General features: G+C 70.4%; 105 protein-coding genes, 2 tRNA genes, 1 other RNA gene, 2 pseudogenes and 1 riboswitch (1 of these 111 cut by a window edge). Of the genes and pseudogenes, 45 read left to right on the top strand and 65 right to left on the bottom strand.

Going from position 1 to position 115,343, the window contains the following annotated elements; all coding sequences use genetic code 11:
* From OG251_RS21055 to ffs, 5 genes are all read right to left on the bottom strand, one after another.
* On the bottom strand, window positions 1-668 hold the start of the coding sequence (locus tag OG251_RS21055; protein WP_326678642.1) for a N,N-dimethylformamidase beta subunit family domain-containing protein. 796 nt of this gene lie to the left of the window's left edge; 668 of the gene's 1,464 nt are visible here — the first part of the coding sequence; its start codon is at window positions 666-668; its stop codon lies off the left edge, out of view.
* 521 nt (window positions 669-1,189) lie between these two features.
* Window positions 1,190-2,908, bottom strand: coding sequence for a hypothetical protein (locus tag OG251_RS21050; protein WP_326678641.1), 1,719 nt, complete (start codon window positions 2,906-2,908; stop codon window positions 1,190-1,192).
* Window positions 2,909-3,205: 297 nt separating this feature from the next.
* On the bottom strand, window positions 3,206-4,456 hold the full coding sequence (gene purD, locus OG251_RS21045; protein ID WP_326678640.1) for a phosphoribosylamine--glycine ligase: 1,251 nt from the start codon (window positions 4,454-4,456) through the stop codon (window positions 3,206-3,208).
* A 246-nt stretch (window positions 4,457-4,702) separates the two neighbouring features.
* Window positions 4,703-6,937 (bottom strand): DNA polymerase III subunit gamma and tau, encoded by a 2,235-nt coding sequence (locus OG251_RS21040; RefSeq protein ID WP_326678639.1) that lies wholly within the window; start codon window positions 6,935-6,937, stop codon window positions 4,703-4,705.
* 75 nt (window positions 6,938-7,012) lie between these two features.
* Window positions 7,013-7,111, bottom strand: an RNA gene (gene ffs, locus OG251_RS21035) — signal recognition particle sRNA small type.
* Window positions 7,112-7,243: 132 nt separating this feature from the next.
* Here ffs and OG251_RS21030 point away from each other — a divergent pair.
* Window positions 7,244-7,331, top strand: a tRNA-Ser gene (locus OG251_RS21030).
* Window positions 7,332-7,395: 64 nt separating this feature from the next.
* On the opposite strand, the gene OG251_RS21025 is transcribed toward OG251_RS21030, so the two are convergent.
* The 22 genes from OG251_RS21025 to OG251_RS20920 all read right to left on the bottom strand — a co-directional run bounded on the left by OG251_RS21025 (window position 7,396) and on the right by OG251_RS20920 (window position 24,077).
* Window positions 7,396-8,673, bottom strand: a complete 1,278-nt coding sequence (locus OG251_RS21025) for a tyrosine-type recombinase/integrase (RefSeq protein ID WP_326678638.1) — start codon at window positions 8,671-8,673, stop codon at window positions 7,396-7,398.
* Between the two features lie 75 nt (window positions 8,674-8,748).
* Window positions 8,749-8,976, bottom strand: a complete 228-nt coding sequence (locus OG251_RS21020) for an excisionase family DNA-binding protein (protein ID WP_326678637.1) — start codon at window positions 8,974-8,976, stop codon at window positions 8,749-8,751.
* Between the two features lie 448 nt (window positions 8,977-9,424).
* Window positions 9,425-10,897, bottom strand: coding sequence for an ATP-binding protein (locus OG251_RS21015; RefSeq protein WP_326678636.1), 1,473 nt, complete (start codon window positions 10,895-10,897; stop codon window positions 9,425-9,427).
* A gap of 1 nt (window position 10,898) precedes the next feature.
* On the bottom strand, window positions 10,899-11,726 hold the full coding sequence (locus OG251_RS21010; RefSeq protein ID WP_326678635.1) for a bifunctional DNA primase/polymerase: 828 nt from the start codon (window positions 11,724-11,726) through the stop codon (window positions 10,899-10,901).
* Entirely contained in the window at window positions 11,723-12,451 is a 729-nt protein-coding gene (locus OG251_RS21005) for a DNA methylase (protein ID WP_326678634.1), read from the bottom strand. The genes OG251_RS21010 and OG251_RS21005 overlap by 4 nt, the downstream gene beginning before the upstream one ends.
* Window positions 12,452-12,542: 91 nt before the next feature.
* Window positions 12,543-12,830: a hypothetical protein gene (locus OG251_RS21000; protein WP_326678633.1), complete on the bottom strand. Its 288-nt coding sequence runs from the start codon at window positions 12,828-12,830 to the stop codon at window positions 12,543-12,545.
* A 53-nt stretch (window positions 12,831-12,883) separates the two neighbouring features.
* On the bottom strand, window positions 12,884-13,033 hold the full coding sequence (locus tag OG251_RS20995) for a hypothetical protein (protein ID WP_326678632.1): 150 nt from the start codon (window positions 13,031-13,033) through the stop codon (window positions 12,884-12,886).
* 287 nt (window positions 13,034-13,320) lie between these two features.
* The gene (locus tag OG251_RS20990) at window positions 13,321-15,432 is read right to left on the bottom strand and encodes an FtsK/SpoIIIE domain-containing protein (RefSeq protein WP_326678631.1); all 2,112 of its coding nucleotides are present in this window, start codon (window positions 15,430-15,432) and stop codon (window positions 13,321-13,323) included.
* Window positions 15,433-15,472: 40 nt separating this feature from the next.
* Window positions 15,473-15,946 (bottom strand): NUDIX hydrolase, encoded by a 474-nt coding sequence (locus tag OG251_RS20985; protein WP_326678630.1) that lies wholly within the window; start codon window positions 15,944-15,946, stop codon window positions 15,473-15,475.
* A gap of 83 nt (window positions 15,947-16,029) precedes the next feature.
* Window positions 16,030-16,350, bottom strand: a complete 321-nt coding sequence (locus OG251_RS20980; RefSeq protein WP_326678629.1) for a hypothetical protein — start codon at window positions 16,348-16,350, stop codon at window positions 16,030-16,032.
* Window positions 16,351-16,434: 84 nt separating this feature from the next.
* Window positions 16,435-16,650 (bottom strand): hypothetical protein, encoded by a 216-nt coding sequence (locus tag OG251_RS20975; RefSeq protein WP_326678628.1) that lies wholly within the window; start codon window positions 16,648-16,650, stop codon window positions 16,435-16,437.
* A 33-nt stretch (window positions 16,651-16,683) separates the two neighbouring features.
* Window positions 16,684-16,860, bottom strand: coding sequence for a hypothetical protein (locus OG251_RS20970; protein WP_326678627.1), 177 nt, complete (start codon window positions 16,858-16,860; stop codon window positions 16,684-16,686).
* A 79-nt stretch (window positions 16,861-16,939) separates the two neighbouring features.
* Window positions 16,940-17,305 (bottom strand): DUF6251 family protein, encoded by a 366-nt coding sequence (locus tag OG251_RS20965; protein WP_326678626.1) that lies wholly within the window; start codon window positions 17,303-17,305, stop codon window positions 16,940-16,942.
* Window positions 17,306-17,403: 98 nt separating this feature from the next.
* Window positions 17,404-17,574 (bottom strand): hypothetical protein, encoded by a 171-nt coding sequence (locus OG251_RS20960; RefSeq protein WP_326678625.1) that lies wholly within the window; start codon window positions 17,572-17,574, stop codon window positions 17,404-17,406.
* Window positions 17,575-17,583: 9 nt separating this feature from the next.
* The gene (locus tag OG251_RS20955) at window positions 17,584-17,916 is read right to left on the bottom strand and encodes an RRQRL motif-containing zinc-binding protein (protein WP_326681339.1); all 333 of its coding nucleotides are present in this window, start codon (window positions 17,914-17,916) and stop codon (window positions 17,584-17,586) included.
* Window positions 17,917-18,432: 516 nt separating this feature from the next.
* Complete coding sequence (locus OG251_RS20950; RefSeq protein WP_326678624.1) at window positions 18,433-20,385, bottom strand: hypothetical protein; 1,953 nt, start codon at window positions 20,383-20,385, stop codon at window positions 18,433-18,435.
* Between the two features lie 48 nt (window positions 20,386-20,433).
* Window positions 20,434-20,772 carry a helix-turn-helix domain-containing protein gene (locus tag OG251_RS20945; protein WP_326678623.1) on the bottom strand — a complete coding sequence of 113 codons (339 nt, stop codon included), beginning with the start codon at window positions 20,770-20,772 and terminating at the stop codon, window positions 20,434-20,436.
* Between the two features lie 2 nt (window positions 20,773-20,774).
* Complete coding sequence (locus tag OG251_RS20940; protein ID WP_326678622.1) at window positions 20,775-21,950, bottom strand: tyrosine-type recombinase/integrase; 1,176 nt, start codon at window positions 21,948-21,950, stop codon at window positions 20,775-20,777.
* Window positions 21,951-22,115: 165 nt separating this feature from the next.
* Window positions 22,116-22,967 (bottom strand): protein spdB, encoded by an 852-nt coding sequence (locus OG251_RS20935; protein WP_326678621.1) that lies wholly within the window; start codon window positions 22,965-22,967, stop codon window positions 22,116-22,118.
* Complete coding sequence (locus OG251_RS20930; RefSeq protein WP_326678620.1) at window positions 22,964-23,230, bottom strand: DUF6284 family protein; 267 nt, start codon at window positions 23,228-23,230, stop codon at window positions 22,964-22,966. Before OG251_RS20930 ends, OG251_RS20935 begins: the two co-directional genes overlap by 4 nt.
* A gap of 91 nt (window positions 23,231-23,321) precedes the next feature.
* Window positions 23,322-23,507 carry a hypothetical protein gene (locus OG251_RS20925; protein WP_326678619.1) on the bottom strand — a complete coding sequence of 62 codons (186 nt, stop codon included), beginning with the start codon at window positions 23,505-23,507 and terminating at the stop codon, window positions 23,322-23,324.
* Window positions 23,508-23,606: 99 nt separating this feature from the next.
* Window positions 23,607-24,077, bottom strand: coding sequence for a transcriptional regulator (locus OG251_RS20920; RefSeq protein WP_326678618.1), 471 nt, complete (start codon window positions 24,075-24,077; stop codon window positions 23,607-23,609).
* Between the two features lie 542 nt (window positions 24,078-24,619).
* Between OG251_RS20920 and OG251_RS20915 the strand changes: the two genes are divergently transcribed.
* Both OG251_RS20915 and OG251_RS20910 read left to right on the top strand, forming a co-directional pair.
* Window positions 24,620-25,378, top strand: coding sequence for an XRE family transcriptional regulator (locus OG251_RS20915; RefSeq protein WP_326678617.1), 759 nt, complete (start codon window positions 24,620-24,622; stop codon window positions 25,376-25,378).
* Between the two features lie 2 nt (window positions 25,379-25,380).
* Complete coding sequence (locus OG251_RS20910; protein ID WP_326678616.1) at window positions 25,381-25,854, top strand: NUDIX domain-containing protein; 474 nt, start codon at window positions 25,381-25,383, stop codon at window positions 25,852-25,854.
* On the opposite strand, the gene OG251_RS20905 is transcribed toward OG251_RS20910, so the two are convergent.
* Together OG251_RS20905 and OG251_RS20900 are read right to left on the bottom strand one after the other, a co-directional pair.
* Entirely contained in the window at window positions 25,842-26,414 is a 573-nt protein-coding gene (locus tag OG251_RS20905) for an HD domain-containing protein (RefSeq protein ID WP_326678615.1), read from the bottom strand. The two genes, OG251_RS20910 and OG251_RS20905, sit on opposite strands and share 13 nt — an antisense overlap.
* 1 nt (window position 26,415) lies before the next feature.
* Window positions 26,416-26,925: a GntR family transcriptional regulator gene (locus OG251_RS20900; RefSeq protein ID WP_326678614.1), complete on the bottom strand. Its 510-nt coding sequence runs from the start codon at window positions 26,923-26,925 to the stop codon at window positions 26,416-26,418.
* A 236-nt stretch (window positions 26,926-27,161) separates the two neighbouring features.
* Here OG251_RS20900 and OG251_RS20895 point away from each other — a divergent pair, with 236 nt between their 5' ends.
* The 7 genes from OG251_RS20895 (at window position 27,162) to OG251_RS20865 (ending at window position 36,555) form a co-directional block, all read left to right on the top strand.
* Window positions 27,162-27,605 carry a hypothetical protein gene (locus OG251_RS20895; protein WP_326678613.1) on the top strand — a complete coding sequence of 148 codons (444 nt, stop codon included), beginning with the start codon at window positions 27,162-27,164 and terminating at the stop codon, window positions 27,603-27,605.
* 614 nt (window positions 27,606-28,219) lie between these two features.
* The gene (locus tag OG251_RS20890) at window positions 28,220-30,655 is read left to right on the top strand and encodes a helicase-associated domain-containing protein (RefSeq protein ID WP_442818426.1); all 2,436 of its coding nucleotides are present in this window, start codon (window positions 28,220-28,222) and stop codon (window positions 30,653-30,655) included.
* Between the two features lie 93 nt (window positions 30,656-30,748).
* Window positions 30,749-31,642 (top strand): phosphorothioated DNA-binding restriction endonuclease, encoded by an 894-nt coding sequence (locus tag OG251_RS20885; RefSeq protein WP_326678611.1) that lies wholly within the window; start codon window positions 30,749-30,751, stop codon window positions 31,640-31,642.
* Window positions 31,643-31,837: 195 nt separating this feature from the next.
* On the top strand, window positions 31,838-32,521 hold the full coding sequence (locus OG251_RS20880) for a Crp/Fnr family transcriptional regulator (protein WP_326678610.1): 684 nt from the start codon (window positions 31,838-31,840) through the stop codon (window positions 32,519-32,521).
* 160 nt (window positions 32,522-32,681) lie between these two features.
* Window positions 32,682-33,590: a hypothetical protein gene (locus OG251_RS20875; protein WP_326678609.1), complete on the top strand. Its 909-nt coding sequence runs from the start codon at window positions 32,682-32,684 to the stop codon at window positions 33,588-33,590.
* Entirely contained in the window at window positions 33,587-35,650 is a 2,064-nt protein-coding gene (locus OG251_RS20870; RefSeq protein WP_326678608.1) for a hypothetical protein, read from the top strand. Before OG251_RS20875 ends, OG251_RS20870 begins: the two co-directional genes overlap by 4 nt.
* Window positions 35,647-36,555 (top strand): hypothetical protein, encoded by a 909-nt coding sequence (locus OG251_RS20865; RefSeq protein ID WP_326678607.1) that lies wholly within the window; start codon window positions 35,647-35,649, stop codon window positions 36,553-36,555. Before OG251_RS20870 ends, OG251_RS20865 begins: the two co-directional genes overlap by 4 nt.
* Window positions 36,556-36,678: 123 nt before the next feature.
* Here OG251_RS20865 and OG251_RS20860 read toward each other — a convergent pair whose 3' ends face one another.
* Window positions 36,679-37,266: a toll/interleukin-1 receptor domain-containing protein gene (locus OG251_RS20860; protein ID WP_326678606.1), complete on the bottom strand. Its 588-nt coding sequence runs from the start codon at window positions 37,264-37,266 to the stop codon at window positions 36,679-36,681.
* A gap of 238 nt (window positions 37,267-37,504) precedes the next feature.
* Here OG251_RS20860 and OG251_RS20855 point away from each other — a divergent pair, with 238 nt between their 5' ends.
* The gene (locus OG251_RS20855) at window positions 37,505-38,638 is read left to right on the top strand and encodes a hypothetical protein (protein WP_326678605.1); all 1,134 of its coding nucleotides are present in this window, start codon (window positions 37,505-37,507) and stop codon (window positions 38,636-38,638) included.
* A gap of 272 nt (window positions 38,639-38,910) precedes the next feature.
* Window positions 38,911-40,644: a lysyl oxidase family protein gene (locus OG251_RS20850; RefSeq protein WP_326678604.1), complete on the top strand. Its 1,734-nt coding sequence runs from the start codon at window positions 38,911-38,913 to the stop codon at window positions 40,642-40,644.
* Between the two features lie 140 nt (window positions 40,645-40,784).
* On the opposite strand, the gene OG251_RS20845 is transcribed toward OG251_RS20850, so the two are convergent.
* On the bottom strand, window positions 40,785-41,888 hold the full coding sequence (locus OG251_RS20845; RefSeq protein WP_326678603.1) for a hypothetical protein: 1,104 nt from the start codon (window positions 41,886-41,888) through the stop codon (window positions 40,785-40,787).
* 84 nt (window positions 41,889-41,972) lie between these two features.
* Window positions 41,973-45,578: a cobaltochelatase subunit CobN gene (gene cobN / locus OG251_RS20840; RefSeq protein WP_326678602.1), complete on the bottom strand. Its 3,606-nt coding sequence runs from the start codon at window positions 45,576-45,578 to the stop codon at window positions 41,973-41,975.
* Between the two features lie 93 nt (window positions 45,579-45,671).
* Window positions 45,672-45,750: riboswitch (cobalamin riboswitch) on the bottom strand.
* A gap of 354 nt (window positions 45,751-46,104) precedes the next feature.
* Between cobN and cobG the strand changes: the two genes are divergently transcribed.
* The 3 genes from cobG (at window position 46,105) to OG251_RS20825 (ending at window position 49,718) form a co-directional block, all read left to right on the top strand.
* Window positions 46,105-47,400, top strand: coding sequence for a precorrin-3B synthase (gene cobG / locus OG251_RS20835; protein ID WP_326678601.1), 1,296 nt, complete (start codon window positions 46,105-46,107; stop codon window positions 47,398-47,400).
* 99 nt (window positions 47,401-47,499) lie between these two features.
* Entirely contained in the window at window positions 47,500-48,126 is a 627-nt protein-coding gene (locus OG251_RS20830) for a precorrin-8X methylmutase (protein WP_266804349.1), read from the top strand.
* A 59-nt stretch (window positions 48,127-48,185) separates the two neighbouring features.
* Window positions 48,186-49,718, top strand: coding sequence for a precorrin-2 C(20)-methyltransferase (locus OG251_RS20825; protein ID WP_326681338.1), 1,533 nt, complete (start codon window positions 48,186-48,188; stop codon window positions 49,716-49,718).
* Window positions 49,719-49,729: 11 nt separating this feature from the next.
* Here OG251_RS20825 and OG251_RS20820 read toward each other — a convergent pair whose 3' ends face one another.
* Entirely contained in the window at window positions 49,730-50,482 is a 753-nt protein-coding gene (locus OG251_RS20820; protein ID WP_326678600.1) for a cobalt-precorrin-6A reductase, read from the bottom strand.
* A 35-nt stretch (window positions 50,483-50,517) separates the two neighbouring features.
* Here OG251_RS20820 and OG251_RS20815 point away from each other — a divergent pair, with 35 nt between their 5' ends.
* Window positions 50,518-51,648: a cobalt-precorrin-5B (C(1))-methyltransferase gene (locus OG251_RS20815; RefSeq protein ID WP_326681336.1), complete on the top strand. Its 1,131-nt coding sequence runs from the start codon at window positions 50,518-50,520 to the stop codon at window positions 51,646-51,648.
* 6 nt (window positions 51,649-51,654) lie between these two features.
* Here the strand turns inward: OG251_RS20815 and OG251_RS20810 are convergent, their stop codons facing one another.
* Both OG251_RS20810 and OG251_RS20805 read right to left on the bottom strand, forming a co-directional pair.
* Window positions 51,655-52,893, bottom strand: coding sequence for a hypothetical protein (locus OG251_RS20810; RefSeq protein WP_326678599.1), 1,239 nt, complete (start codon window positions 52,891-52,893; stop codon window positions 51,655-51,657).
* 218 nt (window positions 52,894-53,111) lie between these two features.
* Window positions 53,112-53,477, bottom strand: coding sequence for a hypothetical protein (locus OG251_RS20805; protein WP_326678598.1), 366 nt, complete (start codon window positions 53,475-53,477; stop codon window positions 53,112-53,114).
* A gap of 194 nt (window positions 53,478-53,671) precedes the next feature.
* Here OG251_RS20805 and OG251_RS20800 point away from each other — a divergent pair, with 194 nt between their 5' ends.
* Window positions 53,672-54,223 (top strand): NUDIX hydrolase, encoded by a 552-nt coding sequence (locus OG251_RS20800; RefSeq protein WP_326678597.1) that lies wholly within the window; start codon window positions 53,672-53,674, stop codon window positions 54,221-54,223.
* Between the two features lie 110 nt (window positions 54,224-54,333).
* Here OG251_RS20800 and cobM read toward each other — a convergent pair whose 3' ends face one another.
* From cobM to OG251_RS20785, 3 genes are all read right to left on the bottom strand, one after another.
* Window positions 54,334-55,083 (bottom strand): precorrin-4 C(11)-methyltransferase, encoded by a 750-nt coding sequence (gene cobM, locus OG251_RS20795; RefSeq protein WP_326678596.1) that lies wholly within the window; start codon window positions 55,081-55,083, stop codon window positions 54,334-54,336.
* Window positions 55,080-56,339: a precorrin-6y C5,15-methyltransferase (decarboxylating) subunit CbiE gene (gene cbiE, locus OG251_RS20790; protein WP_326678595.1), complete on the bottom strand. Its 1,260-nt coding sequence runs from the start codon at window positions 56,337-56,339 to the stop codon at window positions 55,080-55,082. Before cbiE ends, cobM begins: the two co-directional genes overlap by 4 nt.
* 207 nt (window positions 56,340-56,546) lie before the next feature.
* On the bottom strand, window positions 56,547-57,236 hold the full coding sequence (locus OG251_RS20785; RefSeq protein ID WP_326678594.1) for a TetR/AcrR family transcriptional regulator: 690 nt from the start codon (window positions 57,234-57,236) through the stop codon (window positions 56,547-56,549).
* 168 nt (window positions 57,237-57,404) lie between these two features.
* Between OG251_RS20785 and OG251_RS20780 the strand changes: the two genes are divergently transcribed.
* Both OG251_RS20780 and OG251_RS20775 read left to right on the top strand, forming a co-directional pair.
* Window positions 57,405-57,809 carry a YciI family protein gene (locus OG251_RS20780; protein WP_326678593.1) on the top strand — a complete coding sequence of 135 codons (405 nt, stop codon included), beginning with the start codon at window positions 57,405-57,407 and terminating at the stop codon, window positions 57,807-57,809.
* Window positions 57,810-57,834: 25 nt separating this feature from the next.
* Window positions 57,835-59,076: an RNA polymerase sigma factor gene (locus tag OG251_RS20775; protein WP_326678592.1), complete on the top strand. Its 1,242-nt coding sequence runs from the start codon at window positions 57,835-57,837 to the stop codon at window positions 59,074-59,076.
* A 36-nt stretch (window positions 59,077-59,112) separates the two neighbouring features.
* Here OG251_RS20775 and OG251_RS20770 read toward each other — a convergent pair whose 3' ends face one another.
* From OG251_RS20770 to OG251_RS20710, 13 genes are all read right to left on the bottom strand, one after another.
* Window positions 59,113-59,841, bottom strand: coding sequence for an NADase-type glycan-binding domain-containing protein (locus OG251_RS20770; protein WP_326678591.1), 729 nt, complete (start codon window positions 59,839-59,841; stop codon window positions 59,113-59,115).
* Window positions 59,842-60,326: 485 nt separating this feature from the next.
* Complete coding sequence (locus OG251_RS20765) at window positions 60,327-60,911, bottom strand: phage tail protein (RefSeq protein WP_266804383.1); 585 nt, start codon at window positions 60,909-60,911, stop codon at window positions 60,327-60,329.
* Window positions 60,912-60,915: 4 nt separating this feature from the next.
* Entirely contained in the window at window positions 60,916-62,949 is a 2,034-nt protein-coding gene (locus tag OG251_RS20760; protein ID WP_326678590.1) for a putative baseplate assembly protein, read from the bottom strand.
* Window positions 62,946-63,413 carry a GPW/gp25 family protein gene (locus OG251_RS20755; RefSeq protein ID WP_326678589.1) on the bottom strand — a complete coding sequence of 156 codons (468 nt, stop codon included), beginning with the start codon at window positions 63,411-63,413 and terminating at the stop codon, window positions 62,946-62,948. The genes OG251_RS20760 and OG251_RS20755 overlap by 4 nt, the downstream gene beginning before the upstream one ends.
* Window positions 63,414-63,419: 6 nt before the next feature.
* Window positions 63,420-63,707 carry a PAAR domain-containing protein gene (locus OG251_RS20750; protein ID WP_326678588.1) on the bottom strand — a complete coding sequence of 96 codons (288 nt, stop codon included), beginning with the start codon at window positions 63,705-63,707 and terminating at the stop codon, window positions 63,420-63,422.
* A 112-nt stretch (window positions 63,708-63,819) separates the two neighbouring features.
* The gene (locus OG251_RS20745) at window positions 63,820-65,748 is read right to left on the bottom strand and encodes a VgrG-related protein (RefSeq protein WP_326678587.1); all 1,929 of its coding nucleotides are present in this window, start codon (window positions 65,746-65,748) and stop codon (window positions 63,820-63,822) included.
* The gene (locus OG251_RS20740) at window positions 65,748-66,569 is read right to left on the bottom strand and encodes a CIS tube protein (protein WP_326678586.1); all 822 of its coding nucleotides are present in this window, start codon (window positions 66,567-66,569) and stop codon (window positions 65,748-65,750) included. The genes OG251_RS20745 and OG251_RS20740 overlap by 1 nt, the downstream gene beginning before the upstream one ends.
* Before the next feature lie 5 nt (window positions 66,570-66,574).
* Window positions 66,575-67,012, bottom strand: a complete 438-nt coding sequence (locus OG251_RS20735) for a phage tail protein (RefSeq protein ID WP_073727487.1) — start codon at window positions 67,010-67,012, stop codon at window positions 66,575-66,577.
* Window positions 67,013-67,040: 28 nt separating this feature from the next.
* A complete protein-coding gene (locus OG251_RS20730) occupies window positions 67,041-68,822 on the bottom strand; it encodes a hypothetical protein (RefSeq protein WP_326678585.1) in 1,782 nt (593 codons plus the stop codon).
* Window positions 68,823-68,851: 29 nt separating this feature from the next.
* Entirely contained in the window at window positions 68,852-68,995 is a 144-nt protein-coding gene (locus tag OG251_RS20725) for a DUF6760 family protein (RefSeq protein WP_187284983.1), read from the bottom strand.
* On the bottom strand, window positions 68,992-69,456 hold the full coding sequence (locus OG251_RS20720) for a hypothetical protein (RefSeq protein ID WP_326678584.1): 465 nt from the start codon (window positions 69,454-69,456) through the stop codon (window positions 68,992-68,994). Before OG251_RS20720 ends, OG251_RS20725 begins: the two co-directional genes overlap by 4 nt.
* Entirely contained in the window at window positions 69,456-69,899 is a 444-nt protein-coding gene (locus OG251_RS20715; protein WP_073727493.1) for a phage tail protein, read from the bottom strand. The genes OG251_RS20720 and OG251_RS20715 overlap by 1 nt, the downstream gene beginning before the upstream one ends.
* Window positions 69,900-69,959: 60 nt before the next feature.
* Window positions 69,960-71,516, bottom strand: a complete 1,557-nt coding sequence (locus OG251_RS20710) for a phage tail sheath family protein (protein WP_326678583.1) — start codon at window positions 71,514-71,516, stop codon at window positions 69,960-69,962.
* Between the two features lie 279 nt (window positions 71,517-71,795).
* Here OG251_RS20710 and OG251_RS20705 point away from each other — a divergent pair, with 279 nt between their 5' ends.
* Window positions 71,796-75,773, top strand: coding sequence for a hypothetical protein (locus OG251_RS20705; protein WP_326678582.1), 3,978 nt, complete (start codon window positions 71,796-71,798; stop codon window positions 75,771-75,773).
* 35 nt (window positions 75,774-75,808) lie between these two features.
* The gene (locus tag OG251_RS20700) at window positions 75,809-76,312 is read left to right on the top strand and encodes an SUKH-4 family immunity protein (protein ID WP_326678581.1); all 504 of its coding nucleotides are present in this window, start codon (window positions 75,809-75,811) and stop codon (window positions 76,310-76,312) included.
* Window positions 76,313-76,511: 199 nt separating this feature from the next.
* On the opposite strand, the gene OG251_RS20695 is transcribed toward OG251_RS20700, so the two are convergent.
* Window positions 76,512-77,789 (bottom strand): cytochrome P450, encoded by a 1,278-nt coding sequence (locus tag OG251_RS20695; protein WP_326678580.1) that lies wholly within the window; start codon window positions 77,787-77,789, stop codon window positions 76,512-76,514.
* The gene (locus tag OG251_RS20690) at window positions 77,786-78,610 is read right to left on the bottom strand and encodes an alpha/beta fold hydrolase (RefSeq protein ID WP_326678579.1); all 825 of its coding nucleotides are present in this window, start codon (window positions 78,608-78,610) and stop codon (window positions 77,786-77,788) included. The genes OG251_RS20695 and OG251_RS20690 overlap by 4 nt, the downstream gene beginning before the upstream one ends.
* A 156-nt stretch (window positions 78,611-78,766) precedes the next feature.
* Between OG251_RS20690 and OG251_RS20685 the strand changes: the two genes are divergently transcribed.
* Together OG251_RS20685 and OG251_RS20680 are read left to right on the top strand one after the other, a co-directional pair.
* Window positions 78,767-79,054 carry a hypothetical protein gene (locus tag OG251_RS20685; protein WP_326678578.1) on the top strand — a complete coding sequence of 96 codons (288 nt, stop codon included), beginning with the start codon at window positions 78,767-78,769 and terminating at the stop codon, window positions 79,052-79,054.
* Window positions 79,051-79,446: a type II toxin-antitoxin system VapC family toxin gene (locus OG251_RS20680; RefSeq protein WP_326678577.1), complete on the top strand. Its 396-nt coding sequence runs from the start codon at window positions 79,051-79,053 to the stop codon at window positions 79,444-79,446. The genes OG251_RS20685 and OG251_RS20680 overlap by 4 nt, the downstream gene beginning before the upstream one ends.
* 239 nt (window positions 79,447-79,685) lie before the next feature.
* Here the strand turns inward: OG251_RS20680 and OG251_RS20675 are convergent, their stop codons facing one another.
* The 4 genes and pseudogenes from OG251_RS20675 to OG251_RS20660 all read right to left on the bottom strand — a co-directional run bounded on the left by OG251_RS20675 (window position 79,686) and on the right by OG251_RS20660 (window position 85,685).
* The gene (locus tag OG251_RS20675) at window positions 79,686-81,824 is read right to left on the bottom strand and encodes an ATP-binding protein (RefSeq protein WP_326678576.1); all 2,139 of its coding nucleotides are present in this window, start codon (window positions 81,822-81,824) and stop codon (window positions 79,686-79,688) included.
* Window positions 81,825-82,096: 272 nt separating this feature from the next.
* Window positions 82,097-82,753 (bottom strand): annotated as a pseudogene (locus OG251_RS20670) (DUF4255 domain-containing protein); the annotation flags it as partial.
* 129 nt (window positions 82,754-82,882) lie between these two features.
* Window positions 82,883-84,925, bottom strand: coding sequence for an HYR domain-containing protein (locus tag OG251_RS20665; protein ID WP_326678575.1), 2,043 nt, complete (start codon window positions 84,923-84,925; stop codon window positions 82,883-82,885).
* A gap of 133 nt (window positions 84,926-85,058) precedes the next feature.
* Window positions 85,059-85,685, bottom strand: coding sequence for a helix-turn-helix transcriptional regulator (locus OG251_RS20660; protein ID WP_073727509.1), 627 nt, complete (start codon window positions 85,683-85,685; stop codon window positions 85,059-85,061).
* A 210-nt stretch (window positions 85,686-85,895) separates the two neighbouring features.
* On the opposite strand from OG251_RS20660, the gene OG251_RS20655 reads away from it, so the two are divergent.
* Window positions 85,896-87,242, top strand: coding sequence for a COG1470 family protein (locus tag OG251_RS20655; protein ID WP_326678574.1), 1,347 nt, complete (start codon window positions 85,896-85,898; stop codon window positions 87,240-87,242).
* Window positions 87,243-87,404: 162 nt separating this feature from the next.
* On the opposite strand, the gene OG251_RS20650 is transcribed toward OG251_RS20655, so the two are convergent.
* Together OG251_RS20650 and OG251_RS20645 are read right to left on the bottom strand one after the other, a co-directional pair.
* Entirely contained in the window at window positions 87,405-88,310 is a 906-nt protein-coding gene (locus tag OG251_RS20650) for an eCIS core domain-containing protein (protein WP_326678573.1), read from the bottom strand.
* A 220-nt stretch (window positions 88,311-88,530) separates the two neighbouring features.
* On the bottom strand, window positions 88,531-88,845 hold the full coding sequence (locus OG251_RS20645; protein ID WP_326678572.1) for a hypothetical protein: 315 nt from the start codon (window positions 88,843-88,845) through the stop codon (window positions 88,531-88,533).
* Window positions 88,846-89,158: 313 nt separating this feature from the next.
* On the opposite strand from OG251_RS20645, the gene OG251_RS20640 reads away from it, so the two are divergent.
* The 3 genes from OG251_RS20640 to OG251_RS20630 all read left to right on the top strand — a co-directional run bounded on the left by OG251_RS20640 (window position 89,159) and on the right by OG251_RS20630 (window position 93,418).
* Entirely contained in the window at window positions 89,159-91,015 is a 1,857-nt protein-coding gene (locus OG251_RS20640; protein WP_326678571.1) for an ABC-F family ATP-binding cassette domain-containing protein, read from the top strand.
* Window positions 91,012-91,713, top strand: coding sequence for an HhH-GPD-type base excision DNA repair protein (locus tag OG251_RS20635; RefSeq protein ID WP_326678570.1), 702 nt, complete (start codon window positions 91,012-91,014; stop codon window positions 91,711-91,713). The genes OG251_RS20640 and OG251_RS20635 overlap by 4 nt, the downstream gene beginning before the upstream one ends.
* A 187-nt stretch (window positions 91,714-91,900) precedes the next feature.
* A complete protein-coding gene (locus tag OG251_RS20630) occupies window positions 91,901-93,418 on the top strand; it encodes a M28 family metallopeptidase (RefSeq protein WP_326681335.1) in 1,518 nt (505 codons plus the stop codon).
* A gap of 241 nt (window positions 93,419-93,659) precedes the next feature.
* On the opposite strand, the gene OG251_RS20625 is transcribed toward OG251_RS20630, so the two are convergent.
* Entirely contained in the window at window positions 93,660-95,366 is a 1,707-nt protein-coding gene (locus tag OG251_RS20625; RefSeq protein WP_326678569.1) for a helicase HerA-like domain-containing protein, read from the bottom strand.
* Window positions 95,367-95,469: 103 nt separating this feature from the next.
* On the opposite strand from OG251_RS20625, the gene OG251_RS20620 reads away from it, so the two are divergent.
* Complete coding sequence (locus OG251_RS20620) at window positions 95,470-95,766, top strand: type II toxin-antitoxin system VapB family antitoxin (protein ID WP_073727519.1); 297 nt, start codon at window positions 95,470-95,472, stop codon at window positions 95,764-95,766.
* 140 nt (window positions 95,767-95,906) lie between these two features.
* Window positions 95,907-96,503 carry a LytR C-terminal domain-containing protein gene (locus OG251_RS20615; RefSeq protein WP_326681334.1) on the top strand — a complete coding sequence of 199 codons (597 nt, stop codon included), beginning with the start codon at window positions 95,907-95,909 and terminating at the stop codon, window positions 96,501-96,503.
* Window positions 96,504-96,598: 95 nt separating this feature from the next.
* On the opposite strand, the gene upp is transcribed toward OG251_RS20615, so the two are convergent.
* A complete protein-coding gene (gene upp, locus OG251_RS20610) occupies window positions 96,599-97,234 on the bottom strand; it encodes a uracil phosphoribosyltransferase (RefSeq protein ID WP_073727523.1) in 636 nt (211 codons plus the stop codon).
* A 396-nt stretch (window positions 97,235-97,630) separates the two neighbouring features.
* Here upp and OG251_RS20605 point away from each other — a divergent pair.
* The 4 genes and pseudogenes from OG251_RS20605 to OG251_RS20590 form a co-directional block, all read left to right on the top strand.
* Window positions 97,631-97,825 (top strand): annotated as a pseudogene (locus tag OG251_RS20605) (hypothetical protein); the annotation flags it as partial.
* A 220-nt stretch (window positions 97,826-98,045) separates the two neighbouring features.
* The gene (locus OG251_RS20600; protein ID WP_326681333.1) at window positions 98,046-98,624 is read left to right on the top strand and encodes a tRNA adenosine deaminase-associated protein; all 579 of its coding nucleotides are present in this window, start codon (window positions 98,046-98,048) and stop codon (window positions 98,622-98,624) included.
* Window positions 98,625-98,717: 93 nt separating this feature from the next.
* Window positions 98,718-99,146: a tRNA adenosine(34) deaminase TadA gene (gene tadA / locus OG251_RS20595; RefSeq protein WP_326681332.1), complete on the top strand. Its 429-nt coding sequence runs from the start codon at window positions 98,718-98,720 to the stop codon at window positions 99,144-99,146.
* Window positions 99,147-99,191: 45 nt separating this feature from the next.
* Window positions 99,192-99,279: transfer RNA gene (locus OG251_RS20590), tRNA-Ser, on the top strand.
* Window positions 99,280-100,273: 994 nt separating this feature from the next.
* On the opposite strand, the gene OG251_RS20585 is transcribed toward OG251_RS20590, so the two are convergent.
* Window positions 100,274-100,705 (bottom strand): ATP-binding protein, encoded by a 432-nt coding sequence (locus tag OG251_RS20585; RefSeq protein ID WP_326681331.1) that lies wholly within the window; start codon window positions 100,703-100,705, stop codon window positions 100,274-100,276.
* Between the two features lie 177 nt (window positions 100,706-100,882).
* Here OG251_RS20585 and OG251_RS20580 point away from each other — a divergent pair, with 177 nt between their 5' ends.
* The 7 genes from OG251_RS20580 (at window position 100,883) to OG251_RS20550 (ending at window position 106,328) form a co-directional block, all read left to right on the top strand.
* A complete protein-coding gene (locus OG251_RS20580; RefSeq protein ID WP_326678568.1) occupies window positions 100,883-101,803 on the top strand; it encodes a helix-turn-helix domain-containing protein in 921 nt (306 codons plus the stop codon).
* Window positions 101,800-102,006: a DUF397 domain-containing protein gene (locus OG251_RS20575; RefSeq protein WP_326678567.1), complete on the top strand. Its 207-nt coding sequence runs from the start codon at window positions 101,800-101,802 to the stop codon at window positions 102,004-102,006. Before OG251_RS20580 ends, OG251_RS20575 begins: the two co-directional genes overlap by 4 nt.
* A gap of 850 nt (window positions 102,007-102,856) precedes the next feature.
* On the top strand, window positions 102,857-103,021 hold the full coding sequence (locus tag OG251_RS20570; protein ID WP_198953543.1) for a hypothetical protein: 165 nt from the start codon (window positions 102,857-102,859) through the stop codon (window positions 103,019-103,021).
* Window positions 103,022-103,030: 9 nt separating this feature from the next.
* Window positions 103,031-103,324 carry a Dabb family protein gene (locus tag OG251_RS20565; RefSeq protein ID WP_326678566.1) on the top strand — a complete coding sequence of 98 codons (294 nt, stop codon included), beginning with the start codon at window positions 103,031-103,033 and terminating at the stop codon, window positions 103,322-103,324.
* A gap of 187 nt (window positions 103,325-103,511) precedes the next feature.
* Window positions 103,512-104,372 carry an RNA polymerase sigma factor SigF gene (locus OG251_RS20560; protein ID WP_326678565.1) on the top strand — a complete coding sequence of 287 codons (861 nt, stop codon included), beginning with the start codon at window positions 103,512-103,514 and terminating at the stop codon, window positions 104,370-104,372.
* Window positions 104,373-104,606: 234 nt separating this feature from the next.
* Window positions 104,607-105,473 (top strand): RNA polymerase sigma factor SigF, encoded by an 867-nt coding sequence (locus OG251_RS20555; RefSeq protein WP_073727552.1) that lies wholly within the window; start codon window positions 104,607-104,609, stop codon window positions 105,471-105,473.
* 57 nt (window positions 105,474-105,530) lie between these two features.
* Window positions 105,531-106,328, top strand: a complete 798-nt coding sequence (locus OG251_RS20550; protein WP_326678564.1) for a hypothetical protein — start codon at window positions 105,531-105,533, stop codon at window positions 106,326-106,328.
* Between the two features lie 28 nt (window positions 106,329-106,356).
* On the opposite strand, the gene OG251_RS20545 is transcribed toward OG251_RS20550, so the two are convergent.
* Complete coding sequence (locus OG251_RS20545) at window positions 106,357-106,572, bottom strand: hypothetical protein (protein WP_073727556.1); 216 nt, start codon at window positions 106,570-106,572, stop codon at window positions 106,357-106,359.
* A 389-nt stretch (window positions 106,573-106,961) separates the two neighbouring features.
* Here OG251_RS20545 and OG251_RS20540 point away from each other — a divergent pair, with 389 nt between their 5' ends.
* From OG251_RS20540 to OG251_RS20520, 5 genes are all read left to right on the top strand, one after another.
* A complete protein-coding gene (locus tag OG251_RS20540) occupies window positions 106,962-107,474 on the top strand; it encodes a MarR family winged helix-turn-helix transcriptional regulator (RefSeq protein ID WP_326678563.1) in 513 nt (170 codons plus the stop codon).
* A 23-nt stretch (window positions 107,475-107,497) separates the two neighbouring features.
* Complete coding sequence (locus tag OG251_RS20535) at window positions 107,498-110,014, top strand: MFS transporter (RefSeq protein WP_326678562.1); 2,517 nt, start codon at window positions 107,498-107,500, stop codon at window positions 110,012-110,014.
* Between the two features lie 256 nt (window positions 110,015-110,270).
* Window positions 110,271-111,086, top strand: coding sequence for a YceI family protein (locus OG251_RS20530; RefSeq protein ID WP_326678561.1), 816 nt, complete (start codon window positions 110,271-110,273; stop codon window positions 111,084-111,086).
* A 174-nt stretch (window positions 111,087-111,260) separates the two neighbouring features.
* A complete protein-coding gene (locus tag OG251_RS20525) occupies window positions 111,261-111,731 on the top strand; it encodes a PPOX class F420-dependent oxidoreductase (protein ID WP_326678560.1) in 471 nt (156 codons plus the stop codon).
* A 7-nt stretch (window positions 111,732-111,738) separates the two neighbouring features.
* On the top strand, window positions 111,739-112,704 hold the full coding sequence (locus OG251_RS20520) for an NAD(P)-dependent oxidoreductase (RefSeq protein ID WP_326678559.1): 966 nt from the start codon (window positions 111,739-111,741) through the stop codon (window positions 112,702-112,704).
* 65 nt (window positions 112,705-112,769) lie between these two features.
* Here OG251_RS20520 and OG251_RS20515 read toward each other — a convergent pair whose 3' ends face one another.
* Both OG251_RS20515 and OG251_RS20510 read right to left on the bottom strand, forming a co-directional pair.
* On the bottom strand, window positions 112,770-113,546 hold the full coding sequence (locus OG251_RS20515) for a TetR/AcrR family transcriptional regulator (protein ID WP_326678558.1): 777 nt from the start codon (window positions 113,544-113,546) through the stop codon (window positions 112,770-112,772).
* 93 nt (window positions 113,547-113,639) lie between these two features.
* On the bottom strand, window positions 113,640-115,223 hold the full coding sequence (locus OG251_RS20510) for a DHA2 family efflux MFS transporter permease subunit (RefSeq protein ID WP_326678557.1): 1,584 nt from the start codon (window positions 115,221-115,223) through the stop codon (window positions 113,640-113,642).
* Between the last annotated feature and the right edge of the window lie 120 nt (window positions 115,224-115,343).

Genomic DNA, 115,343 nt, shown 5'->3' with positions numbered 1-115,343 from the left:
TCGCCGAGCAGCCGCCCCTGTTCGTCCCAGGCGTGGTAGAGGCTGGCGCCGGTGCGGCCGTCCTCGGGGTAGAGGTTGTACGCCTGCCACGTGATGTCCGGGAGCAGGAGCAGCAGGTCGGCGGGGCGGTCGTCGCGGATCGTGAACGGGATGTGGGAGCGGTACCCGTCGACGGTGGTCAGAACGGCGACGTACGCGCCGACCGACCAGTAGCTGGGGATCTGCAGCCGCCAGGACATCCACCAGTGGTGGCAGGAGACCGTGCGGTCGGCGGCCAGCGGGGCGGGCTGGACGATGCCGGAGAGCCGGGGGCTCGTCGTGATCTTGGCGGCTCCGTCACCCGCGTAGTGGCCGATCCGGTAGACGTCGACAGAGAACTGCTGGGGCGGGTCCACGGTGATGTGGAAGTCGATGGCCCCACCGGGGGCGGCGGCACTGGGTGAGACGAAGCCCTTGATCTGCCTGCGCACATCGTCGGACGGCCGGGTCCCGCCGCCCGCCCCGCCGCGGCCGAGGTCCGGGTCGGCGTACCAGGGGACGACCTGACCGGTGTCGTCGAAATAGTTCTCGCTGCCGCGCAGCCAGGGCAGCGGGCCCTGCCCGAAGGGGTCGCTCACGGCGTGCGCGAGGGCACCCGATTCCCATCGGCGAATCTGCTCCGCCCCCATACCGCTCCCCTCCCTGAAGGCCCACGGACATCTTTGGCGCGCCAATTTAGTGGCTTGATGTCAGCGTCGATCCCCAGCACATCACATAACGCATGCGGTCCGTCACCGTTCGTCGCGAATTGACGTGAACGGAACCTAATCTTCCGGATATTGGGGCCGCAGTGATGCGTGGACGGGGTGGCCGGAGTGGGGCCTGAAGGGCGGGTTCCGGCGGGCGAAGAGGCAGCTCCGGGTGGGCCTGCGGACGGCCGGGACAGGACCTTCGTACGGGCATGGGGGCGCACGGGCTATTGGGGCGCACGACCCCCGCGTACGGCCGCCCGCGCACAACCGGCGGATCCTCGCGAGGGGCCGGTTACCGGCCGCACGAGGGGCCCGCGCACACCGGAGCCGGAGCCGGGCCGACGGTGGGCCGGGGGTGGGCGACGGTGGCGCTGTCGGGCCTGCGGTGGCGGTGGGCCTGCGGTAGGGCGGCGGTGAGCCGGCGCCGGAGCCGACCCGGCGGTGGGCCGGCGTGGCGCTCAGACCAGGCGTACCGGCTTGTCGCAGCGCACGCCCAGATCCATGAGCCAGGACCGCAGGGGCTCCGCGTCGCCGTCCTCCACGAGGGTGAGGACGGGGGTGACCAGGTCCGCCCGCCGTTCACCGTCGACCAGCAGGGCGGGGCCGTCCAGCCAGTCGAGGCCCGGCGCCGCCCCGGCCGTGTCCACGGCCGCGCAGCAGACCATCGCCGCGACGTGGTCGGCGAGCAGCTCCGTACCCGTACGGGGCGGCTGGAGCGGGAAGAGCGGAAGCGGGTCGGGACCCCAGAGGTCGAGGGGGTCCGGGCCACCGCCCGACGAGCGCTGTGCCGAGGCGCCGGTCGCGGGCTTCGGGGCTCCGGCCTCCTCGCGGGCCACCTCGGCGCTGATCCCGGCCGCGAGCTCCTCACCGGCGCCGTCCGGCCCCGCGAGATGCTGCATGACCCGGGCCAGGGTGGGCACCCCGGGATCGGCCGAGGGCGCCGGGGGCACGCCCATGGAGTCGAGAACGCGGTGCAGCCGGGCGGCCTCCGTGCGCCACTTCCGGTCGACGACCTCCTCCGGATACTGCTGCCAGTCGACCGGCGACCAGTCGGGGCCGCTCTCCGCCGGACCGCCGTGGAAGAGCCGGGCGGCCAGCAGCGAGGCCGCCTCGTCGGCCGTACCGGGCTCTTCGAGGAGGTCGCAGGCGGGCCGCTCACCGAGCCGGGAGGTGAACCCCTCGGCCAGCCGGTCGCGCCGGGAGAGCTCGGTGAGCGCGGAGACGACGCCCGCGTCCAGCCGGGAGGGCCAGCGCCCCATCCGCCAGGCGGGGAGCGCCACCCGGGTCAGCAGCCGGTCCCAGCCCGCGTAGGCGAGGCCGACCTGCTCCTGGGCGACGATGCGCAGCCCGTAGTCCACGGTCTGCGCACGCATCGAGGCGGCGGCGGCGACACAGCGCTCCATCTCGGCCGCGTGGCCGCGGCAGCCGCGCAGCAGCAGGCGGGCGATCCAGCCGACGAAGGCGCGCGGAATCCTGCGCACGGGACCCGCGCCGGTCGCGGCTGCGTCGGCGACCGCGGCGTCCAGACCCCGCACGAAACGGCGGGCGGCGGCTATGTCGGGATGTGCGGACGGGGCCGTGCCCGCGACGACCGGGGCGAGCACGGCACGCAGTTCGGCGACCCGCATCCACCACAGGAAGGGCGAGCCGATGACCAGGACGGGTGCGGCCGGCACCCGACGACGGCGCCGCTCGCCCGCGAAGTCCCGGGCCGACCGCTTCGGCTTCGCCCCCTGCTTCCTCCCCTGCTTCGGCTGGGCGGAGGGGTGCGTACGGTCCTCCAGCCAGCTGTCGCAGTCCGGGGTCAGCGCTATGGCGGAGGGCGCCGGAACATCGAGCCGGTCGGCCAGATCCCGGACCAGCCGATAGAGGTCGGGGGCGGCTTCCTCCGTCACGGCGACGGTCGGGCTGACCGCGGGCCTCGCCCGTGCGACGGCCACCGCGACCGCGGCGGCGAGCACCAGCACCAGGACCGCCACACCGGTCACGGCCCAGCGCGCCGCGTCCCAGCCCGCGCCGCCGGCATGGCCCTGCGCGCCCGCGGCGAACAGCACGACGGCCACGGCCGCCGGCAGGATCGCCACGGCGAGAGCCCTGCTGCGGATCCGCAGCAGGGCGAGTGCACGGGCCCGCGCGGCCCGCGCCCCCAGCTCCTCACCCACATCGGTACCGGACACGGCCGGAAGTCACCCCCTCTGCCCCCGCGACGGTGTTGCTCACTCCCCCACTGTGGCACCCGTCACCGACATCGCAATGCCGGTGGGCCAAGTGCCGGAACGCTTGCGCCGCACCCTAGTTGGGGCCTCGGCGGGCGTCATCCGGATGGCTCAGTCGTCACTCGATGGAATGGCTTTGGGCAAAGCTGCTGACGTATCGGCGCTTATGAGGCAGGTGTCTCCCGGTGCGCGCGGCTCGTGTGCGCCGCACGCACCGGCGCACACAGGGCGCGCAGCTCATGGAGGTACCGGGCGGGATCAGCCCTCGGCGGCCTTCCGCGCGATGTCCGTGCGGTGCTGGGAGCCGTCCAGGCGGATCCGGCCCAGCGCGGTGTAGGCGCGCTCACGGGCCTTGGCAAGGTCCTTGCCGGTCGCGGTCACGGAGAGCACCCGGCCGCCCGCGCTCACGATCGCGTCGCCGTCGGTCCTGGTCCCGGCGTGCAGGACGTACGCATGCGGGGCATCCTGCGCCGCGACATCCGCGAGCCCGTCGATCGGGTCGCCGGTGCGCGGGGTGTCCGGGTAGTTGTGCGAGGCGATGACCACGGTGACCGCGGCCTCGTCGCGCCAGTTCAGCGGCGGGACGAGGTCGAGCGTGCCGTTGGCCGAACCGAGCAGGACGCCGGCCAGCGGGGTCTTCAGACGGGCCAGGACCACCTGGGTCTCGGGGTCGCCGAAGCGGGCGTTGAACTCGATGACCCGTACGCCGCGCGAGGTGATCGCGAGGCCCGCGTACAGCAGCCCGGAGAAAGGCGTGCCACGGCGGCGGAGCTCGTCGACGGTCGGCTGGAGAACGGTCTCCATGACCTCGTCGACCAGCTTGGGGTCGGCCCACGGGAGCGGGGAGTAGGCGCCCATGCCACCGGTGTTCGGGCCCTCGTCGCCGTCCAGGGCGCGCTTGAAGTCCTGGGCGGGCTGGAGCGGCAGCACGGTGGTGCCGTCGGTGATCGCGAAGAGGCTCACCTCGGGGCCGTCGAGGAACTCCTCGATGACCACGCGGTCGCAGGCCAGCGCGTGGGCGCGGGCCGCCTCGACGTCGTCGGTGACGACGACGCCCTTGCCCGCCGCGAGACCGTCGTCCTTGACGACGTACGGGGCGCCGAAGGCGTCGAGGGCCACATCGATCTCGGCCGGGGTGGTGCAGACGTAGCTGCGGGCGGTCGGAACGCCCGCCCCGGCCATGACGTCCTTGGCGAACGCCTTGGAGCCTTCGAGCCGGGCCGCCTCGGCGGAGGGGCCGAAGCAGGGGATACCGGCCGCGCGCACGGCGTCGGCGACCCCGGCGACAAGGGGCGCCTCCGGGCCGACGACCACCAGCTCGGCGCCCAGTTCGCCGGCGAGGCGCGCGACGGCGTCGCCGTCGAGCGCGTCGACCGGGTGCAGTTCGGCCACCTCTGCGATGCCGGCGTTGCCGGGAGCGCAGTACAGAGCGGTGACATCGGGGTCGAGGGAGAGAGAGCGGCACAGGGCGTGTTCGCGGGCGCCGCCGCCGATGACGAGGACCTTCACGGGGTGCAGCCTAACCGCCGGGGGCCGGGGGGCTTGACGGCCGCCGATCCGTGGACGCACGACGCCTCCGTGCGCACGGCCTCACCTCGTACGCACGACGCCGTCGCAGGGGCGCCTCACTCCGTACGCACGACGTCTCCGTACGCACGGCGCCTGCGCACAAGCGGCGCCTCACCTCGTGCGCACGACGCTGTCGCGCGGGGGCACCTCAACCTCGTACGTACGACGTCTCCGTACGCACCGGGCTCACTGCTCGTTGGTGAACTCCTCCACGACCGTGGCGCCCAGCTCGCGGACGATCAGGTCGTGTCCGGAGAGCGCCGAGTCGACGAGATCCGGATCGTCGGCCTCCGGGGTGTCGTCCTCCGGTGCCACCGAACGCGGGGGCTCCGACCCGTAGGAACCGGACGACGCATGCTCCGCGCCGGGCCCCTGGGAGCGCTGGGGCGGCTGCGGGGCGGGAGCGGACGACGGCTGCGGGGACTGCTGGGGCTGTGTGGGCTGCTGCTGAGCAGGGGCCGGCCGGGACTCGTACGCCTGCGGGGCGGCGGGCGCGGGCTGGTACGAAGAGGCCGCGGGCCGTCCGCCGCCGGTGTCCGGGGGCAGACCCGCGCCACCGGAGGAATCCACGATGGCCTCGACCCGCCACTGGGCGTTGAAGTGCTCGGAGAGAGCCTGCTTCAGCACTTCCTCGCTGCCGCTGCTCGCGAAGTTGTCGCGGGCGCCCGCGTTGAGGAAACCGATCTGCAGGGTGGTCCCGTCGAAGCCGGTGACCTGGGCGTTCTGGCTGAGCAGGATCCAGGTGAACCGGCGGCGGTTCTTCACCGCCTCCAGGATGTCCGGCCACATGTTCCGGACCTGGGCGGCACCCTGCACCATGCCCTGGCTCGGCGCGGGCGCCGAGGGAGCCTGGGCGGCGGGCGCGGCCGCCTGGGCGGGCGCCGGGGCGGCGGTCTGCGGGGGCGGCGTGCTGCCCGGCGCGGAGGCGGTCGGCCAGCCCCCGGGGCGTCGCGCCTGTTCCGTACCGGCGGCAGCGGGCCACGAACCGGGGCGCTGGGCGGGCGCGGGTGCCTGGGCCGGGGGCTGCTGGGCGGGCGGTGCGGCGGGGGCCGGGGGCTCGGCCGCGACGGGCGGCGCGAACGGCGCGGGGGCCGGGGCTGCGGGGGCGGGGGCCATGGGCGCGTCGCCCCGTACCGCCGCACGGGCGGCGGCAGGCCCGCCACCGGGCTGTCCGGCCGGGGCGGGCGGTGCGGCGTGGGCCTGCGCCTCCGGTCCCGGTACGTATCCCAGGGCGGGACCCGCGGCGGGGGCCGTGAAGGACGCCGCCCCGCGCTCCAGCCGGTCCAGCCGGGCCTGGAGCGAACGCTCGTCGTCGAAGGCGGCGGGCAGCAGGACCCGGGCGCAGATCAGCTCCACCTGAAGGCGCGGGGAGGTCGCCCCGCGCATCTCGGTGAGCCCCTCGTTGACCAGGTCGGCGGCACGGCTCAGCTCGGCGGCGCCGAAGACCGACGCCTGGGCCTGCATGCGCTCGACCACATCGGCGGGGGCGTCGATGAGTCCCTTGTCCCCGGCGTCGGGGACGGCGGCCAGGATCACCAGGTCGCGCAGCCGCTCCAACAGGTCGGCGACGAAGCGCCGCGGGTCGTTGCCTCCCTCGATCACCCGGTCCACGACCTCGAAGGCGGCGGCGCCGTCGCCCGCCGCGAAGGCGTCCACGACCGAGTCGAGCAGGGAGCCGTCCGTGTATCCGAGCAGCGAGGTCGCCATGGCGTATGTCACACCGTCGTCGCCCGCGCCGGCCAGCAGCTGGTCCATGACGGACATCGAGTCACGCACGGACCCCGCGCCGGCGCGCACGACCAGCGGCAGCACCCCGTCCTCGACGGCGCTGTTCTCCTTGGCGCACACCTCGGCGAGATATCCGCGCAGCGTGCCCGGCGGGACCAGCCGGAACGGGTAGTGGTGCGTACGCGACCGGATCGTGCCGATGACCTTCTCGGGCTCGGTGGTCGCGAAGATGAACTTCAGATGCTCCGGCGGCTCCTCGACCACCTTCAGCAGGGCGTTGAACCCCGCCGGGGTGACCATGTGCGCCTCGTCGATGATGTAGATCTTGTAACGACTGGAGGCGGGTCCGAAGAACGCCTTCTCGCGCAGATCACGGGCGTCGTCCACGCCACCGTGCGAAGCGGCGTCGATCTCGATCACATCGATGGAACCCGGACCGTTGCGCGCGAGGTCCTGGCAGGACTGGCACTCGCCGCACGGAGTGGGCGTCGGCCCCTGTTCGCAGTTCAGACAGCGGGCGAGGATGCGTGCGCTGGTCGTCTTTCCGCAGCCGCGCGGCCCGCTGAACAGGTACGCGTGATTGACCCGGTTGTTACGCAGGGCCTGCTGCAGCGGGTCAGTGACATGCTCCTGACCGATGACCTCGGCGAACGACTCGGGGCGATAGCGGCGGTACAGCGCAAGGGACGACACACCTACGAGGTTATCGGGACGGACCGACAACCGGCCCCGCACCGCTTCCGCCCGGCCCGCACAAAGCCCCCCGGACACGCAAGCGCCCCCCACGCACCCGCCAGAGCCAACCTACCCTTGCTGCCTTCCGGCCCTGGGGGAGTTCAGTCAGATAGCGCCACGTGAGGGGCTGACGCCCACCTTAGCGGATCCCCACCCCCTCCGGTCCACCCACCTGGCCCCGCCACCCGGCTCCGGGACCGCCCCGGACGATCTCCGCGGGAACAGGTTCGCGAGCACTCCTCAACGTCTTGTATTGTTTGCCGCGGAGGATTCGCCTAGTGGCCTAGGGCGCACGCTTGGAAAGCGTGTTGGGGGCAACCCCTCACGAGTTCGAATCTCGTATCCTCCGCCATTGCTCTCACCGGGCAATACGTCGAAGGCCCCCGCAGCTTGCTGCGGGGGCCTTCGACGTTGTCTCAGCCCTCGTTGTTCTGGTCTTTGTCCACAGGGGCGCTCGGAGCGGGCCCCCAGATGGCGTCCGCGAGCTTCTGCGCCACCTCCTTCAGCATGGCGTCGGGCACGTGCAGGTACCGTGCGCGCATCCGTGAGGACGTGCCTGCCTCCCAGCCCATGATCTGGTCGATCACGCGGTCAGGAATGCTGAGCAGCATGAGGACGGTGGCAGCGGTGTGACGGGCGTCATGCAGCCGCGCGTCACGCACCCCGGCGTCCTCCAGCAGCCTCTTCCAGTCGTGGTAGTCCGTGTTCGGGCTGAGCGGTCCACCGAGCGGCTTCGTGAACACGTAGTCCGATTCGGTCCACAGATTGCCTGCAGTCTTGCGCTCCCGGGCCTGCACCTCCTTGTGCTTGCGCAGCATCACGACCAGGGGGCCCGGAAGAGGCACCGCACGACGGCCGGCGCGCGACTTGGTGTTCTTCGTCTCGCGCCTCACCTGCTTGCGGTCCGGGCAGTACCCGGCCTTCCGGCCGCAGGGAGTCGCCTCCTTGCACCCGTGCTCGTACTTCGGGCGCAGCCGGTTCCGGCGCAGCTTCAGGTACTCGTGGTCCAGGTCCACATCGACCCAGCGCAGCCCCAGTGTCTCCCCCTGCCGTAGACCGAGGGCCAGCGCCAGCATCCACCGAGCGCTGTTGCGGCGCTTGTCCACCTCGATCAACAGGCTCTGCACCTCCTCGACCGAGTAGGGCTCGATCTCCTCCTCCGGCTCCTCCACCCGTGGCGGCTTGGCCAGAGCGGCGGCGTTCTTTGCGGCGTGGCCACGGCGCACCGCCTCACCGAAGGCAGTACGGGCGGTCCGGTGGGCCTGGTGGGCAGTGGCTGCCTTGCTGCCGCTCTTCTGCATTCGGCGGTACAGGCTCTCCAGGTGTTCCGGCTCCAGGCGGTCGATGCGGTGTTTGCCGATGCCGGGTACGAGGTGCACGCGAACTGCTACTTCGTACCCGTCGTAGGTGTTCTCGCTGACGACGTCCTTGGCGATGTTCTCGACCCAGTGCCACAACCACTTCTCAACCGTCCACAGCTTGCCAGGCTGCTGCGCAGTTCCCTGGTCTCGCTGCTTCTCCAATCGCTTGACCTCTTCGGCCAAGGCGTCCTCGGAGGGACGGGTGATGTGCCTGCGATAGGGCTCACCATTGTCCTTGTAGCCCATCGGCACCCGGGCGTGCCAACGGCCGTCCTTGCCGAAGTAGACAGCTGTTTCACCGTTCGCCCGACGAGTGCGCTTCTTCTCCGCCACGGGCGGACTCCTTCAACTTCAGGTGCGAGCACGAGACGTCACCCGGCAGGGGCGGCGTCCCGTGTGTGAGGTGGTTCAGGCGGCGTGCTGCTGGGCTCGACGGCGTGCGAGGTACGCGGCCGGGGCGTCGGCGGGGACACGGCGAAGGGTGCCGATCGTCAGCGACTCCAGAGCGCCCGAGCGGATCAGGGCGAAGCATGTGGTTCGGCCGACGCGGAGACGGCGGGCGGCCTCTTCGACGGTGAGCAGGATCAGGGTCGGGTCGTCTGCCGCATGGGATGCGGCTGCATGGATGCGGTGCACGGGCTCGCTCCTTGGCGGTGAGGTGCTGGCGGATGTGTCCGAGGCTGTGATTTCTGCGTCACCACGTCATCCGCGTCACTCTTGGCCCCTGACCTGCCGCTATGTGATGACGCAGGGGGTTGGGAGTGCGTCATCGGTGACGCAGGCGTGCGTCATGGGGTGACGCAGGTGACGCGGGGTGACGCAGCCGAAGCCGTTCTGCGTCATCGCCGTTGCAGCAGTTCAGGGGCTGTTTCAGGGCCTCTGGTGACGCGGGTGACGCAGCCTTCCCTTTCTTAAGAAAAAAGAGAGGGGGTGTCTGTTGTGTTGTGGTGCGACTCGGCGTGAATGGGGAGCCGCTTCGCGGCGCGACCCTCGGGCGGCGTTCCGCCGAACAGCAAGAGGAGCACGCCCCCCGTTTGGGTGGGGTGCTCCTCTTGCTTGCCCGTGCCCCGGTCTCCGGTGCCGGTCAGAACGACTGCTGCCCGTGGGTCGGCAGGGCCGGACGTCGGGTCATTTCGATGAACCGGCCTTCCTTGGTGCGCCCCCAGTCGATGAGGACGCCTCGGGCGCCGAGGGTGGGCTGAAGGCGCTTGAGGCGGTCGGAGAGGACTTTCCCGGTCGTGGGCCACCCTTTGGGCACGGGACGGCAGTCGTCGCCGCTGTAGAGGCCGCTGAGGAGGTGCAGCCACTCGGAGGACGTCATCCGCGTCTCGGTGCCGGGGGCGAGGCCGGCGGCGTGCTTGAGGACGGTCTGTGCGAGCAGGTCGCCTTCGATGACGTCGTCGTTCAGCTCGTCCAGGCTGCTGCGGTAGGCGGGGAGCGTGCCGAAGCCGGTCGCGGCGTCGATCTGCGCGCACAGGTGCGCGAAGTCGGCCATACGCAGGTCGCTGGGGATGTCGGCCTCGGTCGCCCGGACCTTGACCGTGAGGTCGAGGAGAGAGCCGAGGATGACCGGCAGGGCCTCATCGAACTCCCGCCACAGTTCCGCCTCGGTCCGCCGCACGCTGGGGCGTTCCAGACGCAGGGGCAGGAGGCGTTCGGCGAGGTCGGGGCGGATGACGCCGACGTCGATGCCGGTGAGGAGGAGGGGGCGGCGGTAGCGGGAGCGGACGACGTCGCCGTCGCTGAAGAGGGCCCTTTTGATGGACTCGGCTCCGGTGACGATGCAGCACATGAGGTCGGACAGGTCCGGGGCCAGGTGGCTCAGGTTGTCGAGGGCGGTGACCCATCCGGCGGCGACGGCGGTGATGAGGTTTTCCTCATCTTTCGGTGCCCGGCGAAGGTCTCCGGTCATACCCTCGATGATCCGCACCAGCATCCGGCCCGCCGTGGACTTGCCCGCGCCCTGGGGGCCGGTGAGGAACGGGGCCGGGACCGGAACACTCGGTCCGAGGCAGCCGATGAGCCAGGCCAGGGCCAGCGCCTCGGTTTCGGCGGTGGCGAAGTTCGTCAGCCGCAACAGCCGGTCGATGCCCTTGCCCTCGGTGTCCCGTGCGGGCAGGGGGAGTTCTCCGGTGAGCTGGGTGCGCCGCCAGCACACCTCGCGCGGGTCGGGGATGAGGATGTCCCACCCGTTGGGGTGGATGCGGACGGACTGCCCGTCGTCGCGGCCCAGGTCCAGCCACGTCGCCCCGTCGAACCCAGGGGCGACACGGATATGGGTGGGCTGGACGTCCTGGCTCAGTGCGAGTGCTTCGATCAAGTCCAACGCCTCTTTCAGCGAGGTTCCGTTGAAGACGCCGACCCCGTCGTTGAAGAGGTCGACCATGAGTTCCTGGCGGTGGCTGCCGGTGGTGCCCTGGGAGCGGATGGGGCGGGCCACGGGGTGGCCGATCCGCTGGGCGTAGACGGTGCCCTCGGTGGTGCGGAAGTACCGGAAGTGCGACTGCGCGTACTCGGTGATGACCTCACGCGCCGGGGTCTTCTCGTCCTCGGACATGTCACATCCCCAATGCCGTACGGGCGTTGGCCCAGGCGTTCGCGCAGTGCCGGGGGCTCTCGCCCTTGGCCTGCGCGGCGGCGAACAGCCGCTCCGTGTGGGAGCCGGTGAGGCAGCCGCACCGGGCGTGCGTGGACAACACGGCGAGGAACGTGCGGTACACGGTCGCGTGCACGCCGCCGGTCGCCTCGGTGATGCGCTGCTCCGCCATCGTGATGCCGCGGTCCAGGTAGGCGGGCGTGCGGTGGGGGCACGACCCGTTCCCGGTGGGCACGGGCACGGTGACGGGCCGGACCGGCGACGGCTCCTTGACGGTCAGGTCGCGTACGGCGTCGGGCAGGGTGGTCATGGTGCCGGTGCCGGGTCCGAGCCACCGGGCGTAGGACATCGTGGACTTGATGTCGATACTGGGACGGACGGCGTTCGCGGAGGGCATCGTGCCCCGGTAGATCCAATGTTCACCCCGCGTTGTGGGCACGGTGCGGGTGGCGGGCAGCGACCGGCGGGCCCAGGCGACCGCGGCGGCGGTGTCGAGGTCCACGACGGTGACCCCGGCTCCGCCGGGGCAGTACGCTACCGCCCCCGCCCGCTCCCACGCAGTCCCCCACACGGGTGAGGCCACAACGGCGGGGTCGGTGGTGGCGGCGGCCCACGCGTGGCACGGTGCCGGGCAGCCGCAGGGCCCGGCGGACTTCATGTTCGGCCGGCCGCCACACGCGTTGTCCCGGCAGGTGGCACAGTTCCCGAAGGGCAGCTTCCCCGCCCGCAAGGGCAGGACCGGCACGGCACGAGAGGCCAGGTCCAGGGCGGTGATCAGGAGGGCGTTCACGCGGCCACCTCCGCAACGCGGGTCAGGAACGCGGAGCCGATCCGCTCGGTGTAGGCGGGGGGAATGGCCTCGGTCAGTTCCTCGCGGACGTCGGTCCAGGTGATGCCCATGGCGGTCTGCATCTCCGGCACGGTGGCCTTGCCGCCGCCGGCGCCGTACGCGGCGACGTACGGGCCGTCGCGGTAGACGCCGTGCCGATAGCCCCGCACGTATCCCCGGTGCGGCCGGTGTTCGGGCTGAGGGACGCTCCAGCCGCCACCCAGCTCGAACACCCTGTGCCTCAGGACGCCGAGCCCGAACATCTCCCCGCACAGCCGCAGATCGGCCCGGACGGGGGCTTTCCCGTTGGGCTGCTCGATGACGTACGGCAGCCCCGTGGCGTCCAGGAGCGCCCGGAGGTCGGGGATGAGCTGGACGTGGGTGCGGCCCCAGCCGCGTGAGGCGTTGGTGCCCACGGTGAGGGCGCATCCGGCCTGGCACGGCGGGGACGCGTGCACCGCCGCGTACCGGGCGATGTCCCCGGACGTGATGAGGGCGGCGAGGTGGTCGAGGGCATCGGCCCTCACGAACGTGAAGGGGTAGTTCGGGCGGTCGGCGATGTCGACGCCGGTCACCTCGAACCCCGCCCGGTGGTACCCCATCGCTGCGCCGCCGGCGCAGGAGAACAGATCCAGTAAGCGGGGCCGGTGACCGAATACGCTTCGGATCGGGACGTGTTGAGTCATGCTGGTATCTCCAGTCCACTGTTGAGTTGTGCTGGACGAGGGCGGCCCCGGCTCTTGGTCGGATGAGGGGCCGCCCTCGGTTGTGCGTGGGTCAGCCGCGGCGCTGCGGGCAGTGCTCGGCGCCGAGCGCGATGAGCCATGTGGGCCAGTGCTGTGGGTGGCTCCGGTAGATGACCTCGGTCTGGCGGTCGACGTCGTAGGGGCCGTCCACGGCGGGGCCCTCAATCCGGGCATAAATGGGGTGGATGCCGTTGACAGGGTCGAGGTCGCCGAGCCGGTAGGTCAGCCGGACGATCTCGGGGGTCAGGGTCCGCTTGGCCCTGTACGTGTAGTCCGGCATTCCCTCGACGTGCAGCTTGACGGTGACGGTGTCAGTCACGGGTCTCCTTCTGGGTGACGAAACGGCCCCGGCCTGGCCGGGGCCGTCCTCAGCTATGAGGCTTTCGGGCCGCTGGGGCGGCGGGGGATCGTGGTCGTGGTGGTCGAGGGGCGGGAGCCGGACTCCTTGTTCCAGCGGCCGGGGCCGTTGCCGCACGGCATCGTGGGCCCGGCGGTGGTGGGCTTTCCTCGGCTGTCACTCATGCGCACTCCTCCTGTCTGCCGGCAGAGTGTCGGCGGCGGTCAGTTGTGGAAGCGGCGGGATTCGGGGCGCTGGTCGAGCAGCATGCGGAATCCCTCCTTTCACTCACCCAGGGAGGCGGTAGCACCCCCTCGGGCAAGCGCGCGGAGCGGGGTTTCGGGGCTCTGGCCTGGGATGCCTCCCTGCCTCCCTGAACATCATTTGTGCAGGTCAGGCAGAGGGAGGCGGGTCAGGGAGGCGGTCAGGGAGTTCTCCCTGCCTCCCTGACCGGCCAGGGGTGCGCCTCCCTCTACTCGGCGGCGGAAGCGGAACCGTCGCCGTCCCGGTTGGCGAGTGCGCGGGCCAGACGTTCGCGGCCGATGACCATGCGCCCGTCGGACTTGTAGGGCTCGGCTCCGGTGCCGTCCAGCACGCGCTTGAGGTCGGCGTGCGTCCAGGTTCCGTAGCTGTCCTTGGACAGCATCGCGAGGCGCTGCAGCACGTCCTGAGTGAAGACCCGGTTCGTATCTCCGATGACGCTCGCGATGTCCGCGAGCGCGTCCCGCTCTTCGCCGCGGCCGATGACGTGGAGGGTGATGACACCGTCGCGCATGGCCTTGGCGCGGTCGGTGATGGCTTCGGCTCCGTCGTCGTCGATGTAGTGCGTGCGCACCGTGATGGATGCCTGGCCGGCCGGGATGGCGATGCCGTCGGACGCGACGACCAGGGTTCCCCTGTCCAGGCCGGGGCGCAGGAGGTTCGGCGCGGCGCCGCCGTCGACGGCCTTGTCCCCGAGCGCCATGCGCGCCTGCGACTCGGTGCCCAGCGCGAGTGATGCCCGCGTGTGGGCTCCTTCGCGGACCAGCTTCGGGAGGTTCTGATCGGTGGGGTCCTGGGTGCCCTGCCACATGAGGACGTTGACCGCACGCCCCTGGTTGTGGATCTTGCGGACGGCCATGAAGTACCGGGAATTGGCCTTCGAGCCGCCGTACGGGCGCTTCTCGTCGTCCTTGACCGGGCACATGAACGCGACCTGCGCCTCATCCACCAGCACGACCAGAGCGGGGAACACGCTGCCGGGCGGTGCCTGGAGTCGGCGGTTCATCTCGTCCACGGCACCTTCGACCATCTCGGTCACCTGGATCACGTGGTCGTCCGTCGGCCCCTGGATCAGGGTGGTCGCCAGCCCGTCGAACATGTTCCAGTCGCCGACGCCCTTGAGGTCGCCCATCAGGAACTGCACCGACTTGTCCAACGCCAGCCACAGGGCCAGCGAGCGCAGCGCGACGGTCTTGCCCTGGTTCGACAGGCCGGTGATGAGCAAGTGGCGCTGGTACAGGCTGATCGCCGCCGCGTCCCCGCGCAGGTCCTGGCCCCAGGGGGCGCGGCCCTTGGCGTAGTTGGCGGTCATCGTGTCGTCGGTGGTCAGCGGCGACGGGCCGATCGGCTCGTCCAGCGCGCCACTGTCGGCGACCCAGAGCCGGACGGTGCGGGCAGCCTGGGGGATGGTGATGAACACTTCGTGCTCGTGCCGGGCAAGGTTCTCGGCCAGCTTGCGGCGCCTGCCCTGCACCTCGTTCGTGGAGACCCCGGAGGGCAGGGTGACGTCGACTTCGACGCCGCATCCGGCGATCCGGATCGGGCCGAGCATCGCCGCGCCCGCATCGCCCATCTCCTTGATGGCGGCCCGCAGCGGGGCGACACCGAGGTCCCGCAGGGCGGTGACGACGATGGACGGGGTGATCGGGGCGCCCGCGTCGTCACCGCGGCTGCCGGTGGGCAGGGCCCACGCGGGTGCGGCTCCACGGTGGCGGCCGACGGCCCATACACCGGCCAGAGCCAGCCACGGGGCGGCGGCGACCAGCGGCCCCCACACCACCGTGGTGATGACGACCAGCAGCCGGATCAGGTCGATGAACGCCATGAGCGGGGTGACGACATCGGCCGCGTCCTTGTTCGCGACGGCCAGCGCGATACCGATCACGATCAGCGTGCCGACCCCGCCGGCCGCGCCGACGGCAGCACCCTTCACGACCCGTTCCGGGGCGGTGAGCAGGTCCATCCGCCGCTTGTGACGGTCGGCACGGAACCGGTGCAACCTCTCCTCCCAGTCTCCGGCCACCTCGTAGTTGCCCACGGCCTCGGCGGCCCGGAGCATCCGCTCGTAGCGGGCGCCGGTCCGGCCGTCCCACGCCCGGCGGCCCACGATCCGGGTACCGCCCAGCACGTAGGAGCCGTGCCGCACCGCGACGCGGGCGACGGACTGCGTCCGCTCGTGCCGTACCGCACGCACCACCGTGCGCCCGGTACGGCGGAACACCCGCACCCGGTCCGGCGCAGGAGCAGAGGCAGGGGCCGTGCCTTCCGGAGCAGGCGCGGCGGGAGGTTCCTTGAACAGGGGGACTACGTTTTCGGCGCTCACGGTGCACTCCTGATCCTTGAGAAAGAGAGAGGGGGTGTTCTCAGCGGTCGGCGCGGTTCACGGCCCGCTCGGCGAGGCGTACGCGCTTCTCGACGTCCTTGCGTGCCTGCTTCGCGGCGGCCCGGACGATCTCCGTGTGGTCGAACGCCAGCGGTCCGGGGGCGTCCAGGGGCATCCACTGGACGGCGGCGGCGTCGTCCCCGGCGCGGGCGGTGGTGTCCTCGGGGACGAGGGCGGCGTAGGCGGCGGTGATGTACCGGCCTCGGGGGTCGCGGTTCGGCTCGTCCCACACACCGACGAACACGAGGTCGGCGGGGACGACGTGAACGCCGGTCTCCTCCAGCAGTTCGCGGGCGGCGGCGTTGCGGGAGGTCTCGCCGGGGTCGACGTGACCACCGGGCAGCGCGAGAGCACCCTTGTGCGGGTCCCAGCCCCGCTCGATGAGCAGCACTTCGCTGCCCCGGATGCACACGACGTCGGCGGTGTAGCGGATATTCTCGACCAGCTCGGTCATGATGAACGTGCCTCTCCTGCTTGATGGAACGGGAAGGGTGAAGGGGGCGGCCGGTTTCCTTGGCCGGGGTCGGCCGCACCCGGTCAGCTCTCGGCGCGGCTCACGGCCCGCTCGGCGAGGCGTACACGCTTCTCGACGTCCTTACGGGCCTGCTTCGCGGCAGCCCGCTCGGCGCGGGGCGTGGTGCGCTCGGTGGCCTTGGCGCGGGCGAGGTCGTTGCGGGCCTGCTCCTGCACGTTGTGCAGGGCCTGAAGCTCACGGGCGCCGCGCTCGGCGGCGCTGCGGTCGATCTCCTGGATGCGGTGCTCAAGGCGCGGGTCGACGCAGTCGGCCAGTGCCTGGCGGGCTCCCTTGCGGAAGAGGCGGTTGCGCTCGCGCTTCTCGGCGGGGGTGTAGCTCTCCATGACGTGCCTCCCAGATGCGGGCCGGACTGTCCGGCTCCCCAACCGCCCCCGAACCACGTGGTGTTCGGGGGCGACGGGCAGCTGTCAGGCAGGCCGCAGTTCGTGGGTGTGGCACAGGACGGGGCCGATCAGGGGGCTGATCCGGTGGACTGTCCACCGGCCCCCGGTCAGCGGGCCGGGCGGGACCGCGTCGATGATCCGACCGGTGCGGCCGGCGGCGCGGGGGTCGTCCTCGCAGGACACGATCCGCACCCGGTCACCCGACGCGAACGGCCCCGCCGTCTTCGTGTGGTTGCTCATGGCGTTGGGCTCCTCCCTACGGTCAGGGACCGGTCAGAAACGGATCCGGTCGGGGAACAGCGGGCGGTGCGCGCGGGCCATGTGGGCCTTGCGGTCCCGCTCGGCGGCGGCGTCGGTCTTCCTCGGGAGCGAGGTGGCGCCGCACGAGCAGGAGAACTGGAAGCCGACGTACTTGGCGTACGGGTCGATGCGGACGTAGGAGCGAGCCACGATGTGGTCCTTTCGCGGGCAGGGCCGGTCTTTCCGGTCCTCCGCCCGCCCGGTACAAGACCGGACGGACGGGGGCACGTCAGCGGCGGCGCGACCTGCGGGCGGGTGTGCTCTCGGTGCTGCCGACCGACTTCACGACGGTGACGACGCCCCAGGTCGCGACGGCGGCGAGCAGGGCGAGGATCGCGAGGTTCGCGGCGATGGCGGTCAGCACCCCGACGAGGAGGGGACCGAAGTAGACGCCGGCCGCGACCGCTCCGGCACCGGCCCCGGAGCCCAGCGCGATGCGCTGCACCGTGCGGTCCGGCGGTGCCTGGTGGATGTGCTGCACGATCGGCTGCGGCGGGGCCTGCTGCGCGGGCAGGTGAGGTGCGGCGGTGTAGCCGTATGTGCCGTCCGGGAGCTGCACGACGGTCAGCGGCCGGTGGGCGGGGAGCTGGTCCATGCCGGTCCTTCCTCGGGCTGGTCAGGTGTGCGGGGAGTGCCCCGGGCCGGATTCGATCCGGCGCCGTCACGGTGTGTCCGGGGCTGTGGTGTGGTGGGTCAGCCGCGGCAGCCGGGTACGTGGCACCCGCGTCCGCGCCCGGCGTACTGGATGTGGCCTGCTCCGCACGTCACCCACTTGGCCTGCTCGGCGCGGCGGCGGTCGTTCTTCTCGGATTCGGCCTGGAGTGCGGCCTCGGAGTCTGCGGCGGTCTTCTTCTTGCCGAACATGGGGTTCTCCTAGGTGGTGTGCTGGTCTTCGGGGGTGGCGCAGGGGACGCACATGCCGAGCGTCGGCGGGATGCAATACCCCACGTCGGTGCGGCAGTTGGGGCAGGTCCGACGGGCCCGCATGGCTTTGGCAAGTGCCGCTGTGCGGGCGGGGGTCATGGGTCGTACGGGCTTGGCCCGGTCGATGCGGTACAGGTACGCGATCAGCGGGCCCCGGCGGCGCCGTGGGCGCTGGAGTTCGGCGACGACGTCCTGTCCTCCGGGCCGCAGGCCCATGGCCCGGAGCTGGCGGCGGGTCGCGTAGCCGTCCGGGGCCATGCGCCACCGGTAGTCGGAAACCAGCGGGTTCGCAGATTCTGAAGGTCGACTGGAAGTGAACCCGCTGGAATGGCGGGCGTTGGAAGGGCTGGGCACTCAGGTTCTGCGCTGCTTGAATGCTCTAGTGATCGAACTGGTGGTTGTCCTGGCAGCGGCAGGACTGACGGCGTGGTTGCTCCGCCGCAGAGTGAAGCAGCGGGCAGAGAGTGCCGCTCAGGGAAATGTGATCAAGATTCCCTGCCTGCTCCGCCATCCTTCGCTTGAAGGGCGGTGGCTGCGGGGGCGACTGTTGGTAGGCCCCTCTGGAATGGGCTGGGAGCCACGGACCAAAGCCGGTGCGGCAGTGTCCCTCCCGGAGGGGCTGCGGCAGGTCAGCTTGCGGTCACCGTCATGGCGTGAGTCGATGAAGATCAACGGTAGGTCCAGAATCGTCGAGTGCAGCTCTCCCGAAGGCGCTCTTCTTGTTGCTGTGATGCCGAATGAGTTGGATCACGTGCTCACTGCCTTGAACAGCGGCTGAGCAGGGCAGGAAGTGCCCCTTCACGCCTGGGTGGGGTCGATGGTGAAGCGCTCGGGGTAAGCCGTGCGGACGTAGTGGATCGCTGTGTGCGAGGTGATCCCGAACAGGCGCATCAGCCGGACCGGGTCGGCGGTTTCTCGGGCTTCGTCGAGAAACCGGTCCTGTCGGAGCTGAGTGAAGTTGATGCCGATGCGGTCGCGGAGCGATGAGAAATTGGCGATGCCGACGGCCGGACGATCGATGTGCAGTGCGGTGAGAGGGCTGACGATCAGGTAGGGATTGGTGCTCAGGGGCCACCGGTGGTGACGTTCAGCCAGCCATTCCTTGACGAGTCGCAGAGCGAACTCGTCAAGGCAGATCACGTGATCGAGTCGGTTTGGCCTGCGGATTCGCAAGCGTCCCGTGGACCGGTCGAGGTCGTCGAGGAGGATCTCGGCGACTTGCTTGGGGCGGACCGCGTAGACAGCCATCAAAACCAGCGCGAGCCGGTCTTTCGCGCCGCCTGCCAGGTTGAGCAGACCTTTGAGGCGGTCCGCCGGGATCGGCCTGGGGACTCTGACCGGGGTAGTGAGATGTACGTTTCTGGCTGGGTCGCGGAAGACTCGGCGCTCGCGTCGCAGGGCCCGGAACAAGGAGCGTAGTGAGGTGAAGACCGAATAGTTGACGGCCGCTGTCTTCACTTCCTGCTCGGTCACTTCGCCCAGCGAGGCGAGATGCTCCCAGGTGCTGAGGACGGACACGACGTGAAGGACGTATCCGCGGATCGTGCCCCAGCGCATGGGCGGGGAGGGACGTTTGCCGTGGCCCCGGAGCACGGCTATCCAGGTGTGGAGATCAGCCTGGAACTGGGCCGGTGCCTGGTCCACCCATCGGCGAACCGAAGCCTCGTGAGTGCCGACGGCGTCCGAGTCGAACGCCAGCATGCCCTTGGTCTGCAGGAATCCGGCGACCCGGACAGTGTTGTAGTGCGGTGAGAGATCACCGACGCCCACGACATCACGCTCGGGGATCGCGGTTGCGGCGCCGAGCCAGGCCAGGAGAACCCGCAGAGTGCGAAGGCTCTTCTTGCGGGTGGCGCTCGACCATGCCTGGTCGCGGGCGAGCCGGTCGAGCTCGCTGACGACCTCCTGCGCCGGTTCGCTGAGCCTCAGCAGGCCCGGGTTCGCGATGGCCTTCCAGTTCCTCTCCGGTGCCGGAAAGATTTCGAGCTGGTTGGCGTCGATCAGGTGCCGGGGCCAGTAGCGAAGCTCTGCCCGGTGCTGTTGAGCCTGCCGGTCTCGCGCGTTGTTGAGTTCGCGGCCGGTCTTGTTGACGTAGAGGTCGATGTCGCCGCCGAACCACAGCTGGTCAGGGACCGGGGCGTCGGCCAGCGTCTGCTCCAGTTCGACGACGCGGCATCGACGGCAGCGTCCCAGGGAGAGCGGAAGCGTCCGGTGGCAGCGTCGGCAAGGGCCCCTCTGGCTGGAGCGTCGCCAGTTCTTGCAGGCGGAGCACAGTTTCGCGGCGGTTCCTGACCAGGACAGGCAGTGCCCGCAGCTGACCGCCGAGGGTTGGGGGTGAAGTGCGAGATGCCACTGGTTCGGACGGCGCCGAAGCAGACCCGCGCGACGGAAGATCTCCACCACGGGCCCGCGTAACTGCGGCAGTTGGGCAATGTCCTGTTCGCTCACCAGGACCTGGTCGGCCTCCCGGACGGCGAGTGCGAGACGGGCCATGTGGAGGGCGAGCCTTTCCCAGGCGTCGCTCAGGTTCCGCTCCGCCGCCATTTGCGCGATGACGGCGCCCAGGGCTGGTAGTTCCGGAAAGTCCCGGTCCCTGATCCGCTGGGCGTGCTCAACCCTCAGTGCCCGCGGCGGCGCCGGCCAGGATATCTGGCCGCGCACCTGTGCCGGGCAGATCCGTTGGTCGTCACAGACCAGCGGCGCCTGTGGCTCTAGAGCCAAGGGCCGCCAGTGGCCGTCCGGGATGGGCAACTCGGGGAACCGGAGAACCCGCTGACGCCAGTGCATCGAACCCTGTCCTCAGTTGGGCGGAAGGCCGCGCGGACCACGCCCCGTTCCCGGAATCGGCCGGACCGCAGAACCCCGGTCTGGCCGGGTGCCGGCCACCCTGCGTTCCTCCTGCTCCCGGGAGGCGAGGTGCGGCTCGGGCTCGGCCTGCATCAGGTCCGCGACGGTGCAGTCCAGAGCCGCACAGATCTTGTCCAGGTCCTCAAGCCGCACCGTCACGGGCTTTCCGCTCCACAACGCCGCGACCTTACTCAGCGACGGGGTGAAGCCCACCTCGGCCAGGACGGTCTGCAATTGGGTCGGGCGCCAGATGTCCCGTTGGGCAGCGACCATCCGCAGGTTCCATTTCACCCTCAAGCCTCCATACTCAAACGTCGGACCGCCCGGCGCGCGGACTGCAGACTCGCCAGTTCGGGATCAGCCTGGACGGTCGAAAGGTAGCCGACCGTCGTACTGGCCCAGATATGGCCGAGGACCTTCTGCACGTCCCAGAGCGCCATGCCGCTCTCGTAGAGGTGCGTCGCCCTCGCGTGCCGCAGCAGATGCGGGAACAAGCAGGTCACCGGGCCTGGAAGATAGAGACCGCCAGCAGTCTTGAGCGCTTTGCGGAACGCATCAGGACGCACCGGCATACCCACTGCAATGTTCAGGTCCACCACCGCCTGCGGCCGCCGCTCCGAAGGGAAGAGCGGTGCAGCCGGGTCCAGGGCGTCGTCGCTGAACAAACCGCGGACGTCCTCGATGTACCACCACAGCAGTTCGCGTCCCTCAGCGAAGAGGTATGCCTGCCGTTCGCGCTTGCCCGACCCGCCGGCCCCTTTGCCCTGAACCACGAACCGGCCCCACTGGCCAAGCTCCCAGTGGATGTCCCCGAGACGGACCGCGCAGAGCTCGCTCGCCCGGACACCGGAAATGTAGGCGATCTTCGCCATCACGTAGTCGCGTACGGCCACCGGATACTTGCGTGCTGACGGAAGCGACGCCCGCCACTTCGAGAAGCACTCGGCCAGGGCCCGCTGCGAAGGAGGAATCCGCAGCCCGAAGTCCCCGCGGTGCACCGGCCTGTTGAACGAGTCGACCGGTGACTCCACCCTGGCGCCGAAGCGGCGTGCGATCTCCCCTGCGTAACGCTGTTCCAGGAACGCGAAGTAGCTGTCAAGCTTGGTCAGCTTGCTCCGCACTGTCGAACGGGCCCGGCGTCCCGGCCCGGTGTAGAACCGGTCCACATGCCGCGGGGTGAGCCGCCAGGGCACCAAGTCGTAGAAGGAACACAGCTCCAGCACCGGCCTGACCAGGTTCTCCAAGGTGCTGGGCGCAAGACCAGCGACGTCGCGGGCCCACAGGTACTCCGACACGGTTTCCAGATAGAAGCCCTGCTCATCGACATCACTCTGTGCGGCAGCCCGCCGCTGGAGTATCTGAACATCGGCCAGACCACGGTCCTCGGCCTCGCCTGAACCCTGTGCGTCGCCGTCCCCCACCTGCCCAGTCAGCAGTGTCAGACGGCGGCGACTTCCCGAATCCTGCATGGCATCGCAAGTTACCGGCCGCGCTCGCAGAATCTGCCAGTTACTGCGAACACCTCACACGCACAGATCAAGGCTGATAGGAGGGCTCCTACCTCACCACTTGCCCTCTTCTCGGCAGCCGCGTCGCGAAGGAACCCGCGTGGACTCCAGTTGGCACGGTGGCCATCAGGCGACGCGTTTCCACGCGGCCCTCAGCCGGACTTCGGAGGCGGCGTGTCCGGCGGCGCGGAAGCGGGCGGACATCTCCCGGTAGGAGAGGGCCGGCGTCTCGCTGTGGCGGATGTCGTCGACCAGCAGGTCAAGCGCGTCATCACTGAGCGCGGGGGCGTCGAGGGCGGGTACGGCCTGCGTGGGGCCCCAGACGGGCAGCTCCCACGCGGGTGTGACGCCGGGTGTGACGCGGGTCGTCACGCTGGTCAGCGCCCTGCCGGTGTCCTTCCCGGCACGGGTGCTCTCCAGCGTCGACCAGGCGCGGGCCAGGGTGGTGGCGGTCTGTGCCTGGACGCGTGCGACGCGGGCCCCGGCCTGCGTCACGGCGCCGAGCCGCGTCTCCTCCGTACCGGCCTCGGAGCGCAGGCGGGCACGGGCCACCGCCGCTTCGTCGCGGGCTTCCTGCTGGATTCCCTGGATCGCCTCCAGCGCGGAGCCGGTCAGCGCGGTCCGCTCCCACAACGAGTGGACCAGCCATAGCGCCTTCGCGGCCATGGGCAGCCACGCCACCGCCAGCCACGCGCCGGCACTCCCGTCCGCGGTGACCGCGTGAGCGACCAGTACCCCCGTGGCGACCAGGCCGAAGCCCCAGCCGACGACCGTGACCGGAGTGCTGTGATCGCCCTGCGCGGCCAGACGGCGCTCATAGGCGAGGGTGGCGAGCCATCCCCCGTCGATCCCGAGACCGACGACCAGGGCGATCAGCCACGGCATCGAAGCGCCGAGCCACATCACCACCACGGCCAGCGTCAGAACCATGGACACGGCAGTCATCGCGATGGCAGGTGCAGCGGACTTGGCCCTCATGCCGCACCGCCCGACTGCACCGTCAGGGTGCGGTTGGTCAGGTCGCGGCGGGCGGCGAGGATCTTGCGGCGGGCCCGGCGGATGCGCTGCTGGTCCAGCTCCGTCGGCGTCCGGTCCAGGGTCATGATCTGTGCGTCGAGCAGGTCGACGCCCGCCAGGATCAGCGGCATCTCCAGCTCGATCGCGTCCAGCTCGGCGGCGGTCGGCCCACCGTCGACCGGAAGGGCCGTAACAGGGGCCGGAAGTGCGGCGATGTGTTTCATGAGTCGTTCTCTCCCTTGAGAAGGTGGTGCGGCTCGACAGCGGCCCCGGTGTTGGAGCACCGGGGCCGCGCTGCGTCGTGAGGGGGGTGTGTCAGTCGTTGGAGTTGCCGACGTGGACGCGGCCGTGGAAGACCCCGCCGCTGATGCCGTTGTCCTGCCCGCCGAAGTGACCGCCGTTGATCACGGCACCGCCGGCCTCCATGGCCTGCCGCAGGTCATCGCCCGAGCCGTTGTTGTCGCTGTCTTCGATGGTCACGTTGCCGATGCGGATAGCCATCAGGTCTGTCCTTTTCAGGGGTTGGGTCCGGGTGATCCGGGCCTCTCCGCCGTCCCCAACTCCCGTGCGGGGTGGTGGCGACGGAGAAGTACGGGCCGGTCAGACGGTGGCGATGACCACTGAGGCGATCAGCAGCCACACGTGGTGAAAGGACTGGTCCAGGGCGTAAGCGCCGGTGCCGAGCGTCGCGGCGGGGGTGCCGGTAGCGGTGACCGGGTGCGCGGGGTGGGCGGCAGTGCCGAGGCTGTAGAACTCGGCCTTGCCGGTCACCTTCGCCAGCCACGCCAGCGTGGAGCGGCGGTCCGCCCACCAGTGCGTCACCGCGTCCACCCCCAGGCCGATGACCAGGCCGAGGGCCGACAGGTCCAGGCCCAGCAGGTAGGCGACAGGGGCGAGCACCAGCAGTTTTGTGGTGGTCAGGGTGGCGACGTGGCGGGCGACGGCCAGACGGCCGGTCCAGCCCGGCAGGCCCTTCGCGGCCGACTGGCACGAGGTCTGCACCCAGTGATCACCCACGCTGTGAGCGACGAACAGGGCGACGAAAACGGCGGCGAATGTGGCGGCAGTCATGAGGACTCCTCAGTGAGGGAACGGAGGGAAGCCCAACCGGCGAGTGCGGCGGGAGTGGGTGCCCCGACCGGGAGTCGAACCCGGTCTACGACCATCGGGGCGGTGAAGCGGTGAAGCAGATGTCTCCTTGCGGGGCCGCTCCCGTATCAGGTAGAGCGGCGAACCGGCGAAGGCGTATGGAGACGTGACCTTTCGGTCTCAAGCCCTCCGGAATGACAAGGGTCCGGGTCCCTCCCCCCGACCAACGCGGGGCTCCTGGGTCGTGCGATGCGGTCCGGCGGAGAGCCGACGGGCGCAAGTCGAAGCAGCCCAAAGAAGGGCCCTTCTGGCGCTCCACCTTGCGGCTGATGCGATACCTCTATTACAGGTACTGCATCGAGTTTCGTCAAGCGGGGCGCCGGAACTTCTTGGCTTTGCGCCGGAACTCCCTGGCGCACGATCAGAATCCCTCCAGGTCACGGGCGTTGTTCACCCCGCCCGTGGACAGCTCAGGGACACCTGGCTACCGTCAAGAGCTCCCAAGACGTCCCTCGGGGGTGGACATGTCCAACGAGCGTTTGAGATCAGCCCTGTTAGCGAGGGGAGCGTCAATCCAGGACCTGGCAGATGCCGTTCAGGTCAACTCGAAGACAGTGGAACGCTGGATCACGCAGGGGAAAGTGCCGTACCGACGGCACCAATACGCCACCGCGACGTTCCTTCGGGTCGACGTCACGACGCTCTGGACTGATGCGCGAGCGGTCGAGACGGCCACGGACCTCGGCAAGGCCGAGATAGTGACCGTCTATCCACACCGGCACATGGTTCCGGCGAACCTATGGCGCGACCTGTACGCGAGAGCGGAGCGGTACCTGGATGTGCTCGTGTACGCCGGCCTGTGGCTGTCGGAGGACCCCGTGTTCCACACCATCATCAAATCGAAAGTTGAGGGCAACGCTCAGGTCCGCATCCTGATAGGAGACCCGGCATGCGCGGCGGTGCAGCAGCGCGGCATCGACGAGGGGCATCGCGTCATGGACGGGAAAATCCGCAACGCGCTGGTCAACTACCAGCCGCTGTTCGGCAGCCATCCAGACATCGGATTCCGACTGCACGACGCGACCCTCTACAACTCGCTCTTCCGTGCTGACGACGAGATGTTGGTTAATACGCACGTGTACGGCATCGGGGCGTACATGGCCCCGGTCCTTCATCTGCGCCGCTTGCCGGGCGGTGGCCTCTTCGACACGTACGCGACCAGCATCGAACAGACCTGGGGTAGCGCCCGGCAGGTCACAGATCACGACATCACGGGAGACTGACCATGGGACGCATTGACTACCTACACGACCCTGATGCCCCGGCGGCCAACTCCGTCGTACCGTCCGTCGTTGCTTTCGTTCAGGATGCGCGGGGGCGGGTTCTCATGATCCAGCGCTCCGACAACGGTCGATGGGCGCTGCCGGGCGGCGGTCATGACGTGGGCGAGTCCATCAGCGACACAGTGGTCCGTGAGGTCTGGGAAGAGACAGGGATCAAGGCAGAGGTTCTCGACGTGTCGGGAATCTACACCGACCCCGGTCACGTGATGGCGTACGACGATGGGGAGGTACGGCAGCAGTTCTCTATCTGTTTCCGGGCTCGTCCGATCGGTGGCGACTTGCGGACGAGCGACGAGACAACTCAGGTCCGCTGGGTTGCCCTGACGGACCTGGTCGACTTCGATGTACACCCCACGATGCGTCTCCGCATCGAGCATGCGGTGGACCACTCCCGTAATGCGCCCTACGTTGGCTGACGTTTGATGGCTGCTACTCGTTCAAGGACGCGTGCTGTACAGGCCAGGATCTCCGGCTCGGCACGCCGGATGAACTTCTCGATCAGGCTGTCGGGCCCGTACCGGCTGGCGATCTCGTTGACACGGTCGACCGGATTCGTGGGCGTACCCACCGGGGTCGTGTTCATGTCGCAGAAGCACAGAGCATCGTCCAGGTGCGGGAGGTCTTTGGGAAACTCGCTCTCCAAGTCCTCCCGCAACCCACGCGCTTCGGCCTCCATCCAGGCGCACGAGTGGTGCGCAACCAGCCTCACGATCCGCTCGTTGGCTTTGGCAACGTCCCGCAGATACCGGGCACCGTCTAGCGGGTGGAACCCGGTCTTGGCTACACCCGGCGAATAGCCGATGTCGTGCAGCACAGCCGCTGCTTCCACAAGGTCGGCATCCTTGCCGAGAACGGGCGAGATGATCCGCGCGCGCTCGGCAACCCCCTGGGAGTGTGCCCAACGTCGGGGCAGCGGTTCCGCGAGGAGAGACTCGGCAAGAGGGTAAGCCCACTCGCTCAGTGTCGTGGCGGTCACGTTAGGAAGGCCCCTTTCGGCCGGGAAGAGCCAGTACGGTTCGCCGCTTGCCCTGCCGACTCTCTGAGAGCAGCCCGTCGGCTCGCAACTTGTCCAGGGCCTTGGCGACGGTCGGCCGCGAGGCCTCGAATCGGTCAGCTAGCGCTGTCGTACTGGGGAACTCGTCTCCTACGTTCAGCGTGTCCGTGCGGAAGATGTCCGTGATCCGCTCGGCCAGCGGTCGACGATCCTGATGCTCACCCGCACGCACCACTCGCCAACGGCCGCCTAGAGCTGGCTCGGCTCTTCCCTCCTCCTTGAGCACCTTGAACGCCCGGATTACAACCCCGCGTGAGACGTTGTGCGCCGCCATCAACTCGGCGAGTGTCGGCAACTCCGCCATCGCCGGATCGGCGTCGATCTGAGCCTTCACTGCCTCGGCGACGTGCAGGAACGTTCCCCGAGGACTGGCTTGCCGTGACACCACTTCTCGTCTCCGCATCTGTCGTGATTCAGCACCGCGCGTGTCCATCCTCCCCCACGATGCCAGAAGACAAAGTCATCTTCCTGCAGAAATATAGGTGCATATACAGCCAAGAATCGACAATCAAATGCATTCGCAAATGCATTATATGGCAACATAAGCCACAAAAGGCACTATTTGAAAAAGAGAGTGACGAGTAAGCGTTCTTGTTAAGGTCGACCGTCAACTCAAACTGAATTCATGGCGACGCAATCCTTGCGCGCCCACGAACAAAGGATGACCGCATGCGTTCCAGAACACTTCTCGTGGTTGCAGCCGCCATCGGTGCTCTCGCGGTGCAAGCTACGCCAGCTAGCGCCGCTCAGAATTGGCAGGCTGTCGATACTAATTCCAACTGGTACTGCAGCGACTATTTCAAGCATTCCGTATCCGATTACGTGAAATACAAGACTTGCATTGTTCTAAATTCCAACTATGACGCCCAGGCGGTTCTGGTAGTACAGAGCACCGCAAGCGTAGCGGTGTCGATTGGAGGATCCCTGAAAGAAAGTAATTTCTCCAGCAATGTGAGCTGCGCTAATACGACCCTCAATCCCGGATTCACTCGCGGGTGTTTCGCTCCTACCATAGGGGTCGGCAGTTCCGGAGACCTGAAAGCCACGGGGGAGCTGAAGCTCAACGGCGTCAGCAATTCTAAAACTTTTACGCTTCTTCGAGTCTCTAGGTGAGTGGCCCTTCATTCTCGTTCATACAGGGTGCGTATGAACGAGAATGAAGGGGTGGGGCGACTTTGGGCCAAGTGAGTAAATCGATCGGACCATGCCCACCGCCACAGAGTCGGGTTGAGCACAGCAACCGTGAGGCAAGGTGACCCAACTGTTGGCGCTCGTTGTCCTGGTCGTTGTTCAGTTCGCTCGTGCTCGCCATGGTTCATCTCCGTACGCCAGCCCTCGCTGAGCTGCCAAGTGGCCTCATATGAACGCTCGCGAACGGCCATGCGCACAGTTGGAAAGCGTGTTGGGGGCAACCCCTCACGAGTTCGAATCTCGTATCCTCCGCCATTGCTCTCACCGGGCAATACGTCGAAGGCCCCCGCAGCTTGCTGCGGGGGCCTTCGACGTTGGCGGTCTCAGCCCCGGCCCCAGTTCATTTCCGACATGCAAGACATGTCATTCCACCGGCTTGTCGTCGACGGCGGCCGAGTCGCGGACATCGCCGTCGCTCGGAAGCGGGTTTCTGCCGATCAGGGCGCAGGTGTCCCCCTCGATCGGCCATTCTGGCTTCTGTGCGGGAGCCGATTCGGGTCGGAGCCCACCGGCACTCGTCCTTGTGAGGTGTCCCCATCGGCAAGCCCAGTGGATCAACTCTGGCCGCGTGGCTGAGTGATCTGGAAGCCGACCGGCTCGAACGGGTCCTGGCAGCCCGCCCGGATGCCGTGTCGCCGCCGGAGCCACGGTCGTTCGGCGAACTCGCGGACCGCCTTGAGCGGCCTGCGTCGGTGGCCCCGGTGCTGACCGGGCTCGCGCTGCCGCACCTCCAGGTGGCCGAGGCACTGGCGGCAGTGGGGCCCGTTCCCCGCGCCGCCCTGGCCGATCTGCTGGTCTCGACCGGAACGGAGAGCGTTCGCGGGCTGGACGCGGCCTTGGAGGCGCTGGCCGACCGCGCGCTCGTCCGGGCGGACGGCGAAGGGCTGCTGCACATGGTCGCGCCCTTGCGGCAGGCGTGGGACTCGCCGCTGGGGGTGGATGCTCCGCTCACCCGGCTGTTGGCGGACACGACTTCCGAGGAACTGCGCCGCATGCTGGTGGCCCTGGGCATCCGGTCGCCCGGCACCACCAAGAGGCACCGGCTGACCGCTCTGCTGGAACACCACGGCGATCCGGAGCGGGTGGCCGCGGTCGTCTCTTCGGCGCCTGCGGCCACCCGGAAACTCCTTGAGCGGCGAGCCTCTCACCAGGGCGAACAGGCTCAATCACCGGCGCGTCTCCTCACGTTCAGGACCCCGCCGCCGCCCGACTCCGAGCCGGGCTCACGCTGGGCGCTGGAGCGGGGACTGCTGGTCCAGGACCGGCGGTCCGGGTACGGATCCACACGCATGCCCGCCGAGGTGACGCTCGCCCTGCGCGGGGCCGACCGGCGTGCCCCCTTCGAGCCCGTCCCGCCCGTCGTGCGGGCGCTGCCCGTGACCTCGGCGGAAGTGGACCGGGAGGCGGCGGCCACCGCCACGGCGTTCGCCGCACATGCCGCGTCGGTTCTGGCGACATGCTCCGCGGCTCCGCCGGTCCTGCTGAAGTCCGGTGGGGTCGGAGCACGTGAGTTGTCCCGGATCGGCAGGGCGGCGCAGTGCGACGGCATCGTCGTACGCCTCGTTCTGGAGACGGCGTACGACGCCGGGCTGCTGGCCCGGGACGGCGGCCGGGTCGCGGCGACGGACGCGTACGACACCTGGGCGGAAAGAGAACCGGCGGAGCAGTTCACCGCGCTTCTCCGCGCCTGGCGGACGCTGCCGCTGACTCCGTCCCGGGCCCACGACGAGGACGGCAGGGCGCTGCCCGCGCTCGCCGGAGAACCGCCCTGCGACAGTTGTCCACAGGCCCGGGAGGGGCTCCTCGCCGCCGCGGCGGCGCTCCCGGTGCACCACGGGGCACTCAGCACCGCGGAGCTGGGGCAGCTGGTCGCCTGGTACCGCCCGCTCGCCGAGCACCTCCCCCAGGACACCGCGCCCTTCGCCACCGTGATCCGGGAAGCGGAACTGCTCGGGGTCGTCGCCCGCGGCTGCCTGTCCCCCATAGGTGCCGCTCTACTGGCCGACGACTCCGAAGCCGCCGAAACGCTCGCCGCCGTCTGTGAGCGGCTGCTGCCGGAGGCCACCAGGGCTGTCCGTTTCGGCGCGGACCTCACCGCCGTCGTCACCGGCACCCCGTCCGCCCGCCTCGCCGCACTGCTGGACGCCGTCGCGGACAAGGAAGCCGGTGGCACGGCATCGGTGTGGCGGTTCAGCCCCACAACCGTTCGCCGTGCCCTGGACACGGGCCGCGCGGCGGATGCCCTCGCGGCGGACCTGAGCGCAGTCGCCGTCGGTGCCCTCCCCCAGCCGCTGTCGTACCTGATCAACGACACCGCGCGCACTCATGGCCGTGTGCGCATCACCCCCGCCGCATGTGTGATCCACGGCGAAGAACCCGCTCTCCTCGCCGAACTCGTCACTCACAGAAAGCTCGCCGGTCTCGGCCTGCGCCTGCTGGCGCCGACCGTGCTGGTCAGCCGGACCCCACTCGACCAGGCGCTCGCCTCGCTCCGGGCCGCCGGCTACGCCCCCGTCGCGGAGAGGGCCGACGGAACCGTACGCGTCGAGAAGACCCGGCGCTCACGTGCACCCGCCCCGGCCCCGCTCCCGGGCCGGCGGCGACGGTCCGTGCCGACGGTGACTCCGGTGACCGTCGACCTGAGCGCGCTGGCCGCCAGGCTGCGGGCCGCCCCAACGGAACTTCCGGCGCCCGACCCGTTCGGCACCGGGGTCCCCTACGGCACGGACACCGAGGAGATCGTCGCCGGGTACGCGAAGAACCTGGCGTACGCCGATGTCCGCCAGGTCGCCCATGCCGTCGACGCCGGCACAGCCATCACGGTCGAGTACGTCGCCGCCTCGGGCAACCGGACCGTACGCACCCTCAGCGAGCTCGTGCTCGACCCGCCCCATGTGTATGCCTGGTGCCACCTGCGCGACGACGAACGGGTCTTCACCCTCTCCCGCATCCACGGCGTCATGCCCGGATAGCGGGCCGCCTCGCGCGGCTCGGTGTGCGGCCGGCCGCAGCGGCCCTGCCCCGCCACCCAGCCGGGCGAGGCGCCGCCACTACGATCGCCGACCATGGACTGGGTCGAGCGCACCGCGCAGTTGAGGCAGTGGACGAGGAGCGGGGCACGGGCTCCGCACAAGCCGCTGCTGTTCCTGTACGCGCTCAGCCGGTTCCAGCAGGCCGCCGATGACGAGCTGCGGTACAGCGCCGTGGAGGAGGACCTGCGGGGGCTGCTCGTCGCCTACGGTCCCGCGAACCGGACGACGCCCGCCTATCCCTTCCATCACTTGGTGAGTGACGGCGTGTGGGAGGTCCGCACCGAGCGCGGGCCGGGCAGCCCGGGGACCGGGGTCGGGGAACTGCGCAGCTCCGGCGCCGCGGGGCGGCTGGCGCCCGAGCTGCGGGCGGCGCTGCGGCGGGAGCCGTCCCTCCTCGGCCGGATGGCACGGGTGCTGCTCGATCTGAACTTCCCGCCCTCCCTCCACGGCGAGCTGTGCGAGGCCGTCGGCCTGGAGCTGGAGGAGGCCGGGACCGGGCTGATCCCGGCCGCACGGAGGCAACGGGACCGGCGGATGCGGGAGTTGGTCCTGACGGCGTACGAGTACCGGTGCGCCTTCTGCGGGTACGACGGCAGGATCGGCGCGATGCCGGTCGGGCTCGAAGCCGCCCATGTGCGCTGGTGGGCGTTCGACGGACCGGACGACATCGAGAACGGGCTGTGCCTGTGCTCGCTGCACCACAAGCTGTTCGACAAGGGCGTGCTGGGTCTCGGCGAGGGCCACCGCATCCTGGTCTCGCAGAGCTTCGTCGGCCACAGCGCCGCCGCCCGTGACCACGTCATCACGCTCGCCGGCCGTCCGCTCATCGGCCCCCAGCCGGGCGCCCGCCCCATCGCCGCCGCCCACCGTTCCTGGCACACCAGCCAGGTCTTCCACGGCAGCCCACGTCCCGCCGCGACCGCCTGAGCGCCGGTCCGGGGAGTGACGGATCCCGCCGGAATGTTCGACACTCGCACGTGGATGCGCGCGATGGCGGGTGGGCGGCAGCCGTTCTCGGACAAGGTCGCCCTATTGGCGACGGAAGCGTCCGTCCCGGCGTAGAACTCAAGAGAGCGGGCGAGGCCGACGAGGCCGCGTACTGGGCGGCGGGGAAGGCGACGAGTGCTGTCGGACGAGACGTGGCGCGAGCTACGGGACCAAGGCGCGACCCGCACCTTCCGCGAACGCAGCGTGATGCTGAGACAGGGCTCTGCGGGAACGCACCTGCTCGCCCTCACCGACGGCCTCGTCAAGGTCGTGTGCCGGGAACCGGGCGGAGTCGTGACCTGGCTGGCCTTCCGGGGGCCGGGCGACCTGCTGGGAGAGGTGTCCGTCTTCAACGGCACCCCACGCACAGCGGAAGTGGTAGCGCTCACCCCCTGCTCGGCTGTCGTGCTGGAGGCCGAGCGTTTCCGCCGGTACATCGAACAGCGCGGGCTCGTCATGGACTTGATGCGCCAGGCGTTCTCCCGACTGCGGGAGTCCGATGCGCACCGCGCCGAGCTGCTGACTCTGCCGCTGATCGTCCGGCTGGCGCGCACGCTGCTGCGACTGGCCGAACTCACCGCTCCCGGCAACGAGTCGGACGGCGTACGGCTGACCGGCCTGAGCCAGGAGGAGATCGCCCAAGCGATCGGAGTGACCCGCAACGCAGTCATCACCGGACTGCAACGGCTGCGGGAGTCCGGTGCGGTGGAGACAGCCCGCAGAACGATCGTCATCAGGGACATAAGAGTGCTGCGCGCCTGGGCAGCGGCCGCACAGGAGATGACCTCGTCGCCCTTATCGCCGTCCCCGGCTCGTTGAAGGCACCCCCACCGCAGCGGTGGCCATCGCCTGAGCTCCCCGCGTTGTGATGTGGAACACCATGGGAGTGCCCAGCGCTGTGCACTCCGCCGAACGGAACCGGCGGAACCTCGGATCAGCCGGTCACCGGCCTTCGCCACCGTTTCCGAGGAGCCCGCACATGTCCACGCCCGTCCCCGCTCCGTACTCCGAGAGCCGACCGCTGCCTCCCTACCAGGCCCTGTTCGCCGTCGACGCAAAGGACTTCACCGGCCTTCCCGCCGTGCAGCACGGACCGGTGAGCCAGTTGATCCCCGAACTCGTCGACCAGGCCCTGGAGCGAGCCGGGCTCAGCGAACTGCGCCACTCCAAGCGGTTTCCCGCCAACACCGGGGACGGCGTGGTGTTCGGCTTCGATCCGGCGTTGCTCCCCTTTGTCCTCTGGCCGTTCCTTGGCGTGCTGGACGATATCCTCGGCGCGTACAACCGTCAGAGCGTGGGCCCCCGCATCCGGCTCCGGGCCAGTGTTCACGTCGGTCCGTTGCCGGACGGGAACGGCCCCGGCGACGGCAACGGAACCGCCCGCAACGACACGCACCGGCTGCTGGACTCGCGTCCGGTCAAAGCCATCCTGAGCGCGGCGAGCGATCAGGTCACCCACCTGGCGGCAGTCGTCTCCCAGCGCGTCTACGAGGACGTAGTGCTCGGCGGGTACACCGGACTGCACCCCGATCGCTGCGTGGAGGTCCCCGCCACCGTGGAGGGGAAGAACTTCTCGCAGCGGGCATGGCTGTACGTCCCGTCGCCGTCCGGAAACCTCGTGCAAGCCGGTGTGCGACCGCGTGAGGAATCCGTAGCACCGAACGACACCTCCGCCGACCGGGAACAGGACCCGGCGACCTCGCCCGGTCCGTACTACAGCGGCAACACGCAGCATGTGGGCGAGGGCGCCGCCGTCATGGGGAGCGTCGGGCGGGACATCACGTACACGGGCGGTTCCACCTCGTACCGCGGTACCAATCAGCACTGGGGCGGCGGCGACAACGTGGCGGGCGACAAGCGGGTCGGTGGCGCCGGGGACCCCCGGTGAGCGCCGGCGCGGACACCTCCCCGGGTCCGGACGCCGAGGACTCTGGGGAGGGTCCCGGCCCGGGAAGCTCCTACCGCGACAACCAGCAGCGGGTGGACCAGGGCTTCGCGATCATGGGCGAAGTCACCGGCGACCTCACCGTGATGTTCGGGGCCCCGTCCGACGGTGACGTCAGCGAGCACATCCGCAAACCCCGTCTGCGGGAGGGCCCGTACCCCGCGGACGACGTGCGCGACCGTCTGCTCGGATTCGTCGAGCCGCCGACCTACGTGCAGTGCCGAAAGGCGCTGGACAGCCACATCCTGCTGCTGAGGGCCGACACCGGCACCGGCGCAAGTACGGCCGCGTTCGCACTGCTGGCGGAGCGGTACGGTGCCGACGGGATCACCGGTCTGGACTCGCCCGACGATCTGTCGCGATGGCGTCCCAAGGAGGCGCGGGGCTATCTGCTCCAGGGTCTGACCCCAGGAGCCGCCGACCTGCTCGGTGAAGTGGTGCTCACCGAGCTGGCCTCGCTGTTGCGCCGCTCGGGCGCCCATCTGGTCGTCACCCTACGGACGGAGACGGCGTTGCCCGGCGACACACTGTCCTGGCAGGTCGCACACCGCCCGCCGCCGTCGGCCGAGGTGGCCCTGAAGCGTCTCAGCACCATGACCGAGGCGGGTGAACTCAGCACCGGACAAGAGGCCGATGCGCTGCGGCACCTGGACGCGCCGGACTTCGTCGGCCACCTGGGCGCCCACCCGCTGCCGGGGGACGGTGTCGCGGTGGCGGAGGGGCTGCGCGACCTCGTCCTGACCGGGAAGTCAGCTGCGTCCCTCCTCGCCGACCTGCGGACCGGCAGCCCCGCGGCGGCGCGCAAAGCGCTCGCGGAAGCACGCGACCGGGCCGACCGGATCTCGCTGATGGCGGCGATCTCGCTGCTGCCCGACCAGGACCGTACGGTCGTCGAACGGTTCAGCGCGATCCTGCGCCCCCACATCGACGGCCGCGGCGGCGCGGCACCGGCGGTGGCCGTGGGACCTGGGCACGGCGAGGGGGCGATGGCCCGTCACGACCTGCTCGGGCCCGCATTCGAGGACCGGCTGGCGGCCGTCGGCGCGCGCCTGCTGCCACCCCAATACGGAGCGGCGCAGCGCTATCCGGTCCAGCCGGTCGACTTCTCCGGACGGCACCGGGCGGATGCCCTGCTCCGGTCGCTGTGGCTGGAGTACGAGGGCATGGCGGGCCTGCTGTGGAAGAGCCTGGACGAGTCTCCGCACCAGCCCGGCGTCGAACTGGCGGCGGGCGAGGCGATCGGGAGGGTACTGGCCCACGCGACCGGGCCGGACACCCTGCGCCAACTGCACCCCTTCGCCGCGTCGGACAAGCGCTGGCGCCGCCGCCTGGTGGCCAACGCGCTCGGGGAGATGGTCCAGCACCCCGCTCTCACCGGAGCAGTACGGGAGCAGTTGCGGCAGTGGAGCCGGGCCGCGCCCGTCGCTCTCCGCTGCACCGTGGCCGAAACCTGCGGGGGCAGTTACGGTCTGGCCCGCCCCGCCGCCGCTCTGAAGCTTCTGGACACCGTGCTCGACAAACCGGGCGAGAAACTGGAGGTCCCGTTGCGTACTGCGGTGTCCTTCGCTCTCAGCGCCCTTCTTTTCGAGGACGCGAACTGTGCCCCCGTCCTCGACCTCCTGCGGGAGTGGCAGAGGGCCGGTCCGGGCACACCACGTCATGGTCTGGCCGTTCACGCTGTCGAATCGATGAGCAGGGCTTCCTTCCCCCTGCCCAGCGCGCCGGGTGTGCGTCGTGTGAGTCTCGCCGACCTGCTCGCGGACCACACCGGGAGGATCTTGGACCTCGTGGTCGCCGCCCTGGACGACCCTGCCACCCACGAGGCGATGGCGTCGTGCCTGGACCGGATCGAGAGCGACCCGGGTCCACGGCACCGGACGGCCTTCCCGCATTTCCTCGCCGCGCTCTCCGGCACGGCCCGCGGCCACCGCGGCGTCATGCGTTTCGTCCTGCGTCGCCATCGCGCCCGTTCGGGCTCCCCCGCAGAAGGGTTCGCCTCATGACCGGTCCGCTCATCACGCCTCTGGCCTCCTCACCGACCTGGCAGCTGTTCCGCCACCGGCTCGGTTCCGCGGACAACCGAGCCCTGGTGTTTCTCGCGGACGGCGAGGATGACGCCATGCTGCCGCCCCGCAGCGGCGACCACTGGGGATACCCGCGGCCGACAGCACGTGGGGTACGTCAGGGGGACTTCTTCGACATCGTGTGGGTCTCGCTCGCAGAACGGCGGATCTCGGTCGACATCCCGCGCCGACCGCCGAAACCCCCCGCCCGGTATACGGTCGCCTGGAAGATCAGCAACCCGGTCGTCGCGGCGAGGAGCCAGATCACCGAGGAACAGGCCCGCCACCTGGTGGTCGGCCACATCAGTGACCACGCCACGCTGCCCGGCACCGCCGACCCCTTGCGGAGGCCTCCGCCCCATTTCGGTACGACCGAGATCGAACCGCCCGGCCAACCACGGGTGATCGACGGCTACGGCCTCACCTACTGGTTCCTGGATCCGCCGGCCGCGCTGCTGCCCACCACCGGCGCCGGTGCGGAACTGACCCTTCCGCCAGGCTTCGGCGAGGCCCACCGTGAGGCCTACCGCTTCTACCGGGAGGTTGTCGCGGGCGGACCCGTCGGCCTGGCCGCCTTCTGGCTGCTGCAACAGCCGGAGCAGGCGCGGGACGTGCTCGACTGGACGGTGACCCATCGGAGCCTGCTCTCCGACCGGAACGACTGGGAACACACCCTCGCGGCGGCGCTCAAGTCGCTGACACCGGAGGACCGGGGTTTCGTCGGTGCCAACATGGCACGGGTCCTGAGCGACGTGGGGGTCCCGCAGGGCGACGAGGTGCTGCGCCGGATCAGCGACACCGGTGCGGCGGGGGACGGGAGCGACCCGTTCGGGGATCGTCGGTGACAGTACGTAGCCGCGGGCCGGTACCACCGGGAACGGGCCGCAGCGGCCGGGCTCGTCGCCACATGACGATCGCCGGGCTGGAATTCCTCATGCAGGTGGGCGCCGACGCTGTTCGCGGCGTCGCTACCTGTCACGTGCATGGGCATCGGCAGAACCGCCACGTGTCCCGGTGACCCCACTGAGGGCCCTCCAGAACCGTACGAAGCGTCGGGGGCGGGGGGCTCTTCGCTCTGCGATGGCCGGGTACGCCCGGACGAGCTGCTCGGCCAGGTAGACGGAGTCCTGCCGAACATTCCGGTAGTCGAATCTGAGGTACTGAAGGACGGCGAGTCCCTTCAGCGGGTTCGGGAGATCATCCTCACGCAGACGATCGACTCCGGACAACAGCACCGGAATGACCGTCCGTTCATATCTCAGAGCCCCTTCGATCTCCCTCAGGACCCAATCGGAGGAAGGCGAAGATTCGCCGTTGTCGCTATCGCCGTTGTCGCTGTCGAATCTGCCCAGCCACCCGTCGTCCACGATGACCAGCATCACACCACAGCCACGCACGGCCTCAAGAAGGGACTTCTCGTAGTCCGAGCCCGCCGTGATGGACTTCGCTGCCCGAAATACCCGCGCTTCCCCGAAGCGCCTGGACAGCAACTCATCGAGAAGGGCCGCCGCGTAAGCGCCGCCCTCCCTGCGGTAGTTGATGAATATATGAGCCATTTCCCCCCGCCTTCCTCGCAAACCTCCCACCGCGACCCCGTGCGCAAGCTCAACTGCGCCTCCGACCAAGGGCCGTTGACGGACGAACACGCCGACAACGCTCCCCGGACAGACGGGGACGGGTGATCCACTACAACCGTCCCGTGGCGCTGTGAGTCTGTCGAGTCGTCCAGCCGCCCTCCGGTCTGCACGTATGCCACCTGGACCGGGATCTCTCACCGCGAAGGAACGCTCAACGATGCCCATAAGACACCTGCTGCGCACCTCGGCCGCCTCCGTGACCCTTACCGCCACGCTGCTCGTCGCCGGTGGCGCCGAGGCGGCCGGTATCCCGTCCACGTGGGAGGTCTCCCTCTCCGGGGACGGCCCTGCCGGGTCCCTGATGTCGGTCTCCTCCGTCGATGACGGACTGGCCTGGGCCGTCGGCCGGAAGGAACAGCACGGCGTCATCATGCGCTGGGACGGGTCGGCGTGGAACGAGGACACCGCCCCGGGGCTTCCCGACGTCTGGCAGTGGTCGTCGGTCAGCGCGGTGTCCGCCGACGACGTCTGGGCCTACGGCACGCGGAACAGGGATCAGGTGCTCGCGCATTTCGACGGTGAGCGCTGGAGCAGCGTTCCCACCGCCGGACCGGCCGACGAGTCCTGGCCCGAGGTGCCGATCGATGCCGTTCCCGGGCGGCTGTTCAAGGGCGGCAATGCCCTCTACACCTACGCCGACGGCGCCTGGAAGACCTTCGCGCTGCCGCGCCTGGTCGACATCCGCGACATCGACGCCCTGTCCGCGGACGACGCCTACGCGACCGGCATGCGGTACCCGGTGAAGGGCGGGCACCCGGTGACCTACCACTGGGACGGCACGACCTGGACCCTGATGGACCAGCCGCCCGTGCGGGCCGGTACGGACACCGCCGAGATCGCCGCGGAGTCCCCCGACAGCGTCTACGTGGCCGGGTGGGCCGACGACCCCGACGCCGGTCCGCCCGTCCCGGCCGTCGCGCACTGGAACGGCGCCCGCTGGGAGGACGTCACGGGCTCGCTCACCGGCCTCTACGTCCACGCGATCGCGCCCGACGGCCGCGGCGGTCTCTGGGTCACCGGTAACGACCAGGCCGAACCCGCCGCCTCTGGGCCGGTCTTCTGGCACTACGACGGCACCACCTGGACCAAGGGGACCGGTGCGTCGGCACCCGACGGCGCCACCGAGTGGCCGTCCTACTCCTTCTACGATCTGGCGCCGGCCGGAAGCACCGGCGCCTTCTGGGCCGTCGGCGACTACACCACCCCCATGGACACCCACGGTGACCAGCAGGTCAATGGCCTGATCGAGCGGTCCACGGAGCTCACGCCGGCGACGACGGCCCGCCGCTGAAGGGTCCGGCAGGTCGGCGAAAGCCCGAACCCCCCGGCGGCCGGCTCGCGGCCCGGCCGCCGTCCGGGATCCCGTATACGAGATCCTGACGTCAACTACGGCTGGATTCAGCCGCCTTGACTCGGTTTCGGACAACGATGGGCGTCTCGTGCCTCGGAGACAACCCCGGGAGTGCCGTACGTCATCTCTCACAGGCGGGAGACAGTTTCGTCATCGCATCCGGTGCGGCACTGTCCGTCCACCGTCCCATCAGGCACTCGGAAGTACGAGGAATGATGACCAGATCCCACCAGGCCCGTCTGTCGCGTTCGGCCATCGCCGCAGCAGCGGCCATCGCCGTGACCGCGGGCGTCGTCGCCGCAGCACCCGACGCCAAGACGGCCGAGCCCACGCCGAAGCTCAGCCTGATCGCCGCTTCCACTTCGGTGACCCTCGATTCGTGGAAGGAGGACCCCGGCGTCTACCTGGACCTCGGCACGTACGTCACCGCCGAGAACGGTCCTCTCGAACTCAAGGTGAGCCGTAAGTCCTACAAGGACCCGATCATCGCGAAGCAGATCATCCGGGACGGGAAGGGCAAGCAGACCGGGACGAAGGTTCTGCCCAAGCGTCTGCTCAAGGACTTCGCCGGGCTGCCCGATTTCGCGAAGATCACCGTCACGGACGCGGCCGGCAAGACCGTGCTGGACAAGACCGAGGCGTTCTGTCCGAACAACGCGTCCGGTCGCATCCGTCCCGACGCACCGGCCAACTCGAAGTACCCCGAGAGCTGTCCCGTGAACCCGTTCACCCTCGGTTCCGTGTGGGGTGTCGAGAACGGCTGGGCGTCCAACACCTACGCGGGCTACTACTCCACGCCGGTCCAGCTGGCCGCCGGCAAGTACACCGCCAAGGTGTCCGTGTCGAAGGCCTACCGCGATCTGTTCGGCATCGCCGACAAGCCGCAGACGATCAAGGTGACGGTCCGCGAGCGCAGTTGGGAGGAGGGCGAGGGCGTCTCGGGCTCCTCCCAGATGTCCGGGCACGACATGTCCAAGATGTCCGGACACGAGATGTCCGGCCACAGCATGCCCGGACACGGCGCGATGCGTTCGCCCGCCCCGGCGGCCGCGACGAGCGGTGCCGGTCCCTCGTACAACGTGGGTCACGGGCCCTACGCCCCGGCGCCGCCCGCCCTGCCGTGGGCGCTCAAGAAGGCCGCCCTCAAGTCCGCGCAGGCGGGTGACGTGGCCGGGCGTACCGACGGGTCGCGCAAGGCGCCCGCCGCCCAGCCCAACGCGAAGCGGCCCACCGGCAAGGCGACCGTGCCCGACGTTCCCAAGCCGGACCTCCGGTCGCTGCCCGCCTACGGCATCACCGTCAGCGACGGGTACGAAGAGGTACCGGGCAAGGACTACCTCGCCTTCAGCGCCAACGTGTGGAACGCGGGCCCCGCGAAGCTCGTCGTGGACGGCTTCCGCGCTCCGGGCAAGGAGCTGATGGACGCGTACCAGTACTTCTACGACGCCAAGGGCAAGCAGATCGGGTACACCCCGACCGGCACCATGGAGTGGGACCCGCGCCCCGGCCACGAGCACTGGCACTTCACCGACTTCGCCAGCTACCGGCTGCTGAAGGAGGACAAGAAGGAGACCGTGCGCAGCGGCAAGGAGGCGTTCTGCCTCGCCAACACCGACGCGGTCGACTACACGGTGAAGAACGCCAACTGGCACCCGGAGAACACCGACCTGTCCACCGCGTGCGGCCAGGAGAACTCGATCTCCGTCCGCGAGGTGCTCGACATCGGCTCCGGTGACACGTACACCCAGGACCTGCCCGGCCAGTCCTTCGACATCACCGGCCTGGCGAACGGCACCTACTACATCCAGGTGCTGGCCAACCCGGAGAACCGGCTCAAGGAGACCGACCTCACCAACAACAGCGCCCTGCGCAAGGTCGTCCTGGGCGGTAAGCCCGGCGCCCGTACGGTGACCGTCCCCGCGCACGACCGGGTGGACGCCAACTAACGCCACCCCGAAGCCGGCCAACGGCGACCAACACCCCACAGGTGCGGCCCCCTGGACTTCGGTCCCGGGGGCCGTATCCGTATCCGCGCCCGTATCCGCGCCCGTATCCGCGCCCGTATCCGTACGCGGGCCGCGTGGGGTCAGTTCCTCGGGTGGCGCCCGGTGATCCGGCCCTGGGCATCCGCCTCCAGGAACGCCTTGCCCGCCTTGCCCGTCACCGATACCCGGACGGTCAGGTCCCGTCCCCCCGACGCCGGCTCGACGTCGATGCGCCATGCCTCGGGGTCACGTACGCCCAGGGTGTTCCGGGCCTCGCGCACCAGGCCGGGGAACAGTTCGTACGGGAGCGTGCGCAGGTCGATGGACCGGGCCCCGTTCTTCGGGCCGCCGGTCTCGCCGCTCACCGCCATGCGGTGCTCCTCGATGCCGAGTTCGGCCACGCTCGGCGTGCCCACCCGGTCCGTCAGTGATTCGGCGGTGTCGCGCATCCTGCCGATGTCCAGCATCGACGCCGAGGGCCCCGAGACCGTCGTGGACGACGAGAAGGTACTTGTCGAGGACGAGTGCGAAGAAGAGGACGAGGAAGAGGGAGAGGAACCGGGGCGGGTCTCGGAGTCGTCGAACAGCTCGCCCCGGAGCAGCAGAATCACGGCCACCACGCCGAGCAGCAGCCCCACCAGGCCGATGAAGCAGTTCGATCCCGCCTTCTTCCGCCGGTCCTTCTCCCGGGTGAACTCGGGCGCGGAGTCCACCCTCGCCGTCTCCGCCCGCCGCAGCCACTCCGGCGACGGCCTGGTGACGATCTCGACCTCCCACGGCGCGTCGGGGCGGTACTCGACGACCGTCATACCCCTCGGCCGGTAGGTGGGGATGTCAACGAGGTTGATCGGCTGGTCGACCGTGACCCGGTACGCCGCTCGGTCGTCCGGGGCGACCGTGAGATCGAACCTGACCGGGACGTCCGCCGTCTCGCCGCCGGTGGCGCGCAGGTCCTCGATCAGCGCCAGCGCCGTGCGGGTGGCCGCGGTGCCCTTCCCGGCCTCCCTACGGCGCTCCAGGACGAGCAGCACCACGACGGTGAGCACCAGGAGCCCGGCGCCCGTCACGAAGACGGGCACGCTCTTGATGATCACCGCGCAGACCATGCACGCCAGCGCGGCACCGGTCGTCCCCCCGGCCAGGAATCCGCGGATCTGGGCTATCGGCCCCGCGGTGTCTTCCCGCCCGGCAACTGTGTTCCCCATGGCGGTGATTCTGCCGTGCCGGAGGGGGTACGGCGGTGGGTTCGGCCGGGCCGGGCCGAATCTCCCGGCCCGGCCGACTCCGGATCAGTCCTCGCCCTCCAGGTTGCCTTCCGTCTCCAGGAAGACCTGGCGCAGCGCTTCGAGCACCGCCGGGTCGGGCTTGGCCCACATCCCGCGCGACTCGGCCTCCAGGAGGCGTTCCGCGATGCCGTGCAGGGCCCACGGGTTGGCCTGCTGGAGGAACTCGCGGTTCGTCGGGTCCAGGACGTACGTCTCGGTGAGCTTGTCGTACATCCAGTCGGCGACCACGCCCGTCGTCGCGTCGTACCCGAAGAGGTAATCGACGGTCGCGGCCAGTTCGAAGGCGCCCTTGTAGCCGTGGCGGCGCATCGCCTCGATCCACTTGGGGTTCACGACGCGGGCGCGGAAGACGCGGGACGTCTCCTCGACCAGGGTGCGGGTGCGGACCGTCTCCGGGCGGGTGGAGTCGCCGATGTACGCGGCCGGGGCGGTGCCCTTCAGCGCGCGCACGGTGGCGACCATGCCGCCGTGGTACTGGAAGTAGTCGTCCGAGTCCGCGATGTCGTGCTCGCGGGTGTCGGTGTTCTTCGCGGCGACCTCGATCCGCTTGTACGCGGTCTCCATCTCCTCACGGGCGGGCCGCCCGTCGAGCTCGCGCCCGTAGGCGTAACCGCCCCACACCGTGTAGACCTCCGCGAGGTCGGCGTCCGTGCGCCAGTCGCGGGAGTCGATGAGCTGGAGCAGACCGGCGCCGTACGTACCGGGCCGGGAGCCGAAGATACGGGTGGTGGCGCGGCGTTCGTCGCCGTGCTCGGCCAGGTCCGCCTGCGTGTGGGCGCGTACGTAGTTCTGCTCGGCCGGCTCGTCGAGCGAGGCGGCGAGCCGTACGGCGTCGTCCAGCAGACCGATGGTGTGCGGGAACGCGTCGCGGAAGAAGCCGGAGATGCGCAGCGTGACATCGATGCGGGGGCGGCCCAGTTCCTCGTACGGGATCGCCTCCAGACCTGTCACACGGCGCGAGGCGTCGTCCCAGACGGGGCGGACACCGAGCAGCGCGAACGCCTCCGCGATGTCGTCGCCCGCCGTGCGCATCGCGCTCGTGCCCCACAGGGACAGGCCGACCGAGGTGGGCCATTCGCCGTTGTCGGTGCGGTAGCGCTCCAGGAGCGAGTCGGCGAGCGCCTGACCGGTCTCCCAGGCGAGCTTGGAGGGGACGGCCTTCGGGTCGACGGAGTAGAAGTTGCGGCCGGTCGGCAGCACGTTGACCAGGCCGCGCAGCGGGGAACCGGACGGACCCGCCGGGACGAAGCCGCCGTTCAGCGCGTGGACGGCGTGGGCGAGTTCGTCGGTCGTGGCGGCGAGGCGCGGTACGACCTCATGGGCGGCGAAGTCGAGGATGTCGGCGACGGCCCGCGGGTGTCCGGCGGCCACGGTCGCGACGGCGGCCGGGTCCCAGTCCGCGTCCTCCATCGCCTGGACCAGGGCGCGGGCCTGCTCCTCGATCTCGTCGGCGGCGGTGCGGGTGGCGGCGGACTCGTCGAGACCGAGCGCCTCGCGCAGGCCGGGCAGGGACGCCGTACCGCCCCAGATCTGGCGGGCGCGCAGGATCGCCAGGACCAGGTTGACGCGGTCCTGACCGGCGGGTGCGGTGCCCAGGACGTGCAGACCGTCGCGGATCTGGACGTCCTTGATCTCACAGAGCCAGCCGTCGAGATGCATGATGAAGTCGTCGAAGCCCTCGTCCTCGGGGCGGTCCTCCAGCCCCAGGTCGTGGTCGAGCTTCGCCGCCTGGATCAGGGTCCAGATCTGGGCGCGGATCGCCGGGAGCTTCGCCGGGTCCATCGCGGCGATCTGGGCGTGCTCGTCGAGCAGCTGTTCCAGCCGTGCGATGTCGCCGTAGCTGTCCGCACGGGCCATCGGCGGTACGAGGTGGTCGACCAGGGTGGCGTGGACGCGGCGCTTGGCCTGCGTACCCTCGCCCGGGTCGTTGACCAGGAACGGGTAGACGAGCGGGACATCGCCCAGGGCCGCGTCCGGGCCGCAGGACGCGGACAGGCCCGCGTTCTTGCCGGGCAGCCACTCCAGGTTGCCGTGCTTGCCGAGGTGGATCATCGCGTCGGCGCCGAACCCGTTGTCCTCGGCGGACGCCGCGATCCAGCGGTACGCGGCCAAGTAGTGGTGCGAGGGCGGCAGATCGGGATCGTGGTAGATCGCGATCGGGTTCTCGCCGAAGCCGCGCGGCGGCTGGATGAGGATGAGCAGGTTGCCGCGGCGCAGGGCCGCGAGCACGATGTCGCCCTCGGGGTTGGCGGACCGGTCCACGAACATCTCGCCGGGCGCCGGGCCCCAGTGCTGCTCGACGGCCCCGCGCAGATCGGCGGGGAGCGTGGCGAACCAGCGGCGGTAGTCGGCCGCCGGGATGCGGACCGGGTTGCGGGCCAGCTGCTCCTCGGTGAGCCAGTCCTGGTCGTGACCGCCCGCGTCGATCAGCGCGTAGATCAGTTCGTCGCCGTCGCCGGAGACGAGGCCGGGGATCGCGTCCTCGGGGCCGAAGTCGTAGCCCTCGGCGCGGAGCCGGCGCAGCAGGGCGACGGCGCTGGCCGGGGTGTCGAGGCCGACGGCGTTGCCGATCCGGGAGTGCTTGGTCGGGTACGCGGACAGCACGAGCGCGATCCGCTTCTCCGCGTTCGGGATGTGGCGGAGCCTGGCGTGCCGTACGGCGATTCCGGCGACCCGGGCGGCACGTTCGGGGTCGGCGACGTACGCGGGCAGCCCGTCCTCGTCGATCTCCTTGAAGGAGAACGGCACGGTGATCAGGCGGCCGTCGAACTCCGGCACCGCGATCTGGGTGGCGGCGTCCAGCGGGGAGACGCCCTCGTCGTTCTCCTCCCAGGCGGCACGGGCACTGGTGAGGCAGAGCGCCTGGAGGACGGGGACGTCGAGACCGGTCAGCGCGCCCGCGTCCCAGGACTCGTCGTCGCCGCCCGCGGACGCCTCGGCGGGACGGGTGCCGCCCGCCGCGAGAACGGTCGTCACGATGACGTCGGCGGCGCGGAGTTCGTCGATCAGCTCGGGCTCGGGGGTACGCAGCGAGGCCACGTACAGCGGGAGGGGCCGGGCGCCCGCGTCCTCCACGGCCGTGCACAGGGCCTCGACGAACGCGGTGTTCCCGCTCATGTGGTGGGCGCGGTAGTAGAGCACCGCGACGGTGGGCGCGGACGCGGGGACCTGCCGGGCGGTCCGCTCCAGCGGGCCCCACGCGGGGGCCGGGGCGGGCGGCTCGAAGCCGTGGCCGGTGAGCAGCACGGTGTCGGACAGGAACCGGGCCAGCTGGTCGAGGTTGGCGGGGCCGCCGTGCGCCAGGTAGGCGTGCGCCTCGGCGGCGATGCCGATGGGGACGGTGGAGGCGGCCATCAGCTGGGCGTCCGGGGCCTGCTCGCCGGTCAGGACCACGACCGGGCGGCCGGTGGCCAGCAGCTGGTCGAGTCCCTCCTGCCAGGCGCGTACGCCGCCGAGGAGACGTACGACGACGAGGTCCACGCCGTCCAGGAGCTGCGGAAGGCCGTCCAGCGGGAGCCGGGAGGGGTTGGCGTAGCGGTAGCTGACCGGGCCGTCGGAGGCGCGGGCGCTCAGAAGGTCGGTGTCGGACGTCGACAGGAGCAGAATCATGCTGCGTCTTGGCCTTCCTCGGGGTGTCCACGCCCCGGGCGGTGTCGGAATCGGGTTCCCCTGCTCGAACGGGGTCGAGCACTGCGGGGAAGGGAGTTCCTGACTCGCCCGGCCGGGGTGTCGGCCGGGCTCACAGTGGCGGGACCGCGCCGGATTCTCACCGGGCTTCCTCCCCTGTCGCCGTCTGGCGATGGCGGACCGAACGGGCCGCCGTTCTGCATCCTAAGCGGGTGGGGTGCGGCGGTGAATGGGCGCGGGTGCGGAAGGCCGGTGGGCAGGGGTGCGGGGCGGGGCTCCCCTCAGCCGGTGGGCAGGGGTGCGGGGCGGGACGGCAGGGGTGCGGGGCGGGGCTCCCCTCAGCCGGTGGGCAGGGGTGCGGGCGCGGATGCGGAACGCCGGTGGGCAGGGAGCGCGGCACGGAACGGAACACCGGTCGGCAGGAAGCGCGGGGCGGGACGCAACACCGGTGGGCCGGGGGGCGGGCGCGGAGTCGTACGTCACAGGGAGTCGGCGGTGGGCGGTCGGTATGCTCGCCGCCATGTCCGATTCCGCCCCCTCGCCCCGATCCACGGGCGCCCTCCCCGTCCCGAGCGGTGGCGACGCCTGCCCGGGAACCCTGAGGCTGCACCGGGCGGACGACGGTGCGCTGGCGCGGGTCCGGCTGCCCGGCGGAGTGCTGACCACCGCTCAGGCCGAGGCCCTTCTGGCGGCGGCCGGGCGGTTCGGGGACGGTGAGCTGCATCTCACCTCACGGGGCAACGTCCAACTGCGCGGACTCGGTCCGGGCTGCGGAGCCGAGCTGGCCGGTTCGCTGGGCCGCGCCGGGCTGTTGCCCTCCGACGCGCACGAGCGGGTGCGCAACATCGTCGCCTCGCCGCTCTCCGGACTCGACGGCCGCGGGCTCCCGGACATCCGTTCCTGGCTGACCGGGCTGGACGCGGCGCTCTGCGGGAGCGAGCACGCGACGGGGCTCTCGGGCCGCTTCCTGTTCGCCCTGGACGACGGCCGCGGCGATGTGGACGCCCTCGGCGCCGATGTGACCCTGATCGCGGACGGCGGGAGCGCGCTGCTGCGGGTCGGGAGCGACGACGCCGTGTTCCGGGTGCCCGCCGCCGACGCCCCCCGCGCCGCGCTCCTCGCCGCCGAGGCGTTCCTCGGCCCGGCCCGCGAGTCCGGTGCCTGGCGGGTGAAGGACCTGCCCGACGGCGCCCGCGCCGCGCTGCCGGGTGAGGTCGCGCGGCGGGTCGGCCCGGTGGGCCCGGCCGTCCACCGTGCCCGCCCGCCCGCCGCACACCCCCCGGCCCCGGGCCCCGTGACCGGACCGCACGGGCTCACCGCGCTCTGTGCCGGGGTGCCGCTCGGCCGGCTCGCCCCCGCACAGTGGCGGTTGCTCACCGAGGTCGCGCGGCGCGGCTCCGGCGAACTGCGGCTCACCCCGTGGCGCGGGGTCGTCCTCCCCGGGCTCGCCGAAGCGGATGCCGCCGAGGCGCTCCGTACGCTCGCCGGCGCCGGGCTGATCACCGGGCCCGACTCCCCCTGGACCGGTGTGGGCGCCTGTATCGGGCACCCGGGCTGCGCGAAGTCGCTCGCCGATGTGCGGGCCGAGGCGGGGGCCGCCGTCGGACCGCTCGGCCGGCTACCTGTGTACTGGTCCGGGTGCGAACGCCGGTGCGGCCATCCGCACGGGGAGTGGATCGACGTGGTGGCCACTGGCGACGGGCACCGGATCTCCCATGTGCGGGGGGACGGGCGCGAGGCTCCGGTGACGGTCCGGGACGATCCGGCCGCGCTCGCCGCCGCGGTCGCCGCGGCCCGCGCCTGAACCGTGCCGGCCCGCACGCACCGTCATTCGGCAGCTGTACCTGTTCCCGTATCCCTATCCGTATCCCTTTCCGCGGATGAAGAAGAAAGCGACAGCACTGTGCATCAGTACGAGAAGGACGGACCGGCGATCTACCGCCAGTCCTTCGCCACCATCCGCGCGGAGGCGGATCTGGCCGGGCTGCCCGCCGATGTGAGCCAGGTCGCCGTCCGGATGATCCACGCCTGCGGCATGGTCGACCTCGTACGCGATCTCGCTTTCTCCCCGGACGCCGTGGCCCACGCCCGTACGGCGCTGCGCTCCGGCGCTCCCATCCTGTGCGACGTGGCCATGGTCGCCAGCGGGGTCACCCGCAAGCGGCTCCCGGCCGGCAACGACGTGGTGTGCACCCTGTCCGACCCGTCGGTGCCGGAGCTCGCCGCGAAGATGGGCACCACGCGCAGCGCCGCCGCCCTGGAGCTGTGGCGCGACCGGATGGAAGGCGCCGTCGTCGCCGTCGGCAACGCGCCCACCGCGCTCTTCCGGCTGCTGGAGATGATCGAGGAGGGTGCCCCGCGTCCCGCCGCCGTCATCGGCGTCCCGGTCGGCTTCATCGGGGCCGCCGAGTCGAAGGAGGCCCTGGCCGCCCACCCGTCGGGCCTGGAGCACCTGATCGTGCGCGGCCGTCGCGGCGGCAGCGCGATAGCCGCGGCCGCGATCAACGCGATCGCCAGCGAGGAAGAGTAGTGAGCGACAGCGTGAACGAGGCCGGAGCGGGCAAGGTGGACGGGTCCGGAGCAGCCGGAGTGCACGGGTCCGACGCGGGCACGGCCGGCGGGACCGGGACAGGCAGGCTCTACGGCGTGGGGCTGGGTCCAGGCGACCCGGCCCTGATGACCGTACGGGCCGTGCAGATCATCGGTGAGGCCGATGTCGTCGCGTACCACAGCGCCCGGCACGGCCGGTCCATCGCGCGGTCCATCGCGGCCGGGCACCTGCGCCCCGACCACATCGAGGAGGCGCTGGTCTACCCCGTCACGACGGAGACCACGGACCACCCGGGCGGCTACCGGGGCGCGCTGGAGGAGTTCTACGCCGAGGCCGCGGCCCGGCTCGCGGTGCACCTGGACGCCGGGCGCACCGTCGCCGTGCTCGCCGAGGGCGACCCACTGTTCTACGGCTCGTACATGCACATGCACAAGCGGCTCGCGGACCGGTACGTCACCGAGGTCATCCCCGGCGTCACCTCCGTCAGCGCGGCGGCCGCCCGGCTCGGCACCCCGCTCGTCGAGGGCGAGGAGATCCTGACGATCCTGCCCGGCACGCTGCCCGAGGAGGAGCTGACGGCCCGTCTGGCGGCCACGGACTCCGCGGTGGTGATGAAGCTGGGCCGTACGTTCCCGGCGGTGCGCCGTGCGTTCGAGGCGTCGGGGCGGCTGCCCGAGGCCCGTTACGTGGAGCGCGCCACGATGTCCGGGGAGCGCACCGGCGACCTGGCGGACGTCGAGGCCGGTTCGGTCCCGTACTTCGCGGTCGCCGTGCTGCCGAGCCGGATCGACGCGCCGCGCCCCGAGCGCGCGCCGGACTCCGGTGAGGTGGTCGTGGTCGGAACCGGCCCGGCCGGACCACTGTGGCTGACGCCCGAGACGCGCGGGGCACTGGCCGCCGCCGACGACGTGGTCGGGTACACGACGTATCTGGACCGGGTGCCGGTACGGCCCGGCCAGGCACGCCACGGCTCCGACAACAAGGTCGAGTCCGAACGCGCCGAGTTCGCCCTCGACCTGGCCCGGCGCGGGCGGCGGGTGGCGGTGGTGTCGGGCGGCGACCCGGGGGTCTTCGCGATGGCGACGGCGGTGCTGGAGGTGGCATCGCAGGACGCCTACGCGGACATCGCGGTACGGGTCCTGCCGGGGGTGACCGCGGCCAACGCGGCAGCCGCCCGCGCGGGCGCTCCGCTCGGCCACGACTACGCCACGATCTCGCTGTCCGACCGGCTCAAGCCGTGGGAGGTCATCGCGGAGCGGTTGCGCGCGGCGGCGACGGCGGACCTGGTGCTGGCCCTGTACAACCCCGGTTCGAAGAGCCGGACCTGGCAGGTCGGCAAGGCCCGCGACCTGCTGCTCGAACACCGCTCGCCGGACACCCCCGTGGTGCTCGGCCGGGACGTGGGCGGGCCGGCGGAGAGCGTGCGTACGGTGCGGCTCGCCGATCTCGACCCGGCCGACGTCGACATGCGGACCCTCCTGATCGTGGGCTCGTCGCAGACGCGGTGGGTGCGGCGGGGCCGCGAAGGACAGCAGATCGTCTGGACGCCGCGGCGGTATCCGGAGGCGTGAGGGCCGGCCGGTCAGGCCGCCACGCCACGCAGCCAGGACGCGGCCTCCTCCGGAGTGGCGGCCACCGGGACCCCCTCGGGGACGGGTGGCCGCCGGACGACGACGACCGGAATCCCGGCCTCGCGGGCGGCGGTCAGCTTCGGGGCGGTCGCGTCGCCGCCGCTGTCCTTGGTGACGAGGACGTCGACGCGGTGGCGGCGGATCAGCTCCCGTTCCCCGTCCAGGGTGAACGGGCCCCGGTCGAGCAGCACCTCCATCCGGGCCGGGCAGGGCCCTTCGGGCGCGTCCACCGAACGCATCAGGAACCACAGCGCGTCCAGCCCGGCGAAGGCCGCGAGCCCCATCCGGCCGGTCGTGAGGAACACCCGCTCGCCCAGCGCGGGCAGCAGTTCCGCCGCCTCCTCCAGTGACCCGGCCGGGTGCCACCGGTCGCCGTCGCCGGGCACCCAGCCCGGCCGGCGCAGCGCCAGCAGGGGAACATGGGCCATGGCGGCCGCCGCGGCCGCGTGGAAACTGATCGTCCCGGCGAAAGGATGGGTGGCGTCGATGAGCGCGTCCACCTGGTGCTCCCGCAGCCACGCGGCGAGCCCGTCGGTACCGCCGAAGCCACCGATGCGGACCTCGCCCGGCGGGAGCCTCGGCCCGGCCACACGCCCGGCGAGCGAACTGGTCACCCGTACGTCCCCGCCGGTGTCCTCGTTCTCCACCAGGGACTCGGCGAGGCGGCGGGCCTCCGTCGTACCGCCGAGAACGAGTACATGCATCGGAACGGTCCATCTCCATGAGCAGTGAGGCCCCCATGAACGGCGAGGCGCGGGGCAGCGAGCCGCAGGGCGGGCGCAGCGCTCAACTCAAGCACACCGGTCTGCGGCCGGGGTGGACCACCGGGGCCTGCGCGACGGCGGCGACGACGGCCGCGTACACGGCCCTGCTGACCGGCGAGTTCCCCGACCCGGTGACCATCACCCTGCCCAAGGGGCAGACGCCCGCGTTCGCGCTGGCGGTGGAGGAGCTGTCGGCCACGCCGGAGCGGGCCATGGCCGGGGTGGTCAAGGACGCGGGCGACGACCCGGACGTGACGCACGGGGCGCTGGTACGGGCCACGGTACGGAAGCTGCCGCCGGGGTCCGGGGTGGTGTTCCGCGCGGGGCCCGGCGTGGGCACGGTCACCCTGCCCGGCCTGCCGCTGGCGGTCGGGGAGCCCGCGGTGAACCCGGTGCCCCGGCAGCTGATGCGGGAGCACGTCGCCCGGGTGGCCGCGGAGCACGGCGGTACGGGGGACGTGGAGATCACGGTCTCCGTGGACCACGGCGAGGAGATCGCCCGTTCCACGTGGAACGGGCGGCTCGGCATCCTGGGCGGCCTCTCCATCCTGGGCACGACCGGCATCGTGGTGCCCTACTCCTGCTCGGCCTGGATCGACTCGATCCGGCGCGGGGTCGACGTGGCGCGTGCCGCCGGGCACACCCATGTGGCGGGCTGTACCGGCTCGACCTCGGAGAAGACCGTGGTGGCCGAGTACGGGCTGCCGGAGATCGCCCTGCTCGACATGGGGGACTTCGCGGGTGCGGTACTGAAGTACGTACGCCGTCATCCGGTGGCCCGGCTCACGATCTGCGGAGGGTTCGCCAAACTGTCGAAGCTCGCGGCCGGCCATCTGGACCTGCACTCCGCCCGCTCCCAGGTCGACAAGGGGTTCCTCGCCGATCTGGCCCGGCACGGCGGCGCGGACGAGGCCCTGGCGGCGGAGATCGCCGTCGCCAACACGGGCCTGGCGGCACTGCGCCTGTGCGAGGCGGCGGGCGTCCCGCTCGGCGACCTGGTGGCGTCCCGCGCCCGCGACGAGGCCCTGGCGGTGCTGCGGGGCGCGCCGGTCGAGGTCGACGTGATCTGCATCGACCGCGCGGGGGTGGTGGTGGGCCGGACGTAGGGCCCGCTACCGGACACCGGGTCCGCCGTGTCCACCATGTCCACCGGACGCGGCAGCGGCGAGCCGCGCCCGCCACCCTCCCGGCCCCTGCCCGGCGTCCACGGCAGCCGCCGCGTCGCCCGCGAGGTCGACGCCGAGGTCGGCGGCCCTCCTGGCGGCCCAGTGCGCCCAGGCCGCGGCCTGCTGGCACTCCGGGCACTCGGTCTCGCCCGCCATGGCCCGGAAGACGTGCTCGGGCCCAGGTCCTTCGCAGGTGACGAGCGGGGGGACGTACCGGGGAACGACGGGCCGGGAGGGCGAGACGTCGGGACGGACCGCCTTCGCCGAGGGCGAGACCTCAGCCGGACATCCGTCCGCCGCCGAGGACGGGACCTCAACGGGACACCCGTGACCCGCCGAGGGCGAGACCCCGGCGGGGCGCCCCGCCCCCACCGGGGCGACAGGACCGCGCCGCTTCCCCTCGGGCATCTTCTGCACCAGCCGGTGCCGCAGGAACCCCCCGGCGGAACGGACCCCGCCCGGTGGCAGATCGCTGGTCAGTACGCGCCGGAGCTCACCGCCGGAGATCCCGCGCCGCAGCCACTCCACCGCGTGCGCGACGAGCGCACGCGCCTCGGAGACGCCGAGATGCAGGTCACGATGGGAATGCCGCAAGGACAGCAACACCGCTTCGGCCTCAGCGACTTCGGGCGCTTCAGCCGCTTGGAGCGCTTCAGCCTCCGCGACTTCGCGCGCTTCGGGCTCTTCGGGCGGTGAGACCTGGCCATCGCTTTCCGTGTCGGCCGCTTCGGTGGGTGGGTGGGATGTGCTCTTCTCCCGTTCTTCGTCTACCGGTAGTTGGCGACCGACCGTCCGAGGGGTCGGTCGGCCGACCGTCGGAGAGTGCGTACTCGGAGGCGCACCGCTGTCGACGCCCGCTTCCCGCCACACGGCGAGGGCATCGCCGCCGGAGAGCGGCACGTTGGAGCAGAGCTGATGGGTGAGCCAGCGCCCCTGCTCCCCGGAGACCCGCCGCTCATGCACGAATCCGTGGCTGACCAGTTGTTCCTTGGCCCGCTGGAACGCCCGTCCCTTGATGCCCAGTTTCCGCGCGTGCTCGGAGAGCGGGAGGTGGTTCTGATCCTCGGGAAGCCCCTGGACGTACAGGAGGAGGACCTTCGCGTCGCTGCACAGACGCGGATGGCGCACGACGTCGTGCGAAGCCTTCGTGTAGCGCCGAACCGGCGCGATAGCATGCCAAAGCATCCCGGTGGACCTCTAGACCACTCGTGGGTGAAGGCCTCCGGACCGGTGCTCTAACACCCCCGGGGGCCGCCCCATGCACACGTACACACAGAGCGTGATGACACGATTACGGTACCGCAGCCGGGAGCACGCTGCGGACAATCCGCTCAACGCCCCGCTTCTGCCGGACATTTACTGATTCCCCACGGCCGCACCGCACCGCGCGACGCGCCTTCCAGTCAGCTCAGCGCTTTCTCGATGGCGTCGAAGATGTCGGCGTCGGTCTCACGCTGCCAGGCGGGCAGGTCGGGCCAGTCGGCCACGTAGCCCGGCTTCGGGTCGTCGAAGTGCTTGAACATCTGGGCCGTCCAGCAGGTCGCGACGAACCGGCCTCGCTGCTCGCGGGACAGCCGGGAGGTATGTGCGTCGCTGATCTCGACGAACTGGGCCACCTGTTCGTAGACCGCCCCTGCGGCTTCGCGCTCCCACTGCGGGGTGTCGTCCCACGGGGTGACGTAACCGGCCTTCGGTTCACCGGGGAAGTGCCGGTGAACTCCCGCGATCCAGGTCTCCCGGAACAGTCGCGCACCCTCGGTCTGCGACATGCCATCCCCTCTCGTCACGGCGTGCTCAGCGCGGCGATCTCCGCCCCCAGCTCCGCCACACGGTGGTCACGGCTCAAGGGACCGAACTCGTCGCACAGGCCACGGAGTCTACGTACGACGTAACCGGATCCCGAGGCGCGGGCCAGACTGATCGCCTCATTGCCGTACGCGACGACCTGCTCCTACTTCAACAGGTGATCGATTTGCCCGTCAGTGAAGCCCATCTCCGTACCACCCTGACCGCCTACCTCGACGAACACCCCGAGGAGAAGCCCGGCCTCGCACCGGTCCTGGACCTCCTGGACTCCGGCGCCGACCTCACCCTCCGCAACGAGTTCCGCGGCCATGCGACCGCCGGTGCGATCCTCTCCGGACCGGACGGGCGCATCCTTCACGTCCGCCACCTCGCCCTGGACAAGTGGCTCCTGCCCGGCGGCCATCTGGAGAGCACGGACCACACACTGCTGGACGCGGCCCTGCGGGAGCTCACCGAGGAGACCGGTATTCCCGCCGACGCGGTCACCACAGTGGACCACCGGCCCGTTCACATCGACGTCCACCCCATCCCCGCCAACGACGCCAAGGGTGAACCCGACCACCAGCACATCGACTTCCGCTTCCTCTTCCGCACCACGGCCGACGTCGGTCGGCTCCAGACCGAAGAGGTGACCGGCGCCGCATGGCGCGACGCCGGGGCCATCGGCGACCCGACCCTCCGGCAGCGCGTCGCCCAAGCCCTGCGCTGACGCCCGATCCGGCCGCCCCTGCGCCACGTCCCAAGGCGCGGTGCAGGGTGCCGGTCGGCTTCACGAGCAGGACCGGGGAGTGTGCCGGGGCACGCCCCCGGGCACGGCTCTCAGCACACGTGGCGGTCGCGCTCCGGGGAGTACAGGTGGCTGTCGCGGAACTGCTCCGCCCCCAGCGTGCGGCCCACCATGATCACTGCGGTCCGGACCACTCCGGCCGCCTTCACCTGCTCCGCGATCGAGTCCAGCGAGCCCCGCAGGACGATCTCGTCGGGCCGGGACGCCATGGCCACCACCGCGGCCGGGCAGTCCGCGCCGTAGTGCGGGAGCAGTTCCGCCACCACCCGGTCCACGTACGCCGCGGCCAGGTGCAGCACGATCAGGGCGCCGCTGCGGCCCAGGGTCGCCAGGTCCTCGCCCTCGGGCATCGCGGTCGCGCGCTGGGCGACCCGTGTGAGGATCACGGTCTGTCCGACGGTCGGCACGGTCAGCTCCCGCTTCAGCGCGGCCGCCGCCGCGGCGAACGCGGGCACCCCGGGCACCACCTCGTACGGCACGTCCGCCTCGTCGAGCCGTCGCATCTGCTCGTTGACCGCGCTGAAGACCGACGGGTCGCCGGAGTGCAGCCGGGCCACGTCGTGGCCCTCCGCGTGGGCCCGTACGAGCTCCGCCGTGATCTGCTCGATGTCGAGGTTCGCCGTGTCGACCAGCCGCGCCCCCTGCGGGCACTCGGCCAGCAGCTCGACCGGGACCAGGCTGCCCGCGTACAGGCAGACCGGGCTGGCGGCGAGCAGCCGCGCGCCGCGCACCGTGATCAGGTCGGCCGCGCCGGGTCCTGCGCCGATGAAGTACACGGTCATGGGGTGTCTCCTGTGTCTGCTGAGGCTGAGGTTTTGCGGCACGACCACTGCGTTACGGGCATCGCCTGGCGCCAGCCGGTGAAGCCGCCGACCGGTACCGCGTGGGCCACCGCGAGCCGTACCAGCTCGCCGCCGTGCTCCCGGTACCGAGCCGCGAGCAGCGCCTCGGACTCCAGCGTGACCGTGTTGGCGACCAGTCGGCCCCCGGCGGGCAGCGCGTCCCAGCAGGCGTCGAGGAGGCCCGGCACGGTCAGGCCGCCGCCGATGAACACCGCGTCGGGCGCGGGCAGCCCGGCCAGTGCCTCCGGTGCCCGGCCGGTGACCACGCGCAGGGCGGGGACCCCGAGCCGGTCCGCGTTGCGGGCGATGCGCGCCGCCCGTACCGGGTCGCGTTCCACCGTGATCGCCCGGCACGACGCATGGGCCCGCATCCACTCGACGGCGATCGAGCCGGAGCCGCCGCCGATGTCCCAGAGGAGTTCGCCGGGCGCGGGCGCGAGCGTGCCGAGCGTGGCGGCCCGTACGTGGCGTTTGGTGAGCTGTCCGTCGTGGTCGTACGCCTCGTCGGGCAGGCCCGGTACGGCGCCGAGGCGCAGCGTGTCCGGGGCGCTCCGGCACTCGACCGCGATGACGTTCAGCGGGTCGCCCGGCGGGTGTGCCCAGGTCTCCGCCGTGCCGTCGACGTGGGCCTCGCCCTCGGCGCCGAGCTGTTCGAGCACCCGCAGCCGGCTCGGGCCGAAGCCGTGCTCGCGCAGCAGGGCGGCGACCGCGGCGGGCGTGGCCGCGTCGGCGCTCAGGACCAGCAGGCGGCGCCCCTCGTACAGCGCGGCGGCCAGCCGGGCGGCGGGACGGCCCACGAGCGTGACGACCTCGGTGTCCTCCACCGGCCACCCGAGTCGGGCGCAGGCGTACGACACCGACGACGGGTGCGGCACGACGTGCAGCGCCCCGGCCCCCAGCTCCTCGGTGAGGGCCCGGCCGATGCCGTAGAACATCGGGTCCCCGCTGGCCAGTACGGCGATGGCGCTGCCCCGGTGCGCGGCGAGGAGACGGGGGACGGCGGGGCGCAGCGGGGACGGCCAGGACACGCGCCGTCCGGTGCACGAGGGCGGGAGCAGCTCCAGCTGGCGCTCACCGCCGATCAGGACCTCGGCGTGCCGGAGCGTGTCGCGCGCCGTGCCGGACAGGCCCGCCCACCCGTCGGCGCCGATCCCCACGACGGACACGGGGAGGGCGGGCTTGGGGGCAGCAGACACGGCCGGGACCTCGGTGTTCGGGCGGGGGAGGGGGCGGGAGACGCAGCCGAAACTCTACTGAACGGCCGCATCCCGCCCCCGGCCAGGTGGCCACCGCCCCGCATCCCGCCCCCGGCCAGGTGCCCACCGCCCCGAAAGGACACGGTTCACAGCCACCGCCCCGAAAAGGCACGGTTCACAGCCGCCGCCCCGCAAGGCGGGCACGGTTCACAGCCGCAGTCCCTCCGCGAGCAGCCCCAGGTGCCGGTCGTACAGGGCCGCCAGGTCCGCCGTCCCGCCGCCCTCCGCCCAGTGCCGCACGACGGCCGTGAACACCGCGACGACCGCCGCGGCGGCGCAGCTCGCCTCCAGGTCGCCCGGCGCGCGCCCGTTGCGTTCGGCGATCAGTTCCGCGACGACGTCCTGGCCGCGCTGCTGCTCGTCCAGCCTGCGGGCCCGTATGGCGGGGTCGGTGAGGCCGAGCCGGGTACGGAACAGCAGCTCCGCCCGGTCGGTGGCCGACAGCCCGGCCAGCGAGTCGGTCAGCGCGTGCCGGACGGCGTCCACGACCGGTTCGCCCCCGGCCACGCGGGACCGGAGTGACCGGGCGAGCGCGAGGACCTGACCGTGGTCGTGGTCGTGCCCCTGGTCGTCGGCCAGGACGATGTCCTCCTTGGCCGGGAAGTAGCGGAAGAGCGTGCTCGGGGAGACCTCGGCCGCGTCGGCGATCTGGTCGACGGTGGTCGCCTCGTAACCCTGCTCGGCGAACAGGCGGTACGCCTCGCTCCGGATGGTCCGCCGGGTCCGGAGCTTCTTGCGCTCGCGCAGCCCCATGGGCGGGCCCTGGACGGAGCCTTCGGCCGGGGCCCGGACCGGAAGCCGCCCCGGAAGCGGAGCCGGGGTTTCCTTGACGCTCATACGGTCGATTCTCCGGCACCCGCCGTCCCGGCGGCACCTCCCCGTACGGGGCAGGGCGGGTGATGACGGAAAAGTTCTGCGCGTGGTGTCGAGGAACCGCCCCCGGCTCCGACGTCCCCTGTGAAAGCCGCCCACCCGGGGCGGTCACAGGAACCGAGGAGCGAACTCATGAAGTATCTGGTGATGGTCCAGGGCACCCAGGCCGACTACGACACGATGTCCGGCAAGGGCTCCGCGAACAGCGTGACCTGGAGCGAGAAGGACATGCAGGCGATGTTCTCCTTCATGGAGGGCATCAACAACGACCTCGCCGAGTCCGGTGAGCTCGTGGACGCCAACGGTCTCGCCGAACCCGCGCAGACCCGGTTCGTGAGCGCGGGCGACGACGGCCGGCCGGTCATCTCGGACGGGCCGTACGGGGAGACCAAGGAACTGCTCGCCGGGTACTGGGTGCTCGACTGCGAGAGCCTGGAGAGGGTCACCGAGATCGCGGCCCGCATCGCGCGCTGCCCGCAGCCCGCGGGCGCGCCCGAGTACCCGGTGGTCATCCGCCCCATCCAGGGCGGGAGCTGACTGCGCCGAAGGCCGGAGGCCACGTGTGAACCATGACGAAGACCGGATCGAGGACCTGTTGCGCCTGCACGCGCCACAGGTCCTCGGCGCGCTCGTACGGCGGTACGGACACTTCGACGCGGCCGAGGACGCGGTGCAGGAGGCCCTCCTCGCCGCGGCACGGCAGTGGCCGGAACAAGGACTGCCGGACAACCCGCGCGGCTGGCTCATCAGGATCGCGTCCCGGCGGCTGACCGACCGGCTGCGCGCCGACTCGGCCCGGCGGCGGCGCGAGGAGACGGCGGCGGCGCTCACCCCGAGGGACGCCTTCACCGCACCGCCGCCCGGGGAGGGCCGAGCACCTTCCGAGGACGACACCCTCACCCTGCTCTTCCTGTGCTGCCACCCCGCGCTCACCCCCGCCGCGCAGATCGCGCTCACCCTGCGCGCGGTCGGCGGTCTGACCACCGCCGAGATCGCCCGCGCCCATCTGGTGCCCGAGGCGACCATGGCCCAGCGGATCAGCCGGGCCAAGCACAAGGTGCGCGGGACACCGTTCCGGCAGCCGGGGCCCGAGGACCGCGACGAACGGCTGGCCGCCGTGCTCCAGGTGCTCTACCTGATCTTCAACGAGGGCTACACGGCCTCCTCCGGCCCCGCTCTGCACCGCGCGGACCTCGCCCGCGAGGCCGTCCGGCTGGCCCGTTCCGTCCGCCGCCTCCTGCCGCGGGAAGGCCGGGTGACCGGGCTGCTGGCACTCATGCTGCTCACCGAGGCCCGCAGCCCGGCCCGCACCGGCGCGCACGGCGAACTGATCCCGCTCGACGAACAGGACCGCACCCTCTGGGACCGTTCCGCGATCGCGGAAGGAGTCGCCCTCGCCGAGGAGGCGCTGTCCCAGGGGCCCGCCGGGGACTACCAGCTCCAGGCCGCCGTCGCGGCCCTGCACGACGAGGCGGAGCACTCCGACGACACCGACTGGCCGCAGATCCTCGCCCTGTACGACATCCTCGTGCACCGCACACCCGACCCGATGGCCGCACTGGGACGGGCGGTCGCCGTGGCGATGGTGCACGGCCCACGGGCCGGCCTGGCGGAAGTCGCCCTGCTGGAGGGCCCGTTGGCCGGTCACCATCGGCTCGATGCCGTACGGGGCCATCTGCTGGAGCGGGCCGGGGACGCGGAAGCGGCGCGCGCCGCCTACCGCTCGGCGGCCGACCGCACCCTCAGCGAACCCGAGGCCCACTACCTGCGGAGGCGGGCGGACGCGCTGACCCCGTCTCCGTGAATCCCTCGCGGGTACCGGGCCGTTCGGCCCGTGCCGCTACGGCCTCCGGCCGAAGAACTCGACCTCCGCCACGGCGACCCGGCGGCCCTCCCCGGTGCCGTACGCCGAGTCGACCGTGAGCCGGGCCCGTACGGTCTCCGTGCCGCGTACGTCGAAGGTCTGCTGACCCGCCTGGTCGCGCAGCCGGATCGTCCGGCTGGTCTCCTTGCCGTCCTTCGCCGTCAGTACGACGGTGATCCGCGCCGGGCGGGCCTGGGTGAGGAATTCGTCCTTCCGCCCCGAGGTCCCGGAGAAGACGACGATCTTCCGCACCCCTACCGGCTGCGCGAACTCGCACTCCAGGTACTCCCCGGCGCCTTCCCCGGCCTCTTTCGGTGCCCAATAGCGGTTGTTGAACCCGTCGAAGGCCGCGCCCGCCGGGTGGCCGGACACCGCGCTGGACGCGCGGAACACCGAGGGCGGCACCGACTCGGGAGTCCCCGTCTCCTCCTTCGCGAAGCCGAACAGGCCGGACAGGTGCGGAAGCGCGAACCAGATCCCGACCGCCAGCAGAAGCAGCACGACCGGCAGCCCGAATCTCGGCCGCCGCCATCCGCGCTTGGGCCTCGCCCCCGCGACATGGGCCTGCCGGGGGCCGCGGCGGAAGATCCTGCGCCACCACGGCGGGCGGACGTCGGGGGGCGGGCCGGGGTCGAGGAGCAGCGCGCAGCGGATACAGAGCGTGCGCCCCGGCGCGTTCTCCGTACGGCAGTTGGGGCAGATCACCGGCGCTCCGGCAGTGACCGGCCCCGGTGTCCCGGGGGCGGGCGGCCTCGGCCCCCGGTCCGGCCAGGCATCGGGGCCCGGAGCGGGACCGCCCACCTCCTCCCCGGGACGCCGGGGTGCGGCGGTGACCGGTGGGGGTTGTGTGGGGGGTGGGGCCGGTGGGGGTGGCGCGAAGGCGGGCGGAGGCGCAGGAGGGGGTACGTGGGCGGGCGGAGTAGCGGGAGGAGGTACGTGGGCGGGCGCGGGTGCCACCGGCGGAACCGGCGGAGCAGAAGGCGCAGAAGGCGCAGAAGGCGCAGACGCAACGACCGGCGGGACAGGCGGAACCGCCGCTCGCGCCTGCACCCCCGGCGCGGGCGCTGGCGCGACCGGCGGAACAGGTGCCGGGGCCGCGCTCCCCTCCGCCGGCTCCCAGGCCAGGAATGCCTCGCAGGACGCGCAGAACTCCCGCCCCGGCGCGTTCCGGTGACCGCATGCCTCACAGATCACTCCGCACCACCCCCCGAAGCCGCCGGGCTCCCGGCCGGCGGCAGGATCTCCAGCGTGAACCCGACGTGCGCCGGAACCTCTGTACCGATCAGCTCCTCCAGCCGCACCCGGTCGATCCGCCGCCCCCGCCCCGCTTCCGGCTCACGGACCCGGATCGTCACCCACGGGCGGGCCTGGCCCGGCAGCGGGGTGAGCGGCCGGGTCGACCACGCCGTACCGCCGCTCTCGACGATCTCCGGTTCCGCACCGGTCTCCAGCCGTACCGCCTCGGCCAGACCGCCCGACGTCCCGCGCCGGGCGTGCCGGGCCACCGCCCCCCGTACCGCGGCCCGTTGGCGGTCCGGGGCGCTGTCCTCGTACGGCTCCACGGCCACCCACTGGGCGAGCCAGGCGAGAAAGTCGTCGGGGGCGCTGCGGGGGTCGAGGTGGGCGGGCAGGTTGTCGATGGTGAGCAGGACCGGGGCGAGCACGTCGTCCAGCGCGGCGAGGAAGCGCTGGAGGAAGTCCTGCTCCAGGTAGACGGCCGGCAGTTGCTCGATCAGCGGGTGCGGGGTCGGGAGACCGGGGACGCCGGTACGCATCGGCTCAGCCCTCCCGTACCCGGAGCGCGTGTTCGTAGCTGAAGACCAGCGCGTGCCGGTCCAGCGGAATCCGGGTGGTGGCTTCGGTCCGCTCCCCGGTCACCGGGTCCGCCGGGTACAGCCGTACGTCCTCCACCAGGTCCACCCCGGGCACCCGTTGCAGCACGGCGAACGCCTCGCCCGACTGGATCGGCCGGCCGAACGGCCAGCCCTGCCCGTTCGGTCCGCCGGTCAGCGGGTTGAAGTACCCGTACAGCGCGGCGAGCGCCGTCTCACGGACCCGTTCGACGACGGCTCCTCGCTCGGCCTGCACCGTGGCGACGACGGTGACGCCCTGGTAGAACGGCGGCTCGACCACCAGCCGGGCCCCGATCGGACGGCGGGCGTCCAGATGCCCGGCGATGAGGCCGAGGGTCTGGGCGGGCGGGATGAGTTCGTCGAACACGATCCGGCCCTGCTCGTCACTGCGTCCGGCCGGTACGACGAGCAGCCGCACTCCGCCCGCCCCGGCGCCACCGTCGCTCCCGGCGCTCCCGCTCTCCGCCGCTGCCCCGCCGCTCCCCCCGGACCCGCTCCCGCCGGACCCGCTCCCATCCTCTCCGGCCCGGATGCAGTGCACGCGGGCCGCGTCCGGGGCGATCTCGCGGGCCAGGAGTTCGTAGTCGTGCGGGACGACGGCCCGGTGCAGGGTCCGCAGCGTCATCGGCCCGCGCACCCGTGCGCTGTCGACGCTCTCCCCGTCGACCCCGCCGAGCGCCGGGCGACGGTTCTCCACCCGTGCCACGTACGGGATCGCGCTGCGCAGGACCCGCAGGGTGGACCGGGCGACGTTGCCGCGCAGCCCGCCGCCGGTGCGGTAGGAACGCACCCGGACGATGGCGCCCTTGTCCGGGAAGTCGCCGTAGTAGCGGATGCCGCCGTCCCGTTCCCGCACGGCGGGGCCGAACTCCACGCGGCCGGAGTTCGGGTCGAGGGTGATGTGGCGGTCCTCGGGCCCGGAGTGCGCGAAGTCGTCGACCTGGGTCCACCGGGTGAACCCGTCACCGCCCGCCTGGTCCGACACCTCCACGACGAACTCGCCGGGCACCACGGGCGGGCGCGCCAGCGTGAACACCTGGCCCGGTACGCCCTCCGCCGCTCCGAGCACCTCGTCGGTGACGGTCTCGGCGTGTTCGGCGGACACGGTGGCCCCGATCGTGAACGCGGAGATCCGGCGGACCACGGGCGGCGCCATGTACGTCGGCCGGCCCGGCTCCGCCTCGATCAGACGGCAGCGAAGCCAGCCGCCGGTACGCCCCACGACGGCCGCCGGTACGTGGTTCTTCGGCAGATGCAGGATCAGCTCGCCGGACCGGTTGAAGCCGCCCGTGTCGTCCTTCTCGACCTCGCAGACCGTCCAGGCGGTACCGTCCCACGCCTCCCAGAGCAGCGGCGGCCGCAGCGGGTCGACCCCGACGCCCTCGACCCGGCAGTCCAGCCGAAGGACGACCACGCCCGCCGGAACGGCGGCGGACAGACCCACGTACAGGCAGTCCCCCGGCGCCGGAGTGGCCCCGAAACACGCCACGTCCCGCCCGAGCGCCAGCTCCTCCGTACGGTCCACGGCTTCCCCGGGCGAGGGCCAGGTGGCGAGATGGGCGAAGGCGCAGGGCTCCACCGTCAGGGTCTCGGAGGTGGTGAAGACGACCGCCTCCTCCGTCTCCGTACGGAGTGTGGCGACCTCCGTACCCGCCCGCACCACCACCGGGTCGGGCTGCGGCGCGGACAGCCGGAACGTCACCTCGGTCTGCGCGGCCGTGGGCGGGTGGAGCCGCACCCCGATCAGGTCGAGGAAGGTCAGGTAGTTCTTCTCCGGCACCCGGTTCACCCGGTAGACGAGCTGGTCGACCATGGCCGCGAACGCCTCGATGAGGGTCACACCGGGATCGGACACATTGTGGTCGGTCCACTCCGGGCAGCGCTGCTGCACCAGGCGCTTGGCCTCGTCCACCAGGTCCTGGAAGCGGCGGTCGTCCAGATGCGGACTGGGCAGCGTCACGCGCCTGCCTCCTCGTCGTAGGGCGTTCCCCGGGCGGCCGTCGCGTCCTGGGCGGCGTTCGTGTCCTGGGCGTGCTGCGGGATCACATAGAAGGGGAAGACCAGGTTCCGGGGGTCGTTGGCACCGCGCACCGTGTAACCGATGTCGATGTACAGCACCCCCTCGTCCGCCTCGTCGAACCGGACGACCACCTCGGTCACCTCGATCCGGGGCTCCCAGCGCTCCAGCGCCAGCCGTACCTCGTACGCGAGCTGCCCGGCGGTCCCCGCGTCCGCGGGGGCGAACACGTAGTCGTTGACGGCGCAGCCGAACTCCGGCCGCATCGGCCGCTCCCCCGGCGAGGTCGCCAGGATCAGCCGGATCGACTCCTCCAGCTCGTGTTCGCCACGCACCAGGGCGATGGACCCGGTGGCATCCGTACGCGGCGGAAACGCCCAGCCCGCACCGATGAACTGCTGTCCCATACCGGCTCAGCCCCCGATCAGCACCGACGTGCACCCGGACACGACCGGTGCGCCGCAGCCCGCCAGATCCCCGACCCGGGCGGCGGGCTTCCCGCCGATCAGCACCGAGGAGCTGCCGGGCGGCGCGATCGTGGACGGCGGATGGGCGGCGGGGGACGCGCACTGGTGCGCGGTGCCGACCGTGGCGGCGGGCTTCCCGCCGATGAGCACGGACGGCACACCGGGCGGCCCGACCGTGCCGGGATGCCCGGTGGGATCGCCGACCCGGGCGGCTGCGGATGCTGCTGCCGACATGCGGTCCACTCCTGTTCGGTACGAGTGCGAGTGCGTGAGCGGTGCGTGTGCGTGTACGTCTTCATGTACGTCTGCGTCTGCTTGTACGGGGCCGGAGGCGAGGGTGAGTACGTCAGTTGAGCTTGATGATCGGGGCGTTCACGGACACCGAGGCACCGCTCTTGATGTCGGTGCGCTGGGTGCCGTCGACCGAGACCTGGCCGCCTCGCACCTCCACCGCTCCACCGGTGGAGAGCGCGAGCTTCCCGTTCCCGCCGTCGACGGACACTCCGCTGCGGGACGTCAACGTGACGCTGTCACCCGCGAGTTGGAGAGCACCGCGGCCGGCGTCCAGCGCGACCCCCTTGGCCGCCGTGATGGAGACCCGCTCCTTGGCCTCGATCGTCACGCTGCCGTCGCTGTTGATGACGATGGCGGTGCCCTTGCGGTCGAGGTCGATCGTGAGCTTGCCGTCGCCGGTACGGAGCCGGACGCCCTGCGGCCCGTTCGCGGCGTCCAGCAGCTCCAGCTGGTTGCCGCTCTTGGACGCGAAGGTGCGCCGGTTCACGGCACCACTGGTGGGATCGACCAGTTCACCACCGCCACCGCCACCGGCGGGAGTACCGCTGTCACCGGCGGGCGCACCGCTCCCGGAGGCGCCGGAACCACCCCCGCCCGGCCGGTCCTTCCCGTTGTACAGCCCCGCGAGCACATAGGGCCGGTCCAGATGCCCGTGCTCGAACCCGACCAGCACCTCGTCACCGACCTCCGGGATGAACGCCTCGCCGCCGCCCGTCCCGCCCGACTGCGCCGTACGCGCCCAGTCGCTCGCGTACTCGTCGGACAGCCACGGGAACCGGACCTTGACGCGCCCCGACCCCTCCGGGTCCTGCGTGTCCGTCACGGTCCCGCTGACCAGCCCGGCGCACCGCGAGCCACCACCACCGCCGCCCCCGCCCGGTGCTCCCCCGGTCAGTCCGAACAGCGAACGCTCCTGCTGACCGGAGACGGTGATCCAGGTCTCGTACCCGCGTACGGCGTCGAAGACATGGCGCGAGGACGTCACCGTGTACCGGCCCTCGAACGGCGCGCCCACCGCGTTCAGCGCCACCGCGCTGCCCGCCCGGACCTCCGGATTCCCCCGGATCACCGCCTCCAGCTCCGCGAACGATCCGGCGATCCGCTCCGCCAGGGCCTTCGCCGCCTGGTCCACCTGCGCCTGCGCCCCGTACGCCGCGTCCGTCACGACGAACCGCGCCTCGCCGAACGGGGCGGCCACCTCCGCGGCCGTCACCCCGAGCTCCAGCGTGGACGACTTCCCCGCCGGGGCCCTGCCCACCAGCGGCTGCTTGGCCTGGACGTCCCAGCCGCGTACCTCCACCTCGGAGACCTGCTCGGCGGCGGACACCCCGGCCCGGCAGCGCAGCAGGTTGCTGCCCAGTTCCAGGACGAGGGGATCGCGGTCCGCACGCGCCGAGGCGTCCGGTGCACCGCTCGCCTCGGCGGGCCGGGTGATGTGCAGCTGCCCGTCGCGTACGTACGCCTGGGCGCCGGCCTCCTCGGCGAGCCCGCGCACGAACTCCCAGTCCGTGACGTTGGGCTGCGCGATGTGTTCGAGCACCGGACCGGCGATGTCCACGTTCCCCGGCTTCAGCCCGGCGCGCCGGGCGACCTGACCGCAGATGTCGGCGAGGGTCATGTTCTGGTAGCTGGCCACCCGGCGCCCCCGGAAGAGCCGGTGCGACTCGTCGAGCCCGCGTACGACGGTGAAGGTGCCGGTCTCGTCGAGCTCCACCTCCAGAGCGGTCACCACGCCGTCGAGCAGCGGCTTCGGAGCCGTGTCCCCGCCCGCGCGGGCCAGCAGCCGGGCCTCGCTGCCGATCTTCAGCCCGGCCTGCTCCAGCAGCACCCGGTCGGGGTCCCGGAACCGCAGCAGGAACAGGTCCGGGAGCGTACGGCTGTCGTCGACGTACCCCTCGACCAGGGTGTTCACGAACTTCGCCGGCAGCGGTGTGCCGCCGAACTCCACCACCAGCGCGGTGGCGACCCCCTGCTGAGCCATCAGCCCCGCCTCTCCCGGACGACGGCGCCGCGAGGCCGGTCGGCCGCGTCCCGGAGCCGGTTCAGCTCGTCGAGGGCGGGCAGCAGGAGCTGGGTACCCGGCGCGATCCGCATCGGGTCGTCGATGCCGTTCGCCTCGGCGATCACCCGCCAGGCACCGGCGTCCCCGTACTCCCGGTGGGCCAGCGAGGGCAGCGAGTCCCCGGCGTCCACCCGGTGCACGCGCCGGGCCGCCAGCGCGCCCGAGGTCGGGTTCTGCCCAGGTGTCTCCCCGCTGATCTCCTCCATCGTGACCTGGCAGACCGCCCGGATCGGCACCCCGGACGTCGTGAACAGCGTGTATTTCGCCGCCACTTGACTGACGTACCCCGGAAATCCCGTGAGCCCGCCCCAGTGGAAGACCACCCACGGCGGCGAGGAACGCTGCTGCTGCCGGGTCTCGTTCGTCGGCACACAGCACGCGAACAGCTGCTCCACCGAGGTCACCACCCGGGTGTCCTGGGTGTCACTGGCGTCGAAGAACATCTCGACGGTGAGCTTGCTGGGCTGCGACCCCTGGTACTCCGGCGGCCCGGAGCTCTTCGCCCCCTTGGCCGGACTCCGCTTCCAGGAAGCCGCCTTGGTCAGGCTCAGCTCCTTGGGGTTGAACTGGAAGTCGATCCGCCCGCACGGCCCGCCGGGGGTGAGCCCGCCACCGGTCGGCGGGGTCCGCAGCTCCAGGTAGGCGTGCTCCAGCTTGGGCCGGGCCGAGCCGCCCTTCGCGGCGGACGCCACCCCCGACGTACCGGCGGCGCTGAAGGCGATGGGCCCTGCCCCGCTCACGCCGCTCAGCCCTCCATCACATAGCCGTGATGGGCGATCTCGATCGTCTCCATCGCGACCTTCGGCGACTCGGGCGTGAACGACGGGCCGGTCCAGCGCACGGGGACGACCTCCAGCAGCCCCCACTGGGCCACCTTGCGCCCGTCCCCGGTCCGCGCCTCGATGTGCGCCGTCTTGCGGCTGAACCCGGTCGTCATCGTGGCGAACCAGCGCGCCACCTTCTCCGTCTCCCGGGTGAGCGGCCGGGAGAGCTTCACATTGGAGTACTTCAGGCGGGTCGGCAGCTGCCACAGATGACCGTTGTTGCCGCCCTCCTCCCGCGTTTCGAGCACCACTTCGCAGCCCAGGCCGTCACATGTGTTGAACGACCCCAGCTCGATGTCGTCGATCGTCACGACGAAGCAGACGCTGACGGCGGGGTCGCTGTCCTGAGCGGTGGCCATGACACGTACCTCTCTCAGTGGGTGGTGCTCAGTGGCGGGTGTTGATGAGGAATCCGGCGCGTTCGCGTTCCAGCCGGAGGTCGGCCTTGAGGAGACGGCTGAGCGGGGCGTACAGGGCACGGACCAGCTCGTCCGTCACGGGCGGCGCACCCGCCTGGCCCGGTGCTCCACCACCACCGGCGCGGGAGGCAGGAGCACCGGCCGCGTCACCTGAGGAGGACTCGGAGTCCGGTTCCGCGTCCGCGTCCGGTTCCGGTTCCGTCGCCGTGTCCGGTACGGGGTCGGGTGGCGGTGGCTCCTCGGTGATCTCCGCGTCCCGCTGGACGACCGGTCGCGCCGTGCCCGAAGGCGGCGAGGCCGACGTGGCGGACGGGGGGCCGAAGACGACGCTTCCGTCGGGCATGCGCTGGGCGACCCCTGCCGCGACGGCGAAGGCACCGGCCGTGGGAAAGGCGCTGCGGCTGCCGCCACCCGGCGGCCGTTGGCCGGTCCGCCGCTGCACCGGGAGGCGCGACGCCGTGGGGGGCGCGCCCGGGGAGGCGACGACGGTCCGCTGCACGGAAGGCGCTCCCGCGTACGTGCCCGCGCCCGTCCCCGTCCCTGTACCCGCTCCCGTACCCGTCCCCGCCGTGGTCCAGCGCACGGGCACGGCGTCGGGTACGCCAAGGGGTCCGGCACCGGCCACCGCGCCGGAAGGCCCCTCCGGGGAACGCTGCACGACGGGTCCGATCGGCGTTTCGGCCCCTTCCGGACCGGCGGTGGTGCGAAGGGTCAGCGGACGATCGCCGAGCAGCGGGGCGGTGGGCAAGGAGTGCGGGGGACCAGGAGCAACGGGATCACCGGAGGCACCAGGAGTACCGGTGGAACGCTGGACCGCCGCCCCGGCAGCCTCACCACCGAAACCACCGGAACCACCGAAGCCACCGGGGGCGGCGCCAGACACGGCACCGGACACGGACACGGACACGGACACGGCACCGACGAGCGGATCGTCGCCGAGCAACGGGGCGGTGGGCCCGCTCATGTCCGTACCGACGGACGGCGGCTCGGGTCCTTCGTCCGGTACCGCCGGTACCGCCACCTCCGGTAGGCCGGGGCCGTCCTCCGCACTCCGCGACACGGGAACCGCCGCCGCGCCCCCCTCACTCCCGGCGCCGCCCCCGCTCCCGCCCCCACTCCCCGGTACGGAAGCGGCGGCCGATCGCTGAGCTGTCGGCGGCAGTCCGGCCAGAGGCGCCCCGAGTCCGGGCGCGCGCCGGGCCGGCTCCGCTGCCGGAGGCTCCACACCACGCTGAACAGCCCCACTCCCGGCGGTCCCCGCATCGCCCGGTGGCGGGATCACCGACTGCGGTACGAGGGGTTGTTCGCCGACGAGCCGGTGTACGGGAAGGCCGGCCACCGCCCGCTCCCCGGCCGAGGTCATGGCCGGTGCGCCACCCGCGTACACACGCTGTACCGGCACCGTCGCCACTCGCATCGGCATCTCGACGGACCGCTGGGCCGTGGGCGACGGCCGCGGGCCCACCGGCGCCGGCGCGGTGAGCCCGTGGACGAGTCCGGCGGGCGCGTCGGGGCTGACGAGATGGCCCAGGGGCGTACCGAGAGCGGTGTCCCGCCGGGTGGACAGCGACTGCTCGAACCCGGAGGGATCGGTGACGAGTTCCTGCCCGGCGAGGGTCCGCTGCACGGGCACCAGCCGAAGCACATCGACACGGTCGTCCCTCGGCGCCGGAGTCCGCGCGCCCTGCGCGGCCACCGGCACGGCCCCGCTCGTGGAACGGCCGCCGCGCAGCCAGGACATCAGCCCCATGGATCTCGTGTCCTCCCCCGCGCCACCCGCTACTGCCCGTTGAGGCGAGCGATCTGTGCGACGAACTTCAGGCGTTCCGGATGTTCCAGGTCCAGCAGGTCATCGAGCGGCCAGTGGAAGTGATAGGCGAGGTACGCGACCTCCTCGTAGAGCAGGTCGGCCGCGTACGTCACGATTCCCCCAGGCGGCCACCGGCGAGATCCACCGCGAACTCCTCCTGGCAGGAGGGACAGGTGACGGCGGCGCGGGTGTGTCCCTCGGCGTTGATCCGGCGGTAGAAGTCCTGGAGGAACGCCAGGTCCGAGGCGAACAGGTCCTCGATGATGCCGGGGTGGATGTCGTCGATGGTGCCGATCCGGGTCACGACCCGGGAGATCAGGACGACGGAGAGGTACGCGGAGTTCTCCCGGACCCGGTCGTCCCGCAGCGGCACCAGTTCGTCGCGGGCGGTCGCGAGCCGCATGACTCCGCCGCGGTGCACGGCGCCCGAGTCGTCGACGTACCCGCGCGGCAGCTCGAAGGCGAACTCCGTCCGCAGCGGCTCGGGATGCCGGTCCCGGCCCTGCTGCTCCGCCCGCTCCGTCCTTTCCTGCTGCTCCTGCCCGGGGGCCTGGAACTGGACCGTACGGCGCATCAGTCGAGTTCCATGCTCTCGTAGGTGATCGCCAGCTTCTCCGTCAGGACCGAGGTGTCGCCGGCCTTGAGCGTGCCGATCTCCAAGGACTTCGGCCAGGCGTTGATGAGCTTGTAGCGCTTGATCGGCATGCCCTCGTAGTCGTAGACGATGACCGAGCCGTTGCGGCGGGCGTCCGTCATCCGGCCGAAGCGCGAGTCCTTGATCCAGCGCTCGAAGCTGTTGTCCTCCGTGAGGCCGCGCGTCACGGTGACCTCACCGGCCTTGGGCCGGCCCGGCAGCTTCTTCAGGGCGTACTTGCCGTCGGCGGTGTTCTGCTTCAGCTCGATGACGTCCTGCTCCATCTTCAGACCGCTGACCTCGGTGATCTGCTTGATGAGGACGCTGTCGAATTCGAGGCCGAACGAGCACCCGACGGAACTGTCGAGATCGGGAAGTGGCACAACGGGCTCCTTACGCCATGCTCAGAAACGGACCGGGCTGCGGGCTGTTCGAGGGTCCGGTCATTCGTCGATCCCGCCGGTGCCGCCGGTCAGCTGGGAGAGCCGGAACACCACGAACTCGGCCGGCTTGACCGGTGCGACACCGATCTCGCAGATGACCTGACCCGCGTCGATGCTCTCGGGCGGGTTGGTCTCGCGGTCGCACTTCACGTAGAACGCCTCGTCGGGCGTCAGCCCGAACAGCGACCCCTTGCGCCATTCGTTGACCAGGAACGCCGAGACCGTACGGCGGATACGGGCCCACAGCGCATCGTCGTTCGGCTCGAAGACGACCCACTGCGTGCCGGCGAGGATCGACTCCTCCAGGTAGTTGAAGAGCCGCCGCACATTCAAGTACCGCCAGGCCGGGTCCGAAGCGAGCGTCCGCGCACCCCACACCCGGATTCCCCGCCCGGGGAAGGAGCGGATGCAGTTCAGCCCGAGGGGATTGAGCAGGTCGTGCTCGCCCTTGGTCAGCTGCGTCTGCAACGCGACGGCTCCCCGGACCACCTCGTTCGCCGGAGCCTTGTGCACCCCGCGCGAATCGTCATTGCGCGCCCAGACCCCGGCGATGTGCCCACTGGGCGGTACGAGGGTGGCGCGGCCCGAGGCGGGGTCGGCGACGCTGATCCAGGGGTAGTAGAGCGTCGCGTACTTCGAGTCGAAGTTGGCCCGGTCGGTGCGCCAGCCCCTGACCTGCTGGGGCGAGAGCCCCGGCGGCGGGTCGAGGATGGCGACGCGGTCGCCCATCAGCTCGCAGTGGGAGATCAGCCCCTGCTGGACGGCGATGACCGACTCCAGGTCCAGCAGCCCGCGTTCGTACGCGCTCATCAGGTCGGGAACCGCGATCATGGTGACCTCGTCGACCGCCTCCAGGCCGCCGAGCCCGGTCCTGCGGTCGGCGTCACCGACGTACACCTCGGGGGCCAGCGACCCGGCACCACCGGCGGCGGGAGCGGCGGGCGCGAGGGTGACGGACTGCGTCTCGGGGCGGGCGGGCGCGGCGCCACGCCCCGACTCCCGTACCTCGATGAGCTCGGACTTGGCGTTGACCCGGGTGGCGACGTTCTCCTTGCTGCGCTTCGTCGTCACCGAGGGGTACGTCTCCGCGACCTGCCCGTCGCGCTTCACGATGAGCTGGAAGACGTCGGAGGGAGGGTCGTCGCCCTCGGCGTCCGTCACCTCGACGCTGATCTCCCCGGCCACGCCCGGCCGGGGCCGCACGGCGTAGGGGCCGACCTGCACTTCGGACCCGGCGGCCAGTTGGCCGCTCTCCCCGCTCTCCCCGCTCTCCCCATCGCCGCCCTGCGCGGAACCGTCACCGATCCGCACGACGTAACAGATGCCGCCGCCGTTGGCGAAGAAGCCGTAGACGGAGGAGGCGAGGTACGTCCCGTCGACGAAGTCGCCGAAGGTACTGACGAACTGGCTCCAGTTCGTGATCAGCGTCGGCTCGTCGAGAGGTCCCCGCTGGGCGAAGCCGACGAAGGCGGCGACCGAGGTGCCCACCCCTTCGATCGGCCGGGATCCGGACTCGACCTCTTCGACGTAGACGCCCGGGGACAGGTACGACGGCATATGAGCCTCTCCTTGACGCGCTCCTCGACGTGCTGCTCGCCCCGTTCCACGACCGGGGAACGCCGGCAATTCTCGCCACTCGTTCGATCACCGGGAACGGATGCACGGCCGCCCTGCCGTGCACCAACGACTGCCCTAAGAGGCAACGCGACACCTCCGCCCGGACGGGCCGTCTCTGCCCCCGACCGCGCCCCCGCAGACTCCGTCCGCCCCCGGGGTCCCCCGGCACCCTGACAGGCACCACGTCCGGGCAACCGAGGGCTGGCGGGAGGGACGGCGATGAAGGCGGTTCCGGAGAAGACGGCCCCCACCGCAGCGCCCCGCACCGAGACCCCGCACCCGGCTCCTGTTCCCTCCCTGCCCTCCCCGGACCGCCACTCGCTCCAGCGGCTACGGCACCTGCAACGGTCGGCGGGGAACGCGGCGGTCTCCCGTCTGGTCGCTCAGCGCTACACGGAACCGGTGAAGCCTTCCCCCGCGCAGGCCCCGGGTTTCCGGGCGGTGAAGGCGGACGTGGCGGCGAAGCGGACCCGGATCGCTGTTCACGCGCCCGCGGCTGCGGAGTCGAAGGCGTCGCAGGACGCGGCCGTCGCGCCGCCGGACGACAAGGAGGCCCAGGGCAAGACGGCGAACGCGGAGAAGATGAATGCCGCGAAGCCGGGCGAGTTCGACAAGAAGGCGTTCGTCGACGCGGTGAACAAGGCGATCGACGCGCAGGCGCCGAAGAACCTCGACGAGGCCGACAAGTTCTCCAAGTCCGGGAAGGCCGACAAGGTCAAGGACGAGGTCGACGGGAAGGTCACGGACGGCAAGGAGTCCTCGGCCAAGGACATCGACACGGCGACGAAGGCCCCGCCGGACACCTCGGCCGCCAAGGACAAAGAGGTCACCCCCCTCACCCCGGACCAGCCCCCGGCGAACCCGGGCGCCCCGTCCGCGGCGGACGCGGTCCCGGCGAAGCAGCCCGCGGCGGTGACGGACTTCTCGGAGGGCCCGGCGCAGAACGACCAGGCGATGGCGGACGCCGAGGTCACCGAGGAACAGCTCGCCAAGAGCAACGAGCCGGAGTTCAACGATGCCCTCTCCGCGAAGAAGACCGCCGAAACGGACTCTGCGGCGGCCCCGGCGAAGGGCCAGGCGGCGGAGAACCAGCAGCTTTCCACGGCGAAGCAGAACGCGGCTGCCTCCGGCGCCCAGGCCATGACCGCGCTGACCGCGACCCGGGCATCGGCGGGGAAGCAGGTCGACGGCGGCAAGGGGGACACGAAGACCAAGGACGAGAAGAAGCGCGCCGAGGTCACGGCGAAGCTCCAGAAGGTCTACGACGGCACGAAGAAGGACGTCGAGGAGACCCTGTCCGGCCTGGACAAGAAGGTCGACACAGCGTTCACGACGGGCGAGAAATCGGCGCGGGACGCGTTCACGGCGGACCACAAACGCCGGATGAAGAAGTACAAGGACAAGCGCTACTCGGGTTGGACGGGCAAGGCCCGCTGGGTGAAGGACAAGTTCGCCGGCCTCCCGAAGGAGGCGAACAACCTCTACCAGGAGGCCCGCAAGCTCTACGTCTCCCAGATGCAGACGGTGATCTCCGCCGTCGCCGACCTCATCGGTACGGAACTGGGCAGGGCGAAGGCCCGTATAGCGAAGGGCCGCACGGAGCTGAAGGCGGAGGTCGACAAACTCCCCGCGGACCTCAAGCAGTTCGGCGAGGAGGCGGCGAAGGACTTCGCGGGAAAGTTCGACGACCTGGAAGCCACGGTCAACGAGAAGTCCGAACAACTGGTCCAGGACCTGGCCAACAAATACACCGCTGCACTGAACAAGATCGACGAGGAGATCAAGAAGCTCCAGGAGGCCAACAAGGGCCTGATCGACAAGGCGAAGGACGCGATCGCAGGAACCATCAAGACGATCAACGAGCTGAGGAAGCTCCTGCTCGACATCCTCGCCAAGGCCGCCTCCGCGGTCATGAAGATCATCAAAGACCCCATCGGGTTCCTGGGCAACCTGGTCAAGGCGGTAGGCGCGGGCCTCAACCTCTTCATCAGCAACATCACCGAGCACCTGAAAACAGGCGTCGTCTCCTGGCTTCTGGGCACCGCGCTCAAGGCGGGCCTCGAACTCCCCGCGAGGTTTGACCTCAAGGGCATCATCCAGCTCATCGGCTCACTCCTGGGCCTGACCTGGGACAACATCCGCGCCCGCGTGACCCGCAAGGGCGTCCCCGACGAGGCGATGACCGCCGTCGAAACGTCGGTCCCCGTAGCGAAGAACATCGCCCGCGAGGGCCCGGCAGGCGCGGCCAAGGAAATCCAGGCGGAGACGGGCGACCTCAAAGCCACAATCCTCCAGAAGCTGACGAGCTACCTGATCCCCACGGTCATCATCGCGGGCATCACCTGGATCCTCTCCCTCCTCAACCCGGCCTCCGCATTCATCCGGGCGGTCAAGGGAATCATCGACATCGTCACGTTCATCGTGACCCAGGGCGCCCAGATAGCCGACTTCGTCAACGCGGTCCTGGACGCGGTCATAGCGATAGCCAACGGCGGCGCGGCAGGCGTCCCAAAGCTGATAGAAGCCGCCCTGGCAACCAGCGTTCCGTTGTTGATCGGCTTCCTGGCTTCACTGCTGGGCATCGGCAGCCTGGCCAACAAGGTGAAGAGCGTCTTCCATGCGGTGTCCCGTCCCGTGAACAGGGCAATCGACAAGATCGTCGACTTCATAGCCAAGAAAGGCAAAGCATTCTGGAAAAATCTAAAGAAGAAAAATGACGAAAAGATAAAGAAACCTTCAACGGAGCCGGACAAGAGCACTCCCACCCCTTCCAAAAAGAAAGCCCCCAAAAAAGAGATCGGAGACGAAAGGAAAAAAAGGGTACTCAACGCCGCACTGAAAGACGCCGAATCTCGAATAGGCGGCGGGATCGACGGAAATTCAATAGAAAACACATTGCAGAGCATAATGAAGCGTTGGCGCCCAAAGGGCCTGCGCCGACTATGGGTCGAGACGGGCGGGTTTGCAGAGACCCCCGACTTTCGACTTAAAGCTCAGGTCAATCCAGTCGGATCGACCACTAGATATTTTCTCAATTTCCTAAGAAAATCCACCCAGGCTGCTTTCATAGCAGATATTCATGGAGACCTCCCCCTACCTACAGCGCAGCAGGCCCCCGGAGGCGCCCACCCCATATTTCATCAACGACAGCTCCCCTATTATCCGGTTCAATCAAACTCCCATCCGAATGTAAGCAGAGGACGACCGACGCAGGACACTTTCTCGATAGGCTATCTTCGATATCCAGATGGTGGAAACCCAGGAGGGAAATGGGCTGGCTCAATCAAAAGCCGAGAGCGCACCAATTACAAGCTCCACAGCGTGCGCGAGGCTCACGCCGAAGAGGGCGTGGTTAATCATTTTGATGATCTATTGAGCACCGACCCGAAAGTCCATAAATCAATTAAGAAATCTACCGATCCGAGCCTAACCCTGTACGTGACCAGGTCGCCATGCATAAATTGCGCCTCTCATATTGGAAACTTCTCCGAAAAGCTAAGCGGAATTAACCCGAAAGTTAAATCGACGGTGCACACGGCCGCACTGTACGGCGGACCCCAAGGTAAAGTCACACAAACATCGTCAGACAACATAAATGATAACTGGGACGCGATATCACGTGTAACGGCGGCCCGAACACCTCTAGGCCAGCAGGGCATCAGCAACATTCCTGCGGCCGACTTGAGGCAGATTGTAGATCCGGTCACCGGATCACGACTGGACCAGTGGTTCACATCTCGGGGAGCACCACAGATCACTCCCCCAATCAATGCCGTAATTCAGGAAATCTCCACACCGCCATTGGATATGCGTTACCCAGGACAATCTGAAGCGCAATCCAGGCAAAGCTGGGCAGCTACCCGTGAGCCATGGGTCAACCTCGATACCGGCCCAGAGCACATGGCAGCAAGGCTTGGAATCGCCGTTCTTTTATCTCGGGGTGTGGACGTGGAGCCGATTGACGCATCGGATCCACATGTTGGATTCGTCATAGGAAGTGCGCATCAAGCAGCACGTAATAACCCCTCGGGAGCCTCTCAGACGCGAGCCTTCGACCCCGCAAATGACACTGGCCTCAATGTTCAAGAGGCATTTGACTACCATTACATCCGCACACAGATGGCTGCACGTTCCAGCGAAATCAAAGCACTGGTCAACGAGGTACGAACACAACTAGCGACGATCAATATCATTTGAGCCGACTGACGGCTCACGAGGAGGCATTAGTGCCCATGGATCGTTCAGAAATGATCAGGATATTTGGCGCCGCCCTGGCGCCAACTTTGCGCTTTAGCGAGATCCCGGAACAATTGACGAACGATCAAGCCAGAATGGTGCTGAAGAGTATCGGAGTTCCCACAAGCCTCGGCGATTTGGTCGCAACAAATTTGTACAACCTGAGGCCACTGAGTGAAGTGCTGACGGGAATACCACTCCCCCCCTGGGCGCAATCTACACACGTTTTGAATTTAGGACTATTCCTCGATGGATTCCTATGTCTTGACGCAGAAGACGGCAGGATTCTCATGCTGACTCGCGCCCTTGAACAAACTCCGGTAGTACTTGCGAGCGACCTCTACACTTTTGTCACCTTACTCGCAAGGATCTCGCAAGTAGCACACCAAAGAACCTCTAGCGACATCTCAGACCTCACTGCACTGACTCAGGAAATAGATCCTCTGGCCCTGAGTTCTTCAGACAAATGGGAGCAGTTATTCGAATACTTGGCCAATTGATTCAATCGCTCGATTCTTGCATCGCATTATCACCACAAACGCTCGAACTTATTCCCGAAGATCCAAATGCCCCCAATCGTCAAACTCCATGACACTGTGGTGGATATAGCATTTATCCTCCTCTCGGCCACTCCGTTAATTACGCAAAAAAAGAGCATCCCTTGTTGAAATTCCCCACGGCTCGCGGACCGACCTGTGCTCACCCATCAGCCACCCGCACAGGCAGCGTCTTCAGCCCGTTGATGAAGTTCGACACCAGCCGGCGCGGTGGGGCCACAGAGTGGAGTGCCCCGGCGGGGAGCGCTCGGCACATCTCCTCGTACAACGCGCGCAGCTGCAACCGCGCGAAGTGCGCCCCCAGGCAGACATGAGGGCCGTCGCCGAACGAGATGTGCGGGTTCGGGGACCGGGAGAGGTCCAAGGTGAACGGGTCGGGGAAGACGCGTTCGTCGTGGTTGGCCGAGGCGTGGAAGACGACCACCTTGTCGCCTGCGCGGATACGGGCACCCGCCAACTCCGTGTCCCGGGCGCCCGTGCGGCGGAACGTCAGGACCGGGGGGTGGCGGCGGAGCAGTTCGTCCACGGCCGTGGCGAACCCCACCTCGCCGTTGCACAGGCGGCGGTACGCCTCCGGATGCTGGGCCAGTAGATGCAGGCCGCCAGGAGCCGCGCTGCGTACCGTGTCGTTGCCCGCCACCACCAGCAGGAAGAAGAACATCTCCAGTTCGGGCGCGCTCAGTTCAGGATCGGTGGCGAGGGCCGTCATCACGTCATCGGCAGGGTGCTGACGCTTGTGTGCCGCCAGCTCGTGCGCGTACGCGAACATGTCGCGCAGTGACGCCGGAGAGCGCGGGTTGACCGGCTTGCCGTCCGGGCCGAGTGTCGGTGTCCCCGCCTCGTCGGGGTCCTGGTAGCCGATGACCCGCTGGGTCCAGTGGAGAAGGAGGCCCCGGTCGCTGTCCGGTACCCCCAGCAGGTCCGTGAGGTTGAGCAGCGCGTAGTCGTCGGTGACCTGAGTGACGAGGTCGCAGGTGCCGTCGCCGTCCCGCGCCTCGGTGACCGCCCGGGTGAGCAGGGAGCGGGCGCGTTCACGTACGACCGTCTCGAAGCGGTCCACCCGGCCGGGGGTGAAGGCGCGGCTGACGAGCGTACGCAGTCGCCGGTGGTGCGGTGGGTCCTGGTTGAGCATCATGCGGCGGATGAACGGCAGGTCGGCGGGGTCAGGGTCGCGGATCTGGGTGGCGCCGAGGTACGAGGAGTAAGTGGACGAGTCCTTCAGGACCCTGACGGCGTCCCCGTGCCGGGTGACCGCCCAGAAGCCGGGGCCCGCAGGCCACCCCAGTACCTCCGGCTCCTCCTGCCACGCGACGGGGTGGTGATCGCGCAGGTGGCGGTAGCGGTCGTGGGGGATGCCCAGCGCGTACTGCCTCGGGTCGAAGATGTCCGGTACGGACGATCCGGCGTCGGGCCCGCTCACGCCGTCACCTCGCCGCCCTCCACGTGCGTGTGCGCATGCACGTCCACGTCCACGTCCGCCCGCAGGAAGTCCTCCATCACACGGATCAGGTCGAGCGGAGCCTCGTCCATCGCGTAGTGGCCGCACGAGGGCAGCTCCACCAGCTCGGCACGCGGAAACCAGCGCATCCAGGTGGCACGCTGCAGATCGGCGGAGAGGGCCGGGTCCAGCGCCCCCGCGACCGCCAGGGCCGGCACGGGCGAACCGTCGATCCGGTCGTGGAAGTCCTCGCCGGCCCAGGAGTCCAGCCAGGCCCGGAACGCCTTCGCGTCGCTGCACTCGACCGAGCGACGCACCATGCGATCCAGCCAGCCCGCCGGGCGCCGGCCTCCGGTGGTGGTGTCGAGGATGGTCCGACGGTTGTCCGGGTTCTGCGCCGCCGCGGCAAACAGCTCCCACTGCTCGGGCGGCAGAGGCAGGCCGGACGCGGGGACAGGCAACACCCCGACGATTCTGCGGACCCGCTGCGGCGCTGCGGCCAGCGTCCGCTGGATGACGGAGCCACCCATCGAGTGGCCGATCAGCGAGAACCGGTCCCAGCCTAGCCGGTCGGCCAGCGCGATCACGTCGTCGGCGCCCTCCGCCGTGGTGTACGACCCGTCCGCGTCCCTGGCCTCGCCGTATCCCCGTAGATCCACCACCGCGTACTGGAATGAACTGACGTCGAGATCCGGCAGCAGCGGGTCGTAGGCGGAGCGGTCGGCGAGCCAGCCGTGCACCGCGATCACCTTGTGCGGGCCGTCGCCGTGCAGGACATGAGGCAGAACAGACAATGCGGTCACACTGGCTCCCGTCGCGGTACGGCGATGATCTGTCGGTCAACAGCCCGCCCGCCCACGGTGGCGGCAACCAACGGCCCGCGCAAGGGCACACGCGGAGGCCGTCGGCACCGCCGTCCGCCACCGCCCCTCTCATAGAATTTTTGTTAGAGTTGATGCGTGACGATTCCCGCCTACTCCCCCGGCGAGGGGCCCACCAAATCCGTGTCCGTGTCCGTCCACGAGGGCACCATCGAGGCCGTGCGCGCCCGTGTCGGCAAGCGCGGTATCTCCGGATACGTCGAGGCCGCCATACAGCGCCAGATCGAGCGCGACGACCTTGCCGAGTTGATCGCCTCGAACGAGGAGATCCATGGTCCGCTGACCCCCGAGGAGATCCAGGCAGCGGAGGAAAGACTGTCCGGCCCCACCGACAGGGGCACCGGTACCGCCGAGGCCGCGGCGTGAGCGGTACGTGGGTGCTCGACAGCGAGGCACTGTCTCTCTACCTGCGAGCCGACCGGGAAATGACAGCGTTCCTGGCGGTAGCTGCCAAGCGCGACGTCCGCGTGATCATCAGCGCGGTCACCCTCGTGGAGGCCGACCCCAGCGGTGCGCACAGGGCGCGCATGTCCTGGGCCCTCTCCCGGCTCGTCGTCGAGCCGGTGACGAAGGAAACGGCCGCCCGCGCCGTCGAGATCCTTCGGAACGCGGGTGGGCTCGCGGGTCACAAGTACGCCATTGACGCAGTGGTCGCGGCTACCGCACTCCATGCGTCCGGACCGGTGACCGTCCTCACCTCGGATACCGAGGACATGCACATGTTGTGCGGCCCGGCTGTGGCCGTCGTCAAGGTCTGACCGGCCGGGCCGGGCCTGGCAGCATGCCATCGAGGTCATCATCCGGCAGCCCCATGGCCAGTGCACCCACTATGCGCACCTCGACCGGGTGATCCACAACACCGGCGACTGGATCCCGCAGGGCCGCACGTCTGACTGCCCGGCAGCTCCCTGCCGCTCTCCCCGCGCGGTCCGTCCACGTACCGGAGCGAGAGCGGCAGCGGCATGTCCACGCACGCCGAGCCGCCTCGCGCCCGCCCTCAGCCCTGCACCAGTCGCAGATACGGTCCGAACTCCGACGCCAGCGTCAGCCGTCCCAGCTTCTGGTACTCCCGCTGGATCGCGTGGATCAGCGTCGGCATGGTCACCGACTCCCCCGTGTCCGCCGCCAGGTACGCCGCCGTCACCGCGATCGAGCGGATGTTGCCGCCCGCCAGCTCGAAGTTCTCCGCGCAGAAGTCCAGGTCCAGGTCCGTGCCCCTCGGCAGGAGCGGGCCCAGGCAGCGTTCCCAGAGGACCAGCCGTTGGTCGGGGTCCGGGACCGGGAAGTCGATGACCAGGTCCAGGCGGCGGGTGAAGGCGTCGTCCAGGTTCGCCCGGAGGTTCGTAGCCAGGATGGCCAGGCCGTCGAAGGACTCCATGCGTTGCAGGAGGTACGCGCTCTCCACGTTGGCGTAGCGGTCGTGGGCGTCCTTCACGTCCGAGCGTTTACCGAAGATCGCGTCCGCCTCGTCGAAGAGGAGGACGCCGTTCACACCTGCCGCCTCCGTGAAGATGCGCTCCAGGTTCTTCTCCGTCTCGCCCACGTACTTGTCGATGACCGTGGCCAGGTCGACCGTGTAGAGGTCCAGGCCCAGGTCCGAGGCGATCACCTCCGCCGACATCGTCTTGCCGGTGCCGGAGTCGCCCGCGAAGAGCGCCGACACACCTCGGCCCCTGCCGCCTCCCGGACGCATGCCCCACTCCCCCAGGACCCGGTCGCGGTGGCGGGCACGGGCGGTGAGTTCGCGGAGTTGGGTGTGGGAGTCGGGGGGCAGAACCAGGTCGTCCCAGGTCACCGTGGGTTCGATGCGGCGGGCCAGCCGGTCGAGGCCCGCCGCGTTCTGGGCGCGGGCTCCCTGGCGTACGTGGTCGGAGGTGAGGGTTCCACCGGCCAGGCGGGCCGTCTGGGCGGCGCTCCGGGCGGCTCCCGTCACCTGCTCCGGAGTGAGGAGGAACGGCGCGAGGAGATGGTCCGGGTCGATGGCGGGCGGAAGGGGGGACGGGGCCAGCTGTTTGTACGCGTCCGTCCAGAGCGCGCCGCGCGCCGACGGCTCCACCCTGGGGGCGTGCAGGAGCAGCGGTGGAGAGGTGGACCAGGACGCGTCCCAGGGCACCCGGCCCACCATGACCGTCGGTACGGGGGTGGCCGTGAGGAGCCTGAGCAGGTGCGGGTGTTCGCGCGAGACCGCGTCCAGCGGGGCACAGACCAGGCCCGCGCCCGTCAGCCGCGCCTCGCGGACCAGGGAACGTACCGCGTCCGCCGGTGCGGGGTCCTCGGCCAGCCGTGCCAGGTCCAGGCCCAGGACGCCGCGGCCCGCCCGTGTGAGTGCCGAGGCGGCCAGCGCCGTGCCCGCGCCGCCCTGGTCCTCACTGAGGTAGGCCAGCGGGACGCCGTCGGCCAGGACCCCGGCGAGCGGAGCCGGGTCGCCGACGCCCGGTATCGCGTGCCAGGGAGCCAGCAGGTCCGCCAGACGCGGGTCCGGGGTGTCGTCGCCAAGGAGGTGGGCGGTCACCCGGTCCGGTACACGCAAAGCTCGGCTCAGGAACGGGCGGTCCAGGTCCTCGACCAGCAGCAGCCGGCCCTCCCGCAGCGGAGAACGGGCCGACAGCCGGCCGCGCGCCACCTGATCGGCCGGAGACAGTCCGCACAGTCCCAGCGCCAGACCGATGGACGGGCGACGGCGCGTCACGTCGTCGTTGAGGTAGCCGTAGAACGCCTCGAACCGGTCGTCCAGATCCGGTACGAGGGCGATGAGCAGGATCTCGACGTCGAGCGGCGTGAGCCCGAACTCGGCTTGCAGGGACGTCAGTCGGGATGCCGGGGCGGGGCCGGGAGCGGCGGGGGTTTCCGAAGTCTTCGGGGTTTCCGAAGCCTCCGGTGCTTCCGCGGCTTCCGGGTACTCCGGGCCCGCTGGGGCTTCCGGCAGCGGCTCGGGGAAGCCGCGTACCGCGTCCTCGTCCAGCAGTCTCGCGATGTTCTCGTCCGTGAGGTACAGCCCCCGGAACGCGTCGTCCGGGTCCGGGTCGACGCGTTGCCGGGCCTCGACCGCCCGGCGGATGCGCTGCTCCACGGCCACCGCCCGAGCGAGGAGATGGCGCAGGTTCGGATCGTCGGTGGGGTGGCCCGAGGTCGTCATGCGGTGCTGTCCTCGCTGTCCTCCGTACGTCCGCCTAGGCCGTCCCTCTCGCCTCCGCCGTCCCGGTCGTCCCTCTCGCCTCCGCTGCCCCGGTCGTCCCTGCTGTCCTTCGCGCCCCGGCTCTCGGTGATCCGGAGCGAGAGGCCCCGGCGGGGCTCGCCCGTACCGGACGCCGTGCGCCGGTCGCGTCCATCGGCATCGGACCGTCCGTCGGAGCCGGCCCGCCCATCGGGGCCGTCGCGTCCGTCGGACCCGTCGACCGCCGCCCGTCCGGGGCGGCCCGGACGGGACCCGTACACCGGCAGACCGGGCCCACGCCCCGGCATCGGCTGACGGGGCCGTTCCGGAGGTGTCGGTACGTCCCCGAACCGTGCCCGGAGCCCCTCGTCCCCCACCGGCGGGCCCGCCACATAGGTCGGCGATGCCGTCACCGGAACGCTGATCACCAGGTCGAGCGAGGGTTTCAGCTCCCCGCCCAGCGCACTCCACACATCCGCGAACGAGCGGTCCTCGGGCGGCGGCAGCGCGATCGACATCGGTACGGCGGCCCCGATCTCTGCCAGTGAACCCGTCAGCCGCTCCGGGGGCAGCGCCTCGTAGCGCAGCAGGCACGCGAGCAGCGAGGACAGCAGCCGGTGTTCGTCCTCCGGGCGTTTCGTCCACGCCGTGATCAGGTACGACAGCTTGAAGTAGCGGGGCGGGCGGCGGCGCGCGACGACCGTCCCGTGCTCGTCGTACTCGTTGTGCAGGCCCCGCTCGCGGCGCTTCATGTCCTCGCGGATGTCATAGAGGTAGAGGTTGACCATGGGGGCGTTGACCTTCGCCGCCCACTCCCTCGTCGGCGCGTCGAAGACCACCGCGATCTGACCGCCTTCGAGCACTTCTGCCCGGATCAGGGACCGTAGTACGTCATCGACCTCGTGGATCATCCGGTGACCGCCCTCATCCTGCTCGGCTCAACTTTCTCTGCTCATCAGGCTCGGCTCATCCTTCTCGGCTCATCCTTCTCGGTTCATCGGGCTCGGCTCGTCATGTACCGGCTTCTCCCTCTCGGCTCCTCATGACCGGCCCGCGAAGTCCGGTGGCTGGAGGTTGCGTTGCACCACCAGGACCGGTTTCCGGAGACGGGGGAGGTCGCGGGCGTCCGCTCGCAGCATGCGCGGGCCGAGGGTGTCCTTGCGCAGGACCAGCATCTGTACCTCGAAGGTCCCGTCGCGGCCCACCCGTACGCCGGACCGGTCGGCGGTGATACCGATGTTCCACGTGAAACGTACGGTCTCGCCGGGCGGATAGTCCTTGCCCCGGGCCAGTACGGGCTGCCCCGGCCTGGCGACCTGCGGGGTGACGGTGAGCGAGGGCTTCAGGACGCGCAGCCGGTCCGTGTCCTTGTTGTTCGACGTGCGGCGGTCGGGCAATTTGCCGCGCACGGTGGCCCGTACGTCGCCGGCGATCGCCGCCCGGTACGTACCCGACTGCGTCACCTCGATCCGTCCCCCGGCGGGGATGGTGCACGGCTTTGCAGCAGTACACCGGTTGAGCCCTGGCAGGCTGCGGTCCTTAGCCTCGGACGGCTTGGGCCAGGTCGCGCCGATGACGACCCCGGTTGCCGCGTCCGGGCCGGCGTTGGTGACCGTGAACCGGGCGCGGGCCGGGCGCCCGACGTAGGTGCGGTCCGGGCTGACATCGGCCTTGACCGCGATGTCCGACGAGGGGGGCACCGGGGCTTCCAGCACCTCGAACTCCGCCGTGTCGGTCGCGGTGTTGCCCGCCGCGTCCGTCGCCGAGCAGGTGACCGTGGTCGCCCCGACCGGGAAGAGCGATCCGGACGCGGGCGTGCAGGTGACCGGCAGTGTGCCGTCCTGGGCATCCGTGGCCGTGGCCGTGTAGCTGATGCGCACCCCGTCGTCGTCCTTCGCCCGGACCGTACGGTCGTCCACGGTGACGACGGGAGCGTTGACGTCGTTCACGTCGATGCTGATCTGCTGCTGGAAGTCCGGGTCGGGCACGGCGGCCGGTCCGATCGTGTCCGTCCCCGGCACCTGCGTCCCGAGCAGGAACTGCACGGTGCAGGTGAGGGTGGTGCCCTGCGGCGCGTCGGCCGCGACATCGATGGTCTCCGCGAAGTCGGCGGTCTCCCCGCTGGTCAGGCTGCGGATGGGCGGGTCCAGCGCGACGGTGAGGTGCGGGTCGCAGGTGTCGAGGCGGTAGCCGACGGAGGTGGGCAGGTTCTTGAAACCCTCGATGATCGCGTCGGTCACCCCGTCGCCCGGTATCCCGCTGAGCATCCGGCCGTTGGTGGCCGCGGCGATCCGTTTGGCCTGGTCGGGCTCGTGATACGGGTCCTGATAGGTGGGACTGCTGTACCCCCAGCCGTTGAGCCCGTCGCCGTCCTCCGTCGTCACATCGACGGCGATGACCCGCACCCCCTTGTCCTGGAGCGCGAACACCGCTTCTTCGTAAGGGATCTTGTTGCTGGGGTTGTGACTCGACGCGTCGCCGACCAGGACGACCACCGGACTGGCCCCCTCCCGGAAGACCGTCCCGCCGTCCGCGCCGTTGGCCACCTTCCACAGCGCGTAGATCCAGTCCTCGGACGGGCCCTTGCTCCTGAAGCCGCGAGAGGTGTCCAACTTGTCGACACCCTTCTTCTGCACATCGTCCAGGTTCGTCGTCAGCCCCTGGAGCACGGCGAACTCCGCCGTCGGATCGTCCTTCTCATCGCCATAGGTAGCCACGGCGAACCGCGAATCCTCCTGCTGTTCGCGGACCGCCGTCGTGATGTCCTTCAAGCCCTTCTGCACATCACCGATCGGGACATCCATGCTCCCGGTGCCGTCCACCAGCAGCACCACATCGGGCCTCGGCGGGATCGCGGGCGTACGCACCCGCTTGTCCACGCCCGTCGAGCCGCCCGGGTCGAGCGCCTCGTGCACGCTCGCCGGGGTGACCCACGGGTCCGGGGGAACCGGCATGGCCGTGGCCACGCCGGTCACACCCGAGGCGGGAGCCAGACCGGTGGCGAGCAGGAGCAGAACGAGTGCCGCCGAACGGCGCGCTCCGGCCGGCCCGCGTGATCCTTTTCCTGGCTGCAACCACCGCACGGAATTCCTCCCCCGAAACCCGACCCGATCGGTTCGCACGGTCCCGCGAGAACTGCGCGTCCGCACCGGAAAGCGAGCCACACCACCGGGAAGGCCGAATTGCCCTTTGAGGCAATACAACGGCGCCCGAAGATCAAATAAGGCCCTGCCGCATCGCATACGCCACCGCATGGGAACGATTTCGCAGCTGAAGGCGGGTCATCACGGAATGCAGCACATTCTTGATCGTGCGCTCGGAATAGGCCAGTTTCGTCGCGATGTCCGCGGTGTCGTACCCCTCGGCGACCAGCCGCAGGACATCCACTTCGCGCGCCGCCAGACCCGTGAAGTGGAGACCGCGCGGACCCAGCACCTGCCCCTGGAGCCTGCCGACCTCTTCGAGGAGGCGTCCGAGCAGATCGGAGGGGAGATGGCCCTCCCCGCGCGCCACCGTCCCGATGACATGCACCAGATGCTCGGGCGTGGACTCGGAGCGCCTGACCACACCGGCGACGCCGCACTCCGCGGCGCTCACCAGTTTCTGCTCATCGATGTCCGTGGTGACCAGAACGGTGCGGGCGGTACTCGTGCGCTGTATGTGGCGCAGCATCCTCAGTACGTCCTCGTCGACCGTGTCCACCACCACGACCACCACCTGGGGCGAAGGCTCGGCCTCGCCCCATTCCATGACGCTGACCTCGGGACGGGCCCTCAATTGGCTGGCCACGCCCGCCTGCGAAATTGGATCTTGGGCCCTTAATGCGACAGTGGTGCGCTCCATGTCAATGCTCCCCCTGGGCAACAGCCGGAAGCATCACAGCATGCTCAAGCCTCACAGCTGCACACGTCTGCCTCATTAGTTTGAGGCGGTCAAAAGATTCCCATGTTTACTGACGAGGAAACTAAAAGGTGGTTACGGGCACTACATCTGCCCGGAAGTGTTCCTTCACGGCCGATGCCCGACAACGTCGGCGACCCTACGGTCCGCCGTATGAGTCTTACGGCAAGTCTCGACGAGTCGTCCGTCACCGCCGCACCGGGCGAGGAGACGGCCCTCCCCCTGCGGGTCCTCAACTCCGGCCAGACCGTCGAGGAGTACCGCTTCGAGGTGGTCGGCGCCTGTGCCGCCTGGTCGACGGTGGAGCCGGCGGTTCTGTCCCTGTACCCGGGTGACTCCCGGACCGTATCGCTCATGCTGCGGCCGCCCCGCGACTCGACCGTACTCGCGGGTGAGACCCCGTTCGGGATACGGGTGGTGCCCACCAGCGAGCCGGACGGCACCGTGGTGCCCGAAGGCCGGGTGACGGTATTGCCGTTCACCGAGACGACCGCCGAACTGGTACCGCGCAGCTCCCACGGCTCCCGCGGCGGACGGCACCAGTTCGCCGTCGACAACCGCGGCAACACACCGGTCACCGTGCGGCTCGGCGCCCAGCCCGGTTCCGAACTGGCACGCGTCGTCTTCGCCGTGTCCGAGCTCCAGGTCGCCCCCGGGCACGCGGAGTTCGGGAAGCTGCGCATCCGTCCGGCCAAGCGGATGTGGCGTGGCACCCCGGTCACGCACCCCTTCCAGGTGTTCGCCGCCCCGCAGGTGGCGGAGGGCCAGGAACCGGTGGAACCCGTCCTCGTGGATGGCTCCTACCAGCAGGAACCGATCCTTCCGCGCTGGCTTCCCCGCGCCCTGATCACGGCGGCGGTGCTGCTGATCGCGCTGGTCGGCCTCTGGTACGCCCTGCTGCGCCCGGCCGTGAAATCGGCGGCACGGGAGGCGGTCACGCCCGAGGCGGTACGTTCCGCCGCGGCGGCCGACAAGAGCAAGGCGCCGAACCAGGGCGACACGGCCGGAGCCGGCTCCGGAGGCGGTTCCGGAGGCGGCGACTCCGCAGGTGCGGGCTCGGGCGGCGGCGCGTCGAAGCCCAGCGCCGCCCCGAGCACGGGCGGCGCTGCGGGGGACCCCGCGACATCAGCCGCCCCGACCAGCGCCCAGGTGCGGGTCAGGGACGCGGTGGGCGGCGGCTCGAACACCTCGACCGCGCTCCAGGTGCCGGACGGGCACACGTTCCAGCTGACCGACATCGTGGTGCAGAACCCGCAGGGAGACGCGGGGACGGTGACCGTCTCCGCCGGAAAGGACAACCGTGTGCTGAGCCTCGGGCTGGAGAACTTCCGGGACTCCGACTACCACTTCGTGACGCCGATCCTGGTGCCCGCGGGCGGCAAGGTCACCATGACCATCGACTGCCGGAAGATCGGGAAGCCGGTGGGCGCACCGGCGCCCTCACGGTGCGCCGAGTCGCTGTTCCTCGGCGGCACGATGCGCCCGGACTCCGCAGGCTGACCACCCGACCGGGCCGGGTCGGTCCGATTGCCGGGCCGGGCCGGTCGTCGAGCCGGTCAGGTCAGGGAGGCCCTGCGGGTCAGGGAGGCCCGGCGGATCAGGCGGCTTCGCACCGTCGCGCCGTCGGTCCGTGCGGCTGCGGAGAGCCGGGCAGGGGGCTGCTCAGGCCGGTGGGGCTTCCTCTTCCTCCTCCGGGCCCTTCTCCTCGGCCCGCTGGACGAACGAGCCCTGCACGTCGGCCGGTTGTTCGTCCTCGTCCTCCGTGGCCGCACGCTGTACGGCGGGCGCGGCGGGTGCGACCGGCGCGGCGGGAACAGCGGTAGCGGCGGCGGCCGACACGGGTGCCGGGTCCGAGAGCACCCGGTCCGCGTTCGCCACAGCCTCCCGCTCGAAGCGGTCCGAGGGATCACTGACCCGGATGCCGCCCGGCGCCTCCGTGCCCTCGACCGGCCCACTGCGCTGCTGGATCACATGCGTCAACTCATGGGCCAGCGTCGTACGGCCCTGCGGTGACGACGGGTCGTACGCGTCCCGCTGGAAGACCACGTTGTTGCCCACGGTGTACGCGTGCGCTCCGACGCCCTTCGCCGACTCGTGCGCGGCGGAGTCGTTGTGGATACGTACGTCGGAGAAGTCCGCGCCCATACGGCTCTCCAGATCCGTACGGGTATCGGTGTCCAGGGGCGAACCGCCGCCGGACGACACGACGTCGTGCACCGGTGAGCGCTGCGCCGCTTGCGGTTCTTCCTCCGCCGGTCCGGACGGGCCCGCCTTGGCGCGCTGGATCATCGGGTTGAGCGCACCGTTGCCCACGGTCCGCTGGAGCATGCCCATGCCGCTCGTCCCGACCACGTCCGTACGCCCGGCAGCCGCGGCCCGGAAGAGGTGGTGCGTCTCCGTCCCGCCGTCGTGGACGTCCGCCGTCCTCGGCGCCGCGACCGCGTCCGCGTGCTCGTGCCGCCCGTGCTCGTCCTGCCCGTACTCGCTCCCGCGCGGGAGGTCGTGGTCGTGGGCCCGCTCCGGGTCCTGCTCGTGCTGATGCTCGTGGTCGTGTGCGTTCATCGTCATCTCCCCTGACCGCACCGGTCGCGGACATCCGCCGCGACGCCCTGCGGCGGCCCGCACCGGTCCCGGCTCTCCACCTTTACGGGAGGCTCCCTGCCCCGTCCAGCCCGTGTCCGGCCCGTCCGGTGCACCCGGTGCTGCCTTTTCGGGCATCCGGACGGTACGGACGTCCCCCGCGTCCCCGCCCGCACACCGGGCCGAAGCGGCAGCACCGCGCCGCCGCTCAGAGCGTGCCGCGCGCCGGAGCCACGCTCACCGACACGCGGCTCTCTCCCGGCCCCGGCCGCCGGGTCCACGAGGCACCCCGCACCGCGTGCAGCCGGCCGTGGCGCAGGGCGAACCGCGGCAGCGTCACCCCGAACGCCTCGGCTGTCGCGTCGAGCGCCCGTATCTCCGCTTCCTGGTCGAGATGGGCACCGGCCCCGTCGGCGAGGCCGTGGGGACCGGGCCCGAAGAGGGCGGCGCCGAAGAGGGCAGGGTCCAGCCCTTCGGGCGGTGTGCCGGTGGACTCGGCCGCGCCTCCGTGTGCCGTACTCACGAAGCGCTGCCGGCCGTCCTCCGCGTACGAGAAGCGGAACGCGCGCCGCGACCCACTGCCCACTCCAACGGTCCAGAAACAACTGCCAGTTGTCGATGCCCACGTATCCGATCCTGACATCCACCACTGACAACCCACAGCGACGCGAAGGCGAGACGACGAAGGCGAGACGATACGTCTTGCGAGGCCCGGGAGATCGCGCTACTCTGCCACTCGAACCAAACGAGACGATACGACTCGTCTAGTCACGCGACCCGTCGTACTGGTCTCGCCCACGCTTCACCGCCCCTGTCGCCGACGGAAGGAATCGCCCTTGCAGCCGACCCCAGCCACCACCGCGCCCCGCTCGACCTCCCGGATCGTCCTGACCGACATCACCAAGCGCTACGACGACCGCCAGGTCCTCGACCGCGTCACCTGCACCCTCCGCCCCGGCGAACGGGTCGGGGTCATCGGCGACAACGGCTCCGGGAAGTCGACGCTGCTCCGGCTCCTCGCGGGCGTCGAGCAGCCCGACAACGGCACCGTCGATGTCACCGCCCCAGGCGGCATCGGTCATCTTCCGCAGACCATCGACCTGCCGGACACCGCACGCGTCGGCGACGCCATCGACCTCGCCCTGGCCGACCTGCGCGCCCTGGAACGGCGCATCGCCCGCGCGGAGGCGTCCCTGGGCCGTGCGACGCCCGAGGAGCTGGCGGCGTACGGCGAGCTGGTCACCGCGTACGAGGTACGGGGCGGCCGGGACGCGGAGCGCCGGGTGGAGATCGTCCTGGCCCGGCTCGGCGGGCGCACCGCCCCGGACCGCGACCGTCCGCTCGGCACCCTGTCCGGAGGGCAGCGTTCCAGGCTGGCGCTCGCCGCGACGCTGGCCGGCGCCCCCGAACTGCTGCTCCTCGACGAGCCGACCAACGACCTGGACGACGAGGCGGTCGCGTGGCTGGAGGAACACCTGCTGGCCCACCCGGGAACGGTCGTGGCCGTGACCCACGACCGCGCCTTCCTGGACCGGGTCACGACGAGCATCCTGGAAGTCGACGGTGCCCGGCACACGGTCCAGCGGTACGGCAACGGCTACGCGGGGTTCCTCACCGCGAAGGCCGCCGACAGGGCGCGCCTGCACCGGCGGTACGAACAGTGGCGGGCCGAGAACGCCCGGTACTCCGCGCTCGCCGACTCGAACATCGGGCTGCTCTCCGCCATCCCGCGCAAGGCGCCCGCCTCGTTCAGCGGCGCGGGGGCGTTCCGGGCGCGGTCGCGGTCGCACGGCGCGATGAGCCGCATCCGCAACGCCCGCGAGCACCTGCACCGGCTCGCCGAGAACCCGGTGCCGCCACCGCCGCAGCCTCTGCGCTTCACCGGCCGCATCCAGGGCCCCACCGACGCACCGACCGGAACAGCCCCGGACCTGCACCTTTCCCCGTCCCCGGCCCCATCGGCGGACCCGAGCCCTTCCCCTTCCCCGGCCCCAGCGACATCCCCGGCCCGGTCCCCCGAGGCCGCCGCCGCCCAGCTCACCGCCGCCCAACTCACCGGCGCCCATCCCACCGGCGTCCAGCTCACCGGCATCCACGTCCCCGGCCGTCTCACCCTCGATGCCCTGCACCTCGCCCCCGGCGACCGCCTCCTGGTCACCGGCCCCAACGGAGCGGGCAAGTCCACCCTCCTCCAGCTCCTCGCGGGCGAGCTGGTCCCCGAGCGCGGCACGGTCCGCCGCCCGGACCGGGTCGGTCTTCTGCGCCAGAGCACCGCACGCCCGGAGGGCGCCGAAGCGGCCCGTACGGTCCTCGAAACCTTCGCCGCGACCAGGGGGTACGACGACCCTGCGGAGGCGGCCGACGAACTGCTCGCCTTCGGCCTGTTCCGTGCGCATGACCTGGCCACCCCCGTCGGCGCGCTCTCCATCGGCGGCCGGCGCCGGCTCGAACTGGCCGCGCTGATCGCGAACCCGGTGGATCTGCTCCTCCTGGACGAGCCGACGAACCACCTGGCCCCGGCCCTGGCCGAGGAGATCGAAGCGGCGCTGGCCCAGTACACCGGAACACTGGTGGTCGTCACCCACGACCGCCGGATGCGGGCGGCGTTCGCCCACGTGAACCGCCTCCGTCTCGCCCATCAGCAGCAGCTGGAGTCGCCGTCCTCCGGCGCTCTCGGGATCATCGGAGGATGACGCGAAGCGACAGCGGCAAGGACATCACGGTGCGGATCGCCCAGCAGCCCGAGGCGGACGAGCTGCTCGGGCGCAGCCCGCTGGCCGCCCTCGTCGGGATGCTGCTGGACCAGCAGGTACCGATGGAATGGGCGTTCACGGGCCCGTTCACGCTGGCGGAACGCATGGGCGGGGACGACCTGGACGCCGGGGAGATCGCCGCCTACGACCCGGAGGCGTTCACCGAACTCTTCACCACCAAACCGGCCCTGCACCGCTATCCCGGCTCCATGGCCAAGCGGGTGCAGCAACTCTGCCAGTTCCTCGTGGCGGAGTACGGCGGTGAGGCGACCGCGGTGTGGACCGACGCGAAGACCGGCGACGAGCTGCTGGAACGGCTGAACGCGCTGCCCGGCTTCGGCACCCAGAAGGCGCAGATCTTCCTGGCACTGCTCGGCAAGCAGTTCGGTGTCCGGCCCACGGGCTGGCGGGCGGCGGCCGGTCCGTACGGCGAAGCGGGCTCGCACCGCTCGGTCGCCGACATCACCGGCCCGGACTCCCTCGCCGAGGTGCGTGCGCACAAACAGGAGGCGAAAGCGGCGGCCAAGGCAGCCAAGGCTGCCAGGACGGCAAAGACCGCGACCACGGCGACGGGGACGGGGGCCGCAACCGCTGCCGCGAGGGCGCAGCAGGGCGTGAAGAAGGGGGCGAAGAAGTGATCACGGATCGGTCAGTCGTCGAGAGGCTCTTCAAGGGCACCCCTGAGCGGTCACTCGATGAATAACAACTGATCACAAACGGCCACAGCGGTTCACAGAACTCACCTCACTCGCTAGCTTTCCCAGCACATCCGTTCACGCCGGAAGGACCCCTGTGCACGCAACACGTCGCAGAGCCATAGCTGTTGTGGCCGCCACCGCCCTGGCCACGCCGCTCCTCATGGCCGCGTCCCCGCACCAAGGCCACCCGTCCTCGCACGACGCCGCGAAGGAGGCCGCCAAGCTGTCGCGGAAGCTGGTGCAGCGCTCGTCCGCGCAGGACGCGTACCGGCACCTCCAGCAGTTCCAGGCGATAGCCGACTCGGCGGAGGGCCACCGCGCCGCCGGTTCGCTGGGCCACGACGCCTCCGCCGCGTACGTGTACCGCCAGCTCCAGAAGGCCGGCTACAAGGTCTCGTACGAGAACTTCGACTTCACCTACACCGAGACGCTCGCCGAGAAGCTCTCCGTGGTCTCGCCCACGCCCCGCGACGTCTCCATCAAGGCGATGACCTACACCCCGTCCACCAAGGTGGGCGGCCTCACGGCGCCGCTCGCCGGGGTCCCCGTCGACGACACCACGGGATGCGAGGCGGCCGACTACGCCTCGGAGACGTTCACCGGGAAGATCGCGCTGATCAAGCGCGGCGGCTGTTCCTTCGCCGAGAAGCAGGCGGCGGCCGCTACGGCGGGCGCGGCCGGCGCGGTCATCTACAACAACACCGAAGGTGTTCTCTCCGGCACCCTCGGAGACGCCCCTTCCGGCAAGATACCCACCGGTGGCCTCACCCAGGCCGAGGGCGAGAAGCTCGTCGCCGATCTGGCGAAGGGCGAGGTGAAGGTCGCCTTCGAGATCCGGGAGCTCCAGGAGGAGCGCTCCACCCGCAACGTCATCGCGGAGACCCGCGGCGGCAAGGCGGCGAAGACCGTGATGCTCGGCGCCCACCTGGACTCGGTCACCGAGGGCCCCGGTATCAACGACAACGGCTCCGGCTCGGCCGGTCTGCTCGAAGTCGCCCTGGAACTGGCGAAGTCCAAGAACAAGGTCGCCAACAAGGTCCGGTTCGCCTGGTGGTCGGCCGAGGAGAACGGCCTCCTGGGCTCGGAGGCGTACGTCGCGGGGCTGACCGAGGCGCAGCGCAAGCAGGTCGCGCTGTACCTCAACTTCGACATGATCGCCTCGCCGAACGGCGCGCAGTTCGTCTTCGACGGCGATGACTCCGACAAGGTGGGCGAGGGCCCCGGTCCGGAGGGCTCCGCCCAACTGGAGCGCGACATCAACGACTTCCTCGACCGCAAGAACACCCCGCACGAGGGCACGGACTTCACCGGGCGCTCCGACTACGGGCCGTTCATCGAGGTCGGCATCCCCTCCGGTGGTACGGACACGGGCGCCGAGGAGATCAAGACACCGGCCCAGGCGGAGAAGTTCGGCGGTGAGGCCGGAGTCGCGTTCGACCCGTGCTACCACGCGGCCTGCGACGACCTGGACAACATCGACATGGCGCTGTTCGACACGAACATCGACGTGATCGCCAACGCCGTCGGCACGTACGCCCACGACATCAGCTCCCTGACCCGCCCGGTCACCTCCACACCCACCACGGGCGGGCCGGGCAGCGGCGGCGGCCTGCGCGACGGCCACGCACACGGAGTCACCGAGTAGACGGAGTCACCGGGTAGGCGGCACGGACACCGGAACGACCCGCACACCCCGGGCCCGCACACCCTGAGCGGGCCACCCCAGGCGGGTACACCCCCGGGCGGCCGGCGCACCAGCGCCGGCCGCCTGTCCACGCCACCACCCTCGCCGACGGCGGCGGCCGGCCCCGGACAGCTCCCCGTATCTCCGGACCGCTCCCCGTACCTACGGACCGCCCCGAACCGCTTCATACCGCTCCGTACCTCTAGCGCCTGCGACGTGCCGTACCGAACAGCGACCGGGAGATCTCCCGCCCCAGCTGGGTCCCCACCGACCGCGCCAGGGACTTGAACATCCCGCTGCCCACCACCTGGTCGACCAGCGAGGCATCCTCCTTGCCGTGCTCGGCGGGCGTACGCGTCGGCCTCACGGCCTCCTCCACCGCCGCCCGGTCAGCCACCTCCTGGGCCTTCTGAGCCCCCTGGGCCCCCTGAGCCGCCCGGTCCTCCTCCGACCCACCCGCCTCCCGAGCCGCGAGCTTCTCGTAGGCCGACTCTCGGTCCACGGCCTCGGCGTAACGCCCGTACAGCGGCGATCCCTTCACGGCGGCGTCCAGCACCTCCGCCGCCACCGGCCCCATCAGCGACTGCGGCGCCCGCAGCCGGGTGGCGGCCACCGGCGTCGGCGCCCCCTTCTCGCTGAGCACGGTGATCACGGCCTCGCCGGTGCCCAGCTGTGTGAGCAGCTCCTCCAGGTCGTACGGGGAGTTCGGAAAGGTCTTCACCGTCGCCCGCAGCGCCTTCGCGTCATCGGGGGTGAACGCGCGCAGCGCATGCTGCACCCGGCTGCCGAGCTGCCCCAGCACCGGTGCCGGAACGTCCTGCGGGGACTGCGTGACGAAGAAGATCCCGATCCCCTTCGAGCGGATCAGCCGCACGGTCCGGGTGATCGACTCCAGGAACGCCTTCGACGCGTCGTCGAAGAGCAGATGCGCCTCGTCGAAGAAGAAGACGAGCTTGGGCCGGTCGAGATCGCCGACCTCGGGCAGATCGTGGAAGAGATCGGCGAGCAGCCACATCAGGAAGGTCGAGAAGAGCTGCGGCTTGTCCTGCACGGCGGCCAGTTCCAGTACGGAGACCAGGCCCCGCCCGTCCGGTGCCTGGCGCAGGAAGTCGGCCGTGTCGAACTCCGGCTCCCCGAAGAAGTCGCCCGCGCCCTGCTGCTCGAAGGCGGTGAGCGAGCGCAGGATCACCCCGGCGGTGGCCGTGGAGAGCCCGCCGATCCCCTTCAGTTCGGCCTTCCCGGTGTCCGATACGAGGAACGCGGCGACGGACCGCAGATCCTTGAGGTCGACCAGCTCCAGGCCCTTGGTGTCCGCGTAGTGGAAGATCAGCCCGAGCGACTGCTCCTGGGTCCGGTTGAGACCGAGCACCTTGGAGAGCAGGACCGGCCCGAAACTGGTGACGGTCGCCCGCAGCGGAATGCCGGCCCCGATGCCGCCGAGCGCGTAGAACTCGCTCGGGAAGCCGGTGCCCCGCCAGGTCTGGCCCACCTGCCCGGCCCGCTCGTCCACCTTGTCGCCGGGCAGGCCGGGAGCCGAGATACCGGAGACATCGCCCTTGATGTCGGCGAGGAAGACCGGCACCCCGTTGGCGGAGAGCTGTTCGGCGATCAGCTGGAGGGTCTTGGTCTTCCCGGTGCCGGTGGCACCCGCGACCAGTCCGTGCCGGTTGAGCATGCCCAGCGGGATACGGATCTGCGCCGCGGGCAGGCAGGCGCCGTCCCACAGGAGGGCTCCGAGATCGAGGGCGGTGCCGGAAACCGCGTACCCGGCGGCGATGTCCCGCGCCGGCTGCGGCAGGGAATCCACACCGGGACCGGGGCCCGTACCCGCGTCGGCGGCCGTGCGCGCTTCGGAGCCCGTACCCGCGTCGGAGTCCGCTCCCTCGGCCGTGTTCGCGCTCCCACTCATGGCGACCCCTGTCCCGACATCACGCGCTATATGACATTCCGTCCAGCATCGCAGTAGCGTTCCCTGGCTGCGCCCGGAGCCCCTTGGCCGGTAGGCTTTCCGTGTGATCTTCAAGCGCATCGGAAATGGGAAGCCTTACCCCGACCACGGCCGGGAAAGCACCCGACAGTGGGCGGATGTCGCGCCGCGTCCGGTGCGTCTGGACCAGCTCGTGACCACCAAGGGCCAACTGGACCTGGAAACCCTCCTCGCCGAGGACTCCACGTTCTACGGTGACCTGTTCGCGCACGTCGTGAAGTGGCAGGGCGACCTCTATCTGGAGGACGGGCTGCACCGCGCGGTCCGCGCGGCACTCCAGCAGCGCCAGGTGCTGCACGCCCGCGTCCTGGAAATGGGCTGACCCACCCCGCTCACCCCCGACCCGATTCCGGCCTTTCGGGTGCTTTAGTGCGCATGCGGGTGCCATCCATTGATCATTTAGTACGCATCATCACCAGGTCGCACTACGCTGCGCCCATGAGCATGCTCACTCCCCCCGGCATGGGCGGAAAGTACCGCATCACGGGCGACACGTACCCACGGATGCGCCGCCCCCGTCACCGCCGCAGGCTCGTCCTCGCGGGAATCTCCGCCGTGGTCGCCCTCGGCCTGGCCGGCTGGGGCACGCTGCAGCTCATCGACGTCTTCACCGGCGGCGACAAGAAGGCGAGCGCCGCCGACCACAAGCGCGACTGCCCGACCCCGAAGGCGTCGGCGCCCGCGAAGGTCCTGCCGAAACCGGCCGGCATCAAGGTCAACGTCTACAACGCGACACCCCGCAGCGGGCTCGCCAAGGCGGCCGCGGACGAGCTGAAGAAGCGCGGCTTCACCATCGGCAAGGTGGGCAACGCCCCGGCGGCGTACGACAAGAAGGTCCCCGGCGCCGGGATGCTGCTGGGCGCCCCGGCGGCGACGAACGGCACCTTCCCGGTACTCGGTACGCAGCTGCCGGGCACGGCGCTGAAGACCGACGCCCGAAAGACGGGGGACGTCGATCTGATCCTGGGGACGAAGTTCACGGCGTTCAGCACCCCGAAGGCGGCCGCGGCGGCGCTCACCGCCCTGTCGAAGCCGGCTCCGGCCCCGTCCTCCTGCTGAAGCCGCACCCGCGACTCCTGAGAGACCGGCGACGGCGGGGCGGTGACCGCACCCGCCTCGCCCCGTCCCAGCTACGCCACGCCACGCCCGAAGAGCTAGCCCGCCGTGCCGTACATGCGGTCGCCCGCGTCTCCCAGCCCCGGCACGATGTAGCCGTGGTCGTTGAGCCGCTCGTCGACCGAGGCGGTGACCACGGTGACCGGGGTGCCCGCCAGCTCGCGCTCCATCACCTCGACGCCCTCGGGCGCCGCGAGGAGCACGACCGCGGTGACATCGTCCGCACCGCGCTTGATCAGTTCCCTGATCGCCGCGACGAGGGTCCCGCCGGTGGCCAGCATCGGGTCCAGGACATAGACCTGCCGGCCCGAGAGGTCCTCCGGCATCCGGGTCGCGTACGTCTCCGCCTGGAGCGTCTCCTCGTTGCGGATCATGCCCAGGAAGCCCACCTCGGCGGTCGGCAGCAGCCGCACCATGCCGTCCAGCATGCCGAGACCGGCGCGCAGGATCGGCACGACCAGGGGCCGCGGGTACGACAGCTTCACACCCGTCGTCCGCGTCACCGGGGTCTCGATGTCGACCTGCTCGGTGCGCACATCCCTGGTGGCCTCGTAGGCGAGGAGGGTGACCAGCTCGTCGGCGAGCCGCCGGAAGGTCGGGGAGTCGGTGCGCTTGTCGCGCAGCGTGGTGAGTTTGTGCGCCACCAGCGGGTGGTCGACGACATGGATCCGCATGCGTCAACAGTAACCGCGCCTCCCGGCACTCTGCGCTGGCATCAACCACCTGTTCGGAGGGAAGGTGGGGGCATACGGACCCGGCGTTGGGGTGGTGTGTCGATGCAGGACGGGGAGCAGCGGAATCAGGAGCGTCCCTGGGGCGAGGCTCCGGAGACGTCCGGGGCACGCGAGGTCCGGGGGACGTCCGGAACCCGCGAGGTCCGGGAGACGTCCGGAACCCGCGAGGTCCGGGAGACGTCCGGAACCCGCGAGGTCCGGGGGACGTCCGGAACCCGCGAGGTCCGGGGGACGTCCGGGCCGGGCCGGGTACGCGACGTACCAGAGGCATCCGCGGCACCCCGGGCGCGCGACGTATCCGAGGCATCCGGGGCAGCCGACGCACCCCGGGCGCGCGACGCGCGCGAGGCGCAGGACGCGGCGCAGGACGTGCGCGACGCGCAGGAGAGTGACGCGGACCGGCGCAGACGACGCGCCCACTTCCTCCGCGAGCTCCACGAGGCCAAGCAGCTGCGCGACCGGGTCCAGCCGCGCCGGGCGCGTGCGGCCCGTATGCGCCAACAGATGCGGATGCGCACCTTCCGCTGGTGACGGTCGCGGCGAACGGGTGGCGCTCGCCGCGCCGGAACTCCCACGTCAGAACCACCGCCGAGCAGGCACTACGGGAACTGATGGCCGACGCAACGCCGGAAGAGGTCTCGCGCGGCGCTTGTTTCTGCCACGATGCCGATTGGGCGGGGCACAGAGCAGCCGGATTCACCGTCTGCCCTCCCGCCGGACCGATTCGCCTATGACCAGTGGGAGAGTCACGGTGTACTTCGCCGCACTGCTCGCGCGCACCGAAGACGGGTGGGAAGCGAGCGACACGGAGCTGGACGATGTGGAGACCCTGTCCGATCTGATGGATCTGGCCCGGGAAGCCTCGGTGGACGAGGACACGGTCCTGGTCTTCATCGAGCAGGAGGACGCCTGGTTCGGCGTCATCCGGGTGGACGGTGAGGAGGACCCGCGTATCTACGTCTCGAACGCGTCCGCCGCCGCCCGCTCCTCGTACGGGGAGATCCTGCTCACCGACGAACTGCTCGGCCGCGAACCGGGGGCCGAGGAAGAGATCGCCGCGCTGGAGGAGCTTGTCGACCTCGACGATACGGAGGACGACGAGCCGAGCGTGACCATCGGGAGCGGGCGGTCCGCTCCCGCAGCCGAATCCATCGACACCATCGACCCGGACGACGACCCCGATGCCGTACCGGCGGGGCCGATCGGAGAGTTCGGGGTCCTCACCGACCTCGGCATGTCCGAGAAGGAGCTGCTGACGTTGCGGAACGACGCACTGGTGGAGATCGCGGACGCGCTGGGAGCGGCCGAGGTCCTGGAGACCGTCCGTTAGGGTCCGCGGGTGACCGCCCGACCTCCGAAACCTTCAACCACACCCGCCGCCGCTTCCGTACGGGACCCCGTACGGGATCCGTGGCGGGCCCCGATGCGCCGCGCCCTGGCCGAGGCGGCGCAGGCGGCGTCGTCCGGCGATGTGCCGGTCGGCGCCGTCGTACTCGGCCCGGACGGAACGCCGCTCGCGCTCGCCCACAACGAGCGCGAGGCCACCGGCGACCCGACCGCGCACGCGGAGATCCTGGCCCTGCGCCGAGCGGCCACCGCGCTGGGCGAGTGGCGCCTGACCGGCTGCACCCTGGTGGTCACCCTGGAGCCCTGCACCATGTGCGCGGGCGCCCTGGTCCAGTCCCGCGTGGCCCGGGTCGTCTACGGAGCCCGCGACGAGAAGGCGGGCGCGGCCGGCTCCCTCTGGGACGTCGTACGCGACCACCGCCTCAACCACCGCCCGGAGGTCATCCCCGGCGTCCTGGAGGAGGAGTGCGCGGCCCAGCTGACGGCCTTCTTCCGCGCGCTCTGAGATTGGATTTCGAACCACGGCCCAGGATGGTCTAAGCTCTCTCTCGGTAGCGTGTCCGAGCGGCCGAAGGAGCTCGCCTCGAAAGCGAGTGTGGGGAAACTCACCGAGGGTTCAAATCCCTCCGCTACCGCCATCGACGCCCTCCTGAACTGCGGAAACGTAGATCAGGAGGGCGTTCGCGCGTCTCCCGGCGGACAAGCGGGCCGGTGACTACGGTTACCTCTACTACTTCTCTTACCTCTGTGCACGGCGGCCCACAGAGGCGCGGGAGAACGAGAACGGCCACGCGGACCGGGGAGCCATTGCCGGTGCCGGTGCCGGTCAGGAAGCCCCCGGTGCCCGAGTTCCGCCAGGCAAGCAAAAACGGGCCCCTGCCCGCTTGAACAACCGGGTCAGCAACTGTGGTCCCGGGGGGTGCGGGGTTGGTCCCCGCGAGGCGAACGGCGCGCACGGCGCGTACGAGTGGTCCCCGCGCGTGCGGGGTTGGTCCCAGGCCGCGGCCGTTCTCGTCGTCCGGGTCCGCGTGGTCCCCGCGGGTTGCGGGGTTGGCCCCTCGACCGCCGGCACCCGTGGCCGATGCCCGAGGTGGTCCCCGCGCGTGCGGGGTTGATCTCTGCCGACGGCCGTCCGGGTCGCGGCGAGTGCGGTGTTCCCTGCGCGTGCAGGGTTGGCCGCTCCCCGCCGGCCCGATGCTGGGGCATCTGACCGTTCCTCGCAGGCGCGGCTAGGCGCACGGCGCTACCTGCGACTCTCCGGGCCCCTATGTGCGGCCGAGGCAATGCAGACGGAGCGCTCCCAGCGCCTTCCTCACCCCAGGAGCTCTCATCCTCATCAGCTTGGCCAAGGCAATCCCTGATGCCAGTCACACGTGCATTCCGCTCGGAAGCACAGACCGTGCGCATCCGAGACATCCATGATCTGCACGCTTCGGCACGACGCGGGCTCAGGACCCACAAGCGTGGCTTCGCACCGATCAGGCATGTCTGCGGCAGCACGTGCCAGTTCTCGCAGGCGGCTCAGGTGAAGGCACACGCCGCACCAACAGCGCGCCTGCCAGAACACCGTGTGGTCGAGCCGTGCCCGATACAGCACCGCGTCATCGCCCACTGGCAGCTGCCGCGATTCACTCACCACACGACCACCGCCCAGACGATCTTGCCGAACGGGCGGTCGTCCACCCCCCATCGCAATGCCAGCACCTCGACCAGATGCATCCCCCTGCCGCGGACGCGTTCCTCCGATGCCGGCCTGATGCGCGGCTTCCTGCGGCAGGTGTCGTGCACCTCGATACGGCAACTGCCCGGCTGAGCCGCCACCTTCACCATCAGCGAGTCGCCCGGCTCCGTTCCGTACCGCACCGCATTGGTCACCAGCTCGCTCGCGACAAGTTCGAGGGTGCCGAGCGCGTCTTCGGTTACGGACGGCTCCTGATAGGCAGCCGCCTCCTTCACGTAACGCCGAGCAGCCCGCACGGACTCAGGCTCAGCGGAGTAGATCGCCTGCGGCGGCACGACAGGCGGGCCACAGGGGTGGGTCGGTGGTAACGCTCGCGAATGCATGGCCATCGTGCGGACCCCTCGCGTATGGGCCGACCAGACGCGCATCGCTCTGTATCGGCACGACTGCAACTCTTGCACCTAGAGTGACGCCCATCATTGCACTCTGCAAGCCATTCACTCGCATGTGCAAATCTGCACTCGACCGAGAGAACGGCCGGAAGGAAGAGGTGTTCGAAGGTGACAGCACGGCGGGAAGCGCGGCAGACTGAACGCGGTCAGAAAGAGGCGGGAGGGTACGTGTCGGCACCGACAGTCAGACGGCGGCAGCTCGGCCGAACCTTGCGTTCGATTCGGGAGAAGCTCGGCCTCACGCAGGAAGAGGCTGCGGAGAACACCGGCGGTCGGATCTCGCCCGCAAAGCTCTCGCGTATCGAGACGGCGCGAAATGCGGCGTCGGCCAGCGATGTCGAGGCGCTGCTAGACCTTTACGGAATCTCCGACGCAGACGTCCGCCGCGACATGATTCGCCTCACGCGCGAAGGTTCGCAGCGTGGATGGTGGCAGTCGTACCGGTCGGTCCTGTCCCCGGTGTACGAGGACTTGATCAGTCTCGAAGCTGAGGCCAGCACGATCCGCACATGGCAACTCGCGTCCATTCCAGGACTGCTCCAGACCCCGCAGTACGCGCATGCCGCAATCGCAAGTACCGCAATGTCGAAGGCGATCACCGACCGCGTACAAGCGTTGGTCGAGGTCAGGCTTGCCCGGCAGTCGGTGCTGTCTCGCAGCGAGCCGCTGCGTCTACGCGCAATCATCGGTGAGGCCGCTCTCCGCACCCGGCTCCCCGACGCTTCGGTGATGTATGACCAACTGTCGCGCCTCGTGCACTTTGCATCAATGCCCAACGTCGATGTTCAAGTGCTGCCGATCACCGCGCCGCTCACCGTCGGGCAGACCGGCAGCTTTTCCATCCTCGGATTCGGTGAGCTGGCGGAGCTGAGTGTGGTGCACCTCGAACAGCTGACCAGCGCCCTCTATGTCGAAGATGCGACGCAGGTCAGCACGTATGCCGACGCGCACGAGTCGTTGACCGCCGCAGCGCTCTCGGTCGAACAGTCACTTGACCTGATCACACACGCAAGGGACCAAAAACCATGACTATCGCCGATTCTTCAACTCTGGCCGTGACCTGGTGGAAGTCCAGCGCCTCACACGCTCAGTCCGACTGTGTCGAGTGCGGCACTGTCAGCCCGTCGACTGTCGCCATCCGCGACAGCAAGTACCCGGCCGGCCCCGCCCTGCTCTTCAGCCGTGAGGCTCTGTCAGCGATGGTGACGGCTGTCGCGACCGGAACTCTGTGATCCCGCTTGGACCCAGAGGGGCTGGTTCGCCCGCGAGAACGTCGGTGGTCAGCCCTCTCTTGCGGTGCGCCTGCGCCGTCCCGACGCCAGGACGGGTAGGCCACGGGGCATCTGGGGCGAAGGAATGAGGCGGTGGATCCAGTGAGCACAAAAGCCTCAACAGACAGCTGGTCACGGCAACATGTGAGAACCGCAGAGACAACCCGCGCCACGCGGCCACTGATGTACAGGAAGTTCCCTATGCCCGAATTTCGCAAAGTAAGTAAAAACAGGCCCCTGCCCGCCTAAACACACAGGTCAGCAACTGTGGTCCCCGCGCCTGCGGGGTTGGTCCCTTCGCCTTCCCGCACCGGTCGGCCAGGCGAGCGTGGTCCCCGCGCAGGCGGGGCCACCGGCCCTCCGCCAGTCGACCAGGTGACTCCGGCGAAAGCGCCCCACACGCAAAACACCGCACCCCCGACTCATCGTGCCCTTGCATAGGCGTCGAGTCCGGAGCGCGGTTCATCGGGGGTGTCGGAAAGTTAGGTCGGGGGAAGCGGCATCGGGGGGACAAGCCGCTTCCCCCGATGAGAACAGGGCCTACTGGTCCCCGCCGCAGTCAGGGGGAAGTCTTGCGGCGTGGACCCCACAGAGAGGTCCTGTTCCAGCCCCTCGGATTCCTGCCAGATCCGCTGGGCTCGTCATCCATCCTGCCCCTCCGCGGAAGCCGGCCCTGCGGGCAAAAGACCCCGGCCGCCGGGCCATAGGTCCTTAAAGAGCGCATCAGTGATCGGAAACAGCCACTGGATACGGCCAAGTGTGCGGATAGAATCGCGCGACTGCACACGCGACCGAAGGGGAGGCAGGGGCTGTGGTGCAAGCGAAGAAGATCGCGCTCTACATAGTGGTGGTCTTCGTGCTGTACACGATCATCACGTCCCCGGCCAGGGCCGCTGATCTCGTCCAGGTAGGGTTCGAAGGCGTTTCCAGTGCCGCCCAGAGCGTCGGCGACTTCATGTCCGAGCTGGTGAAGTAGGAGTATCCGATGATCCGCCACCTGGTCCTGTTCAAGCTGAACGACGGCGTCGAGCGGGACGATCCGCGGGTGGTCGCCGGGGAGCGGGCCTTCCGGGAGCTCGGTGGGCTGATTCCGGAGCTGGAGTTCTGGGAGTGCGCCTGGAACATCACCGATCGGCCGATCGCGTACGACTTCGCCATCAATTCGGCGGTCGCCGACGAGGACACCCTGAAGCGCTACATCGAGCACCCGGCCCACCAGGCCGCGGCCGGTCAGTGGCGGGAATTCGCCACCTGGGTGATCGCCGACTACCCCTTCTGACGGCCTCCCGCCCCTCGGTTCCGCCGACCCCTCGCCGCTCAGGTGAGGGGTTTTTGGCGTTTAAAAACAAAACTGTCCTCAACACGACCATATGCGGTGCTTGCACACAGTGGACATGTCTTGTGATGCTATGACCGCTTTTGACGGATGAGTTGATCGTAGTTGACCGCAAAGGGGTGGCGTCACCGTGCCGGCCAGTACAGCGCCTCAAGTGCCTCCCCAGAACGTCCAGACCGAGGACATCCAGACCGAGACGCCCGACCCCACCGCCCCGCCCGCCAGAACCCGGGGCGCGGACACCAGGGCGCTCACGCAGGTGCTCTTCGGGCAGCTCAAGGACATGGAGCCGGGCACCCCCGAGCACCGCAGGGTGCGGGCCGCCCTGATCGAGGCGAACCTTCCGCTCGTGCGGTACGCCGCCGCGCGGTTCCGGAGCCGCAACGAGCCGATGGAGGACGTCGTCCAGGTCGGCACCATCGGGCTGATCAACGCCATCGACCGGTTCGATCCGGAACGCGGCGTCCAGTTCCCGACGTTCGCGATGCCCACCGTGGTCGGCGAGATCAAACGTTACTTCCGGGACAACGTGAGGACCGTCCACGTACCCCGTCGGCTGCACGAGCTCTGGGTCCAGGTCACCGGCGCCACCGAGGATCTGACGACCGCTCACGGTCGCTCCCCCACCACCGGCGAGATCGCCGAACGGCTGAAGATCTCCGAGGACGAGGTACTGGCCTGCATCGAGGCGGGGCGCTCCTACCACGCGACCTCACTGGAGGCCGCCCAGGAGGGTGACGGGCTCCCCGGACTCCTCGACCGGCTCGGCTACGAGGACCCCGCGCTCGCCGGGGTCGAGCACCGCGACCTCGTACGGCACCTGCTCGTCCAGCTCCCCGAGCGCGAGCAGCGGATCCTTCTGCTGCGCTACTACAGCAACTTGACCCAGTCTCAGATCAGCGCCGAACTGGGTGTCTCACAGATGCATGTGTCAAGGCTTCTGGCCAGAAGCTTCGCCCGACTGCGATCCGCAAATAGGATCGAGGCGTAGTCAGAACGGGTAGACCACACAAAGAGCACTTTTGGCGGTGTAAAAGCCTCACACCCCCTGTTTCCTGCGCAGACTTGGCGCTGACTTGTCGACATGTCACTACAGCGTGTTGCCGACATGTGACATTCTGCTGGAACCGCGTTTGCCGCAGCCCCGCCTCCGGTATTCAGGTGGAGGCTGCGTTCCTCCGATGGTCGCGGTCACCGCGACCGTCCGCGACCTCAAGGGGGTGGCATGTCCGCAGAACAGGGCAGCTCGAAGGTGCTCACGCTCACGAAGAGCGTGCCGGCACCCGCCGTGCTCACCAGCTCGTCGGAAGCCATCGACACCCGTACTCTGTCCCGCTCCCTGTTCCTGCGGCTCGCCGCGCTCGGCCCCGCGCCGGGCCCCGGAGGAACGGACAGCCCGGAGCGTGCCTACGTACGGGACACACTCATCGAGCTCAACCTCCCGCTGGTCCGCTACGCCGCAGCGCGCTTCCGCAGCCGCAACGAGCCGATGGAGGACATCGTCCAGGTCGGCACCATCGGCCTGATCAAGGCGATCGACCGGTTCGACTGCGAACGGGGCGTGGAGTTCCCGACGTTCGCGATGCCCACCGTCGTCGGGGAGATCAAACGGTTCTTCCGCGACACCTCCTGGTCGGTACGGGTACCCCGGCGCCTCCAGGAGCTGCGGCTCGCGCTCACCAAGACCAGCGACGAGCTCGCGCAGAAGCTCGACCGCTCGCCGACCGTGCCGGAGCTGGCCAAGGCGCTCGGGGTCTCCGAGGAGGACGTGGTCGACGGTCTGGCCGTCGGCAACGCGTACACCGCCTCGTCGCTGGACTCCCCCTCGCCCGAGGACGACGGCGGCGAGGGCTCGCTCGCCGATCGCCTGGGGTACGAGGACGCCGCCCTGGAGGGCGTCGAGTACCGCGAGTCCCTGAAGCCGCTGCTGGCCAAACTCGCCCCGCGCGAACGCCAGATCATCATGCTGCGCTTCTTCGCCAACATGACCCAGTCACAGATCGGCGAGGAGGTCGGCATCTCCCAGATGCACGTCTCGCGCCTGCTGACCCGCACCCTCGCCCAGCTCAGGGAAGGGCTCATCGCCGACTGACCCGGTGCCGCGCGCACAAGGGTTCCGAATTGACGGACCGTCAGCCACACTGGCGCGATGCGACGTCAGACATCCGGCTCGACCGGCCGCCGGGGCACCGCGATCGCCGCCTCGGCGGCCGTGCTGTGTCTGGGCGGCGCCCTGGCCTCCTGCGCGGGCGGCTCGGGCGGCGGCGACGGCTACGCGGCCGTGGGAGCCGCCGCCGCGGGCCCCGAGAGGACGCCCACGGGCGCGGCGGCCCCCTCGGGCAAGGTGACGCTGGTCCCGCTGGACAGGGGCGGCAGCGGGGCGGGAAGCGGCAGCGACGGGCGGGGTGCCGCCGGAGGCGGTGCGGGTGATGCCGGCCGCCCTGCGGACATGAGCGATACGGAGAGCGCGGGCGCCTCCCCCGCACCCGGAACACCCGGCCCCGAGCCGTCCTCCGGGAACGGGGCAGGGAGCGGAACCGGGAGCGGCCGTGGAACCGGCACCCCTACGTCCCCATCGGGCCCCTCGAAGCCCAGTGACCCCAGTACTCCCGGCACCCCGGGCACCACCACTCCGCCCGCCCCGGCCGCCCTGCGGCTCGGGGATCCCGAGCGGGCCGCCGGCGAGAAGCGCTGGTGCGAGGAGGTGAGCATGGAGTTCCGCAATACCGGTGGCTCACCGGTGCGCTCGGGCACCGTCACCTTCGCCACGCACATCATCGGTGCGCTGGGAGTCGACTGGGCGACGATCGAGTCGACGCAGCCGCTGCCCGCGCCGATCGGCGCGGGAGCGGTGCGGAAGAAGACGTACACCGTCTGTGTGGACGCCTGGCGGGTCCCCCTGGGGATGCGTATCGAGACCCAGGACGTCACCGCCGTATGGAAGTGACCCCCGCGGACGCGGGGGCGGCGGAACGTCAGCTGAGCGCGAGCCAGGCGACCGCTCCGAGGACGACAACGACCGCGACGACCGCCGCGATCACCCCGGTCCTCGGCCCGGACGAGGTCGCCGCCGGCTGCTGCCGGCGCTGCGGCTCGCCCTCGTCGACAAAGGCGCGGAACATCTGCGTGCTGCCCGCCGGGTCGTGATTGCCCTCGGGGCCCTGCTGAGGGGCGTGGGGGTTGTGTGCCATGGGGCAGGACCCTAGCGAACTCGGGCGTACGGCCCAACCCCCGGGGCCCACAGGGAGCGTGGTCCCGCGCGGGCCGCACCGGTGGAGGCGAGGGCCGGACGCCATGGAAAGCAGTGCCGGGCGCCGTGGAAAGTGGTGCCGGACACGACGGAATGCCGTGCCGGGCGTGAGGGAGGGCTGTGCCGGACGTGACGGGGAGCCGTGCCGGACGTGACGCATGACACCCCTGTTGCGAGGGCCCACCGCACACGCTGCACGCTTGACCGGGACCCTACGGAGGCTTTTGCCTTCCTTTACTTCTGCAAGCCCCTTTTCGTTTGCCTGCGGCAACCAACGAATCTATGGTTGCCCTAAGCAACAAGATGTCGGCGAGTCTGTCTGGGGGTCCCGTGGCCGAGCGGAGTCAGTACGAAGAACTGGCCCGACAGCTCAGCGCCATCGGGGCCGTCAAGCGCGGACTCGCCCGCGCCCTCCCCTCCGAGTGTCCCGGTGGCTCCGCCGCCGTGCTGGCGCTCCTGGCTCAGCACGGTGAGATGCGCATCAGCAGACTCGCCGAGCTGCTGGCCGTGGACATGTCGGTGACCAGCCGTCATGTCGCCCATGTGGCAGAGCACGGCTGGATCGAACGGTCTTCGGATCCAGCGGACAAGCGGTCCCGCATCCTGCGGCTGACCCCCGCCGGCAACGACCAGCTCGGCGAGCTGACACGGCGGACCACCGAGATGTTCGCCCACAACCTTCAGGACTGGTCCGACGACGAGGTCGGGCAGCTCAACTCGCTGTTGTCCCGGCTGCGCGACAGCTTCGCCTGTCGCGGCTCCGGCGGATGTGCCCCCGGGACACACACCGGCGACTGCCGTACCCGGCACTCCGACGACGCCTACACCCGTACACCTGTGTAACAGAAGCAAAGACAAGGAACTCCATGGCTACGACCACACCAACCGGTGTGCGGGGCGGCCACGCCAAGCACGGTGGCGCCGACGCCGCCGACGGCACGCCGATGACACACCGGCAGATCATGGAAGCGCTGACCGGGCTGCTGCTCGGCATGTTCGTCGCGATTCTGTCGTCGACGGTCGTTTCCAACGCCCTGCCGGAAATCATCTCCGACCTCGGCGGCGGCCAGAGCGCGTACACCTGGGTCGTCACGGCCTCGCTGCTGGCCATGACCGCCACCACCCCCCTGTGGGGCAAGCTCTCCGACCTGTTCAGCAAGAAGCTGCTGGTCCAGATATCGCTGGTCATCTACGTCGCGGGCTCGGTCGTCGCCGGTCTGTCGACCAGCAGCGGCATGCTCATCGCCTGCCGTGTCGTCCAGGGCATCGGCGTCGGCGGTCTCTCCGCCCTCGCCCAGATCGTGATGGCCGCGATGATCGCCCCGCGTGAGCGCGGCCGCTACAGCGGCTACCTCGGCGCGGTCTTCGCCGTCGCCACCGTCGGCGGTCCGCTCCTCGGCGGTGTCATCACCGACACCAGCTGGATGGGCTGGCGCTGGTGCTTCTACGTGGGTGTGCCGTTCGCGGTGATCGCGCTGGTCGTGCTCCAGAAGACCCTGAAGCTCCCGGTCGTCAAGCGCGAGGTCAAGGTCGACTGGTCGGGCGCGTTCTTCATCAGCGCCGCCGTCTCGCTGCTGCTGCTCTGGGTGACCTTCGCGGGTGACAAGTACAACTGGATCTCCTGGCAGACCTACACGATGCTCGGCGGCACCGTCGTGCTCGTCGGTCTCTTCCTGCTCATCGAGTCCAAGGCCAGCGAACCGATCATCCCGCTGCGCCTCTTCCGCAACCGGACCATCACGCTGGCCTCGGTGGCCTCGCTGTTCGTCGGTATCGCGATGTTCGCGGGCACCGTCTTCTTCAGCCAGTACTTCCAGCTGGCGCGCGGCAAGTCGCCGACGATGTCCGGCGTCATGACGATCCCGATGATCACGGGTCTGTTCCTCTCCTCGACCGTCTCGGGCCAGGTCATCACCAAGACCGGCCGCTGGAAGGCCTGGCTGGTCAGCGGTGGCTTCCTGGTCACCGCCGGTCTCGGGATGCTCGGCACCATCCGGTACGACACCGCGTACTGGCACATCGCGATCTACATGTTCGTGATGGGTCTCGGCATCGGCATGATGATGCAGAACCTGGTCCTCGCCACGCAGAACCAGGTCGCCCCCAGCGACCTCGGCTCGGCCAGCTCCGTCGTCACCTTCTTCCGTTCGCTCGGCGGCGCGATCGGCGTCTCGGCGCTCGGCGCCGTCATGGCGAACCGCGTCACCCACTACGTCAAGGACGGCCTCGCGGACCTCGGTCCCGAGGGCGCGGCCATGGGCCACGGCGGCACCGGCGGCGGGGGCATCCCCGACCTGGACAAGCTCCCCGGCCCGTTCCGTACGGTCGTCGAGGCCGCCTACGGTCACGGCGTCGGCGATGTCTTCCTCTACGCCGCTCCGGCCGCGCTCGTCGCCTTCATCGTGACGATCTTCATCAAGGAGGTCGCGCTGAAGACGAACGCCGCCAACGACGACCCGGCCAAGGCCGCGGCGGTCCCCGCCCAGGTCCCCTCGCAGGCTCCTGTCGAGGCCGCGGTGCCCGCCGCGGTCGCGGTCGGCGCTGCCGCACCGGTCGCCGAGGGCGCCGCCGGGATCACCTCGGTCGACACACTCGAAACCCCCGCGGTCACCGTGCAGGGCACTCCGGTGCACGGTGTGGTGCGCGGCGCCGAGGGCGCACCCGTCGCCCGCGCCGCCGTCACGCTGATCTCGCTGGGCGGCCGCCAGCTGGGACGCTCCGTCGCCCGGTCCGACGGCGGCTACACCCTGGACGCGCCGGGCTCAGGCTCGTACGTCCTGATCGCGTCCGCCGACGGTTTCCAGCCGCAGGCGACCACCGTGATCGTCGGCGAGGAGGCACTGGCCTTCGACATCCTGCTGGCCGGTACGAGCGGCCTGGCCGGAACCGTCAGGGCCGCCGAGGCCGGTACGCCGGTCGAGGGCGCCATGGTCATCGTGACCGACGTACGCGGCGACGTCCTGGCCACCGGCAAGTCCGGTGAGACGGGCGAGTTCGCCTTCGGCGAGCTGATCCCCGGTGCGGTGACCGTCGCGGTCAACGCCGCGGGCTTCCGCCCGCTCGCCCTGCCGGTGGAGATCGGCGGCCAGGGTGTCACCCGGGTCGACGCCGCCCTCCGGGCCGGTGCGCTGGTCCAGGGCCTCGTACGGGCCGGTGCCGCGCGGGCCCCGCTGCCCGACGCACGGGTCACGCTGATCGACGCGGCGGGCAACGTGGTCGCCAACACGACGACCGGCCAGGACGGGGCGTACGCCTTCACCGACCTGGACGCGGGCGAGTACTCGGTCATCGCGACCGGCTACCCGCCGGTGGCCGGCTCCCTGACCGTGGCCGGTCACGGCGTCGACGGTCACGACATCGAGCTCGCCCACCCCGGCGAGTAGGACGAGAGCGCGGGATGCCGGTGTCGCCGGTATCCCGCGCAGCACTGGTGTCCCACGTGACACCGGTGTCCCGGGTAGCTCACCGGTACCCGGGTGACAAGACCCCTGGCGGTACGGCACTCCCAGCGGAGAGGCTGTCCCCGCCGGCGGAAATGGGCCCCAGGGCGGGGACGGCAGGCAGGGGACGGCCTGCCGCCCCCGCCCCGGGGCCCGACTCATTGACCCACCGGGTCAAGATGCAAGGAGAGAAAACGGGATGGCACTTCGCGCACAGGTACGGACGCGGGACGGCTGGGCGGTCCAGCACGCGGTCGTGACGGTCACCGACATGACCGGCACCCAGGTGCTGCGGGCCGACGCCGACGAGAACGGGGCCGTCCGTGCCGACGGCTCCCTGCCGGCCGGCGCGTACACGGTGATCGTCACGGCGGTCGGGTACGCCCCCGCCGCCTCCACCGCGCTCGTCACGGCCAGTGGCCTGATCTCGGCCGGGCAGATCGTGCTGGCCCGGCAGGGCGGCGTGGAGCTTCCGCCGCCCGGCGCCTGGTCCCTGGACCCGGCGCACTCCTCGGTGGCCGCGGTCGCCCAGCACCTGGGCATCTCCAGCGTGCACGGCCGGTTCACCGAGTTCGGCGGCCGCATCGAGATCGCCGAGGACATCGCCAGGTCCCGCGTCGACGCGGTCATCGGCGCCGCCAGCATCGACACCGGCAACGGCATGCGGGACAAGCACCTGCGTTCGCCCGACTTCCTGGACGTGGAGCGGTTCCCCGAGATCACGTACCGCTCCAGTGGGCTGACCCCGGCCGGACCCGACCGCTGGACGGTGCACGGTGAGCTGTCGATGCACGGCGTCGCCCGCCCGGTCGACCTGGACCTCAGCTACCTGGGCACCGGCCCCGACCCGTGGGGCGGCATCCGCGCGGCCTTCCACGCCACGGCCGAGCTGCGGCGCGACGACTTCGCCATGAACTACAACCAGGTGATCCAGGCGGGCATCTCGGCGATCGGCACGACCCTGCGCGTGGAACTGGACATCCAGGCCGTGCAGGGCGACGCGCTGCCTTCGTAGGCGGTTCGCCGGTGCCGGGGGGCGACGCGCCGGTGCCGTGGGGCGGGTCTCCTCTGTCGTAGGGCGCCGCGCTGGTGCCGCGGGGTGGTCCGCCGGTGCCGTAAGGCGTTCGCCGGTTTCGTGGGGCGGTTCGCTGCCTTCGTAGGGCCCTGGTGCCGCCGTAGGGTTGGCCGTATGGCATCCAACATCGCGACCAACACCGCCGTGGAGCTCGACGAGTTGCTGGCTTTCGTACGGCCCCGGCACCGGGCGGTCCTGCTCACCACCCGGTCCGACGGCCGCCCCCAGGGCTCCCCGCTGACCTGCGGCGTCGACGACGCGGGCCGGATCGTCATGTCGACCTACCCCGAACGGGCCAAGACCCGTAACGCGAAGCGGGACGAGCGGGTCAGCGTGATCGTCCTGTCGGACGACTGGAACGGGCCGTGGGTGCAGATCGACGGCTCGGCCGAGGTGATCGACTCACCGGATTCGGTCGAGCCGCTCGTGGAGTACTTCCGGAACATCTCCGGGGAGCACCCGGACTGGGACGAGTACCGGGCCGCGATGGTGAAGCAGGGGAAGTCGATCATCCGGATCACTCCGGAGCGCTGGAGCCCGATCGCCACCGGCGGCTTCCCGGCCCGCCTGGCCCCCGAGAGCTGACCGGCCCGTGCCTCTCTCTGCCGGCGGTATACCGGGGCCGGACCTGCTCGCGCGGGCCCGGCTCCTTGTCGACCCGGACCTCGACGCCTCCCTGGTCCGCGCGTTGGAGCGGATCACCGGCCGTCACGCCGAGCCGATGGGCAGCGCCCCGCCGGACGGCGTCCCCTGCGTGTGCGTGGGAGCCACGCTCCCGGACGCCTGGCGCGCCACCGGCCGTCCGGTGTGGTTCCACAGCGTCAACGCCGGGACGGACGCGCTGCTCGCCTCCGGTGCCTGGCCCGCCGGAGCGCTGCTGACCCGGACCGTCGGCCGGATGGGCGAGCGGATCGCCCAGTACGTCCTGGCCTGGGTGCTCGCCGAGTGCCAGTCCGTGCCCGAGTTCGCCGCCCAGCACGCGCGGGCCGAGTGGCGTCGCATCCCGTCCGAGCTGGTCGCCGGGCAGACGGCCCTCGTCTACGGAACCGGCCGCATCGGGGCGGCCGTCGCCGGTCTGCTGCGCGGGTGCGGGATCAGGACGGTGGGCGTGGCCCGTACCGCGCGTGCCGTGCCGCCGCCGGGTTTCGACCGGGTGATCGGGACCGGCGAGGACATCGGAGCGCTCACCACCGCGCGGTGGGTGGTCTCCGCCCTGCCGTTGACCGGTGCGACGGAGGGGTTCTTCGGTGCGGACCGGTTCGCGGCCGTCCGGGAGGCCACGTTCATCAATGTGGGCCGGGGCGCGACGGTGGACCCGGGGGCGCTGGAGACCGCGCTGCGGGACGGCTCGGTGCGGCGGGCGGTGCTCGATGTGCTGCCCGAGGAGCCGGCCGCGCCCGGGGACCCGTGCTGGCAGCTGCCCCGTACGGTGATCACCTCGCACTCCGCGGGGATCACCGCCCCCGATGACGTGGCGGCGGACTTCGCCGCGTGCTGGAGCGATCTGCACGCGGGCCGCGTACCCGGCCTCGCCGTGGACGTGGGCCGGGGGTACTGAGGGCCGCCTGCGACCCGGGCGTTACGGGGGGCGGGGCCCCCAAAAGACCTGCCCCGCCCCGCCCGTCACGGAGCCGTGGCATCCTCACGGGCGCACATCGCCTCGATGCCCGCGACCAGCAGATCCAGCGCGAAGACGTAGTCCCGCTCGCGCATCTCCTCGACCGTCTCGCCGCCGCGGGCGTCCATCAGGTCCTGCGAGGAGTCGACGATCTCCTTGAGCTCGGGCCGGCTCCGGACCGCGGCCACCGCCCGGCGGAAGTACTCGTCCTGGCTGAGCCCCACCCCCTTGCTCCGCTCCAGCAGGTGGCCCTCGATGGTGCCGAATCCGTAGACGAACTGGAAGACGGCGGCCAGCGCGCCCGTCTGGTGCTTCAGGGGGAGTCCGGTGGCCCGGATGACGTCCTGGACGGCGTACGAGAACAGCATGGAGTGCGGGCCGATGTTGAGGAAGTGACCGGCCAGCGGCGACACCCAGACATGGCGGACGAGCAGCTCGCGGTAGCTGCGGGCGAGCTCGCGCAGCCGGTCGCGCCAGTCGGCGGACTCGTGCGGGGGCCCGATCTCGGCGTAGACCGAATCCATGGCCAGCTCCAGCAGGTCGTCCTTGGCGTCGACGTACCAGTAGAGGGACATCGCGGTGACGTCCAGCTCGGCGGCGAGCCTGCGCATGGAGAACTTGGCGAGGCCCTCGGCGTCCAGCAGCCGGACCGTCGCCGCGGTGATCTTGTCCCGGTCCAGGCCCTCCGGCGAGTCGGTCCTGCGGGCGCGTGCGGAGACCCGTTGATCCAGCCACACACTGGTCCTCGCGGGGTTCTTCGCACGGTCTGCCGCAGACACCATGGGCGCACTCTCCTCGTCTTGCCGGCGGAAACGAGCCGGTGGCGGACGCACGTACGGGAAGGTGAACATCCGGTACGTGCGTCCTGTCCGATGCTATGCCGCCGACCCGGTCGAGTCTGCCGGAGCGGAGCCCGCCCGGTCAGTGCCGGTACCGGAAGCGGAACCGGAATCCGTGCCCGTGCCCGCGGCTTCGGCGCGTTCCGCCCGTCGCAGCAGCACCGCGGCGATCAGACCGCCGGTCAGGACCGCGACGGCGCCGACCAGCTGGCTGGTCTCCAGACCGGAGGCGAACGCGTCCTTGATGCCCTGCGCCTCCGACTCGCTGTCCGCGGCGGCGAGTGCGGCGGGCAGCGAGGCGGCCCCGACCGCGGCGGGCACGAGGGCGGCGAACCGGGAGTTGAGCACGGCGCCGAGCACCGCGACCCCGAGCCCGTTGCCGAACTCTCCGAGGGTGCCGTTGATCCCGGCGCCCACGCCCGCCTTCTCCGGCGGGATGGCGCTCATGATGGCGTTGGCCATCGCGGGCATGGCGAACGAGATGCCCGCCCCCATCACGACCAGGCCGAGCAGCATGCCCGCGTAGTCGTGGCTGCCGAGCAGGGCGATCGCCGCGAGACCGGCTGCCAGGCAGGTCATCCCGCTGGCGATGGTGAGCGGCGTCCCCAGCCGGGGAACGAGGCGCGCGCCCACGCCGGTGAGGTTGAGGGCGACCACGGTGAGGGCGAGCGGAGCCGTACGCAGACCGGCTTCCAGCGGCCCGTAACCGAGCACGAACTGCAGGTGCTGGGTGAGCAGGAAGAGCGATCCGCTCATCCCGAAGGCGACCAGGATCGCGCCCCCGATCGCGCCGACGAACTTCTGGTTCCGGAAGAAGTGCATGTCCAGCATCGGGTTCGGGATGCGCAGCTCCCACAGGACGAACCCGCCGAGGACGGCGATCCCGACGAACGCGGTCAGCAGCACCCGGCCGGAGGTCCAGCCGTGTTCCGGCCCGGAGATGATCGCGTACACGACCGCGGTCATCCCGATGGTGGAGAGCAGCGCGCCGAGCAGGTCGGGGCGGTCGCCCTGAGGGTTCTTGGACTCCGGTACGAGACGGACCACGGCGACCAGGCCGATCACCGCGATCGGAATGTTCACCAGGAAGATCGCGCCCCACCAGTAGTGGTCGAGCATGAACCCGCCGAGGAGCGGGCCGACGGCGAAGCCGAGGGAGTTGACGGTCGCCCAGAGGCCGATCGCCTTCACGCGCTCGCTGTCGTCGAAGATCTGGACGATGACGGCGAGCGTGGTGGTGATCAGCAGCGCCCCGCCTATGCCCATCCCGGCACGGGCCGCGATGAGCTGGCCGGAGGACTGCGAGAGCCCGGCCGCCAGCGAACCGACGCCGAACAGGGCGAGCCCGGCGACCAGCATCTTCTTGCGCCCGTAGCGGTCGGCCGAGCTGCCCGCGGTGAGCAGCAGCCCCGACTGGACGAGCGAGTAGGCGTTGATCATCCACTGCACATCGGCGGTGGAGGCGTCCAGCTCCGTGGTCAGGGAGGGGATCGCGACGTTCAGGACGGTGTTGTCGAGCAGCACGGTGAGCTGGGCGAGGCAGATGACGCCGAGAATCAGCCAGCGCTGCGGGTGGCCCCGGGGGGCGAGGTCTTTTTGCTCGGCGACGGTTGCCGTCATGCGGGCTCCTTGCGCTCCAGCGCTACTTGTACGGTGTACGGGACGTAGTGCTGTACACCGTATGGGACGCCCTGTACGCCGTACAAGTCGATTTCGCGCGAGCGGGCCTGGGCGGGGGGT

The organism is Streptomyces sp. NBC_01237, assembly GCF_035917275.1.
GTDB lineage: Bacteria > Actinomycetota > Actinomycetes > Streptomycetales > Streptomycetaceae > Streptomyces.
The sequence above is the reverse complement of the archived record's forward strand: the minus strand, read 5'-3'. Positions and strand labels throughout refer to the sequence as shown.

Coding starts and splice junctions, on each gene's coding strand:
- OG251_RS21015 (WP_326678636.1), bottom strand. CDS start 10,897: ATGTCCGAGGACGAGAAGACCCCGGCGCGTGAGGTCATCACCGAGTAC.
- OG251_RS21005 (WP_326678634.1), bottom strand. CDS start 12,451: ATGACTCAACACGTCCCGATCCGAAGCGTATTCGGTCACCGGCCCCGC.
- OG251_RS20995 (WP_326678632.1), bottom strand. CDS start 13,033: ATGAGTGACAGCCGAGGAAAGCCCACCACCGCCGGGCCCACGATGCCG.
- OG251_RS20985 (WP_326678630.1), bottom strand. CDS start 15,946: ATGACCGAGCTGGTCGAGAATATCCGCTACACCGCCGACGTCGTGTGC.
- OG251_RS20980 (WP_326678629.1), bottom strand. CDS start 16,350: ATGGAGAGCTACACCCCCGCCGAGAAGCGCGAGCGCAACCGCCTCTTC.
- OG251_RS20975 (WP_326678628.1), bottom strand. CDS start 16,650: ATGAGCAACCACACGAAGACGGCGGGGCCGTTCGCGTCGGGTGACCGG.
- OG251_RS20965 (WP_326678626.1), bottom strand. CDS start 17,305: ATGGACCAGCTCCCCGCCCACCGGCCGCTGACCGTCGTGCAGCTCCCG.
- OG251_RS20960 (WP_326678625.1), bottom strand. CDS start 17,574: ATGTTCGGCAAGAAGAAGACCGCCGCAGACTCCGAGGCCGCACTCCAG.
- OG251_RS20940 (WP_326678622.1), bottom strand. CDS start 21,950: ATGCAGGATTCGGGAAGTCGCCGCCGTCTGACACTGCTGACTGGGCAG.
- OG251_RS20935 (WP_326678621.1), bottom strand. CDS start 22,967: ATGAGGGCCAAGTCCGCTGCACCTGCCATCGCGATGACTGCCGTGTCC.
- OG251_RS20930 (WP_326678620.1), bottom strand. CDS start 23,230: ATGAAACACATCGCCGCACTTCCGGCCCCTGTTACGGCCCTTCCGGTC.
- OG251_RS20925 (WP_326678619.1), bottom strand. CDS start 23,507: ATGGCTATCCGCATCGGCAACGTGACCATCGAAGACAGCGACAACAAC.
- OG251_RS20920 (WP_326678618.1), bottom strand. CDS start 24,077: ATGACTGCCGCCACATTCGCCGCCGTTTTCGTCGCCCTGTTCGTCGCT.
- OG251_RS20915 (WP_326678617.1), top strand. CDS start 24,620: ATGTCCAACGAGCGTTTGAGATCAGCCCTGTTAGCGAGGGGAGCGTCA.
- OG251_RS20910 (WP_326678616.1), top strand. CDS start 25,381: ATGGGACGCATTGACTACCTACACGACCCTGATGCCCCGGCGGCCAAC.
- OG251_RS20900 (WP_326678614.1), bottom strand. CDS start 26,925: ATGGACACGCGCGGTGCTGAATCACGACAGATGCGGAGACGAGAAGTG.
- OG251_RS20895 (WP_326678613.1), top strand. CDS start 27,162: ATGCGTTCCAGAACACTTCTCGTGGTTGCAGCCGCCATCGGTGCTCTC.
- OG251_RS20885 (WP_326678611.1), top strand. CDS start 30,749: ATGGACTGGGTCGAGCGCACCGCGCAGTTGAGGCAGTGGACGAGGAGC.
- OG251_RS20875 (WP_326678609.1), top strand. CDS start 32,682: ATGTCCACGCCCGTCCCCGCTCCGTACTCCGAGAGCCGACCGCTGCCT.
- OG251_RS20865 (WP_326678607.1), top strand. CDS start 35,647: ATGACCGGTCCGCTCATCACGCCTCTGGCCTCCTCACCGACCTGGCAG.
- OG251_RS20860 (WP_326678606.1), bottom strand. CDS start 37,266: ATGGCTCATATATTCATCAACTACCGCAGGGAGGGCGGCGCTTACGCG.
- OG251_RS20855 (WP_326678605.1), top strand. CDS start 37,505: ATGCCCATAAGACACCTGCTGCGCACCTCGGCCGCCTCCGTGACCCTT.
- OG251_RS20850 (WP_326678604.1), top strand. CDS start 38,911: ATGATGACCAGATCCCACCAGGCCCGTCTGTCGCGTTCGGCCATCGCC.
- OG251_RS20845 (WP_326678603.1), bottom strand. CDS start 41,888: ATGGGGAACACAGTTGCCGGGCGGGAAGACACCGCGGGGCCGATAGCC.
- cobN (WP_326678602.1), bottom strand. CDS start 45,578: ATGATTCTGCTCCTGTCGACGTCCGACACCGACCTTCTGAGCGCCCGC.
- cobG (WP_326678601.1), top strand. CDS start 46,105: ATGCTCGCCGCCATGTCCGATTCCGCCCCCTCGCCCCGATCCACGGGC.
- OG251_RS20820 (WP_326678600.1), bottom strand. CDS start 50,482: ATGCATGTACTCGTTCTCGGCGGTACGACGGAGGCCCGCCGCCTCGCC.
- OG251_RS20815 (WP_326681336.1), top strand. CDS start 50,518: ATGAACGGCGAGGCGCGGGGCAGCGAGCCGCAGGGCGGGCGCAGCGCT.
- OG251_RS20810 (WP_326678599.1), bottom strand. CDS start 52,893: ATGCTTTGGCATGCTATCGCGCCGGTTCGGCGCTACACGAAGGCTTCG.
- OG251_RS20805 (WP_326678598.1), bottom strand. CDS start 53,477: ATGTCGCAGACCGAGGGTGCGCGACTGTTCCGGGAGACCTGGATCGCG.
- cobM (WP_326678596.1), bottom strand. CDS start 55,083: ATGACCGTGTACTTCATCGGCGCAGGACCCGGCGCGGCCGACCTGATC.
- OG251_RS20785 (WP_326678594.1), bottom strand. CDS start 57,236: ATGAGCGTCAAGGAAACCCCGGCTCCGCTTCCGGGGCGGCTTCCGGTC.
- OG251_RS20780 (WP_326678593.1), top strand. CDS start 57,405: ATGAAGTATCTGGTGATGGTCCAGGGCACCCAGGCCGACTACGACACG.
- OG251_RS20765 (WP_266804383.1), bottom strand. CDS start 60,911: ATGCGTACCGGCGTCCCCGGTCTCCCGACCCCGCACCCGCTGATCGAG.
- OG251_RS20755 (WP_326678589.1), bottom strand. CDS start 63,413: ATGGGACAGCAGTTCATCGGTGCGGGCTGGGCGTTTCCGCCGCGTACG.
- OG251_RS20750 (WP_326678588.1), bottom strand. CDS start 63,707: ATGTCGGCAGCAGCATCCGCAGCCGCCCGGGTCGGCGATCCCACCGGG.
- OG251_RS20745 (WP_326678587.1), bottom strand. CDS start 65,748: ATGGCTCAGCAGGGGGTCGCCACCGCGCTGGTGGTGGAGTTCGGCGGC.
- OG251_RS20735 (WP_073727487.1), bottom strand. CDS start 67,012: ATGGCCACCGCTCAGGACAGCGACCCCGCCGTCAGCGTCTGCTTCGTC.
- OG251_RS20730 (WP_326678585.1), bottom strand. CDS start 68,822: ATGGGGCTGATGTCCTGGCTGCGCGGCGGCCGTTCCACGAGCGGGGCC.
- OG251_RS20720 (WP_326678584.1), bottom strand. CDS start 69,456: ATGCGCCGTACGGTCCAGTTCCAGGCCCCCGGGCAGGAGCAGCAGGAA.
- OG251_RS20710 (WP_326678583.1), bottom strand. CDS start 71,516: ATGCCGTCGTACCTGTCCCCGGGCGTCTACGTCGAAGAGGTCGAGTCC.
- OG251_RS20705 (WP_326678582.1), top strand. CDS start 71,796: ATGAAGGCGGTTCCGGAGAAGACGGCCCCCACCGCAGCGCCCCGCACC.
- OG251_RS20700 (WP_326678581.1), top strand. CDS start 75,809: ATGGATCGTTCAGAAATGATCAGGATATTTGGCGCCGCCCTGGCGCCA.
- OG251_RS20675 (WP_326678576.1), bottom strand. CDS start 81,824: ATGACGACCTCGGGCCACCCCACCGACGATCCGAACCTGCGCCATCTC.
- OG251_RS20660 (WP_073727509.1), bottom strand. CDS start 85,685: ATGGAGCGCACCACTGTCGCATTAAGGGCCCAAGATCCAATTTCGCAG.
- OG251_RS20655 (WP_326678574.1), top strand. CDS start 85,896: ATGAGTCTTACGGCAAGTCTCGACGAGTCGTCCGTCACCGCCGCACCG.
- OG251_RS20650 (WP_326678573.1), bottom strand. CDS start 88,310: ATGACGATGAACGCACACGACCACGAGCATCAGCACGAGCAGGACCCG.
- OG251_RS20635 (WP_326678570.1), top strand. CDS start 91,012: ATGACGCGAAGCGACAGCGGCAAGGACATCACGGTGCGGATCGCCCAG.
- OG251_RS20625 (WP_326678569.1), bottom strand. CDS start 95,366: ATGAGTGGGAGCGCGAACACGGCCGAGGGAGCGGACTCCGACGCGGGT.
- OG251_RS20615 (WP_326681334.1), top strand. CDS start 95,907: ATGGGCGGAAAGTACCGCATCACGGGCGACACGTACCCACGGATGCGC.
- upp (WP_073727523.1), bottom strand. CDS start 97,234: ATGCGGATCCATGTCGTCGACCACCCGCTGGTGGCGCACAAACTCACC.
- tadA (WP_326681332.1), top strand. CDS start 98,718: ATGCGCCGCGCCCTGGCCGAGGCGGCGCAGGCGGCGTCGTCCGGCGAT.
- OG251_RS20585 (WP_326681331.1), bottom strand. CDS start 100,705: ATGCATTCGCGAGCGTTACCACCGACCCACCCCTGTGGCCCGCCTGTC.
- OG251_RS20575 (WP_326678567.1), top strand. CDS start 101,800: ATGACTATCGCCGATTCTTCAACTCTGGCCGTGACCTGGTGGAAGTCC.
- OG251_RS20565 (WP_326678566.1), top strand. CDS start 103,031: ATGATCCGCCACCTGGTCCTGTTCAAGCTGAACGACGGCGTCGAGCGG.
- OG251_RS20555 (WP_073727552.1), top strand. CDS start 104,607: ATGTCCGCAGAACAGGGCAGCTCGAAGGTGCTCACGCTCACGAAGAGC.
- OG251_RS20550 (WP_326678564.1), top strand. CDS start 105,531: ATGCGACGTCAGACATCCGGCTCGACCGGCCGCCGGGGCACCGCGATC.
- OG251_RS20545 (WP_073727556.1), bottom strand. CDS start 106,572: ATGGCACACAACCCCCACGCCCCTCAGCAGGGCCCCGAGGGCAATCAC.
- OG251_RS20535 (WP_326678562.1), top strand. CDS start 107,498: ATGGCTACGACCACACCAACCGGTGTGCGGGGCGGCCACGCCAAGCAC.
- OG251_RS20530 (WP_326678561.1), top strand. CDS start 110,271: ATGGCACTTCGCGCACAGGTACGGACGCGGGACGGCTGGGCGGTCCAG.
- OG251_RS20525 (WP_326678560.1), top strand. CDS start 111,261: ATGGCATCCAACATCGCGACCAACACCGCCGTGGAGCTCGACGAGTTG.
- OG251_RS20515 (WP_326678558.1), bottom strand. CDS start 113,546: ATGGTGTCTGCGGCAGACCGTGCGAAGAACCCCGCGAGGACCAGTGTG.
- OG251_RS20510 (WP_326678557.1), bottom strand. CDS start 115,223: ATGACGGCAACCGTCGCCGAGCAAAAAGACCTCGCCCCCCGGGGCCAC.